The organism is Pelagibacterium limicola (assembly GCF_015694405.1).
Classification (GTDB): Bacteria; Pseudomonadota; Alphaproteobacteria; order Rhizobiales; family Devosiaceae; genus Pelagibacterium; species Pelagibacterium limicola.
On sequence record NZ_JADQDB010000006.1, the window covers coordinates 167448 to 278031 of the forward strand.

Here is a 110584-nt window from a genome sequence, read left to right on the forward strand (position 1 = left end):
CCACGGACCATAATCGAAACTTTCGCCCGTCACGTTGATGTTGTCGGTGTTGAGCACCCCATGCACGAACCCCGCCGCGATCCACTGCGCCCCTACCCGGGCGACATTTTCCGCCACTGCGCCCAGAAGCGCGGGCACCTGCTTTTCGCCGGGCAGATCCACAAGGTGTGGGTAGTAATGAGTGATCACGTGATCGGCTAGCTTTTGCAGATTGGCCCGGTCCTCGAAATAGGCCAACCGCTGGAAGGTGCCGATCCGGATGTGGGAATGTGAAAGCCGCACGAGCACCGAAGACCGCGTCGGGGAGGGCTCGTCGTTGCGGAACAGGCTCTCGCCGGTCTCGATGAGCGAGAAGCTTTTGCAGGTTTCGACCCCGAGCGCTTCGAGCATTTCGGTCGCCAGCACCTCGCGCACCCCGCCCTTGAGTGTCAGCCGGCCGTCCCCGCCGCGCGACCAGGGCGTCGTGCCCGTCCCCTTGGTGCCAAAATCGCGCAGCGCCCCATCTACAAGGTCGTGCCCCTGCGCGAACAGAAATCCGCGCCCGTCGCCCAATTGCGGGTTATAGCTCCGGAACTGATGCCCGTGGTAACGCAGCGCCAACGGGTGCTCCAGACTGCCGGGAAGCTGTGTGAACCGCCCGAAATGAGAAAGCCATTCCTCCGCATTCAACCCGCCCAGCCCCATACGTTCGGCCCAGCGCTGATTGCGATAGCGCAGTATGGTCCGGGGGAACGTGGCCGCCTCGACGGCATCGTAAAAATCGGGACCCAGCCGCTCATGCACCCGCGCAGGTTTCCAGTGTGGAGACGGTGGTGGAGTCATATCTGCCGGGAACCTCGGATTGCTCTTTAGCTGCAACGGAACCTGACAAGCCCGGTTCCCCGCCCAAAGCTCAGCTTTCTTGAAAATGCCGGTAGATGGCGCGGGAAACCGCTTCAAGCGCGGGGCGGTCGAAAAAGGCGGAAATGGCATAGGCAATCGGCCCGTCCACCCAGCGCATGGTGTTGACCCCATCCCCTTGCGAGAACTGGAAGGCCGTGTCGCGAGCGCCCGGATTGCGCGCGATGAGAATCGTCATGCGATCCCCTTGCGCATTTTCATACATCAACATCGCCCCCGGCGCGCCGCCAACCGGCAGCAGCCGCCCCCCCACCAGCGCAAACCCCAAACCATCGAGTTCGGGTGCAGTAAAGGTTTTTTCTATCCGGTTGCCCAGCCATCCAACCAGATGGTCGTGCTCGTCCGCCCCTACCTCCACCGGGTGCCGTACTTCACGCACATAGGTCAGGAACACTTCGCGTGCAGTCTGGGCGAGCCAGGCGTCCGAAGCCCGGTCGGCGGCGGCCGGTGGCGGATCGAGGTTCGCGCGCAGGAAGTAATCTCCGCCCCCCCCTGCGAAAAAAGCAATCGCGATCCCCGCCGCATAGGCGATAGCGGTCGAGCGGAGCCTTGCGTGCCGTCGCTTTTGCGGAAGATCGGCGTTTCCGCCCGTCGCATAGGGCGCAAAAAGCGCGCGTAGCGCGGCGTCGCGGGACCGCCAGCCCGCCAACTTTTGGGCAAGCGCAGGATCTGCAGCAAGCGCGGCCTCCACCGCGGTCGCGCGCGCAGGATCGAGCGCACCGTCGAGATAGGCGGAAAGTTCCTCCTCGCCGATGTCATGCCTTTCGCTCATGGCCGCTTTTCACCCCTGTTGAGATAAACCACCGCTTCGTCCTGCAAGAGCCCTGAAAGCTGGGTGCGGGCCCGCGACAACCGCGACATCACCGTGCCCACCGGCACCCCTGCGATCTGGGCAACCTCCGCATAGGAACACCCCTCGAGCACCACCAGCATCAGCACCGCCCGCATCTCGGGATTGAGCGTTGCAAGCGCCGTGTTGAGCCGCGAGCGCAGCAGCGGGTCGGGATTGGCAAGAGGCGCCGCGACATGGTCTGCCTCGCCGATGGCTTCGAGGCCCGGACCGCGCGCATTGGCGCGCAGGCCGTTGCGGTAGAGATTGGTCATGATCGTATAAAGCCAGGCGCGCAGGTTCTCTCTCCGCCAGCCCGGCGCGGCTTCGAGCGCGCGCAGGACCGTCGCCTGCAAGAGATCCTCGGCATCGGCCCTTGCCCCGGCCAGACCATAGGCATAGCGCCGCAAGGCCGGCAGATGGGCAATCAGCGCCTCGCGCATTTCGGTTCCCAATTGAAACGCTTCGGCAAATCGAAGCACAGCATAGCAAACCCCGGGCGGCCAGGAAATTTCCCATGCCTCCCAGACAAACCCCTCCTCAGGGACGCGCGACGTCCCAATTGCCACCGACCCCGTCGCCGGTGGTCTGGCCCGGCTCGGTATCCCCGACCCAATAATAGAGCGGCATGCCCTCCTTGGCCCACTGCACCGTACCGTCATTGCGGGTGACGAGCGTATAGCCGTCTCCTTCTGTCGCGCCTTCTTCGGCAAAGAACGGCGGCCAGTTCTGGGCGCACTGATCGTAGCAGTTGGAAACGCCCGGCGCGTCGTTCCGGAAGGTGTATAGGACAAAGCCTTCGGCGTCGGCGATCACATCGCCGATATCTGTCGTAGCCGTCGTGACGGGCGCTTGCGCAAATGCCGCCGTGGCAAAAAGGACAATTCCCGCCGTCAGTGCGACGGGCAGGCGTAGTGACTTTAACATGATCGGGGTCTCCTGCCTCTGTTTGCGGGACGGCCTGCACCGCCCGTGACAAAGATGAGACACCGCAGGCCGCGATTTTATTCCCTCAAGGGGCAAAAAAGAAAACCCGGCCACATGGACCGGGTTCTCAAATTCCTGCCGCCAGAGAGCCAGAAGCTATTCGCTCTTGATTTCTTCCGCTGCGGGGGCTTCGGCCTCTGCTGCTGCAGCCGCTTCAGCAGCAGCTGCCGCTTCCTGTGCGGCGAGCTCGGCAGCCAGCGCCTCGGCGGCGGCGACCTTTTCGGCTTCACGCGCGGCCTTCGCGTCGGAGGCAGCCTGACGCTCATCGGCCTCGATACGCCGCGTGCGGGCGTTGGTCGATTCAAAGATACGGGCAGACTTGCCGCGGCGGTCGCGCAAGTAATAGAGCTTGGCGCGGCGCACCTTGCCGCGCTTCAAAACCTCGACGCGATCGATCATCGGGGAAAGGACGGGGAACACGCGTTCCACACCTTCGCCATAGGAGATCTTGCGCACCGTGAAGCTTTCCATGAGGCCCGAACCCGAACGCGCAATCACAACGCCTTCATAAGCCTGGAGACGTTCCTTCTCGCCTTCACGGATGCGCACCCACACCTTGACCGTGTCGCCGGGAGAGAATTCGGGCACTGCGCGCTTGGCGACAAGGGCCTCGGCCTGCTCTTTTTCGAGCTGCTGAATGATGTTCATATCGAAAATCCGTTCTGATCTTTTCACTGGAGCCCCTTGAGGAGCCCGGTCTTGTTTGGACGGAGAGGCGTCTGCCTCGTTCAGTCGAGCGCGGCTATAGAGCAAATACCCCCGGGAGTCTAGGGTTTTTGCTTACGCGCGGCCCAGAGATCGGGGCGGCGGTCCTGCGTCAGGGCCTGCGCCTGTTCGCGCCGCCATTTTTCCACCCGGCCGTGGTCGCCCGAGATCAGCACAGGGGGTATCTCGCGCCCCTCGAAGACCTGCGGGCGGGTAAACTGCGGATATTCGAGAAGCCCGTCTTCAAAACTCTCGTCCGCATGGCTTTCCTCGGCCCCGAGCACGCCCGGCAACAGCCGCACCACCGCTTCGAGCAGCACCATCGCCGCGACCTCGCCCCCGGCAAGCACGTAGTCGCCGATCGAGATTTCCTCAAGGTCACGCGCCTCGATCACCCGCTGGTCCACCCCCTCGAACCGCCCGCAGACAATGACCGCGCCCGGTCCCGCGGCCAGCTCGCGCACGCGCTTCTGGGTCAGCGGCGTTCCGCGCGGGCTCATGAGAATTTTCGGGCGTGGATCGTCTTGGGCGGCCGTATCGTCGATGGCGGCGGCGAGTATGTCGGCCCGCAGCACCATGCCCGCGCCGCCACCCGAAGGTGTATCGTCGACCGTGCGGTGCTTGTCGCTCGCATAATCGCGCAGGAAGCGCGTTTCGAGCGACCACGCCCCGTTTTCAAGCCCGCGCCCGATGACCGAAGCGCCGAGCGGACCGGGAAAGAGATCGGGAAAGAGCGTTATGATCGAAGCATAAAAGCTCATTGATCTTCGCTCTCTTCCTCGGGATCGCGCGGGGTCTCCTCGAGCCACCCTTCGGGGGGAACCGCTATGAGATAGCCCTTCCCGAGCTCGATTTGAGGGACGACCGCTCGGGTAAAGGGCAAATAAACCGACTTTCCGGTTTCCCTGAGCCTGACGTCGAGAAGATCGTCAGCCCCGAAATTGCTGACCGCCGTCACCACCCCGAGCACCGAACCGTCTTCAAGCCGGGCTTCGAGCCCGATCAGGTCGGCGTGATAGAACTCGTCCTCGTCCGGCGCATCGAGCCGTTCGCGCGAGACGAACAGCGATACGCCATTGAGCCTTTCCGCCGCGTTGCGATCGAAAATGCCCTCGAGCGAGGCGATGACGACGTTTTTGGCGAGCCTTGCCCTGGTGATCGAAACCGTGAGCCCTGGCCGGTCGGTCTCGAACGGTCCGTAGCTCGCAATGGCAAGGGGGTCTTCGGTATGAGAGGCGATGCGCACCTCGCCCTTTATCCCATGGGCCGCACCGATGCGGCCCATGAGAATGCGCTTTAAAGAGTCTGTGCTCTTTGCAGCCAAGGAATTTTACTCTGCAACCGCTTCTTCGGCAGCAGGAGCTTCGGCGGCAGGAGCTTCCTCGACCGGGGCGGGGGCTTCTGCTGCCTGCTTGGCGGCCTCTTCGGCGGCCTTCTTTTCCTCGAGGCGCTCAAGCGCCTTGGCGCCCGGCTTGGCCTTTTCGGGGTTGTTGCGCGCGGTGCGCTTCAAAAGGCCGGCGGCATCGAGGAACCGCTCCACGCGATCTGTGGGCTGGGCACCGATATTGAGCCAATGGGTGGCACGCTCGGTATCGAGCACGACGCGCTTTTCGTCGTCCTTGGCAAGCATCGGATTGTAGGCGCCGATGCGCTCGATCACGCGCCCGTCGCGCGGGGCGCGGGCATCGGCGATGACGATGTGGTAGTAGGGGCGCTTTTTCGAGCCACCGCGTGCAAGGCGAATCTTGATTGCCATTTTTTGACTTCTCTTTTCTTTTCGTCAGTTGGTTTTAAAGGGTTATTTCTTCTTTCCCGGCAGGCCGCCAAGGCCTGGCAGTCCAGGGAATTTCTGGTTGCCGCCAAGACCTGGAAGTCCCGGCAGCCCGCCCGTGCCGGCTTTAGCCGCGAGCTTTGAAAAGTCGTCCGGCAGCTTGGAAGGGTCGGGCCCCATCTGCTTTGCCATCGCTTCGATCTGCGCCGGATCCATATCGGGTATTCCGCCGCCCCCGAGCATCTTCTTGCCGATCCCGCCGAACATGCTGGCGAGCCCGCCGGCGCCGCCGCGCGATACCTTTTTCATCATGTCCGCCATCTGGCGGTGCATCTTGACGAGCTTGTTGATCTCGGAAACCTCGACCCCCGCACCTGCAGCGATGCGCTTGCGGCGCGAAGCGTTCAAAAGGTCCGGCTTTTCGCGTTCCTTTTTCGTCATCGACTGGATGATCGCGATCTGGCGGTCGAAGACCTTGTCGTTCATCTTGTCAGTCGGGACGTTCTTGGCCATCTGCCCCATGCCCGGCATCATCTTCATCAATGACGCCATGCCGCCCATCTTTTTCATCTGCTGAAGCTGGCCCATCAGGTCCTCGAGATCGAACTGACCCTTCTTGAGCTTCTTGGCCATCTTCTGGGCGTCTTGTGCCGAGACGGTCTCGGCCGCCTTTTCGACGAGCGAGACGATATCGCCCATGCCCAGAATACGGTCGGCGATGCGCTTGGGATGGAAATCCTCCAAAGCGTCCATCTTTTCGCCGACACCGATCAGCTTGATCGGCTTGCCGGTCGCGGCCCGCATCGAAAGCGCCGCACCGCCGCGCCCGTCGCCATCGACGCGCGTGAGGACGATGCCGGTAACATCGACGCGTTCGTCGAACGCGCGTGCCAGATTGATCGCGTCCTGGCCGGTGAGGCTATCGGCGACCAGGAGAATTTCGTGAGGATTGGCGACACGCTTGATCTCGGCCGTCTCGGCCATCAGATCTTCGTCGATATGGGTGCGGCCCGCTGTATCGAGCATCACAACATCGTAGCCGCCGGTCTTTCCCGAAGAGATCGCGCGCCGGGCGATCTCGACCGCCGACTGGCCGGGAACGATTTCGAGCGTATCCACCCCGATCTGCGCGCCGAGCGTCTGCAATTGCTCCATCGCCGCCGGGCGGCGCGTATCGAGCGAAGCGAGCAGGACCCGCTTGTTTTGTTTTTCCTTGAAACGCTTGGCGATCTTGGCGGTGGTCGTCGTCTTGCCCGAACCCTGAAGACCCACCATCAGGACCGGCACCGGCGCCGGCGCGTTGAGCGATATGGCAACAGCCTCTTCACCCAAAACCGCCACCAGTTCGTCATGGACGATCTTGACCACCTGCTGGCCCGGCGTCACCGAGCGGGTGACCTCCGCGCCGACCGCGCGTTGCCCGACCTGCTCGGTAAAGGCGCGCACGACTTCGAGCGAAACGTCGGCCTCGATCAGCGCCCGGCGCACCTCGCGCAGCGCAGCATCGACATCCGATTGGCTGAGCGCACCCCGCCCCGTAAGGCCGGAAAAGATTTTGCCCAGGCGATCTGAAAGGCTTTCAAACATGAATCCGCTCGCTTTGTTTCTGCCGGTCCTTGAACGAAACCCGAATATGGGCACAGACTGTCCCGAGAAAAAGTCTCGGCGCCGGCCAAAAGCAAATGACACCCGCGGGCGCAACGCGCTGGCGGATGTTGACCGGCAACCTCTCGGGTAGCCCAGTGACTCGGTTTCCATCATGGCTGACAGAAGGTCGAGGCGGCTTATAAGTGCAAAGCCGCCCGGGAGTCAATTAATCGCGTTATTCGACCTTGTAGGCGAGCCGCAGCCCACCCCAATGCTTGCCGTTGACCATGATCGGTGCCGAGCAGTCCTTCATCAATGCGAACTGCCCCCCACCCATGTCGCGCCTGTAGGTCTGGACGAGGAACGGCTTGGTGTTGCGCCCCGCGGCCAGCCCGGTTCGGTCGTCGAATATCCGCCGGTTGCGGCAGTTCGAGACGTTCCAGACCGGATCGGGACCCTGGGGGTGGGAATAGATCTTGTTGTGGGTGGGCAAATATCCGTTGCGATCGACGGCCGCGCAGAATGTGACGCGAGGATCCAGCTTGAGAACGGGCTCCTGGACTGCGGGCAGGACGCGGTCGGTAAATTCGGTGAACCGCGTCATTACCTGCTTGGGGTTAGAGCCCCTGATCTCGCGGTAGTCGGTATCGAAGAGATCGCTCATCGAAATCTCTCCAGCCCCCACCGCCGCCTCGAACAGCGAGCCGATCCGGTCGGCTTGCGCGCGCACCTCGTCGATGAACGGCGTGTCGGCCGTCTCGACCCCGCTGTCGGCGACAAACAGGATGAACTCCTCGGAAATCGTGAGAATGGACTCCGCGCGCCGCTCAGCGGCATCGAGATGGTTCTTGGAGCGGACGATCGAGGCGGAAAGCCCATCGAGCCCGGCCTGCACGGCGGCAAAACCCTCGACGTTGGATTCGACCGGTCCGCGCATCGATTCGATACCCTTGACCAGCGCATCGGCCGATCCCACGACCCGGGCGAGGCTTTCGGTTGCCTCGGCCGCCGCCGCATTATGTCCCGCCGCTTCGTTCGCAGCGTCGGCATTGGCCTGCGCCTGAGCACCGAGCTCGGCGAGCGCGGTTTTCATCGAGGCAAGCTGGCCCGTGATCTCGCCCGAAAATCCGTGAATCTGGTCGGCAAGCGTCTTGACGGCCTGTGCGATGATGGCAAATCCGGCCCCCGCTTCGCCGGCCCGTGCCGCCTCCACGCTGGCATTGAGCGCCAAGAGCTTGGTTTCGCGCGCGATCTGGCCGATCGAGGCGCTGGCGGCATTGACACGCGCCGTCGTCTCTTCGACCGTCACCAGAGTGTCGCGAACCTTGAGCGCGCCTTGCCCGAGAGCGCTCATCGTGCGGGCGCTCGAATGGACGACGTCACCCAGGACGTCGGCGCTTTTCCCGATCACGTCGCGCGTGTCGTGCGCGGCGGCCAGGGTCTCGTTCATCACCTTGTCGAGCGTGGCATTGGCCGCGCTCATCTCGCGCGCCGCCTCGATTGCGCCGCGCGTTGCCTGACTTTGGGCCTTGCCGTCTTCCGTCAGGTCCGAAATCAGCCCGACAATGTCGGCAATGGCAACGCCAAGCCGCCCGACACGTTCACCGATTGGCGCCAGAACATGTTCCGGCGCACGCTCCCCACCGCGCACCTCCATAATCTGCGTCATCCGTTATTTTCCTCCAAACGGCGGATGTAATCTGCCCAACATATGGGCAATCCCGTAACAAGTGCTTAACCACGTTCGTACCCTGGGCCGGCGCGGATTTGAGTCCGGACGCTAGAAATCGGCGCACTTTTCCTCCATATAGACCCTGAACCGGTGTGAAGGCCGGACACCCGGCAATTGAAGCGAACACTGATCATGGCTGCAACAGCGCTGCCTTTCGTCAAGATGAATGGACTGGGGAACGACTTTGTCGTGCTCGACGCGCGGCAAGGCCCGATTGCGCTCTCGGCCAGCGAGGTGCGCGCCATTGCCGACCGCCGGACCGGCATCGGCTGCGACCAGTTGATTATCATCGAACCCGATACCATCGCGGGTGTCGATGTCTTCATGCGGATCTATAATGCCGGGGGCGGCGAGGTCGATGCCTGCGGCAACGCAACCCGGTGCGTTATCGCCACGATTGCCGCCGAAAAGGGTTCCGACAGTGCCACCATCCGCACCAATGCCGGTATTCTTAATGGGACGGTCTCCGGCGAAGTGGTGACTGTCGACATGGGCACGCCGCGCTTTGCGTGGGACCAGATCCCCCTTGCCGAGCCCTTCGCGGACACCACGGGGATCGAACTGCAGATCGGCCCGATCGACGCGCCCGTGCTGCATACGCCCTCGGTCGTCAATGTCGGCAACCCGCACGCCATCTTCTGGGTCGAGGACGTCGACGCCCACGATCTCGGGCGCTTCGGCCCGCTGCTCGAAAATCACCCGATCTTTCCCGAGCGCGCCAACATCACCATCGCGCAAGTACTTTCGCCCGACCGCATAAGGGTGAGGGTCTGGGAGCGCGGCGCAGGCCTAACCCTCGCCTGCGGCACCGCCGCCTGCGCAACAGGTGTCGCTGCCGCCCGCAAGGGCCTGACCGACCGCAAGGTGACGATAGAACTTCCCGGCGGCCCTCTTATGATCGAATGGCGCGAAAGCGATGATCGCATCCTGATGACCGGCGCGTGGTCTCGCGACGGTGAGGGCGTGATCCCGCCTGAAATGCGCGCAGGTGATGCCGCGTGAGCATAGAAACGATCACCTTCGGGTGCCGCCTAAACGCTTATGAATCCGAAGTCGTCAAGACCGAGGCGGCAAAATCCGGGCTTTCGGACGCCATCATCGTCAACACCTGCGCAGTGACCGCCGAAGCCGTGCGACAGGCCAAGCAGGCCATCCGCAAGGCACGGCGCGAAAACCCGGACACGAAAATCATCGTCACCGGCTGCGCCGCACAGACGCAAGGACGTGATTTCGGCGACATGCCCGAAGTCGATCTGGTTCTTGGCAATGACGACAAGCTCAAGGCACAAAGCTATACCCCGCTCGTCTTCGGCGAAAAGCTCAACGACAAGGTGCAGGTCAACGACATCATGAGCGTGACCGAGACCGCCGGGCACCTGATCGACGGACTCGACGGCCGTGCCCGCGCCTTCGTCCAGGTGCAGAACGGATGCGATCATCGCTGCACCTTCTGCATCATCCCCTTTGGCCGCGGTCCCTCGCGCTCGGTCCCGATGGGAGTGGTGGTCGACCAGATCAGACGACTGGTCGATAACGGTTACAGAGAAATCGTCCTGACCGGGGTCGATATCACCTCCTATGGCGGTGATCTGCCGGGCACCCCCACGCTTGGCAGACTGGTCCTGTCCATCCTCAAGCATGTCCCGGACCTTCCGCGCTTGCGGATTTCCTCGATCGATTCCGTAGAGGCCGATCCGGCACTTTACGACGCGGTGACCGACCTCCGCCTGATGCCTCACCTCCACCTTTCGCTTCAGTCGGGCGACGACATGATCTTAAAGCGCATGAAGCGCCGCCATTCGCGGGACGAGGCGCTCGGGATCACCGAAAAACTGCGCGGCCTGCGGCCCGAGATGGTTTTCGGGGCCGACATCATCGCCGGTTTTCCGACCGAAACCGATGCCATGTTCCAGAACACTCTCGATTTCGTTACTGAGGCCCGCCTGACATACCTGCACGTTTTTCCCTTCTCGCCCCGCGAGGGGACGCCCGCGGCCCGGATGCCACAGGTTGCCAGACGCATCGCCCGGGATCGCGCCGCTCTCCTGCGCGCAGCCGGCGAGGCCCGCTATCGGGAACTGTGCGAAAGCCGGGTGGGGATGACCGAAAATGTGCTCATCGAGCGCGAAGGGCTGGGCCGAACAGAGCAGTTCGTTCCCGTGGCGCTCGATGCCGGAAGCCCCGGCGAGATCGTGGCCGTCGAGATTGCCGCTGCGACCCGCGACGGACTTGCCGCCCATCCGCACAGGTGCGCGGCATGAGCGAGGACAAGACAAAAAAACCGAGCTTCTGGGAGCGCCTGTTCGTCGGCGAGGCCAAGCCGCAACCTTCCGAGGAACTGAAGGACGCCGAGGCCGAGGCGCACAATGTTGCTCCCGATGCCGCACCGCCCGAAATGCAGGCCGAATGGGTGCGCGCCGGCCACCCGAATCCGCCCGAACACGAACCGCCCGTCCCCGAGGACGTGCAAAATCCTCTCGAAAAACCCGACGCGCTGGAAAAAAAGCTCGCTTCCGACGAAGTCGCGCAAGCCGAGGCCGGAGAAGAAAGGCGGCAAGGTTGGTTCGAGCGCCTGGGCGCGGGCCTCAAGCGCTCCTCGGACAACCTCACCGCCTCGATCGGCGCGATCTTTACAAAGAAAAAGCTCGACGAAGCAACGCTTTCCGATCTCGAGGATATCCTGATCGCCGCCGATCTGGGCATCGAGACCGCTATTGCGATCACAGAAAAGCTCAGGGCCGAAAAGTTCGACAAGGATATCGCGCCCGAAGAGGTACGCGCTGCGCTCGCCGATGAGGTGGCTTCGGTCCTTACCCCCGTCGCGATCCCCCTCACCGTCGATCCGGGCAAAAAGCCTTTTGTCATCCTCATGGTCGGGGTCAACGGCTCGGGCAAGACGACGACCATCGGCAAGTTGACCGCCAAGTTCAAGGCGGCCGGAAAGTCCGTGCTTCTTGCCGCCGGTGATACCTTTCGCGCCGCCGCGGTCGAGCAATTGCAGGTCTGGGGCCAGCGCAACGCGGTCGAGGTCCTGACCCGCCCCACAGGCGCCGATGCGTCGGGGCTTGCCTTCGATGCCGTCGCAAAAGCGCAGGAACTGGGCACCGACATCGTCATTATCGATACGGCAGGGCGGCTTCAGAACCGTACCGAATTGATGGACGAATTGGAAAAGATCATCCGGGTGATCAAGAAGCGCGACGCGAGCGCTCCCCACGCCACGCTTTTGACGCTCGACGCGACAACCGGGCAGAATGCCCTTAATCAGGTTGAAATCTTCGGCCAGAAGGCCGGCGTCACCGGTCTGGTGATGACAAAGCTCGATGGTACGGCCCGCGGAGGCATCCTCGTGGCCATCGCAAGAAAATTCCGGCTGCCCATTCATTTTATCGGCGTGGGCGAGGCGATCAGCGATCTTGAAGCGTTCGACCCGAACGATTTCGCGCAGGCGATAGCCGGCAGAGACAGGGACTAGACGATGACCCAGGCGCAACCGCAGAAAGACGAAGTCAATTGGGATGAGCTCAGGCCCCAATTGATAAAGCTGGCCCTCGAGCTCGGGCCGCTCGTCGTCTTTTTCATCGTCAATGCGCAAGGCGAACGCATTCTTTCAGCCTTCCCAGCGCTCCAGAACTGGTTCAGCCAGCCGATCATCTTTGCGACCGCCGTTTTCATGGTGGCGATGGTCATCTCGCTGGTTCTCTCGAAGCTGATCATGAAGCGCATCCCCGTGATGCCGCTGGTGACGGGCGTTGTCGTCCTCGTCTTTGGCGGCATGACGCTTTACTTTCAGGATTCGCTCTTCATCAAATTAAAGCCCACCATCACCAATGTGCTCTTCGGGACAACGCTTCTGGGTGGGCTCGTTTTCGGTCAGTCCTTGCTGCGCTACGTCTTTGGCGAGGTCTATCGGCTCAAGGATCGCGGCTGGTATCTGCTGACCCTGCGCTGGGGGCTGTTCTTTTTCGTTCTCGCGGTCCTCAACGAGATCGTCTGGCGCAATTTTTCCGACGATTTCTGGGTGGCCTTCAAGGTCTGGGGCATCATGCCGCTGACCATGATCTTTGCCATGAGCCAGGTGCCGCTGCTGACGAAATTCGCGCCCGACGCCAAAGGGGCCGGCGACCCGGTCAAGGCCGCCGCGACAGGTGCGGAAGCCGAGACCTAGGTCTGGGCAGCCGCGGCAATCGCCGGCAGCAGGCGGGTTTCATAGCTTTCCGCGCTCAAGGGCCCGACATGCTTGAAAGTGATGATCCCTTCGTTATTGACAACGAAGGTCTCCGGCACGCCGTAAACGCCCCATTCGATCCCCACCCGCCGGTCGCGGTCCGCACCGATCGCATCATACGGATTGCCCAACTCGATGAGGAACGCCCGTGCATTGGGCCCCGGGTCGTCGTAATTGATCCCGTAAATGCTCACCCCGTCGCGCGTCGCCAGATCCATGAGATAGGGGTGCTCGTCGCGGCACGGCACGCACCAGCTGGCAAAGACGTTGACGACGCTGACCCCCTGCCCGGCAAGGTCGGCCGTCGACAGTCCGGGTTGGTCGTGCCCCTCCACGGGGGGAAGCGAGAATTCCGGCACTGGCTTGTCGATCAACGCCGAGGGCACGAAATTGGTGTCCCGCCCCATCTGGGCGGCGAAAACAACCACCAGCGCAACCAGTGCAACCAGTGGCATAACGGCGAGGAAAATCCGCAGGCGGTTTGAAGCCATCAGCTTCTCGCCGCGCGTTGCTGCTCGCGCTGGGCTTCGAGCGTTGCGGCCCGCGCCCGCGCCCGCCATCCGTCCAGGACCGTCCAGCCGATGAGCGCGCCGACCACCGCAAAGCACCCAAGATAGGCTGCCATGATGAATTCCCAGTGCTGGCCGAGCGCGATCATTGGGCCCCTCCCGCAGCGCGCGCTGCCGCAAGCTCGAGTGTCCTGATCCGTCGCTTGACGATCTCGGTACGCATCCGCACGAGATGGAGCGTCAAAAAGAGCACGGAGAATGCCCCCGACATCACGAGGAGGGGCAAAAGGATTTCCGGGGCGATTGTGGGCCCGTCGAGCCGGAAGACCGAGGCTGGCTGATGCAGGGTCTGCCACCAGTCGACCGAAAATTTGATGATCGGAATGTTGATCGCCCCGACCAGCGTCACGACCGAAACGAAACGTGCGGCCTTCAACTGGTCGTCAAAGGCGCGCCAGAGCGCGATGATTCCCAGATAGATGAACAAGAGAACCAGCGTCGAGGTCATGCGCCCGTCCCATTCCCAAAAGGTGCCCCAGGTGGGCCGCCCCCAGAGTGCGCCCGTATAAAGCGCGATGGCCGTGAACACCGCTCCGAGCGGGGCGGCGGCCTTCTGGCTCACATCGGCCATCGGATGGCGCCAGACGAGCGTGCCGATGGCCGAGACGAACATCACCGCATAGCAGAACTGGCTCAGCCAGGCAGTGGGCACATGCACATACATGATCCGCACTGTATCGCCCATCTGGTAGTCGGGGGGCGAGGCGAGAAAGGCGAGATAGAGCCCCCACGCCATCAAACCGGCCGTGAGAAGGATCAGCGGGATGACGAGATGGCCCGACCAGCCCAGGAAAAGCCCGGGATGGGCGATCCGGGTCCAGAACCCCGGCTTGGGTGCTTGTGTATCGACCGATGCCAATCTCTTCATTCCCCGGCAATGCGCAAGGCGGCGGCGGCGGCGAACGGGATCAGCGCCACGGCGGCAAGCGCCAGCGCCGCCAACAAAAGAAACGCCTGCCCCGACGCTCCCGGAACCATGGGAGCCATCGCGCCGGTGCCGAAAATAAGCACAGGCAGGCTCAGCGGCAAGACAAGAACCGGCGCGACGAGCCCGCCGCGCTTGAGGCCAACTGTCACAGCCGCCCCCACTGCGCCGAACGCGACAAGCGCGGGCGTACCGAGCAGGAGCGAAAAAGCCGCCAGCCCCAGGGCCGTTCCGTCCATGCCCAGCATCAGCGCAAGGATCGGCGTTGCAGCGATGATCGGCAGGCCGGTCAAAATCCAGTGACCCAGCATTTTCGCGGCCACGACAGCCTCGAGCGGCAAGGCCCCGTGGCGCAGGACATCGAGCGTTCCGTCGGCAAAATCGCTTTTAAACAGCCGCTCATTGGACAGAAGCTGGGCCAGAAGCGCCGCCACCCACACGATGGCCGGTGCCAGCCGGGCCAGGAGCGATCGGTCGGGCCCGATGGCGAACGGCAGCACGGTTGCCACGATCACGAAAAAAAGCACCAGCGTCAGCATATCGCCGCCCTGGCGCAGACCGAGCCTGAGGTCCCGGCCCACAATTGCCAAGAACGCCCTCATGCGCGGCGATCCAGAACAAGGCGCCTGGCGCCACATCCATCCCCATAATCGATATCGAGATGGGTCGCGACCACCGCTATTCCGCCCGCCGATAGGTGTTTCGCTATCAACCTGCCCACCCAGCGTGCGCCCTCGATATCGAGCGCGCTCGTAGGCTCGTCGAGCAACCACACCGGGCGCGGCACGGCCACGAGTCGGGCCAGCGCCAGCCGCCGCGTCTGCCCCGCGGACAGAATGCCCGCATCGAGTCCACCGATTGCCGCCAGCCCCGCAGCAGCAAGCCCCTCTGCAACGTTCTCGCGCGTGGCGCCCAGCACATCGGCCCAAAAGGAGAGATTTTCCGCAACTGTGAGGCCCGCCCGCACCGCTGGCTTGTGCCCCAGATAATGCAAAAGCGTACGGTTCTCGGTCTCCTCCCCACCCCCCGTCCAGTCAATCCGGCCCGATTGGAGCCCGATGAGTCCAGCAAGAGCAAGGAGCAGCGAGGACTTGCCCGACCCGTTCGGACCGCGCACCTCGAGTGCCTCCCCAGGCGGAAGTTCAAAGCCCACCCCGGCCAGAATCGGCTGGCCGCCGCGCACCAGCACGAGATCTTCAACCTTGAGACCGGTTTCCGGCATACGAAAAATAACCCTCGATCAGGGTATTTAGCTCTATTGAACGAAAGTCCGGACTGGCAAGTGCAAATCGGATTCATTATAGAGGGGACACTTTGGCGGATCGGGCACGTTTGGAGCCCGGCTGCGCCATAAGCCTCCGCTTGTGCCGGTGGCCAGCATCGTTTCATGGCTCGTGGGGTGAGCCTGCCGCGATTGGCCGTTTGGCCCGGTTTCATTCGGGGGTGCCCCGGAACCGAGCAAGACAAGGCGGATCGCGTGACCGATAAATCCAATAGCTTTAACGCAAAAAAGTCCCTCACCGTTGGAAACAAGGCCTATACGATCTTTTCGCTTGCCGAGGCGGAAAAGAACGGACTCGACGGCATTTCGCGTCTTCCGCATTCGCTGAAGGTGGTCCTTGAAAACCTCCTGCGCTTTGAGGACGACCGCACCGTCAAGGCCGACGACATCAAGGCCGTCAAGGCCTGGCTCGCGGACAAGGGCAAGGCCGGCCATGAAATTTCCTATCGCCCGGCGCGCGTCCTGATGCAGGATTTTACCGGCGTTCCCGCCGTCGTTGACCTCGCCGCCATGCGCGACGCCACCGCAAAGCTCGGCGCCGATCCCCAGAAGATCAACCCATTGGTCCCCGTTGACCTTGTCATCGACCACTCGGTGATGGTCGACTATTTCGGCACGCCCGGCGCCTTCGAGCAGAACGTTGCCCGCGAATATGAGCGCAATGGCGAGCGTTATGAGTTCCTGCGCTGGGGCCAGTCGGCGTTCGAGAATTTCCGCGTCGTCCCCCCGGGAACGGGCATCTGCCATCAGGTGAACCTCGAATATCTCGCCCAGACCGTCTGGACCCGCGAGGAGAACGGCGAGGTTACCGCCTATCCCGATACGCTCGTGGGCACCGACAGCCACACCACCATGGTCAACGGCATGGCCGTGCTCGGCTGGGGCGTCGGCGGCATCGAAGCGGAAGCTGCCATGCTCGGCCAGCCCATTTCGATGCTCATCCCCGAAGTCATCGGTTTCAAGTTCACCGGCAAGCTACCCGAAGGCATCACCGCCACCGACCTCGTGCTGCACGTCACCGAAATGCTGCGCAAGAAGGGCGTCGTCGGCAAGTTCGTCGAGTTCTACGGCGCAGGGCTCTCGAACCTCTCGCTCGAGGACAAGGCGACCATCGCCAACATGGCACCCGAATATGGCGCGACCTGCGGCTTTTTCCCAATCGACGCCGAAACCATCAAATATCTCAACGATTCGGGCCGCGAGCCCGACCGTGTCGCTCTGGTCGAAGCCTATGCCAAGGCGCAGGGCATGTTCCGTACCGATACCGACGCGGATCCGGTCTTCACCGATACGCTCGAGCTCGACCTTTCGACCGTGGTGCCTTCGCTCGCCGGCCCCAAGCGCCCGCAGGATCGCGTGGCGCTCTCCGAAGCCTCGACTGCCTTCGTCAAGGCTCTCGAAGACATCACCGGCGGCCGCCGCGAGCCCACCAAACCGCCCGCCGACAAGCAGGAATCGCGCTTTGTGGATGAAGGCGCCACCGGCGTCCACGATACGCCCGAGGACAACGATGCGATCAACAAGGGCTATCCCGTCGCAGGCGCCGACTATTGCATCGACGATGGCGACGTGGTGATCGCCGCGATCACCTCATGCACCAACACCTCCAACCCCTCGGTGCTGATCGCGGCCGGACTCGTCGCCCGCAAGGCCCGCGCGCTGGGACTTAGCCCCAAGCCCTGGGTCAAGACCTCGCTCGCCCCGGGCAGCCAGGTCGTCACCGAATATCTTACCAAGTCCGGACTCCAGGAGGATCTCGACGCGCTCGGCTTCAATACCGTCGGCTATGGCTGCACGACCTGTATTGGCAATTCCGGCCCGCTCGATGAGAACATCTCCAAATGCATCAACGACAACGACCTCGTTGCCGTCTCGGTGCTCTCGGGCAACCGCAATTTCGAGGGGCGCGTCAACCCTGACGTGCGGGCCAACTATCTCGCCTCACCACCGCTCGTCGTCGCCTATTCGCTGCTCGGCACGATGACGAGGAACATCACCACCGACCCGCTCGGCACCGATAGCAACGGCAACCCCGTCTATCTGAAAGACATCTGGCCGTCCTCGGCCGAGGTTGCCGAAGTCCTGCGCTCGGCCATTTCGGTCGACATGTTCAAGCGCCGCTATGGCGACGTGTTCAAGGGCGACAAGCGCTGGCAGGAGATCAAGGTCGACGGCGGCGAAACCTACAAGTGGAACTCCTCCTCGACCTATGTGCAGAACCCGCCATACTTCGAGGATATGAGCCTCACGCCCAAGCCGATCACCGATATCGAGAACGCGCGCGTGCTCTCAATCTTCCTCGATTCGATCACAACCGACCACATCTCCCCGGCCGGTTCGTTCAAGGCAGGTACCCCGGCCGGCAAATATCTGGTCGAGCGGCAGGTCTCGCCCATCGACTTCAACTCCTACGGCGCACGCCGCGGGAACCATGAAGTGATGATGCGCGGCACCTTCGCCAACATCCGCATCAAGAACCAGATGCTCGACGGCGTCGAGGGCGGCTTCACCAAATCGCCTTCCGGCGAAATCGTGCCGATCTATGACGCGGCGATGGAATATAAGGCCAAGGGCACTCCGCTCGTCATTTTCGCGGGCAAGGAATACGGCACCGGCTCGTCCCGCGACTGGGCGGCCAAGGGTACGACGCTTCTGGGCGTGCGCGCCGTTATCGCCCAGAGCTTTGAGCGCATCCACCGCTCCAACCTTGTCGGCATGGGCGTATTGCCGCTGGTTTTCAAGGATGGCGCGAGCTGGCAGAGCCTGGGGATCACGGGCGACGAGACCGTCTCGATCCGCGGCCTCGCCTCGATCGAGCCGCGCCAGACACTCGAACTCGACATCACCTATGGCGACGGCAAAAAGGAAATCGTGCCGGTGCTGCTACGCATCGATACGCTGGACGAACTCGAATACTATCGCCACGGTGGCATCCTGCACTATGTGCTCAGGAACCTCGTTGCGGCATAAACCGCTGCAAATCCGGATTTCAAAAGGCGGCCTGCGGGCCGCCTTTTTTGTTGTCCTCAGATGCCCAGCACCAGCTTGAGCCCTATGATCCCCAAAAAAGCGAGGATCATCTTGTCGAACGCGGCCTGCGAAAGTTTTGAAGAAAGCCACTGGCCAACCGGCATGAAGATCATGATCGGGATCAGCGCCAGAAATCCCTGAAGCACCCATTCGGGCTTCAAGAGCCCCGCGATCCAGAGGCTTGGGAGATGCGCGGCGCCGAGCGCCAGAAACATTGCCGATACGGCAAAGACATGTGCATCGCGCAGGAACTTCTGCGCGTGAATGAAGGTGACCCCGATCGGCGCCGAAATCCCCGTCGCCCCCTGCAGGATCCCGGCCCCAAGCCCGGCCGGAATCGCCCAGCGCATGGCAGCATCAGAGCCGACGACAAAGCTCGGGCGCGCGATGCGGAAGACAAAATAGGCAAGAAGCAACGCGCCCAGCGCGATCGAAAGTCCACGCTCGGGCGCGGTCGTCAAAAACCACACGCCGCCCGCAATTCCGACCACGCAGGCAACAAGCATGGGGACAAGGAATTTCATCCCCGGATCGTGCCGCGCCGCGCCGAACTTTACCACCTGCCAGGCATTGGAAAAAAGAATCGGAATGACCAGCACGACGACGGCGTGCTGAAGACCCATCACCGAAGCAATGAACGGCACGGCGATCAACGGCATCCCCATTCCCGTCGCCCCCTTGACCAGCGCGCCCGCACCGACAGCCGCGAAAATGATGGCGAGGGTTGGAAAGTCCATGACGTGCGCTTCCGGAAAGATGAGGCGGGAAATCTGGTTAGCCCATACGGCAAAGGCACACAATTGTCATCGGGCAGACCGGTCCCGAGGGCCGCTTTCAAGTGTCGCTCGGCGTACAGTAGATGCCATAGAGTGCCGTCAGCACTGTTTCCACCGCGTCCGAGGCCAGAGAATAATATATCTGCTGTCCCGCGCGGCGCGTTTTGACAAACCCCAGCGAGCGCAGCTTGGCAAGGTGCTGGGAAAGTGGCGATTGCCCCAGGTCGACCCGAGCGCTCAATGCGCTCACCGTACACTCGCCCTTGAGCAGGTTGCACAGGATCATCAGCCGTTTGGGATTGCTCATGGCATCGAGAAGGCGCGTCGCCTCTTCGGCCTTTTCTGCGAGCTTTTCAATTTCCATATTGATCATCTTAGAATCTTCTAATATATGAATATACGGCACAGCACGGGATTTGACCAGCCCCGCGGCTCCGAACAAAAGGAGATACACTTGACCGCTAATATCGGCCCATACGATCGCCTTATCCGCGCCATTACGGGTATTGCGCTTATAGCCGCTGCTTTTTTCTCCCGCCTGCCGGTTTTTGACAACCCGGCCCTGCAATGGGGAGCAGCGATCCTCGGCGCGATTCTCATCCTGACGGCCCTGATCCGGTTCTGCCCTCTTTATCTTCCCTTACGACTTTCGACCATCAAGGTACGCAACCAATGACTGAATTTACTCCGGTCCCGGCGCTGCTCGGCGGCGCCCTGATCGGCGTTTCCGCCGTCCTTCTCATGGCCTTTCATGGCCGGATTGCCGGAATGACCGGCATCCTGTCAGGCCTCGTCCCTCCGTTCTCCGGCGATTGGGGCTGGCGCGCCGCTTTTATTGGTGGCGCCGTCTTCGCGCCCGTCCTGCTCGGCGCCGTGGCGGGCGACATGGTCGCCTTTCAAAGCGAGGTTCCGGCACTCTGGCTTGTCCTTGGCGGCCTGATCGTGGGCGCTGGTGTCTACTATGGGTCCGGCTGCACGTCCGGGCATGGGGTCTGCGGCATCGCACGGCTTTCCCCGCGCTCGATCGTTGCCACCTTCGTCTTCATGACTTCGACGGCGGCCACGGTCTATCTGATCCGCCACGTGCTGGGAGGGTTCTAGGATGATCCGCCTTATCCCCGCCCTTGCGACAGGCATGATCTTTGGCACTGGCATCGTGCTTTCTGGGATGTCCAACCCTACCAAAGTGCTCAACTTCTTTGACTTTGCCGGAACCTGGGATGCTTCGCTCGCGCTGGTCATGGCTGCCGCACTCGCTGTGACTGCCATCGGCTATCGCACCGTGCTCAAACGCCCCGCGCCGGTCTTTGACAAGGTTTTCCATCTGCCCTCGGGGCGCCGGATCGATATCCCGCTTGTCGGCGGTGCCGCGGTTTTCGGTATCGGATGGGGCATTACCGGCTTCTGCCCTGGTGGAGCCATTCCAGCGCTCGGGCTTTTAGAAGCCGACGCCGTGATTTTCACCGGATCGATGATCGGCGGCATTGCCTTGGCCCGGTTCATCCGCCACACCCGCGCCGCTTCGCTTGCCGCCCGCTCCGCATAAAATAAAGGAACCCCCGCAATGCCCGTTCCCCTTCCCTTCACGCCCAATCTCTCGGTCATGCCCGAAGTGGTCGCCTTTTTCGACGAACCGACCAACACGATCTCCTATATCGTGCGGGACCCGGCCTCGAACGCCTGCGCGGTGATCGATTCGGTGATGGACATCGATTACGCGGCCGGCCGCATCACCTATGACGGCGCCGATCGTATCATCGCCCATATCGAGGAAAAGGGGTGGACGCTCGAATGGCTGATCGAGACCCACGTCCACGCCGACCATCTTTCGGCCGCGCCCTATATCCAGTCCAAGCTCGGCGGCAGGATCGGGATCGGCGAAAACATCACCATCGTCCAGAACACGTTTGGCAAGATCTTCAACGAAGGCACCGAATTCCAGCGCGACGGCTCCCAGTTCGACCGGTTGTTCAAGGACGGCGACAGCTATCGCATCGGCATGATGACGGCCTATGCCATGCACACCCCCGGTCACACACCTGCCTGCATGACCCATGTCGTGGGCGACGCCGCCTTTGTCGGAGACACCTTGTTCATGCCCGACGGCGGTTCGGCCCGCGCCGACTTCCCCGGAGGGGACGCCCGTACACTCTACCGTTCGATAAAGCGCGTGCTCGCCCTGCCACGCGAAACCCGGCTCTTCATGTGCCATGACTACGGACCGAACGGGCGCGACATTCTCTGGGAAACCACCGTTGGCGACGAAATCGACCACAATATCCATGTGGGCAGGGATACCGACGAGGATACGTTCGTGAGGATGCGTGAAGAGCGCGATGCGACCCTCGCCATGCCGAAACTCATCATCCCTTCGCTACAGGTCAATATGCGTGCCGGCCAGCTTCCCCCCAAGGACGAAGGCGGCGGGACGTTCCTCAAGGTGCCGGTGAACAAGCTCTGATCCGCTCCCCAAACTGACCTCGAACCGCTCCTCCCTCCTTTTCAGCCCCCCTTCCGGGGGGAGGAGCACCCCTTTTCCTTTTTTTGGAGACCCGAATGTTTTCCTTTCTCAAATCAGGGATCGGCTCGCTCAATATGCGCCGGATCGGTGAACACTATGCCGTCATGGGACAGATCGCGCCCGCTCAGATCCCCAGCATCGCCCAGGCGGGCTTTAAATCCATCCTCTGCGCTCGCCCCGACGGAGAAGACCACGGCCAGCCCAAATTCGACGAGATCGCGGCGGCTGCGAAGGCGGCAGGTATCGAAATCGTTCATATTCCGGTTTCCGGAATGCTTGGCGAGGGCCAGATCATCCGCTTTCACGAGGCGTGGGAGAAAATGCCCAAGCCCATGCTCGCCTATTGCCGCTCGGGCGGCCGCGCCAGTGCGCTCTACCAGACGCTTTCTCGCTGACCGCCACGATGAGGCTCAAGACCGTTCTGCCCGTTCTCGATTGGGGTCGGCGCTATAACCGCCAGACTCTCACAAGCGATCTCGTCGCGGCGGTGATCGTTACGATCATGCTCATCCCCCAGTCGCTGGCCTATGCGCTATTGGCAGGCTTGCCCCCTGAGATGGGCCTTTACGCCTCGATCCTGCCGCTCATCGCCTATGCGCTTTTCGGCACCTCGACGACGCTCGCCGTCGGCCCGGTCGCCGTCGTGTCCTTGATGACCGCCGCTGCCGTCGGTCGCGTAGCCGCAGAAGGAACGGCCGATTACGCCAGTGCTGCCATTGTACTCGCCATGCTCTCGGGACTCTTTCTTCTGGCAATGGGCGCGCTCCGCCTCGGCTTCATCGCAAACTTTCTCTCCCACCCGGTCATTGCCGGTTTTATTACAGCCTCGGGGATCATCATTGCGACCAGCCAGCTCGGCGGTCTTTTGGGCATAACGGTCGGCGGACACGCCATGCCCGAGCTCCTCGCTTCGCTCCTGGCGCATATCCGTGAGATCAACTGGCCGACGCTGGCGATCGGGGGCCTGTCGCTTGCCCTGCTCTTGTGGATCCGGCTCGACCTTGGGAACTGGCTCAAACGCTTGTCTGTTCCCGACGGCGCTGCACGCTTGATCGTGCGCGCTGGCCCTGTGCTCGTCATTGCCGTGACCATGGGCCTTTCGGTCTGGCTGGATCTGGGCCGAAACGGCGTCGCCCTTGTGGGAGACGTGCCGCAAGGCCTGCCGATGCTGTCCTTGCCGGGCATCACCCTCGAATTGATTCTCGCTCTTGCCCTACCCGCAGCCATTCTCTCGCTCGTGGGGTTCGTCGAATCGGTCTCGGTCGCCCAGACCCTGGCCGCACGGCGCCGCGAGCGAATCGAACCCGATCAGGAGCTGATCGGGCTTGGCACAGCCAATATCGCAGCCTCGCTTGGGGGCGGCTATCCGGTGACGGGCGGGTTCGCGCGGTCGGTCGTCAATTTCGACGCCGGCGCCGCAACCCCCGCTGCCGGTGCCTTCACCGCCATCGGCATCGCTCTGGCAACCCTCCTTTTGACCCCATTTCTTGCCATTCTGCCCAAGGCGACACTGGCGGCAACCATTGTCGTTGCCGTCCTCAGCCTCATCGACTTCACGATCCTCAAGCGCGCGTGGATATATTCGAAAGCCGATTTCCTCGCCGTCGCCGCAACGCTGGCCGGTACGCTCGTTTTGGGCGTCGAAACCGGCATTGCGCTGGGTGTCGGTCTTTCGATCATCGTCTTCCTTTACCGCTCCTCGCGTCCCCACGCGGCGATTGTCGGCCGGGTGCCTGGAACCGAGCACTTCCGCAATATCAAGCGTCACGCGGTCGAAACCGTCTCCGGCGTGCTCTCGATCCGTGTCGATGAAAGCCTCTATTTCGCAAATGCCCGCTATCTCGAAGACCTGGTAACCGGGGAGGCGTTAAGGACCGAAGGCCTGACCGACGTCATTCTGATGTGCTCGGCCGTCAACGCCATTGACATGTCGGCCCTCGAAAGCCTCGAGGCGATCAACGAGCGGCTACGGGACATGAACGTGCGCCTGCACCTTTCCGAGGTCAAAGGACCGGTCATGGACCGCCTCGCAACCGCGAGCTTCCTCTCCACCCTCACCGGAAGCGTCCACCTCAGCCAGCATCAGGCCATAAGCCAAATAACTGCCAGCCGGCAGGGACCAACCGGTACGCAAAAGAGCTGATCATTGGATAGAAAAGCAAAAGGGCCTTGCGGCCCTTTGATCCCAAGGCTTTCCGCCTTGAGCAATTTTGGAGCGGGCGATGAGATTCGAACTCACGACCCTAACCTTGGCAAGGTTATGCTCTACCCCTGAGCTACGCCCGCACTCCACTCGCATGCCCCCTTGGCGGCACCGCGATGCGCGCCTATATGCCCAACCGCGAGGACAATTGCAACCCATAAATTTGCCCGCTCGCGAACCCGACTTTGCGCCCTTCCGTCCCATGGTGTAAGGGTCTCGGACATGGATTGCTGCAGGCCCGCGCGGGCCGCCCCAACTGCAACAAGGCAAGAAAATGGACCTGCGTTCGACACCAACCTCCACTTCTCACGGCGCTCAGCCGGCCGATGCACCGATAAAGGATTCCGACACTGCCCGTTTTCAGGCCGATGTGCTGGAAGCCTCGCTCAGCCGGCCGGTGCTTGTGGATTTCTGGGCCCCGTGGTGCGGGCCGTGCCGGCAGCTGACCCCGGCCCTCGAAAAGGTTGTCACCGCCAATAAGGGCAAAATCGCCCTGGTCAAGATCAATGTCGACGAGAACCAAGCGCTGGCCGGACAGATGGGCGTGCAGTCCATCCCGGCCGTGTTCGCCTTTCTTGGCGGGCGGCCGGTCGATGCCTTCATGGGCGTCAAGCCCGAATCGGAAGTCGCCCGCTTCGCAGACAAGCTGATCGAAGCCGCCGCGCGCGCCGGGATCGGGGGTCCCGACGAGGCCGAGCGGCAAATCTCTGCGGCACTCGAGGCTGCCGGCGCAGCGCTTGCGGACAAGGACTACCAGCGCGCGTACCAGATCTTTTCCGCCGTTCTCCAGCACGCGCCGGAGACGCCCGAGGCGGTCATCGGCATCGCCACCATCCAGTTCGAGACCGGCGATCTCGATGGGGCGGAGGAGACACTCAACCTTCTTGCCCCCGACAAGACCGCCCCTGAGGCAGACGCGCTCCGGAAATCGATCGCCCTCGCGCGCGAGGCCGCCAAGCTCGGCGATCCGGTGGCCCTCGAGGCCCGGCTCACCAACGATCCCGACGATCATCAGGCGCGGTTCGATCTTGCCATGATCTTTAACGCGCGCGGCCTCCGGATCGAGGCGGCCACCGAATTGGTCGCCATCATGAAGCGCGATCGCGAATGGGCTGACGACGGCGCGCGCAAGAAGCTGCTCGAACTTTTCGAAGCCTGGGGCCCCAAGGATCCAGCGACCGTCAAGGGGCGCCGCCTGCTCTCCTCGGTGCTGTTTCGCTAAAGGCACGCGCCCGCGCCCGAAAAGAAAGGACCGGAAAGATGCGCCGACCCGCTTCCATAAGCGACCTGCCGCAAATGCTGGCGCTCTTCCCGCTTTCGCGCGCGCTTTTGCTGCCCGGAACGCACCGTCCGCTCAATATATTCGAGCCGCGCTTCGTCGAGATGATCGATGATTGTTTGGCCGGCAATCGCCTCATCGGGCTGATCCAGCCGCGTGATACCGAAGAGGAAGCGCCCCGGGGGGCCGTACCGCTCGAGCCCGTGGGGTGCATAGGCCGGCTGGTCCAGTTCGAAGAACAGGCAGAAAACCGCTATCTCGTTGTTTTCGAAGGTGTGTGCCGATTCGAGCCTGTGGAAGAACTTGCCGTAGCCACCCCATATCGGCAGGCGCGCATTTCAACCGCGAGATTTGCTTCCGATTTCACGCCCGACTTCGGCGCCGACAGGGTCGATCGCAATCGGCTGCTTGCCGTGCTGCGCGAATACGCCGATTTTGCCCAGATCGAGGTCGATTGGGACGATGTCGAGGACACCGCAACCGGCGAACTCGTCAATCTCGCCGCCATGCTCAGCCCCTACGGCGCCCGCGAGAAGCAGGCCCTGCTGGAAGCACCGACCGTTTTCGAACGCGCCGAAACCGTCATGGCGCTCGCCGAGATGGAAATGGCGCGTGCCCGAACAGGGGCCATCCTGCAATGAGCGGAGAGGAAAAGCGGCACTCGCTCGATCCGCGGACCCTCGAAATGCTTGTCTGCCCGGTCACCAAGACCCGGCTGGTCCTGTCCCCGGATAGCACCGAACTGGTCTCGCTGGTCGCCCGCTATGCCTTTCCGATCAGGAAAGGCGTGCCGCTTCTTGTCATCGATGCCGCCCGCAAGATCGACGAGGATGAAGCCGAGCGGCTCCGCCACCGTCCCGACCCGCAGCCCGACTGAACCTAGAGCGGCAGCCCCTTGAGGAGCCGCGCGCCCGATATGCCCGCGGCGTGCCCCATGATTGCCGATTTGACCGGCCCGGACCGCTCGACGAGGGATAGTCCGAAATCGCGGACCGCGCGCACCGCCGCCGAATCGTTCGAAAACAGCCGGTTGAGCCCGTCCGTCGCCGCCGCCATCAACCCGGTATCGGTCGCCCGCGCCCTTTCGTAACGCGCCAGCACGTCGGCTTGCCCGTGATCGAGGCCGAGCCGCATGGCGTCGAGAACGATCTCGGCCAGCACCGCGACGTCCCGGAGCCCCAGATTGAGCCCCTGGCCGGCCAGCGGATGGATGACATGCGCTGCATCCCCGACAAGGGCCAGCCGCGGCGCCACGAATCGCCGCGCGATCGAAAGGCGCAGGGGAAATGCCTGCACCTCGTCGACGACCTCGACGCGGCCCAGCGTCGCCCCCATTACCGATTCGATCACCGGAGCAAGCTCACCGGGGGCCATTTTGGCGAGCGCGACGGCGCGATTGGACTTTTCGGTCCAGACAAGCGACGAAAAATTGCCCTTGAGCGGGAGCGAAGCAAAGGGCCCCGATGGACGGAAGTGCTCGTAAGCGGTGTCCTCATGCGCCAGTGTATGAGAAATGGTCGTGACGATCCCCGACTGCCGGTAATCATGGGCGAACACCCCTATTCCCGCCATCTTGCGCAGCTCCGATTGCCCGCCATCGGCCGCCACCGCCAGCGGCGCGGCGTAAACCCGACCATCTTCAAGTCGCACGTGGGCAAGCCCGCCCTCGCCGGAATACCCGGCCACGCTGCCCGGCTCGACCACCTCGATTAGACTTGCCGCGGCGATCAGGGACTGAGCGCTCGCGCGATTGGGCACCATATGCGCGAACGGATCGCCCCCTGCTCTCTCCTCCCCGAAATTGAGGAACACCGGTCGGGTCAGGTCCTGACCGCCCGAATCGGTGATTTTCATCCTGGCGATGGGATTGGCATCCTCTGCCATACCGTCCCAGACCCCCATGGCCCGGAACATGCGGACGACCCCTGCAGCGATCGCCGAGGCCCGCGCGTCCTTGGGCACCGACATTTCCCGCCTGTCGATCAGCGCGATCCGCACCCCAGGCGCAAACCGCCCCAGCGCCAGGCCCAGGGAAAGCCCCACCGGCCCGCCTCCGACGATGACGATATCGTAGCGCTGAGCCATGACGAGTGACCTTATCGAAGAGAACCTATCTTCCCAGCATCGCATCCGCGCCCATCGTGGGCAACCGGGCCCAACGCCGCATGGCAGATTCTAACTGCTGCAAAATTGTTCACCACGTGCCGAAGCTTGCGCTCACTATGCCTAAAATTTGGGCATAGGTGATTGTGTCGGGATTGCGGCTGCACGGCGGCGCATCGATCAAACCGTTAAATATCAGTAACTTGCGATTCGAAAATGCCGGTTGGCATGGCTCTTGAGTCTGGTGAACGCGTGTCAGGTGCGGAATCGGAAAGGAGCACCCATGAAACTGCTTGTTGCAATCATTAAGCCGTCACGGCTCGAGGAGGTTCGCCAGGCTTTGAACTCGCTCGATGTGCACGGCATGACCGTCACCGAAGTCAAGGGATATGGGCGCCAGAAGGGTCACTCCGAAATCTATCGCGGGACCGAATACGCCGTTCACTTCCTGCCCAAACTGAAGGTTGAGATCGCTGTGGACGCCAGCCAGGTCGACGCAGTTGCCAGCGCCATAAAGGAAGCCGCCCAGACGGGCCGCATCGGTGACGGCAAGATTTTCATCCTGGATCTCGAACAGGCCGTCCGCATCCGCACCGGGGAAACCGGTGTCGAAGCGCTCTAGGCCTGGCGCACATTTAGGAGAAAAACCACAATGACTGCGTTCAAAATGTCAAAGATCGTCGGCACCGCGGCGCTTGCCGCCCTGCTCGTCGCACTTCCCGCGCTCGGCCAGGATGCCGAAGTGGCCGAAGAAGCTCTCGAAGTCGTCGAAACCCTCTCCGAGGGTGTTTCCGCCGACGTCGTCTTTATCCTCAATTCGTTCCTGATGATTCTCGGCGGCATCCTCGTCATGTGGATGGCGGCCGGTTTCGCCATGCTCGAGGCCGGACTTGTCCGCACCAAGAACGTCTCGATGCAGCTGGTCAAGAACGTCTCGCTGTTTTCGATCGCAGCGGTCGCCTACTATGCCCTTGGCTACATCCTCATGTATCCGGGCGACGCCTGGATGGCGGACGGCTGGCTCGGTGCCATCGGCATTGCCGTGCTCGAACCGGTCGGCGTAACGGCGGATGCCGCCGATGCCTTCGATTACGCCTCTACCAGTTCGGACTTCTTCTTCCAGGTGATGTTCGTGGCCACCGCCGCGTCCATTGTCTCGGGTACACTGGCCGAGCGCATCAAGCTGCTGCCCTTCCTTATCTTCACCCTGATCCTTACCGCGGTCATCTATCCCATCCAGGGTTCCTGGACCTGGGGTGAAGGCTGGCTGGACGCTGCCGGCTTTTCGGACTTTGCCGGCTCGACCATCGTTCACTCGGTAGGCGGATGGGCCGCACTCGCCGGCGCGATACTCCTGGGCGCTCGCAAGGGCAAGTACAACCCGGATGGTACCGTCAATGCCATGCCCGGCTCGTCCATGCCGCTCGCCGCGCTCGGCACTTTCATCCTCTGGCTCGGCTGGTTCGGCTTTAACGGGGCGTCCCAGCTCGCCATGGGTTCGGTGGGCGACGTGGCCGATGTCGGTCGCATCATGGCCAATACCAACACCGCCGCCGCCGGCGGCGCCCTCGCGGCCCTCATTCTGACCTCGGTCATCTACAAGAAGGTCGACCTGACCTTTGTCCTCAACGGCGCTCTTGCCGGTCTCGTCTCGATCACCGCTGAACCGCTCACCCCGGGCCTCGGGACCGCGACGCTCATCGGCGCCGTCGGTGGCGTGATCGTCGTCGTTGCCGTGCCGCTGCTTGACCGGCTCAAGATCGACGACGTCGTGGGTGCGATTCCCGTCCACCTTCTGGCCGGCATCTGGGGCACGCTGATCGTGCCGCTGACCAATCCCAATGCCAATATCGGCTCGCAGATCACCGGCATCCTTGCCATTGGCGTCTTCGTCTTTGTCGTCAGCCTCGTGGTCTGGGCAATCCTCAAGGCCACGGTCGGCCTGCGTCCCTCGGAGGACGACGAGGCGCTCGGGCTCGACAAGGCTGAAGTGGGCGTCGAGGCCTATCCCGAGTTCTGATCCATTTCATCCCGGTTCCGGGCGGCCAATGCTGCCCGGAACCTACCGCCGGAAACGGCGTGCAGCCCGTATCCCTCTTTAGACCCCACATCCAAAGAGGCCTTCCCACTCGCAAATCAGCATACGGGCTGCACTCTTTTTCCGACGCCTCCTCCCAAGGCGGACAAAGGCCTGCCGGGCAAAGCTGGCAGGCCTTTTTCTTGCGTCGTTTTTATGCCGGACGCTAAGCCCGGGTTAACCATGGGCCGGTAGTCTCGCGCCAAAGTACTGCGTTCAAGGCTCGGCTTATTCATGACCCTGCACCCGTCCTCGCACCTCGACGACCGGCATTCGGCCGCCCCGGTGCTCTCGATCACCATTCCGCTGCGCCTCATCGGCATTCTCATTGCCGCCCTGTCGGTCATGGCGTTGGCGGCTTTGGCCTCGTGGTCGGTGGACGATCCGAGCTTTTCCTATGCCACCGACAAGCGGCCGGAAAACTGGCTCGGCTTTGCCGGCGCGGTGTATGCCGATTTCGCCTTCCAGCTTTTGGGCCTCGCCGCGCTTTTGATGCTGATTCCCCCGCTCGTCTGGGCGCTTGCGCTCATCAGGCGCGTGCCGCCCGCCTATATGGGCCTGCGGATGGGCGGCTGGATCGTCGGCACGGTCCTGGCGACCGGATTTTTCGCCTGCTTCCCAGTCCCCCAGAGCTGGCCATTGCCGCTCGGGTTGGGAGGCTTTTCCGGCACCGGATTCACCAATCTTTACGTCTGGACATTCGGCGGGCCCGCGGAAGGCTTCGGCGCCGCGATCTTCGCTGCGGTCCTTGCCGTCCCAAGCCTCGGACTGATCTGGCTTTCCGCCCGCACGCGCCCTCCCTTCGAGGCCGAACCGCGCCTGCCTACGGCACGGGGTAAGGCGCAGCCAAAGCCGGCCGCTGCCCGCACAGCGCCCGAACCGCAGATCGAGGAGGACGACGATCGCGCTGGGTTCGGGGATGTGATTCTGGGCTATCTCGCCCATTGGGGCTTCGTGCTCAAGGGATTCTTCAAGCGTCTCGCCGCGCGCTCCAAGCCCGAACCCGATCCGCGCTCCGGCTGGCAAAACACCGACTTCGAGCCCCAGCTCGACCGCGCCATTGCCCCGCCCCGCCGCGAGCCCGATCTTGGTCCTGCCGGGCGCACGGCCTATCGGGACGATGACGACGATTATTATGCCGAGTCCGATGACGAGCCCGTGCAGCGCGGTCGTAACGAAAACGATGACGACATCGCACGTCTGATCGTCGAGGAAAACCGTGTGCCCGGACCCCGTGTGGCCGCACCGGCGCCCCGGCCGGCGCCGTCCCACCGTACCATGCGCGAAGCGCAAGGCTCGCTCCTGCCGGCCGAAGGGTTCGAACTGCCCCCTCTCGACCTGCTGGCGATGCCACGCGCCAATCAGCTTTCCCCCGAACACCTCCCCGAGGCGCTTGAGGAGAACGCCAAGCAGCTCGAAGGCGTTCTCGAGGATTTCGGCGTCAAGGGCGACATCATCAACGTCCGCCCCGGCCCGGTGGTGACGCTCTACGAACTTGAACCGGCCCCCGGCATCAAGTCGTCCCGCGTCATTTCCCTCGCCGACGATATCGCACGCTCGATGAGCGCCATCTCGGCCCGCGTCGCGGTCGTCCCCGGCCGCAACGCCATCGGCATCGAATTGCCCAACAAGACCCGGGAAACCGTTTACCTGCGCGAACTGCTCGCTTCGGCAGATTACGACAAGGCCAAGGCCAAGCTCCCGATCTGCCTCGGCAAGACCATCGGTGGCGAGCCGATCATCGTCGATCTGGCGCGCATGCCCCATCTTCTGATCGCCGGCACCACCGGATCGGGCAAGTCGGTCGGCATCAACACGATGATCCTTTCGCTCCTGTACAAGATGTCGCCCGAGCAGTGCCGTCTGATCATGATCGACCCCAAGATGCTGGAATTGTCCGTCTATGACGGCATCCCGCACCTCCTCACCCCGGTGGTCACCGACCCCTCCAAGGCCGTCGTCGCGCTCAAATGGGCCGTCCGCGAGATGGAGGATCGCTACAAGAAGATGAGCAAGGTCGGCGTACGCAATATCGATGGGTTCAACGCCCGCATCGCCGAAGCCGCCGCCAAGGGCGAGGTCATCACCCGCACCGTCCAGACCGGGTTCGACCGCGAGACTGGCGAAGCCATTTTCGAATCGGAAGAGTTCGATCTCCAGCCCCTGCCCTATATCGTCGTCATCGTCGACGAGATGGCCGATCTGATGATGGTGGCCGGCAAGGATATCGAGGGTGCCATCCAGCGCCTCGCCCAGATGGCCCGCGCCGCCGGTATTCACCTGATCATGGCCACCCAGCGTCCCTCGGTCGACGTCATCACGGGTACGGTGAAGGCAAACTTCCCCACCCGCGTCTCCTTTCAGGTGACCTCCAAGATCGACAGCCGTACCATCCTTGGCGAGCAGGGCGCCGAACAACTCCTCGGCAACGGCGACATGCTTTACATGGCGGGCGGCGGGCGCATCAAGCGACTGCACGGTGCCTTTGTCGCCGATGGCGAGGTCGAGGACATCGTCTCGCATCTCAAGAGCCAGGGCACCCCCGAATATCTCGATTCGATCACCACCGAGGACGATGACGGCTCGATGGGCGGGTTTGACGATGACGGCGGGTTCGGTGGATCGGGCGACGAGCTTTACGACAAGGCCGTCAACATCGTTCTCACCGACAAGAAGGCCTCGACCTCCTATATCCAGCGGCGCCTCTCGGTCGGCTACAACAAGGCTGCCTCCCTCATCGAGCGCATGGAACAGGAGGGGATCATTTCCCCGGCCAACCATGCCGGCAAGCGCGAGGTGCTGATCGGTGACAATGCGGATGGATATTGACCGGGGGCAACTCACGACCCCGGTCACGATTTGCTGAGCGCCGCCATCCGATATCTGCCGTAATCGGCTTTTAAACACCTGTGCCAAGGGGCAAAGTGCAAAAGCCTTTCGGAGACGTCCTGATGATTCGCCTCAAAGCCTTGCTGGTTCTTCTTGCTGCAACGCTCCTGCTGTCCGCACCGGCGGCGGCCCAGACCCGATCCCTCTCCGCCGATGAGGAGTTCATCCTCCAGGAGCTTTCGGACCACAACACCGCCATCCGCACCATGGCGGGCCGGTTCGTCCAGGTCGATAGCCAGGGCGGGCAGATCGAGGGTACTTTCTTTCTCAAACGCCCCAATTTCGTGCGTTTCCGCTACGCACCGCCCAGCCGTGAAGAAATCATCTCCCAGGGCCGGGGCTTTTACGTCATCGACCGCGAGCAGCGCACCCAATACGCCTATGCGCAGGATCACGTGCCCCTGCGCCAGTTCCTGGGCGAGCAGGTTTCCCTGATCACCACCAATCTCTCCGATGTCGTCATGAGCGAAACCCATGTCGCGGTCATGATCACCGACGACAGCCCGATCGGGACGGTGCAGGTCTCGCTGATCTTTGACCGGGCGACGCTCGATCTCGTGCAATGGAGCCTCATCGAGCCTTCCGGCGTCGAGACGACGTTCTCGATCCAGGAAACCGAGAAAAACGTCGATATTCCGGACCATTATTTCTATATCGATCCCACTTACCGCTCGGTCGCCTCGCCACAATAGGCAGCCGGGGTTTACCTCGGGCCAATGCTCGGAGATAAGGGGAATCGTCATTTTCCCTCTCCGAGCATCCCATGCCTTCGCTTGCCACCTGGAACATCAATTCCGTCCGGCTCCGTCTGCCCATCGTCCTCGAATTCCTGGCCACCTACGCGCCCGATGTCCTGTGCCTGCAGGAGATCAAATGCACCAACGACCAGTTTCCCGCCCGGGCGCTGGACGATGCTGGCTATATCCATCAGGCGGTGCACGGCCAGAAGGGCTATCACGGGGTTGCCATTCTCTCGAAAGTGCCGCTGGACGAGATCGCGACGAGAGGTTTCTGCGGCATACCGGACAGCCGCCACATCTCGGCCCGACTCGATCTGGGGCACGGTCCGATGACCGTGCACAATTTCTATATCCCGGCCGGGGGTGACGAACCGGACCCGGAGATCAATCCCAAATTCCGCCACAAGCTCGATTTTCTCGCCGAAATGCAGGAGTGGTTTGATGATCTCGTTTTCGACCGCGGCCAGTTGATCTGCGGGGACTTCAACGTGGCGCCGCACGAAAACGACGTCTGGAGCCACAAACAACTCCTCAAGATTGTCTCGCACACGCCCGTCGAAACCGAAGCGCTGGACCGCCTGCTCGCCCGACGCAATTGGGTCGATCTCGTGCGCCAGCACATCCCTATAGAGGAAAAGGTCTATTCCTGGTGGAGCTACCGGGCCAAGGACTGGGACCTCTCGGACCGCGGCCGCCGGCTCGACCATATCTGGGGAACGCGCGACGTCGCTGCCCATGCCCGCGCCGCCCATATCCTGCGTCCGGCCCGCGGGTGGTCGGACAAGCCCTCCGACCACGTGCCGGTCATCGTCGAATTTGCCTGATCGGAAGTTTAAGTGAACGAATTGAACGGATTTCGTATAATTCGTTCACGAATACGACGAGGCGTCGAGACTTTTCACCGTGTGAAGCGGGACGCCAATCCCGTAACGCGATCGAGATAATTGACGAGATCGTGGCGCAGGATGGCAGCGACGCTTTCCGCGAGCGGGGGATCGGAACGCAGGATTTTCAGGAACGGCTCGCGGGGCACGAATAAAAGTTCGGACGAACGCCGCGCCACTACGGTTTCGGCGCGCGGTCGCGTAAGCATCAGGCCCATCTCTCCGACGAGAGCAGGGGGATCGATGATGAAGCGCCCGCTGTCGGTTTGGGTCTCGCGGGCTTCGAGCTGGCCCGAAACCAGGACATAGGCCCCGTTTGCCGCCACGCCGGCCTCAAAGATCACGTCGCCGGGCGCAACCGAAAGGGCTTCGGACGCAAACGCCAAAAGCTTGAGTTGCTCGTCATCGAAATCGGCAAAGAAGTCGAGCGCCCTGAATGCGCCGGACTCGTCAAATGCCATCGTGCTGCCCCCGCAAGCGATACTGCAGCCACATTCTTGGCATATTTCGCCAAAAGGTCAAAGACTTGGCGATTTTGGACCCATGCGGGCGCGCCTTGCCCGCGAACGATCCCACCGGTCTAGGGGACGAGCCGGTAGCCGCCTTCCTCAGTAACAAGGAGCCGAGCGTTGGAAGGATCGCGCTCGATCTTCTGGCGTAAGCGATAGATATGGGTTTCGAGCGTATGGGTGGTGACGCGGTTGTTATACCCCCAAACCTCCGAGAGGAGGATATCGCGCGATATGGTCCGGGGGCCCTGGCGATAAAGGTATTTCAGAATCGAGGTTTCCTTGTCGGTGAGGCGGATCTTGGCCCCTTCGCCGTTCTCGAGCAGCTTGGCCGCCGGCTGGAACCTGTAGGGCCCGATGGAGAAAACCACGTCCTCGCTCTGGTCATGCTGGCGCAGCGCGGTGCGCACTCGGGCCAGCAGCACGGGGAAGCGGAAGGGCTTGGTCACATAGTCGTTGGCCCCGCTCTCGAGCCCCAGCACCTCATCGGCCTCGGTGTCCTGCCCGGTAAGCATGATGACCGGCGCGCGGAATCCTTCCTTGCGCATGATCTTGAGCGCCTCCCGCCCGTCCATGTCGGGGAGGCCGACATCGAGCAGCATCAAATCGAGTGTCTCTCCTCGGGCGGTTTCACGCGCGGCGGCGGCGGTGCCGGCTTCAAGGAGTGTAAATTCTCCCAATGGCTCGAACTGCTCGCGCAGAAGCGATCGCAACTCGGCGTCATCATCAACGATCAGCAGGCGGCGCTTATTCATTCCGAGCCCTCTAGACCTTTTTGCGTGGCGGCCGTTCGGCAGCAAACGGCTGGTTTTCCATATGTTTATCTACGTATAAATATGGCGGGTCAGCGGGCGGACCGATCAAATCGCCGTTACCGTTCGCCGAACAGCGCCGATCCCACCCGCACCTGGGTCGCCCCCATGAGAACGGCGGTTTCGAAATCCGCGCTCATACCCATGGAAAGCTTTTGTACGCCAGCCTGTTCCGCCAGGGCCGCCAGTTGTGCGAAAAATGGGCCCGCAGGGAGTTCCGCTGGCGGAATACACATAAGCCCCACCACCTCGAGCCCATGGACCGTTCGGCATCGGGCGACAAAATCCTTAGTCTCCGCAACAGCGATTCCGGCCTTTTGCGGTTCGGCTCCGATATTGACCTGAACAAAACACGGCAGGCGCCGGCCTTGCCTTTGCATTTCCTCGGACAGCACCCTGGCCAGCTTTTCGCGATCCACGCTCTCGATGCAGTCGAAAAGAGCAACCGCGTCCCTGGCCTTGTTGGTCTGGAGTGGCCCGATGAAGTGCAGCATGATGTCGGGATATTGCGCCTTGAGCGCGGGCCATTTGACTTGCGCCTCCTGCACCCGGTTTTCGCCGAAAACCCGGTGGCCGACCTCGAGCAAGGGCACAATGGCCTCCGGGTCGAAGGTTTTCGAGACGGCCACGAGGTCGGGCGCTTTTCCCGCGCCGATTCGCCTGGCGGCGCGGGCGATGCGATCATTTATGGCAGCTAGGCGCTCTGCGGCGGATTCCGGGGTACTCTGGGGCATCAGCGGAGTTGACCTCGCTTGGCTTTTCTGGTGATGGTCCCCTACCCAAATCCACGGTCAATCGAGAAGTCAAGGACCGGCATGCCCATCATGGTCGAGCCCCAGGAAAAGAGCGCCGGCGACGCCCGGGCCGAGCGTTACAACCCGCGCGAGAGCGAGCCGTTCTGGCAGGGCGTGTGGTCGGAGCGCGAAAGCTTTGCCTCGCGCGAGAACGACACACGTGAACCTTATTACGTCCTTGAGATGTTCCCCTACCCCTCGGGCCGCATCCATATGGGCCATGTGCGCAACTATACGATGGGCGATGTGGTCGCGCGCTTCCAGCGGGCCAAGGGGAAAAACGTACTCCACCCTATGGGTTGGGATGCCTTCGGCATGCCCGCGGAAAACGCGGCCATGGCCAATAGGGTCCATCCGCGCGAATGGACCTATGCAAACATCGCGGCAATGCGCAAGCAATTGCAATCAATGGGTTTTTCGCTCGATTGGGGCCGGGAGTTCGCGACCTGCGACGAGGATTATTACCACCGCCAGCAGATGCTGTTCCTCGATTTTCTTGAGAATGGCCTCGTTACCCGCAAGACCTCAAAGGTCAACTGGGACCCGGTGGACCAGACTGTCCTGGCCAATGAACAGGTGATCGACGGGCGCGGCTGGCGCTCGGGCGCGCTTGTCGAGCAGCGCGAGCTGACTCAGTGGTTCTTCAAGATTTCCGACTTTGCCGAAGACCTACTCGCTGGGCTCGATACGCTCGAGAATTGGCCGGAAAAGGTGCGGCTGATGCAGCGCAACTGGATCGGGCGCTCCGAGGGACTGCGCATTCTTTTCGAAATCGTCGACGGCGGTACCGTCGAAGTGTTTACGACGCGCCCCGATACCTTGTTCGGTGCCTCCTTCATTGCGCTTTCGGCCGACCACCCCCTTGCGGCGGAACTCTCCAAGTCCGATCACGCGCTCAAGGCATTCGTTGCCGAATGCCGCCGTATGGGGACGGCCGCCGAAGCAATCGAGACGGCGGAAAAAAAGGGTTACAGAACCCCCCTGACGGTCAGGCACCCTGTGATCGAGGGGGCTACGCTCCCGGTATACGTCGCCAACTTCGTCCTCATGGAGTATGGAACCGGCGCCATTTTCGGCTGCCCGGCGCACGACCAACGGGATCTCGATTTCGCCAACGCTTACGGCTTGCCGGTCTTTCCGGTCGTGCTGCCCGAAGGGGAAAGCGCGGAAACATTCGCTGTAACCACAGAGGCTTATACCGGTCCGGGCATTGCCTTCAATTCGGGTTTCCTTGATGGGCTGGCGATCGACGACGCCAAGGAGAAGATCGCCTCCGTCCTCGAAGCCCGCACCATAGAGGGCGCGCCGCAAGCCACCCGGCAGGTCAATTACCGCCTGCGCGATTGGGGCATTTCGCGTCAGCGCTATTGGGGATGCCCGATCCCGGTGATCCACTGCGAGGTGTGCGGGGTCGTCCCCGTGCCCAAAAAGGATCTGCCGGTGCGCCTGCCCGAGGACGTCGAATTCGACACACCCGGCAACCCGCTCGACCGGCACCCAACCTTCCGCAACGTCGATTGTCCGCAATGCGGCGCGCCAGCTCGGCGCGAAACCGACACGATGGACACCTTCGTTGATTCGTCCTGGTACTTCGCGCGCTTTACCGCGCCACATGCCGATGCGCCGACGATTCCGTCCCTCGCGGACAAGTGGCTGCCGGTCGACCAGTATATAGGCGGGATCGAGCACGCGATCCTCCACCTGCTCTATTCGCGCTTTTTCACCCGCGCGATGCAAAAATGCGGTCACCTGGACGTCGCCGAACCCTTCAAGGGGCTCTTCACCCAGGGCATGGTCACGCATGAAACCTACCGCGACGCCAAGGGCGAATGGGTGGCGCCCGCCGATGTCCGCATCGAGACGTCCGAGGGTGTTCGCATCGCCCGGCATCTTGCGACCGGCACCGAGATCGCCATCGGTTCGGTCGAGAAGATGTCGAAGTCCAAGAAAAACGTGGTCGATCCCGATGAGATGATCGCAACCTATGGTGCCGATACGGCGCGCTGGTTCGTCCTCTCCGATTCGCCTCCCGAACGTGACGTCCAATGGACCGAGGCGGGCATCGAGGGCGCCTGGCGTTTTGTTCAGCGTGTCTGGAAGCTCGTCAATGACGCCCGGGCGGTGATCGAGCTTCCTGCCCAGCCCGGCGGCGGCGATGCGGTCGCAAGCGAAATGCTCAAGGTTGCCCATCGGGCCACCGCCCATGTGGGCAGCGACATCGCCGGCTTGCGGTTTAACCGCGCCGTCGCCCAGATCCACGAGTTCGCCAACGCCATCTCCCGTTTCATCAATGAAATGGACCCATCACCGGCCGAGGTCCGTATCGAGGCGCTCCGCGTCGCCGTGACCCGCCTCGTGCAGCTGATTGCGCCGATGATGCCGCACCTGGCCGAAAGTTGCTGGCGGATCTTGGGATACGAATCGCTCGTCTGCGATACGCCATGGCCCGAGGCTGATCCAAGCTACCTCGTTGACGATACGGTGGTCCTGGCCGTGCAGGTCAACGGCAAGCGCCGCGGCGAGATCGAAGTGGCAAAAGATGCGCCGAATGCCGACGTCGAGGCAAAAGCCTTGTCACTGGAAGCAGTTGCGCGCATTCTCGGGACGAACCCGCCGCGAAAGGTAATCGTCGTGCCCAACAGGATCGTCAATGTGGTGGCCTAGCATCCGTAACGGCGCGCTCGGCATGATCGCACTGGCCGCCCTCGTCCTTTCCGGTTGCACGGTGACCCCTCTGCACGCGGACCGTACGACGGTGGGATCCGGCGCGCGCCCGATGGCCTATGCCGTGCCGTCCTCCCGGCTCGAGCAGGTTGTCTATCAGACCCTGGCCGCCCGGCTCGGCACCGCACGCGGCGAAAACGCGTTGCAGTTGACGGCGAGTGTTTCGGTCTCCCAGTCCCGTATCGGGCTCTCGAACCCTCCGTCTCCTGTGGTCGACCGTCAGATCGTCGCGACCATCCGTTATCGCGTTGAAAGAGAAGGCGAAATTGTAGCCTCGGGCACACGAACGGGCACCTCGGGCTATCGCTCCACCGGACAGATCGTCGCAGACGATGCCGCGCGGCAGAATGCGGACGAAGAGGCGGTGCGCGCCGCTACACAGGCGGTTATCGCCGCACTCCTGTCTGATCCTGCTTTGCAATGACGGCGCTCAAAGGCAAGGACATCGCCGCTTTCCTTGCCCGGCCTGACCTCTCACAAGGGCTGGTTCTCGTCTATGGGCCCGATGCCGGCCTTGTCAGCGAAAATGCTGGCCTTGTCGTCAAACGGCAGATGGGAGAAAATCCCGATCCGGAGTCGCTCATCACCCTGCAGATGAGCGAGATCGAGGCCGATCCGCAACGCCTGGGGATCGAGACGCGCACGCCCTCGCTTTTCGGAGGCGACAGGCTGATCCGCATCCGCAACGCAAACAACAAGCTCGCCCCGACGCTGGCCGAATTGCTCGATGAGGGCCTTCCTGTGCTTGTTGTTGTCGAAGGCGGCGATTTCAAGCCTTCGGAGGCCCTACGGAAGCTCGCCGAAGCCCGAAAGGATGCCCGTGCGCTGCCCTGTTATGCCGATACCGGCCAGGCCGTCGATCTACTGATCCGCCAGACCCTGGCGGAAAACAAGATCCGCTCGGAACCCGATCTCGCGCCACTGTTGCGCGACATGCTCGGCAATGACCGCCAAGTGACGCGTCGTGAACTCGAAAAGCTCGTGCTTTATGCGGGCGAAGGCGGCACCCTCACCCGCGACGATGTACTGGCCCTCTGCGGTGACAACGGAGCACTAGCACTCGATGCGATGGTCGATGCCATCGGGACAGGCCATGCAGGCAGGCTCGACGATGCGATGATCCGCGCGGGTGCCGCAGGCACCGACGCGCAGCGTCTCCTCGCCGTTGCGCTAGGCCATTTTTCGCGCTTGCGCGCGATGCGTGCGGAAATCGACGCGGGGGCGACGGCTGACCAGGTTCTTGCCCGCGCCACTCCGCGCGTCCATTTTTCCCGCAAGTCGGCATTGGAACAGCAATTGCGGCTATGGACCGATTCCAGCCTGGCGGCGGCCTGCGCGCGTCTCGCCGGCGCTATCGCGCAAAGCCGCAAGACCGCCCCGCTGGCGCCGGCCATAGCGCGCCAAGCCCTGCTCGCGATCTGCATGGCCGCGGCCCGCCGGTAATTTATTACGTAATTTCAAAGACTTGAAAGAAAACCCGCGCAATGTTTCACATGAAACGCGGCGCTTCGCTTAGCCAATCAACCGCGAGCAGACGAGGTCGAGTTGGTCGAGCGTCTTGTAGCGGATTTCAAGTTTGCCGCCCTTGTCCTTGTGATCGAGGGTGACAGAAAGCCCCAGCGTGTCGGAAAGCTGCTTTTCCAGCGCCAAGGTATCGGCGTCCTTGACCGCAGGCGAGCGCGGCGCCGAGGGAACCCCCTTGCGGGCTTCGGTGTCTTTCTGGTGCAGTGCTTCGGCCTCGCGGACCGAAAGACCAGCCGAAACGATGCGATGCGCCAGGCCGAGCGGGTCTTCCGAAGTAATGAGGGTGCGGGCGTGACCCGCCGTCAATTCACCGCGCTCGAGCATGGACTGCACTTCGGCTGGCAGTTTCAAAAGCCGCAGTGTGTTCGCGACATGGGAGCGCGACTTGCCGATGACCTGCGCAAGATCCTGCTGCGTGTATTCGAACTGTTCGATCAGCTGCCCGTAACCCTGCGCCTCTTCGAGCGGGTTAAGGTCGGCGCGCTGGACGTTTTCGATAATGGCTAGCTCGAGCGCTTCCTTATCATCCACCTCGCGGACGATGACCGGAACTTCATGCAAGCCGGCGCGCTGTGCGGCTCGCCACCGCCGCTCGCCCGCAATAATCTCGAACACATCGGGCCCTTGATCGCTCGGTCGCACCAGAAGCGGCTGCATCACGCCTTTTTCGCGAATCGAATTGGTGAGATCCTCGAGAAGCTCGGGATCGAAACCCTTGCGCGGATTGGCCCGGCTCGCGATGATGAATTCGACCGGCAGGCGGCGCACGCCCGAACCGGTATCGGCCTGCCGCGGCGCGTCGACTGGGGTCATGTCGCCGATAAGCGCGGCGAGACCGCGACCGAGACGCGAGGGTTTATCGTTCATGGTACTCTCCATCATGCGGCCCGCAGCTGCCGCTCACGCTTGATGACCTCGGTGGCCAGCCGCAGATAAGCTTGGCTACCAGCGCATTTGAGATCATAAAGCAGAGCTGGCTTGCCATAGCTCGGCGCCTCGCTCAAGCGCACATTGCGCGGGATGACCGTGTCGTAGACAAGCCCGCCCATATGCTCGCGCACATCGCTCAGAACTTGCTCCGAAAGATTGTTGCGCTTGTCGTACATGGTCATCACCACGCCCTGGATCGAAAGCGCGGGATTGAGCGTGGAGCGAATTTGCTCAATTGTTTGAAGCAGTTGGCTTAAACCCTCAAGAGCAAAGAACTCGCACTGCAACGGCACCAGCACAGCATGAGCAGCCGTGAGGGCATTGATCGTCAGAAGGTTGAGCGAAGGTGGGCAATCGACCAGCACATAGGTCACGGGCTTACCGTCGATCAAAACCTCTCCGACGTTCCGCAGAGCCTCACGTAACCGGAAAGCGCGGTCGCGTTCGGTGGCAATGGTCAATTCCACGCCAAGAAGGTCCATCGTCGAGGGGACGACCGCCACATTGGGTACGCTGGTTGCCACAGTGGCATCGGCCACGCTCGCCTCACCCAATAGCAAATCATACGAGGAACGCTCGCGCTGTTGCCGCGACAGACCTAGTCCCGTCGAAGCATTGCCTTGCGGGTCGAGATCTACGATCAGCACACGCTCTCCGATCGCCGCAAGCGCAGTAGCGAGATTGATCGCGGTCGTCGTCTTGCCGACGCCGCCCTTTTGATTGGCAAGGGTTAATATACGCGGATGCATGTGGCCTCCGGCCCCGATGGGGCCCATTCCAGATCACGCGATCCGCTCAAGGCTCGAAATCTCGAGAATTACACCCTGGGGATCGACTATACTTTGATGCTTTACCACAGCCGTGCGCCAGACTGAATCCGCCTCACGCATTTCTTCACCATATTCCCGCCCCTTATGCAGAAAAGCCGTTGTGCCTGGCTGCCAGAAATGAGCGAGATAGCCGAAAAGCATAGGCAAACCGGCCAATGCACGCGCTGTAAGCACGTGAACGGCGCCCATTTCAGCAATGTCGACCTCTTCGATCCGTTGGGCGTGAACGGTCGCGGGAAGCCCAAGCTCGCGGACGATGGCCTTCAAAAACGCACATTTGCGGGTGCGGGACTCGATCAAATGGAGGTGAACAGGGCGGTTCTTGAGAGCAATTGCCAAAGGCAAGGCGGGAAATCCGCCACCAGAGCCGATATCCACGATCCTGGCCGGCGTTTGCGCCGCGATATGGGCCTCGATTAGCGGCAAGAGCTGGAGCGAATCGAGAATGTGCCGTTCCCACAGCGCGCCCACTGTTTCACGTGAAACGAGATTCTGCATGTGCTGCCATTTTTCGAGGCTGGCGCAAAACCGTTCCAGATCGGCTTGAACCTCCGCCTGCCTACGCCCGAAACTTGTGGCGAAGGGGGCGAGTGACCCTGTTTTGTCGGCTAGGATGGTCACCCGGCCTTCCTCTCCATCGTGCCCCGCCGGATGACCGCGAGGATGAGTGTCAGCGCCGCAGGTGTCACCCCCTCGATTCGCTGCGCCTGGGCAATGGTCTGAGGCCGGGCAGCAAGGAGCTTTTGCTTCATCTCGTTCGAAAGCCCCGGCAGCGCGGCGTAGTCGAGCCAGGCCGGGATCTCGCGCGCCTCATCGCGCCGCACTGCCTCGACGTCTTCCTTCTGGCGTTCGAGATAGACCGAATATTGCGCGTCAATAGCTAGTTGATCGTAAGTCTCTGGCTTTATTGATGAAATTTCCGGCCAGATGGTTTCGACTGCTACCCGTGCAACGTCCGGATAGCTCATCAACTCGAATGCAGAGCGGCGAACGCCGTCGGCATTGACATTGACCCCGGCCTTGCGCGCCTCGGTGGGCGAGACGGTCAGCGACCTCAGGAGCAGACGCCCACGCTCCAGGGACTGCCGGCGCTCAAGGAAATGCTCCCGGCGGCGTTCTCCCACCAGGCCCACATCGATCCCCAATTGGGTCAGCCGCTGGTCCGCGTTGTCCACCCGGAGATGGAGCCGGAATTCCGCGCGCGACGTGAACATGCGATAAGGCTCGGTTACGCCCCGCGAGATCAGATCATCGATCATGACGCCGAGATAGGAATTGGTGCGCGAAAGGACTAAGGGCTCCCGCCCAAGGGCGGCAAGCGCTGCATTGGCTCCAGCGAGCAGCCCTTGGGCAGCGGCTTCCTCATAACCGGTCGTTCCATTGATCTGTCCGGCAAGATAGAGCCCCGGCAGAGCGCGCAACATCAAGGCCGGTGTCAGTTCACGCGGGTCGACATGATCGTATTCTATCGCGTAACCAGCACGCTTGATGGCGACGTTCTCCAGCCCCGGCATGGTCTTGAGAAAGGCAAGTTGCACATCTTCAGGCAGCGACGTGGAGAGTCCGTTGGGGTAGATCGTCGGATCGTCCAACCCCTCTGGCTCGAGGAAAACCAGATGGCTGTCCCGATCTGAAAAGCGCACAATCTTGTCTTCGATCGAAGGGCAATAGCGTGGCCCCCTTGATTGAATGCGACCAGAATACATTGCGGATTTCGCAAGATTTTCCGAAATGATGCGGTGCGCCGCGACATTGGTTCGAGTTTCGTAACACGCGATTTGCGTGATTTCGATCGTCTCTGTTAGAGCCGAGAACGGTTCGGGTGGGTTGTCGCCCATCTGGGGCTCAAGGACGGAAAAATCGATTGAATGAGCGTCAAGCCGCGGCGGGGTCCCGGTCTTGAGCCGGCCAAGCTGAAGCCCGAGCGCCTCAAGGCGTTCGGACAAACCGAGGACCGGTTTTTCGCCTGCCCTCCCCGCCGGGATGGTTTCCTCGCCACGGTGTATCAGGCCCCGCAGGAAGGTGCCGGTCGTGAGAACGACGGCCTTGGCCATAATCCGGCGTCCGTCAAGCAGGACGACGCCGCGCACTTTACCATCGGCGACGATGAGATCGTCGACTTCCCCTTCGACGATCTCGAGATGTGGAGTGGCCAGGAGTTCTGCCTGCATAGCCTCGCGATAAAGCTTGCGGTCCTCCTGTGCACGCGGACCGCGCACGGCGGGTCCCTTGCGGCGATTGAGGACGCGGAACTGGATGCCACCCTTGTCGGCGATACGGCCCATCAGACCATCAAGCGCGTCGATCTCGCGCACCAGATGCCCCTTGCCGAGCCCTCCAATAGCTGGGTTGCAACTCATCTCGCCAACGGTCGCGAAGCGGTGGGTAACGAGTGCCGTCGCAACCCCAAGCCTGGCCGATGCCGCAGCGGCCTCCGCCCCGGCATGTCCGCCACCGACAATGATAACGCCGTAATCGTTCATGGCTCTTGAGTCTTGTTCTGCCGCGCGCGTGGGGCCGAGGCCCTAAGTTCCCTTGCCGCAAAGCGCGCTTTGATGTTTCACGTGAATCGCGCCACGCATAATTCAATCGTGTTTCACGTGAATCGCCGATACTCCTGCAGAGCTAAAGCGCGTTCCACGTGAATCATTTGCCGATACAGAATCCGGCAAATAACCGGTCCAGTACTGCCTCGCTGTCGATCAGGCCGATCAGGCCAGCGAGCCTGTCGGACGCTCGGCGCAAATCTTCGGCGCAGATCTCGGCATGTGCGAAATGCGCCAATGCCCCTTTTACGTCGTCGACTGCCGCTTCGATCGCCATGCGATCGCGCATATGGCTGATGAGAACGGGTTCACCTGCACCGAAGCGGTCTTCCATATGGCTTTGCAGCCGGTTTAGCAAGTCGCCAATACCCTCGCCGGTATTGGTCGAGATTGCAAAATCGACGGAAGTTCTGGTCGGGCCGAGATCTGATTTTGTAGCGATAGTCCAAACCGGGGTATCGCCTTTCACCTCTGAGGGGATGCCGGCATCCGCATCGGGGGCAATCAGCCACAAAACGAGATCGGCGGAAGTCATCGCCGTTCGCGCCCTGCGAATGCCTTCGGCTTCGGCAAGGCTACCAGTTTCGCGCAGGCCGGCGGTGTCCGTGAGGATCACTAGGGAGCCACCGAGATCGATGGCAACATCCTTGGTATCGCGTGTCGTACCGGCTTCGGCCGTGACGATGGCCAGGTCGGACCCTGCCAAAGCATTGAGAAGGCTTGATTTTCCGGCATTGGGCGCACCAGCGAGCACGACGCTAAAACCTTCACGGACAATGCGGCCACGCTCGAAACCTGAAAACGCTTCCTCCATGCTTGCGGCGAGCGCGGCTAGTCCGTCCGAGAAATGCGCTGGTAGGGCAAAGGGGACGTCATCCTCGTCGGAAAAGTCGAGATGGGCTTCGATTTCGGCGCGTGCGGCAAGGAGCTCGTTGCGCCACGTGACCACGAGGGTTGACAGCTCGCCTTCAAGGCGCGCAAGCGCCTGCCGGCGCTGGTGTTCCGTTTCCGCGGCAAGCAGGTCACCCAGGCCTTCGATGGCCGTCAGATCGAGCTTGCCGTTTTCGAAGGCGCGTCGGGCAAAATCTCCCGGACCGGCAAGCGAAATTCCCGGCATTCCGCATAGCGTCGCAAGGATGGCCTTGATCCCGGCGGGCGAGCCGTGCACCTGCAACTCCGCGCAGTCCTCGCCTGTAAAGGAATTGGGCGCCGGAAAGACCGCGACCATTCCTCTGTCGAGAAAAACGCCGGTTTGCGGATCGATGAGCGAAACTAGAGAGAGGCGCCGGGGCGGCGGCAGACCACCGCACAGTTCGCGCACCGCATCCAGGGCTGCGGAACCTGAAAGACGTATCACCGCGACGCCGGAAGGCAAGCTGCCGGACGACAGCGCAACAATGGTCTTCGATTGTCCGGTCACGTCCGGCCCGTCATCCGTTTCTATAGGCTCAGCGGCTCAAATAGTCGCGGAGCCGCACACCTGCAAGGCCACAGTGCGGCCGGTCAGGTGTTCATCGAATCGAAGAATTCGGAGTTCGACTTGGTCTGCCGGAGCTTATCGAGCAGGAATTCCATCGCATCGATGGTGCCCATGGGGTTGAGGATACGCCGAAGCACATACATCTTGCGCAGGATATCGGGCTCAACCAGCAGCTCTTCCTTACGGGTGCCGGACTTGGTGACGTCAATGGCCGGGAAGACGCGCTTGTCCGAAACCTTGCGGTCGAGGACAATTTCAGAATTGCCCGTGCCCTTGAATTCTTCGAAGATCACTTCGTCCATGCGGCTGCCGGTGTCGATCAGCGCCGTGGAGATGATTGTAAGCGAGCCGCCATCCTCGATATTGCGCGCAGCGCCAAAGAAGCGCTTGGGACGTTGGAGTGCATTGGCATCGACACCGCCCGTCAGCACCTTGCCCGAAGAGGGCACGACGGTGTTGTAGGCACGGCCGAGGCGCGTGATCGAATCGAGGAGGATCACCACGTCCCGCTTGTGTTCGACAAGACGCTTGGCCTTCTCAATGACCATTTCTGCGACCTGGACGTGGCGCGAAGCGGGCTCATCGAAGGTCGAAGAAATAACCTCTCCCTTGACCGAGCGCTGCATGTCGGTGACTTCCTCGGGGCGCTCGTCGATCAGAAGCACGATGAGGTAACATTCGGGGTGATTGGTTGCGATCGATTGTGCGATATTTTGCAACAATACGGTTTTACCGGTACGTGGAGGCGCAACAATCAGTGCGCGCTGGCCCTTGCCGAGTGGGGCAACCAGGTCGATAACCCGGGCCGAGCGATCCTTGACCGTGGGATCGCCGATCTCCATGCGCAGCCGCTCATCGGGATAAAGCGGCGTCAGATTGTCGAAGTTGATCTTGTGACGGACCTTTTCGGGGTCCTCGAAATTGATCGTATTGACCTTTAAAAGCGCAAAATAGCGCTCGCCTTCCTTGGGGGACCGGATCTGTCCCTCGACCGTATCGCCTGTTCTTAAACCAAACCGTCGGATCTGGGATGGGCTGACGTAAATATCGTCGGGCCCGGGGAGATAATTGACGTCGGGAGATCGCAGAAACCCGAACCCGTCGGGAAGTACTTCGACCACGCCTTCGCCGATGATTTCGACGTCCCGGGTCGCCATTTGTTTGAGGATCGCAAACATCAATTCCTGCTTGCGCAGGGTATTGGCGTTTTCGATTTCGAGCTCTTCGGCAAAGGACTGCAATTCGGCCGGAGATTTGGCCTTGAGGTCCCTGAGCTTCATGAATTCCATGATCAGCCTTTGGAGGGATTAAGAGGACAAGAGATTAAGGGGAAAAGGCGCGGGTGTTCGCCGCTTGAGGTCACAACGAATGCGTGAGTTGGCGACTCCATAAACCATTCACGGGGGCGATTGCAAGCATAACCATCTTAAATGCCAACGGCCCACGATCCATATCGCGTCCGGTCAAAACGGCTTGACGATCACGGCCACCACAATGACGATCATCAGCACCGTCGGAATCTCGTTGATGGCCCGGAAATAGCGCGCCGAATTCGTATTCCTGTCCGCGGCAAAAGCCTTCTGGTGGCGGGTAAGGACGCCGTGGAACCCCGAAAGCGCGATGACGAAAACCGCCTTGAGCCACATCCAGCCCTGCGAAAAGTCGACCACCCCGAAGTAAAAGGCCAGCGTGAGCCCGAAGATCCAGCTTGCGATCATTGCCGGAGTGGTTATGCCTTTAAGAAGCCGCCGCTCCATGACCTTGAAGGTCTCGGACATTTCGGACCCCGGCGCGGCATCGGCGTGATAGACGAAAAGCCGCGGCAAATAGAGCGACCCGGCCATCCAGGCAATGACCGAGATGACATGCGCCGAAAGCGTGATGGCGTACCAGTTCATTGTTTTACGATCTCAATGAGGCGGGCGACGTTTTCGATAGGCGTCTGCGGCACGATGCCGTGTCCGAGATTGAAAATATGCGGGCGATTGGAAAAGGCCTCGACGATCTCTTGGGCGCGCGCCTCCATCTGCGGACCCCCGGCAACAAGCCGCAGCGGATCGAGATTGCCTTGAACCGCAAACTGCGCCGGCAATACGCTGTCGGCAAAAGCAAGCGGGGTGGCGTAATCGAGACCGATAACGTTAACCCCCGTCTCCCTTGCGTAACGGCCGATCAGGCCGGCCGCACCGCGCGGAAATCCGGTGATCACCGCATCGGGTACCGCGGCCCGCACCTTCTCGACCAGAGCCTTGTTGGGGGCGAGCACATAGGTTTCAAAAGCCAGTTCATCGAGATTGAGGGCCCAGCTTTCAAATATCTGCACCATATCGGCGCCCGCCGAGAGCTGAGCGATGAGATAATCGGCAGAGACATCGACGAGGAGCGTCATCAACCGAGCGAAAGCATCGGGATATTGTAGCGCGAAAAGCCGTGCTGCCGCTTGATCGGACGAGCCCCTGCCCCCGATCATATAAGTCGCCACTGTCCAAGGGGCCCCGCAGAAACCGATAAGCGTTTTTTCGGGCGCGAGCGCGGACTTGATTCGTCCAAGCGTTTCAAAGACCGGGGCGAGATTTGCCATTGCCATATCCGGGTCGAGCCGCCCGAGCGTATCCGTGGTTATCGGTTCGAGCACCGGCCCTTCTCCCGTTTCAAAGCGAACCGATTGGCCCAGCGCATCGGGAATGACGAGGATATCGGAAAAAAGGATTGCTGCGTCCAGATCGAAGCGCCGCAGGGGTTGCAGTGTTACCTCCGTTGCGAGTTCTGGCGCATAGCAAAGATCGAGAAAGCTTCCGGCCTTTTCTCGGACCTGCCTGTACTCGGGGAGATATCGCCCGGCCTGGCGCATGATCCAGACGGGCGGCCTGGCCTGGCGGATGCCGCGGGCGGTATCGAGCAATGGTTTTCCGGTTGGGTCTGGGCTGGTCATTTGCTCCCTTGCGGGCAATGCACCGGGCTGGCGGTGATCGTCCTTAGAAAGACTCTCTAAAAGAGTCTGTTTCTTCTTCTTGTCTGTGTTTTGCACCAATTGCGCCAAGCCCACAACCGGAGGGCTTGAGACGGCTGCTGCGGCATGGTGCCCCGCTCACCTCTGGGGATATGGCCGGCCGACCTACGACGAAAAACGCGCCAAACAACCGTTCTTTAAGGTTTTGTTAACCTTTGGGCCTGTGAATTCCTTTAACATTTCGTTAACCTCAATGCCGGCATCACCCGATGCGTTTTCCCCGCTATTGTCACCAGCCCTGATTCCGGCCCACAGCTTAACCATCTGTTAACCAAATCTGGCTTGATGGGGATATTTCCGCCCTAGGGATGCGATTGCCGTCCTATCGCTTTCCTTGTGGGCACCGATGTGGAAAAACCGTCGCGAGAATCCCGCGACAAGGCCTTTCCATGCTGATCCTGGCGTCCAATAGCCCAACGCGCAAAACCCTGCTCGAAGCTGTGGGTATGCCATTTTCGGTCATCACGGCGCCCATCGACGAGCGTGCAATCGAGCACGGGTTAACGAGAGAAGGCGCAACCAAGGCGCAGATCGCGCTAGCGCTTGCCAAAGCCAAGGCCCTCGCCGTCAGCTCCGCCCGGCTCGATGCGATTGTTATCGGCGCCGACCAGACGCTCTCCTGCGGCGCGCTGGACATCCACAAGCCCGATTCACGTGAAACGGCAAAACGGCAACTGCTCTCCCTGGCCGGAAAGACCCATCAACTGCACGCGGCTGCAGCGCTGGCAAAAAACGGAGAAATCCTGTGGTCGACGGTCGACAGCGTCGAGTTGTCCATGCGTGAAATATCGGATGCCGAACTCGATGCCATACTCGACCTCGAGGGAGAGGCAATATTGTCCTCGGTCGGTGGATATCGGCTCGAAGGCCCGTCGGTGCGGCTTTTCCAAAGCGTGAGGGGTGATTATTTCACGGTCCTGGGCCTGCCTCTCTTGCCCCTGCTCTCCGGCCTGCGCCAGATTGCACCCGAACTCTTCTTGCCTGCGATGCCCCAATGACCAGAAAAGCCTTCGTCATCGGCCACCCAATCGGCCACTCCAAATCGCCGCTGATCCACGGCAGCTGGCTTCGCGATTACGGGATCGACGGCACCTACGAAGCCATCGACATCGCCCCCGAAGCCTTGCCCGAATTCATCGACCGCCTGCGCGAGGGAGAATTTGCGGGAGGCAATGCCACCATCCCGCACAAGGAAGCCTTATTGGGACATTGTGACGCGGTCGATCCGCTCGCTAAAGACATCGGCGCCGTCAACACCCTCGAAATGAGGGGCGGGAAAATCCTCGGATCGAATACCGACTATCTCGGTTTCCTCGCCAATCTCGATGCCAATGCGCCGGGGTGGGACGCCGGGCTAAAAACCGCGATCGTTCTTGGGGCAGGGGGCGCGGCTCGCGCGATTCTCGCGGCCCTGCGGGCGCGAAACATCCCCCGGGTTCTCGTCCTCAATCGCGGTCTTGCGCGTGCGCGCAACCTTGCCGACCATTTCGGGTCGAGCATCGTGCCGGCGCGGCTCGCCGATTTTTCCGCGCTGGCGCCTGACGCCGGGCTGGTTGTCAACACCAGTTCGGTTGGCATGGGCGGCTCACGCTTTGAAGGTCTCGACCTTGCGGTGTTGCCCGCCGGGGCGGTGGTCAACGACATCGTTTATACCCCCCTTGTCACCCCGCTCCTTGCCGATGCAGCAACGCTTGGCTTGCGGGTTGTCGACGGGCTGGGCATGCTGCTCCATCAGGCAGTGCCCGGTTTTGCGGCCTGGTTCGGGGTGACCCCCGCCGTCACGCCTGCATTGCGGGAGCGCGTTCTTCAGGCGATGGGACAATGAGGATGCTGCGCGTAGGGTTGACCGGATCCATGGCGACCGGAAAAACTACCGTTCTCAACGCTGTTGCCGATCTGGGCATTCCCACCCATTCGGCAGACGAAGCCGTGCATGCTCTTTACGCGGGCGAGGCGGCTCCTCTGATCGAAACGGCGTTTCCCGGCACGACGGCTGGAGGTGTCGTCGACCGCGCCGCGCTGGCCGCGGTCCTGGCCGATCAACCCGAACGCCTTGGCGAACTTGAATCTCTGATCCACCCGCTGGTGCGGGAAATGGCGATGGCGTTTTTCGATGCTGCCGAGGCAGCGGGCGCCGATATGGCGGTGGTCGAGGTTCCGCTTCTTTTTGAAACCGGGGCGCTTTACGGGCTCGACAAGGTGATCGTCACCGCTTGCGATCCGGAGATTCAACGCGTTCGCGCCCTTGCCCGGCCGGGAATGACGGGGGAAAAGTTCGCCTTTCTGCTTTCCCGACAGCTCGATCAGGACGAGAAAAGAAAACGCGCCGATGTCGTCATCGACACCTCGGGGACGATGGAAGAAACGGTTGCAAGGACAAAAGCGGCCATTGCGTCGCTGCGCGCCGGAAATGGCGAATAAGGCTAGGGTACCACAATGCTGCGCGAGATCGTCCTCGATACCGAGACCACCGGCCTTTCTCCGCAGGGCGGCGACAGGCTGGTCGAAATCGGCTGCGTCGAACTCGTCAATCACGTGCCCACTGGGCAGAACCACCATGTCTACATCAATCCCGAGCGCGATATGCCCGAGGAGGCCTTTCGCGTGCACGGGCTTTCCGACGAATTCCTGCGCGACAAGCCCCGCTTTGCCGAAATCGCACCGGGATTTCTCGATTTCATTGCCGATTCGCCCCTCATCATTCACAACGCGCCCTTCGACATGGGGTTTTTGAACGCCGAACTCGAATGGTGTGGGCGGCCGCGGCTGGTCAATCCGGTGATCGATACGGTGATGCTGGCGCGCAAGATCCATCCTGGCGCGCGGGTTAGCCTTGACGCCCTCTGCAAGCATTACGGGATCGATAATTCCCGCCGCACGCTGCACGGAGCGCTGCTCGATTCCGAAATTCTCGCCGAGGTTTATCTCGAGTTGATCGGCGGCCGGCAGGTGGCGTTGGCGCTTTCTGCCGAAGTCTTGTCCGCACGGCATGAGGCTGGCGGCCGCATGCCTGCCCGCCAGCGTCCCGCGCCTTTGCCGCCACGCGGCTCGGCGGCGGAAGTCGAGGCGCACCGCGCCTTTATAGCCGAAATGGGCGAAAAAGCCCTCTGGGCGCAATACGAAAGCTGAAAGAAAAACTCCGGCCGGGGCCGGGGTTCTAGTCTTTTCCCTCAAAGGGACGAAAGGTCAGTTGACCGTGGTCGGTGCGCCGTCCTGGGCCGCCTGCTTCTGCTTTTCGGCGGCTGCCGCAAGGTTCCGGCGGAACAGCGCAAGGAAATCAACCGGCTCGAGCATGAGGGGCGGGAAGCCGCCCTGCTGGATCGTCGAGGCGAGCACCTGGCGCGCGAACGGGAAGATCAGCCGCGGGCCTTCGACCATCAAAAGCGCGCTGAGCTGGTTTTCCGGGATGTTCTTGACCCGGAAAAGCCCGCCATAGACGAGCTCGAGCGCGTAGATGACGCTGCCCTGGCGCTCGGTCTTGACATTGAGGCCCAATTCCACCGCATAGGTGTCGTCGGCCTGCTTTTTGACCTGGACGTTGATATTGACGTTCGAGGTGGGCTGCTGGGCGCCCGGCAGGAGCGAGGCGGGGGCGTTGGGGCTCTCAAAGCTCAAGTCGCGTATATACTGGCCGATGATTCCAAAGGAGGGAGCCTGTGCGGGATCGACGGCGCCGGAATCGATTGCCGGTGTTTCCGGGTTGGGGGTGTCCTCAGCCATATCTGTCCTTCTCGGGGTTCCGGTGTAATGCCCCACCATGCCCTTTGAGCCCGGCGCGGCCATGTTGGCCGTCTGGCTAGCACTTTTGGCCAGGCTTCACAAGGCGAGGCGGATTGGCCCTTCGCGCCGGACGTTCAGCGGAAGGAATCGGAATCGAGGTCAATCGATTTGATGCCCGGTCCGGGGTTGGACGGCCGATAGGTAGTAACGACCACCATGTTACGGCTCAGAGCCGAATAAATGGCGTCGCGGACGGCCGGGATGAGCAGCACGAAACCCACGGCATCCGTAATAAAGCCGGGCACCAGAAGCAGCACGCCGGCAATGGCCAGCATCATGCCGCCCGCGAAATTCCGGGCCGGGATTTCCCCGCGCGCCATCATCGCGCGGGAATCGATGATGAGCCCCATGCCCTGCCAGCGCACGATGAGAAGACCCGCTGCCGCGGTGGCAATGATGGCGCCAAGGGTTGCCAATATGCCGATCTGTCCGCCGACCCAGATGAAGCCGGCGATTTCGAGAAACGGCACAAGCAGGATCGAAACGAGGATGATGCGGCGCATTTGGCTCCCTTTTCGAAGGTTGATCGCGTATGCTTGTACGGCTATCGGCGTGCGAAGGTGGTTTGCACGGCCCGATTGCTTATATATAGGTCAACCAGACCTTCGTTGCGACCCATCCATGGTCTTTGCTCGACCCGGCAGGAACCGGATCGCCGGGCGGCGTTTTAAAAGTCATGGGCCGGGATCGGACCCGTATGGGAGTTAAAGAAAGAGACCATGGGCGATTTTCTCGATTTCCCCACCGTCATCGTCATCGTCGTCGCCGTCGTGGTGCTTTTGCGCCTGCGCTCGGTTCTGGGCACGCGTACGGGCAATGAGCGCCCGCCCTCACAGCGCTACGAAAGCATTTCGCGCTCCCGGCCCGATAATGACGACACCGTTGTGCCGCTCCCGACGCGAAAGACGCAGACGATCGACGCCGATGCCGAGCGTGCCCAGCGCAAGCTTGAGGCTGAAATCGAGAAATATTCGGTCGGCAAGCCCGAACTCGCCCGCGGGCTCGCCGCGGTTGCCGACGCCGACGCCAATTTCACCCCCAAGAGTTTCATCGAGGGCGCCAAGGCGGCTTACGAGATGATCGTTACCGCGTACGCTTCGGGCGATCGCAAGACGCTCAAAATGCTGCTCGACAAGGAGGTCTACGACAGTTTCGAGGCCGCCATTTCCGAACGCGAATCGGCGGGGCATACTGTCGAATTCACCTTTGTCGGGCTTTCCAATATCGAATTCACCGAGGTTGAACTCGACAAGCGCAATGCGATCGTGACCCTGAGGATCGATGCCGAAGTCGTGTCGATCACCCGCGACGCCGCTGGCGACGTCATCGAAGGCGCCCCCGGCCAGGTTGTTGCCATCGCCGACGAGTGGACGTTCATGCGCAACACCCGCTCGCGCGATCCCAATTGGAAGCTCGTCGCGACCAACGACCTCGAATAGGTCCGGCCGGGGTTTTTCGCTCCATGGCCCGCAGACCACCCGGACCCGGAAAAAGCAAGAGGTCCCGGGCCGTGCGCGATTGGCATCTGTGGACCGCGGTGGGCCGCACCGTCGATCCATTGTCGAACCGCAAGAGCGCCGATCCCAAGTCCACCCTGCTCGAGGCGCTCGAACACCCTGCAGAACGGGAGAGCAAAAGCGAGGCGCCGCAGGCCCCTCGATTTGCCGCCGTCCCTATGCCTTCCAAGGCCCCGCTGATCGCGGCCTCGAAAGTTGCTCCCGCGCAGAAATCGATAGAACCCAATCTCAAGCGCCGTGTCGTCCGTGGGCGCGAGCCCATCGATGCAACGCTCGATCTGCATGGGATGACCCAGGACAAGGCGCAGGTTGCGCTCGAAGCCTTCGTGCTTTCGCGTGCTGCGCGCGGCGACCGCACGTTGCTGGTCATCACCGGCAAGGGCATCAAGAAGACGGGCTATCTCCAGCTCGAACAGAAGGGCGTGCTGCGCGAAATGGTGCCCTTGTGGCTGGGCACGCCCAAGCTTGGTCCCCTTGTCGCGGGGATCGAGACGGCCCACCAGTCCCACGGCGGCGGCGGCGCTCTTTATGTGCGTTTGAAACGCGGGAGGGAGCGATGACGCCATTGGGCGCCAAGCTGCGACGGCTGCGCGACGAGCGCGGCATCGCGCTCAAGGACATGGCCAAGGCGCTCAATGTCTCGAGCGCCTACCTTTCCGCCCTCGAGCATGGACGCCGGGGCAAGCCGACCTGGTTCCTCGTCCAGCGCATTATCGCTTACTTTAACGTCATCTGGGACGAGGCCGAGGAAATCCAGCGCCTCGCCGAGATTTCCGATCCCAAGCCGGCCATAGACACATCCGGCATGGCCCCGGAGGCGACCGAGCTCGCCAACGTGCTGGCCCGCGAAATCGGCAGGCTTACGCCGGCCGATCTCAAGGCGCTGCGCGACGATATCGTTCGCCGCGCGGTCAGAAGAACCTAAAGCACGTAGCGCGAAAGATCGGCGTCACCGGCCATCTTGCCCACTGTCTCGCGCACGACGTCGCCGGTGATGGTCAGTGTCGTGCCCGCCTTGTCGGTGGCGGTGAACGAGATGTCTTCGACAAGCTTTTCCATGACGGTCTGGAGCCGCCGCGCACCGATATTTTCCACCGACCCGTTGACTGAGACCGCGACGTCGGCAATCGCCTCGATGGCGTCGGGGGTAAATTCGAGCGTTACCTCCTCTGTGCCCATCAGCGCGACGTATTGCCGGATCAGCGAATATTCCGTGTCCGAAAGAATGCGCACGAAATCCTCGCGCGTCAGCGCCCGCAGTTCCACCCGGATTGGCAGGCGGCCCTGCAGTTCGGGCAGAAGGTCCGAGGGTTTGGAGACATGGAAGGCCCCCGAGGCGATGAAAAGGACATGATCGGTCTTGACCGGGCCGTATTTGGTCGCGACCGTCGTCCCCTCGATAAGCGGCAGGAGATCGCGCTGCACGCCTTCGCGTGACGGCCCCCCCGTCACCCCGCCTTCGCGCGCGGCCACCTTGTCGATCTCGTCGAGAAAGACGATGCCGTGGTTTTCCACCAGCTCGATGGCTTCGGCGACCAGCTTGTCCTGGTCGAGCAGCTTGTCTGCCTCCTGGTCGATGAGAATGGCGTAGCTGTCGCGGACCTTGACCGTGCGCTTGGTGCCCTTGGCCCCAAACGCCTTGCCCAGCATGTCGGAAATATTGATCATCCCTCCGCCGCCGCCCGGCATGCCGGGAATGTCGAACATCGGAAAACCCTGCTGGGGCGAGGTGACCTCGATCTCGATGTCCTTGTCGTCGAGTTCGTTGGCACGCAGCTTCTTGCGGAAGGCCTCCCGGGTCGACGGCGTCGCCGACTGGCCGACCAACGCGTCGATGACCCGCTCCTCGGCATTGAGATGGGCCTTGGCCTTTACCTCGGCGCGCTTTTTCTCCTTGATCAGCACCAGCCCGTCCTCGACGAGATCGCGGATCATCTGCTCGACATCGCGCCCCACATAGCCCACCTCGGTGAACTTCGTCGCCTCAACCTTGACGAACGGCGCCTGGGCGAGCCGGGCCAGCCTTCGCGAAATCTCGGTCTTGCCCACGCCCGTCGGCCCGATCATCAGGATGTTCTTGGGGCTGACCTCGCGGCGCATGTCCTCGGGGAGCTGCTGGCGGCGCCAGCGGTTGCGCAACGCAATGGCGACGGCGCGCTTGGCATCGGACTGCCCGACGATATAGCGGTCGAGCTCGGAAACGATCTCGCGGGGGGAGAAACTGTTTTCACTCATCTAACGGCCTTCTTTGTCCAGAAAGCACATCATATGGTGCTCATCGATAAATTTGCCATCCACCAGCAAGGCCCGCGGCTGCGTGCCATAGGTGGTGAATCCGAACCGCCCGTAAAGCTGCTGGGCGGGAATATTCTCGACCCCCACACCCAAGTGCACCTGCAGAACCCCGGCGCTCCTGGCATGGGCGAGGGCCGCGCCGATGAGAAGATCGGAAGCACCACGCCCGCGCGCCTCGGGGCGGACATAACCCCCCAAAAGCCAGCCGCGATGCTGGACTTTGATCCAGTCTCGGGGGAAAAATTGGCGCTGCCGACCAGTCTATCGCCGTCAAAAACGCCGAAAAAGGCCCGCGATCCGGCGAGGAGACTGACCCATTCGGACGCCGGTCGCGCCTGCGCTTCCTCCGTCGCCTCGCCGAAAGCATGCGGCGCGTCGGCAAGCGCAAAGAGCCGCAAGGCACGATAGGCTTCGGCATCGTCTGCAGTGAGCCGGCGTACGGCGAACGCCATCTACGAGGTCTCAAGCGTTTCGATGGTTACGTCGGCATTGGTATAAACGCAGATATCGGCGGCTATCTTCATCGCCTTCCGCGCAGTCTCCTCGGCGCTCTTGTCCGTTTCGGCCAGCGCGCGCGCTGCCGCCAGGGCGTAGTTGCCGCCCGACCCGATCGCTGCGATACCGTCTTCGGGCGAAAGCACGTCGCCCGTGCCGGTGAGGATCAGCGTATCGGACTTGTCGACGACGATCATCATGGCTTCGAGCCGGCGCAGATAGCGGTCGGTCCGCCAGTCCTTGGCCAGTTCGACACAGGCCCGCATCAGCTGTCCGGGATATTGCTCGAGCTTGGCTTCGAGCCGCTCGGAAAGCGTGAAAGCGTCGGCAGTCGCCCCGGCAAATCCGGCAATCACCGAACCCCCAGCCAGCCGCCGCACCTTTTTGGCCGAATGCTTCATGACCGTCTGGCCCAGCGAAACCTGTCCGTCACCGGCCACCACGACCGAATTGCCCTTGCGAACCGATACGATTGTCGTCATCGGGGATTAGCCTTCCATTTTCCGGAGCGTTTTCGGGAAAAATGGGTACCACCTTTCCGGTTCGAAAACGCGACAAATCAAATATGCAGCGCCTTGAGATCAGCGCGCCGTTGGCCCTTTATTTAGGATCGCACGGCATAAATGCAAATCGCCGGGTGCGCGCCGGGGCTTTTCGCCCGGGCCATGACCTGTTACAGCGTCCGCGAGCCATTTCTGGAGGGCCGGGCCCATGCGCAAGGCAAGCCTTGAGCGCAAGACCAACGAAACCGCCATTTCCATCACCGTCGATCTCGACGGCACGGGCAAGCGCACGATCGAGACCGGGGTCGGGTTTTTCGACCACATGCTCGACCAGCTCGCGCGCCACTCCCTGGTGGATATGACCATAACTGCCAAGGGAGATCTTCATATCGACGATCACCACACGGTGGAAGACGTGGGCATTGCGCTGGGCATGGCGTTCCGCGAGGCGTTGGCCGAGAAAAAGGGCATCGTGCGTTACGGGTCGTGCGACCTCGTGATGGACGGCACCAAATCCTCGGTTGCGCTCGATCTTTCCGGCCGCGCCTTTCTCGTCTGGCGCGTGGCGTTCACCAGTCCCAAGATCGGCGATTTCGATACCGAACTGGTCCGCGAGTTTTTCCAGGCTTTTGCGGCCAATGCCGGTATCACGCTTCATGCCGAGCTGGTCTATGGCGATAACAACCACCATATTGCCGAGAGCCTGTTCAAGGCACTGGCAAGGGCGCTGAGGCAGGCCGTCGAGATCGATCCGCGCATGAGCGGGGAAATCCCTTCGACTAAGGGCGCGCTGTAATATCATCCCCCTACGGGATTTCCGGTTATGAGCATTTTCGCAATCCATTCGCGGCCCGAAGAAGGGCCGGAGGCCATCGAGGCGGTGCCCGAGCGCTTCGTCTGGTCGGCCTTCCTGTTCACCCCCTTCTGGGCGCTGGCAAAGCATGCCTGGGCGTTCCTTGCGCTCTGGCTTCTCGTTGTTGCCATCCTTGCCATTGCGCATGCCCAGATCGGGGTTGAGGCAGCTGCCACGCTTTACGGCCTCTTTGCGCTCTGGAGCGGTTTTGCAGCCCCCGGAATCATCAACCGCACCTTGATGCGGGCCGGTTGGCTTGCGCATGGCGATCTGGCCGCGTCGGACCGTGAAACGGCCGAGCGGGCATGGCTCGAAAGGGTTTATGGAGCGGCCAGGTGAGCGAAACCGTCGCCATTATCGATTACGGCGCGGGCAATCTGCGTTCGGCGGAAAAAGCCTTTGCCCGCGCTGCAGAAGCGACCGGGGCTGAAATCGTCGTCACCGCCGATGCCGGTCTGGTCGCCCGCGCAGACCGCATCGTTCTCCCCGGCGTCGGTGCCTTCGCCGATTGCATGGCGGGGCTCGAGGCCGTGCCGGGCATGATCGAGGTGCTCGAAGAGGCGGTGATAAAATCCGCGCGGCCCTTTTTCGGCATTTGCGTGGGGATGCAGCTTCTGGCGAGCGTCGGCCGTGAGAAGATCGAAACCGAGGGGCTCGGCTGGATTCCCGGCGCCGTCGAAAAAATCACGCCAGCGGACCCGACACTCAAGATCCCGCATATGGGCTGGAATACGCTCGTGCTTGATCGGCCCCATATCCTGTTCGACGGGGTCGAAACGGGGCCCGATGGCCTTCATGCCTATTTCGTCCATTCCTATCATTTCGCGCTCGACGATAACGCCGACCGTGTCGCGACCGCCGATTATGGTGGGCCGATCACCGCGGCGGTCGGACGCGGCAATGTCTTCGGCACCCAGTTCCACCCCGAAAAGAGCCAGGCACTCGGTCTTGCGCTCATCGGCAATTTTTTGAGGTGGAAACCATGATTCTCTTTCCCGCCATCGATCTCAAAGACGGCCAGTGCGTGCGCCTCAGGCTTGGCGACATGGACCAGGCGACGGTGTTTAACGATGATCCGGCAGCGCAGGCCAAAAGCTTCGAGGAGCAGGGGTTTAAATATCTCCACGTCGTCGATCTCAACGGCGCGTTTGCGGGTGAGAGCGTCAACGGAAAGGCGGTCGAGGCAATTCTCAACGCCGTCGAATTCCCCGTCCAGCTCGGCGGCGGAATCCGTACCCTTGCCCATATCGAAAGCTGGCTTGAAAAGGGATTAGCCCGCGTCATCCTCGGCACCGTCGCCGTGCGCGATCCCGAACTGGTCAAGGCCGCCTGCAAGGCGTTCCCCGGCCGGGTCGCGGTGGGGATCGATGCGCGCGCCGGCAAGGTCGCCGTCGAGGGATGGGCCGAGACATCCGAACTGACCGCTATCGAATTGGCAAAGCGCTTCGAGGGCGCTGGCGTTGCCGCGATCATCTATACCGATATCGACCGCGATGGCGTGCTCGCCGGAATCAACTGGGCCTCGACGCTCGACCTGGCCAATGCCACTTCCATCCCCGTCATCGCCTCGGGCGGTCTTGCCTCGATGGACGACATCAGGCGGATGACCGAGCCCGATGCGCAAATTCTCGAAGGCGCCATATCGGGGCGCGCGCTTTACGACGGGCGCATTGATTCACGTGAAGCACTCGCCGTCCTGAAAGCCTCCGGAAAATGACCGCTTCGCGGCCGGTTCGGTTTCCCTGGAAACTGCATCTCGTGATCGTTGCCGTCATCGTCCTTGTCCCCCTGCTGCCCGTGATTTCCGTCATCATTGCTTCCATCATCGCCGAGACCAATGGCTGCCGGCTCGATGAGGCAGGGTCCTACCCCTGTGTCGTCATGGGTCGCGATCTGGGAAGCCTTCTGGCGGTCATGTTCGTGCTCGGCTGGTTCGCGCTGGCGACTTTGCCGCTCGGGGCGACCGGGCTGGCCATATGGCTGGTTGGCCTTCTGGCACATCTGGTGTACCACCACCGCAGGCGCTTCCGATCCGGACTCAGACCATGACATTGAAAGCCCGCATCATCCCCTGCCTCGACGTCAAGGACGGCCGCGTCGTCAAGGGCGTAAACTTCGTCGATTTGCGCGATGCCGGCGATCCGGTCGAGGCGGCCATCGCCTACGATGCCGCCGGCGCCGACGAATTGTGTTTCCTCGATATCGCCGCCTCCCATGAGGGGCGCGAGACGATTTTCGATGTCGTTGCACGGACCGCCGAGCACTGCTTCATGCCCGTGACAGTGGGCGGTGGCGTGCGGTCGGTCGAGGACATCCGCAAGCTCCTGCTCTCTGGAGCCGACAAGGTCTCGATCAATTCCGCTGCCGTTGCCGACCCCGATTTCGTGGCGCGCGCCGCCGACAAGTTCGGGAATCAGTGCATCGTCGTTTCGGTCGACGCCAAGCGCGGCGGGTCGGGAAGCTGGGAAATCTTCACCCATGGCGGGCGCAATCCCACGGGGATCAATGCGGTCGAATTCGCCGTCCGTGCCGCCGAACGCGGCGCGGGCGAGCTGCTCGTCACCTCGATGGACCGAGACGGCACGAAATCGGGTTTCGACATCGGCTTGACACGCACCATCGCCGACGCGGTGGACGTACCCGTCATCGCCTCGGGCGGGGTCGGGACGCTCGATCATCTGGTCGAGGGCATCCGCGATGGGCATGCGACGGCGGTTCTCGCCGCCTCGATCTTTCACTTCGGCACCTATACGATAGAGGCGGCCAAAGCCCATATGGCAGAGGCGGGCATTCCGATGCGCCTCGACCGGGCCGCCTGAGGGGGGACTATGCGTTTTACCATTGAGGCGCTCGACGCCCGGCTGGCCGAGCGGGCCAAGGCCTCGCCCGAGGACTCCTATACGGCAAAGCTCATTGCCGGGGGCGTCGAAAAATGCGCCCAGAAGCTCGGAGAGGAGGCGGTTGAAACCGTGATCGCCGCGCTTTCCGAGGACCCTACCGAACTCGTCAAGGAAAGCGCCGACCTCCTTTACCACCTCCTCGTGCTCCTGCGCGCCAAGGGTATCAGCCTCTCGCATGTCAGTGCCGAGCTCGACCGGCGCACGGCGATGAGCGGGCTGGCCGAAAAGGCCGCGCGGGATGGAGCCTGAGCCGGACCCCGATGCCCCATAAGCTCAAATACGCACCCTATATCACCTTCACGCTGGCCGAATGGGCGCGGCTGAGGGCCGACGAGCCGATGACGCTCGACGCCAGCGATATCGATCATCTGCGCGCGCTCAACGATCCGATCTCGCTCGCTGAAGCTGAAATCGTCTATCTGCCTCTGACGCGGCTGCTGACCTTTTACGTCGAGGCCGTGCAGGGCCTCCACGCGGTCTCAACGCGATTCCTGGGGCATAATGGCGCCAAGGTGCCTTTCATTATCGGTGTCGCCGGATCGGTGGCGGTGGGCAAGTCGACGACGGCGCGTATCCTGCGCGCGCTTTTGCGCCGCTGGCCGTCCTCCCCGCGCGTCGATCTCGTCACGACCGACGGGTTTCTTTACCCCAACAAGGTACTGACCGAACGCGGGCTGATGGAGCGCAAGGGATTTCCCGAAAGCTACGACCGCGCAGCCTTCGTCAACTTTCTTGCGGCCATCAAGTCGGGTCAGCCCAAGGTCTCTGCCCCCGTCTATTCGCACCTCGTCTATGACGTCGTGCCCGGCGAAAAAGTGGTGGTCGACAATCCCGACATCCTGATCGTCGAGGGGCTCAACATTCTCCAGCCCGGCGACCTGCCGAAATCCGGCACCCCCATCGTCTTTGCTTCCGATTTCATCGATTTCTCGATTTATATCGATGCCGACGAGGATGTGCTTGAAACCTGGTATGTCGAGCGGTTCATGAAGCTGCGCGAAACTGCCTTCCGCGACCCCAAGAGCTTCTTTACCCGTTTTGCCGAACTCTCCGAACCAGCGGCGGTGGCGACCGCGCAGACGATCTGGCAGAACATCAACCTGCCCAATCTGAGAGAAAATATCCTGCCCACACGCAGCCGCGCCCACCTCGTTCTGAAAAAAGGCGCCGACCATGCAATCCACGAAGTGGTGCTGAGGAAGATCTAGAGCGTTTTCGGCGACAGTGGATACCACTTATGCGGTTTGAAAACGCGGCAAATACCAACCCGGAGCTCCCATTCCGATTTCGATCGGAATGGAAAACGCCCTAGACCGCGATCCCCTCGCCCCGCGCGAGGACCTTCAAGTCCGCCACCGGCCGCGCGCCGATATGGGAGATGACTTCCGAGGCCGCAAGGCAACCCAGCCGCAGCGCTTCTTCCATCGATTGCCCGCGTGCATTGGCAAGAAGGAACCCGGCGGCGAAGAGATCGCCCGCGCCGGTGACGTCCACCACCTCGGGCACGGGAAACGCGGGCACCGAAACGATCTCGCCCTCAGCAATCGCCATCGCCCCGCGCGAACCCATCGTCACGGCCGCGACCTCGGCGTCCTTGGCGAGTTCGCGTACGGCCGTGTTGATGTTGTCGGTCTGGTAAAGCGCCTTGGCTTCCTCGATATTGGCAAAGACGTAATCCATCGTCTTTGAGCGGATGAGATCGAGAAACTCGACACGGTAGCGATTGACGCAGAACGGGTCCGATAGCGTGATCGCCGCGGCGCGTTCGTTCTTGTGCGCGAAATGGGCCGCCTTGATGAAGGCTTTTTTGGCTTCGGGGGGATCCCAGAGATACCCCTCCATATAGGTGACCGCCGCACCACCGATGGTCTCCTCGACGATGTCGGCTTCCATGAGCTGCTGGCTGGCGCCGAGATAGGTGTTCATGGTGCGCTCGCCATCGGGCGTGACGAGGATCATCGAGCGTGCCGTTGCGGCACCGTCCCGCAAATCCGGCGTAGCAAAATGGATGCCGTTGTCGTCGAAATCGGCGCGGAAAACCGCGCCCAGTTCGTCATCGGCCACCTTGCCCACAAACGCAGCCCGCCCGCCAAGCGCGGCAACGCCCGCCGCGGTATTGGCTGCCGACCCCCCCGGAATCATCTTTTTTGCTGCAGGCATGCGCGCATAAAGATCGGCCGAGCGTTCGGCTTCGATCAGATGCATGATCGACTTGGTCATGCCTTCTTCCGCGATGAAGGCGTCGGTAACGGGAGCGATCACGTCGACAATCGCGTTGCCGATGGTCAGAACGTCGAACCTCGTGGACATCGGCACTCCGGATTTGCCAGTTTGCTCTTCGCTTAAGCCAAGCTCGGCATCAACGCAACCAACTCATGCGGTGGTCTTGGCGGGATAGCGGCACCAGTTCGCGATGATGCAGTTGGGGCAATCGGGCTTGCGTGCCTTGCATACATAGCGCCCGTGAAGGATCAGCCAGTGATGAGCGTGCAGCAGGTATTGCTTGGGCACACGGGCTTCGAGCTTGGTTTCGACCTCGAGGGGGGTCTTGCCGGGAGCGATTCCCGTCCGGTTGCCGACGCGGAAAAGATGGGTGTCGACCGCAATCGTGGGCTGGCCAAAACCGATATTGAGCACCACATTGGCTGTCTTGCGCCCCACCCCGGGGAGCTTTTCGAGGGCTTCTCGCGTTGCGGGAACCTCGCTTTCGTGTTCGGCAATCAGAGCCTTGGACAGGAGGAACACGTTTTTGGCCTTGTTGCGGTAAAGGCCGATGGTCTTGATGTGTTCGCGAATTTTTTCTTCGCCCAGCGCCACCATCTTTTCGGGGCTGTCGGCAACGGCAAACAGCGCCTTTGTCGCCTTGTTGACCCCGACATCGGTCGCTTGCGCTGAAAGGACGACGGCGACGAGCAAGGTGAAGATATTGACGTAGTCGAGCTCCCCCTTGGGCTCGGGATTGGCGCGCGAGAAGGCTTCAAAGATCTCGGCGATCTCGACATTGGAGGGCGTGTGGTGTCGGGGGCTCACGGGAAGGGGGGCTTTGCCATTGTGTTTTTGTCTTTATGGTCTTTTAGTTGAGGGGTGAGAGAGAGCAACCCCCGTTTCGTCAATGACCGACGCCGCGATTGAAAAGCAAAGCCCGCTCTTTTCGGCCCTTTTGACCCCGCACAGGGCGATGAGCAGAAAGGCTATCCGCTGGGTGGTGGCTATTGCCGCCATCCTCGCTTCGATCCCTGGGGTCACCTTTTATGCCATGGGCGCATGGCCGGTCGTGGGGCTCCTGGGCGTCGATATCCTCGCGCTCTGGTGGGCGCTCTCCGCATCGCTCAAATCGGGCGAGGCCTATGAGGAAATAACCCTCTGGCCGGACGCGCTCGATATCCGGCGTGTCAACCCGCGAGGCAGGGAGACGCATTTTTCATTCAACCCGTTTTACGTGCGCTTTTCGGTGGTGCGCGACAATGAAAACCGGGTGACGGCGCTGAAATTGATGACGCGCGGCAAGCAAACCGAAATCGGCCGCTTCCTGACGCCCTATGACAAGGACCAGTTCGCCAGAACCTTTGCGGATGCGCTCCGCCGCGCGAAGGGCTAAAAAGACGGCGTAAAAATCGGGTCGCCGCGCCGCCGCTCTGCGCCTATTGTCGGATCATGAACATGAACCTTGCCATTCCGACCCCAGAACTGACCGCGCCGCAGACCTATGAGAGGATCGCGCGGGCCATCGAATATCTATCGGTTCCCCGCCCGGAGACCCCCGATATCGCGGGGCTTGCCAACGCGCTTTCGATGAGCGAACGCGCGCTGGTCGATATGTTCCGCAAGTGGTGCGGGCTGACGCCCAAGAGCTTTGCTCAGGCCGTTGCCCTCGATCACGCCCGAAAACTCCTGCGCGAGAACATGAGCGTCCTCGATACGACCTTCGAGGTCGGGCTTTCCGGGCCTTCGCGCCTTCACGACCTTTTCGTCACCTATGACGCGGTACCGCCCGGCATTTATCGCGCCAAGGGCGCCGGGCTCGACATGACCTGGGGATACGCCCCCTCGCCCTTCGGGCTCGCCGTGCTCGTCACCACTCAATATGGGGTAGCGGGCATCGCCTTTGCCGATGAAGGCCGTGAACAGGCTGCCTTCGAGGACCTTGCCAACCGCTGGCCGAAGGCGAACTACCGGCGCGACGATGCCGCGATCGTTCCCATCGCCAGACGGATTTTCGATCCTCTTCACTGGGATCCCGAACAGCCGGTGCGGCTCGTGATGATCGGCAGCCAGTTCGAAATCAAGGTCTGGGAGACGCTTCTGAAGGTGCCGACCGGCCGGGCCTCGACCTATGGCGAAATCGCCCGCTCGCTCGGCCGCCCGTCCGCAGCGCGGGCCGTGGGCCGCGCGGTGGGCCGCAACCCGATTTCCTTTGTCGTTCCCTGCCACCGCATTCTCGGCTCGACCGGCGCACTGACCGGCTACCACTGGGGCATCTTGCGCAAACGTGCGATTCTTGGCTGGGAGGCCGGGCTGGTCCTGGGCGCGTAAGGTCATTTTTCCTCACGGGCCATCGCGAAACCGATGACGGGCTGAAGCAGCCTATGGATTTTCCACGCCCTTGGGCGTGGGCGGCCGAATCGTCGCCGAGGTCCCTGCCGTGCGCGTCCGGTACTGCCGGCCGGACTACAATTCCTCGGTTGAAACCCTTTTGCCGTCCGCATCGATGCCATAGACAATCGGCGCACCGGTGGCGATTTCGCGTTTGAGGATCGCCTCCTCGTCGAGCCCTTCGAGCTTCATCACCAATGCGCGCAGCGAATTGCCGTGGGCGGTGACGAGAACGGTCTTGCCGGCCTTGACCAGCGGCTCGATCTCCGCGGTGTAATAGGGCAGGACGCGCGCGGCAGTGTCCTTGAGGCTCTCCCCGCCCGGCGGAGGCACGTCATAGGAGCGGCGCCAGATATGGACCTGTTCCTCGCCCCATTTTTCCCGCGCATCGTCCTTGTTGAGCCCGGCGAGATCGCCATAGTCGCGCTCGTTGAGCTTCTGGCTGCGGTGGATCGTGAAGTCGGTTATGCCCATTTCATCGAGCATCAGATCGAGAGTGCGCTGGGCGCGGGAAAGCGCCGAGGTGAAATAGGCATCGGGCACGACGCCCTTGGCCTTGAGCGCCTGCCCGGCCTTTTTCGCTTCCTCGACGCCCAGCTCGGTCAGCCCCGGGTTCTTCCAGCCGGTGAAGAGGTTTTTGAGATTCCACTCGCTCTGGCCGTGGCGCACGAGAATGAGGGTGCCGGTCATGATCCGCCTTTCAAACGATTTTTCAGCTAGAGGCCGAGCACGTCGGCCATCGAATACAGTCCCTTGGGCTTGTCCGCCGCCCACAGCGCGGCCTTGACCGCGCCATTGGCAAAGAGCGCCCGGTCCTCGGCGACATGGGAGAGAACGAGCCGTTCGGCAGGACCGGCAAGGATCACTGAATGATCCCCGATCACCGAGCCGCCACGGAGCGTGGCAAAGCCGATTGTGCCCTCGTCCCGGGCACCAGTGTGCCCTTCGCGTGCCATAACGGCATTGTCCCTGAGCGCAATATTGCGGCCCGCCGCCGCCGCCTCGCCCAGGAGCAGCGCCGTACCCGACGGCGCGTCGACCTTGTTGCGGTGGTGCATTTCGAGGATTTCGATATCGAAATCGGGCCCAAGGCTTTGTGCGGCGCGCTGGACGAGTGCGGCAAGCAGGTTGATGCCAAGGCTCATATTGCCCGACTTGACGATCCGCGCGCCCGCCTCAGCGGCTGCGGCAATTGCCGTATCATCCGCTTCCGAACATCCCGTCGTGCCGATGATATGGACGAGCCCACGCTTCGCGGTCTCGCTGGCCAGGGCAACGCTAGCGGCGGGAACCGTAAAGTCGATCAGCGCATCGGCAGCATCGAGCGCGGCTGAAACATCGTCGCCAATCGCAACGCCCAGCGGCTCGAGCCCGGCATGAACCCCGGCATCCTTGCCGGCGAGCGCTGATCCGGCTCGATCGAACGCAGCAACGAGCTCGGTTTCGGCATTGGCAACGACGGCCCGGATATTGGCGGCGCCCATGCGCCCGCCCGCCCCGGCAATTGCGATTTTCAATACCATCGCCCCCTCCTCACGCCGCCGCCATTTCCGCAAGGATTGCCTGAGCCGTCTGGCGCGGGCCGGGGGCCCTTACAATCGGGCGGGCGACGACCAGATGGCTTGCACCCGCACGCAAGGCATCGAGCGGCGTCATCACGCGCTTCTGGTCGCCGATTTCGTCGCCCGCCGGCCTGATGCCCGGCGTGACGATGGCCATATCCGGCCCGACGATTTCCCTTATGCGCTGTGCCTCGAAGGCGGACGCAACGACGCCGCCCATGCCGGCATCGCGCGCCTGGGCCGCGCGCCGTGCCACAAGGTCTTCGATGCTCACGCTATAACCGGCATCCTCGAGATCGGCCTGATCCATCGAGGTGAGGACGGTGACCCCCAGAAGACAAAGCGAAGAGCCTTGGGCGGCCCGCACAGCCGCCGTCATCGCCTTGGGATAGGCATGCAGGGTGAGCATCGTGGCGCCCGTTTCGGCGATCGCCGCGACCCCCTTTTCGACCGTATTGTCGATATCGAGGAGCTTGAGGTCGAAAAAAACGCGTTTTCCAGCTTTGAGCAGCGCCTTGCCGACAGCGAGCCCCTCCCCGCCATAAATGAGCTGGTAGCCGATCTTGAAAAAATCGGCGACCCCGTCGAGCTTTTCGATAACCGCCTCGGCTTCCCCGCGCGTGGAAACATCCAGCCCGACGATCAACTCTCCGGCCATTGGCAGCGCTCCCATTTCTCAATGGGTGTCCACTCGCACAACAATCGGCGGCTGGCAAGGGTGAAGGCATAGGCGTTGCCGGCGCCCTTCTGATCGTGGATGCGATCTATCGCTTGATGCGCAAGGGCGCAGCGGAGCAGCGTGCCGACCGCCCCATGGCCCACGAAAAGAACCGGCTTGGCGGGATCGTTCCCGAGAAGTGCGCGCTCGACCGCAGCGACAATCCTTGTCTGTGCGACCTGAGCCGTTTCCCAACCCATGACGGAGCGGTCAGGAGCTGCGAAAAAGGCATCGGCAAGTGCCTCGAACCGGTCGGGCGGTACAAAGCCTGTCGCCGAGCGATCGTTCTCGCCCATCTCGGGGTCATGCGCGACGGCGAGCTCGAGAAGGTCCCCGATGATCCCCGCCGTTTCGAGCGCCTTGGTTTCAGTGCTCGAAACGATCCTTGAGATGCCTTGGGTTTGCAGCTTCCTGCCGAAAATATCGGCCCGCTCTCGTCCCTTCTTCGAGAGGCGCCATTGCGGGACCGGAATGTCAGGAGCGATTTCGACCTCCGGATGGGAGAGATAGATGGCAAAGCCCATCAGACGCCGCCGCGCGAAAAATGGGTCAATTCCCCGATCATCCGGTCGATCTTCCTGTTGATCGCCTTTTCCGCGATGTCGCCCTCTTCGGTGAAGGCAGAGCTCGCAGGGCCGATGCCCAGAAGAGTCGGTACGACAAGCGTTCCGATCTTGGTGAGCGAATCCCGCAAGTGCGATTGCGCCCAGATCGTCCCGTATTTGCCCGAGGACACCCCGCCTATCCCGAAAACCGAACTTTCGAACGGCCACGGCTCAACTCGTGAAAGCCAGGTCAGTGCATTGACCAGCAGGGGCGGAAGCCCGCCATTATATTCGGGCGTCGCGATGAAGACGATGTTGTGGCTGACGAAAAGCCTGGCCAGTCTGATCGCGGTTTGGGGCACGTTGTCGGGCTCGAGATCCTCGTTGAAGATCGGCATCTCGAAGTCCTTGAGCGAGACCGGGGTGACCTCGACCCCGGCTGCCCTGAGGCGCGCACCCATGATATCGGCCAGTTTCTGGTTGAACGACCCGGTGCGGATCGATCCCGATAGCGTGAGCGCCGTTGGCATGGCGGTAATCCCTCTTTTCATGTGCAGCCATTGCCCTATCATTTAGGCCAGCCATCGCGCCGGCCGCAAGGGAGGGCCTTCGCCGGGCGCCGATTGGCTTTTTGGGGGATTGGGATGCTGCTCTTTCACGCCGCCTGGGTGCTGACGGTTACCTTTACGATCTCGATTGCTTACGAGGCCTGGCGCACCCTGAGACGCGGGCACGTGTCCGAACACGATTCGGTCGCTGCCTTCATCAAGGGTCTGCCCATTTACGGCATTGCCGTCCTGGCGATCGCCCTGATGTTCTTGAACGTGCCCGCCGCGAACTGGATCGGGCTTGCGCTGGCGCTGGCGGGGATAGGTGTCTCGATCTTTTACTACAACCCCACGATCATGATGGTCCGCGCGCCGGAGGTGATCGACTGGATCGAGGACATGGTCTTCACCGGCCTGCTGTTCATCGCGGCCGCGATCCTCATCTATGACATTACGGGGTTTACGCTCAGCTAGTCTTAGGCCTCGAACATTTTCTTGAGCTTGTCGAAAAATCCGTCCGAAGTGGGCGAGGTCTGGGCGTTTGAAATCGCCTGGAATTCTTCCAGAAGCTCGCGCTGGCGCGAGGTGAGCTTTTGCGGCGTCTCGACATCGAGCTGGACGTAGAGATCACCCACCTGCGTCGAACGGAGCACTGGCATGCCCTTGCCCTTGAGCCGTATCCGGTTGCCAGGCTGGGTACCGGGCTCGACCTTGACGCGCGCTCGCGTACCCTCAAGCGTGGGGACCTCGAAATCGCCCCCGAGCGCTGCCGTGACCATCGAGATCGGCACCCGCGCGTAAAGATCGGCGCCGTCGCGCTGGAAAAGCTGGTGCGGACGGACGGATACGAAAATGTAGAGATCGCCGGCCGGGCCTCCGCGCAGACCCGCCTCGCCCTCGCCGCCAAGACGGATGCGCGTCCCGTCCTCTATGCCCTTGGGGATATCGACCGAAAGCGTGCGGCTTTTCTGCTTGCGCCCCTGCCCGTGACAGTCCGTGCAGGGCTGGTCCATCGTCTGTCCCCGCCCATGGCATTGCGGGCATGTCTGCTGGATGGTGAAAAAGCCCTGGCTTGCGCGGACCTTGCCGTGCCCGTTGCACATCCGGCAGGTGGAAAACCCCGTTCCCGGCTTGGCCCCCGACCCCTCGCAGGTCTCGCAATGAATGAGCGTGGGGACGTCGATATCGACGGTCGCGCCGGTGAAGGCGTCTTCTAGCGTGATTTCGAGATTGTAGCGCAGGTCCGAGCCGCGCTGGCGACCGTCGCGCTGGCGCTGGCGGCCGCCACCCATGAAATCGCCGAAGATGTCCTCGAAGATATCCGACATCGAGGAGGAGAAATCGGCCCCGAAACCGTGACCGTTGGCACCGCCGTTGAAGGCGGCATGTCCGAACCGGTCATAGGCAGCGCGCTTTTGCGGGTCCTTGAGCGTATCGTAGGCTTCCGAGACTTCCTTGAATTTGGCTTCCGCTTCCCTGTCGCCTGGATTGCGGTCGGGGTGAAACTGCATGGCGAGCTTGCGATAGGCCGATTTGAGCGCGGCTTCATCGCACGCCTTGTCGACCCCGAGCACGGAATAGAAATCTGCCTTGGACATCAGGATCGCGTCCCGCCAAATGAAGTGGAGGGACAGGTAAGGGACGGTTTCAAGATCATCTCTTGCGCCAAACCAACCGTTCGTTTGTTCATATCTGGGAAGGCCTGCGCATTGTCGCAAGTCTTCCAGTTGTGCCCGACAGGTAAGGGCCGGTGTCGCCTGTTACCATAGTGAGGCCCTAAAATGCCAGCATCGCCGGCTGGACAAAGGCCCCGGATCCGATCCGGGGCCCTGGCGGTGATTCACGTGGAACGCTACGCCGACTTCTTGTCGTCGTCGTCCTTGACCTCTTCGAAGTCAGCATCCACCACGTCGTCTTCGGCGGCTGCGTCGCGCGCTGCATCGGCTTCTGCGGCCTCTGCCTGCGAAGCCTGGTACATGGCTTCTCCGAGCTTCATCGAGGCCTGCGCCAGAAGGCTGGCCTTCTCCTTGATCGCTTCGGCATCGTCGCCCTCGATCGCCGACTTGGTGGCAGCCACCGCCGCTTCGATCTCGGACCTCACATCGGCGGAAACCTTGTCGCCGTGCTCTGCGAGCGATTTTTCGGTCGAATGAACGAGGCTTTCGGCCTGGTTCCTGGATTCGACGGTCTCGCGCCGCTTCTTGTCAGCTTCGGCATTGGCTTCGGCGTCCTTCACCATCTTTTCGATGTCGGCGTCCGAAAGCCCGCCCGAAGCCTGGATGCGGATCTGCTGCTCCTTGCCGGTACCCTTGTCCTTGGCCGAGACGTTGACGATGCCGTTGGCATCAATATCGAACGTCACCTCGACCTGCGGCATGCCGCGCGGTGCGGGCGGGAGGCCAACGAGATCGAACTGGCCGAGCATCTTGTTGTCAGCCGCCATTTCGCGTTCGCCCTGGAAGACACGGATGGTCACCGCCGACTGGTTGTCTTCGGCGGTTGAGAAGACCTGGCTTTTCTTGGTGGGGATGGTCGTGTTGCGGTCGATGAGGCGCGTGAAGACACCACCGAGCGTTTCGATACCCAGCGAGAGCGGGGTCACGTCGAGCAGGAGCACGTCCTTGACATCGCCCTGCAGCACGCCGGCCTGGATAGCCGCGCCCATCGCCACCACCTCGTCGGGGTTCACCCCCTTGTGCGGCTCCTTGCCGAAGAAGTTCTTCACTTCTTCCTGCACCTTGGGCATGCGGGTCATGCCGCCAACCAGCACAACTTCGTCGATTTCGCCGGCCGAGATTCCCGCATCCTTGAGGGCCGCACGGCAGGGATCGATGGTGCGCTTGATGAGATCCTCGACGATCGATTCGAACTTAGCGCGCGTGAGTTTGAGCTGAAGGTGCTTGGGGCCCGAGGCGTCCGCCGTGATGAACGGCAGGTTCACTTCGGTCTGCGACGACGAGGAGAGCTCGATCTTGGCCTTTTCGGCGGCTTCCTTGAGCCGCTGCAGCGCCAGCTTGTCGCCCCTGAGGTCGATCCCCTGCTCCTTCTTGAACTCATCGGCAAGGTAGTCGACGAGCCGCATGTCGAAGTCCTCGCCACCGAGGAAGGTGTCGCCATTGGTCGATTTGACCTCAAATACGCCATCGCCGATCTCGAGGATCGAAATGTCGAACGTGCCGCCGCCAAGGTCGTAGACGGCGATGACACCCGATTCGCGCTTTTCGAGCCCATAGGCGAGAGCGGCGGCGGTCGGCTCGTTGATGATGCGCAGGACTTCAAGACCGGCGATCTTGCCCGCATCCTTGGTCGCCTGGCGCTGGCTGTCGTTGAAATAGGCCGGAACGGTGATGACGGCCTGTGTGACGGACTCGCCCAGATAGCTCTCGGCGGTTTCCTTCATCTTCGTCAGGATCATCGCCGAAACCTCGGACGGCGAGTACGCCTTGCCCTCGACCTCGACCCAGGCATCGCCGTTGCCGCCCTTGACGATCTTGAAGGGCACGAGCCCCTTGTCTTTCTCGACCATGGGATCGTCATACCGGCGCCCGATCAGGCGCTTGACCGCAAACAGCGTGCCTTCGGGATTGGTCACCGCCTGGCGCTTGGCCGGCTGGCCGACGAGGCGTTCGCCGTCATTGGTGAAGGCGACCATCGAAGGCGTGGTGCGCGCGCCTTCTGCGTTTTCGATCACCTTGGGATTTTTGCCGTCCATGACGGCGACGCACGAATTGGTCGTGCCCAGATCGATACCGATTACCTTAGCCATAATAAGCCTCTCTTTTATGAGCGGACCCTTGGATTTGATCCGGTCTTCTCCCGCGCCCGTTTCGAGCGGCGTCGCGTCGGACCGGCCGGACCGGGTCCCTCAGGGGATACTCTGGTCAGCTGCCCGTTACCGGGCTTGGCTGGCTATATAAGGAGATGCCCCCTACCCTTCAAGCGCGCGGAGTGTTGGGGGGAAGTCTTTTTTACGGCGCTTCCGCACCGGCGTTCTCAGGCGGTCTTGTCGATGCCCTCTTGCGCCGGGGGCTCGTCCGGCCCGCCGGCGGCGCTGCCCCGCTTGGGGCCGCCCTTGGCCACGCCGACCATTGCCGGCCGCAGGACGCGTTCGCCGATGGCGAAACCGGCCTGCACGACCTGCACCACCGTACCTTCGGCGACCGAGGGATCGGGCACCTCGAACATTGCCTGGTGGCGATGGGGATCGAATTTCTCGCCCTGGGCCTCGATTTGCGTAACACCATGCTTTTGCAGGAGGCGCTGCATTTCGCGCTCGGTCATCTCGATTCCCTCGATGAGGGATTTGAGTGTGCCTTCGGCACTTTCGCGGGCTTCTCCGGGCACCACCATAAGGGCGCGTGAAAGATTGTCAGTCGCCACCAGCATGTCGCGGGCAAACCCGGCGATAGCATAAGTGCGCGTATCGGCGATCTCGCGCTCGGTGCGCTTCCTGAGGTTTTCCATCTCGGCGGCCATGCGCAGAACCTTGTCGCGCAACTCGGCATTTTCCGCTTCTGCTGCCGCCAGAAGCGCCTCCGCGTTCGGCTCGGCCGCCGCTGCACCGTTATCGGCCCCGGATTCCGGGGTTTCGTCCGCATTCGGTTTGGGCTCTTGATCGTCAGTCATCATAGAGGCTTCTTGAAAACTACCTATGGGGGAAAAAGACTGTCCGCCATATCGGCCAGCCGGACGAGGATTTCAACCCCTGATGCGCGACGCGCACATTATGACTTGCGTCCGATCAGCCGCGAGACCACATGCGCGGTATAATCCACCACCGGCACGATGCGTGCATAATTTAGCCGTGTCGGGCCGATAACCCCGAGCACGCCCACCACCTTGTCGTTGACGTCCTTGTAGGGCGAGAGCACCACCGAGGATCCCGAAAGCGAAAAGAGCTTGTTTTCCGAGCCGATGAAAATCCGAACCCCTTGCGCGATTTCGGCGTCGTTCAACAGCTCGATCAGTCCTTTTTTCGATTCGATCTCGTCGAAAAGCTGGCGCACGCGCGCGAGGTCCTCGGAGGCCATGGTATCATCGATGAGGTTTGCGCGGCCGCGCACGATCAGCGTCGGGGCCCCCGATTCGGCCTCGATCATCGAGGCGAGCCCGGCATCGACGAGCCGGCGCGTGATCTCGTCGAGCTCGCGCGCCTCGATTTCGCTCTGGGCCCGAATGGCATCGCGCGCCTGGCGGAGTGTCTTGCCCATCACATGATGGGCCAGGAAGTTTGACGCCTGTTGCAAGGCGCTCGGGGTAAGCCCCGGCGGCAGGGCGATGATGCGGTTTTCGACCTGACCGTCCTGTCCCACCAGCACCGCCATGGCGCGTTCGGGGTCGAGCCTTACAAATTCGATGTGTTTGAGGACCATGTCGGCTTTGGCGGCGATCACCAGCCCGGCGCCATGCGAAAGGCCCGAGAGCAGCGCGCTCGCCTCGTTCAGCAGCTCCTCGACATTGCCGGCGCGCGCGCCGCCTTCGATATTGCGGGCAATGGCATCGCGCTCGGCCTCATCGACCGCGCCCACCTCAAGCATGGCATCGACGAAAAACCGCAACCCCTCCTGGGTTGGCGCCCGCCCCGCCGAGGTGTGGGGTGCCGCGATCAGCCCCAGTTCCTCGAGGTCCGCCATGACGTTGCGCACCGAGGCGGGCGAGAGCTGCATGTCGAGCATCTTGGAGATCGCGCGCGAGCCCACCGGTTCCCCGGTCTCGATATAGCGCTCGACGAGCCGCCGGAAAATGTCCTGGCTGCGCGTCGAAAGCGCTTCGAGGAACTCGGACGATCTTTGATCGGGCCTGTGCATATTCACCATTTAGGAGAAAACAGAATGCGCGCCAAGAGGAGCGTGCTTGTTCGGGGCGGCGCGAGGCGTTAAGAGGCGTTTAATCATAATTGACGAGCGGACATATCCCATATGCGGCCCAGCGGACGCGCTTTCGACCAGTTGCGCGAGATAACCCTTACCCCCGGCGCGGCTCCACAGGCCGAAGGCTCGTGCCTCGTTGCCTTCGGCAATACGCGCGTATTATGCACGGCGACGGTCGAAACCTCGGTTCCCTCCTGGCGCCGCGGCATGGGACAAGGCTGGGTCACCGCTGAATACGGCATGCTCCCCCGCGCCACCGGGACGCGCACCCGACGCGAGGCGGCCGCAGGCAAGCAATCGGGCCGCACGCAGGAAATCCAGCGTCTGATTGGGCGATCCCTGCGTGCAGTGGTCGATATGGGCAAGCTGGGCGAAAACCAGATCATTCTCGATTGCGACGTATTGGAGGCCGATGGCGGCACCCGCACCGCCTCGATCACCGGTGCCTTTGTCGCGCTGAGGCAGGCGCTAAACTGGATGGGCGCGCGCGACCTCATCAAGGCCGATCCCGTCCGCGATCATGTCGCCGCGGTTTCATGCGGCATCTATCGCGGCACGCCCGTCCTCGATCTCGATTACCTCGAGGACAGCGAAGCTGAAACCGATGCCAATTTCGTCCTGACAGGCACCGGCAAATTCGTCGAGATCCAGGGGACCGCCGAGGGGGAACCGTTCTCCGCCGAGGAGTTTGCTGCCCTCACAGCGCTGGCGGGTAAAGGCATTCTCGAGCTGGTCGCCCTGCAAAAACAGGCGCTCGAGGCCGCCAAATGAGCGGGCTCAAGCTGAACCGCGGCGAGAGGCTGGTGCTGGCCACCCACAACCACGGCAAGCTGGTCGAATTTCAGGACATGCTGGAAGGTTTCGGCCTCGATATTGTTTCGGCCGGAGAGCTTGGCCTCGATGAACCCGAAGAGACCGGCACGACCTTTGTCGAAAATGCACGTTTGAAGGCCCATGCGGCAGCAAAGGCGTCCGGGCAAATCGCGCTTTCCGATGATTCGGGGATTTCGGTCGATGCGCTCGACGGCGCGCCCGGCGTCTATACCGCCGACTGGGCCGGGGTTCCGCGCAATTTTCAGAACGCCATGCAGAAGGTCGAGGATCTTCTGATCGAAAAGGGCGTCACCGCTCCGCATCAGCGCCGGGCGCAGTTCAACGCCGTGCTGTGCCTCGCCCATCCCGATGGGCGCGACACGATATTCGAAGGCATCTGCCCCGGAACGCTGATCTGGCCGCCGCGCGGCGAAATGGGACATGGCTACGACCCGATGTTCATGCCCGACGGGCACCAAAAGACCTTCGGCGAGATGACGGCGCAGGAAAAGCACGCTTGGGCGCCGGGTCGCACCGGGCTTTCCCACCGCGCCCGCGCCTTTGCAAAATTCGTCGAGGCCTCGCTTTGAGCGCCAACACCGCCTTCGGGGTTTATGTCCATTGGCCGTTCTGCGCGGCCAAATGCCCTTATTGCGACTTCAATTCCCACGTCCATCACGGCGCCTTCGATGAGGAGAGCTTTGTAAAAGCTTACGTCAAGGAGATTGAGGCCACCGCGCGCCGCGCGCCGGGACGGCTGGTCGAATCGATTTTCTTCGGCGGCGGGACCCCCTCGCTGATGAACCCGAAATCCGCCGCAGCCATCCTCGATGCCATTGCCCGGAACTGGCAGGTGGCCGACAATGCCGAGGTGACGCTGGAGGCCAATCCCACATCCGTCGAGGCCGAGCGCTTTCGCGGCTACCGCGAGGCAGGCGTCAACCGCGTGTCGCTGGGCGTGCAGTCTCTAAGGCCCGAGCCGCTGGCAAAACTGGGACGACTCCATTCCGTCGATGACGCTGTGGCCGCCGTGCGGCTGGCGCAGTCGATCTTTGACCGCTCGAGCTTCGATATTATCTATGCCCGGCCAGACCAGACGCTCGAGGCATGGGACGATGAGTTGACAGACGCGCTGGCGCTTTCGGACGGGCACCTTTCGCTTTACCAGCTCACCATCGAATCGGGCACGCGCTATTTCGACCTCTTCCACGCCGGCAAACTCAAGATGCCCTCCGAGGACCTTTCGGCGGACATGTTCGAATTGACCCAGGAGCGAACCGCGGCCTATGGCCTCCCGGCCTACGAGATTTCCAATCATGCGAGGCCAGGACAGGAGAGCCGCCATAACCTCGTTTACTGGCGCTATGGCGAATATGCCGGCATCGGCCCCGGCGCCCATGGGCGGCTGCTGATCGGCGGGGTGCGCCACGCGACGGCCGCCGAAAAAATGCCGTTCAAATGGTGGGAAAAGGTGATGGAGACCGGTGACGGTCTGGTCGCCGACGATAATCTCACCTGGGACGAAGAGGGCGACGAATATCTGGTCATGGGCCTGAGACTGAGGGAAGGCATCGACCCCGGCCGTTATCAGGCCCTCGCCCGCCGCCCGCTGACCCAGGTCCAGATCAGCCATTTGATGGACATCGGCTTTATCGAGACCTTGCCCAACGGCCGCCTGCGGGTGACCGAAAAGGGCTGGCCCGTGCTCGATGCCGTGGTCGCCGATCTGGCGGCCTAATAGGATCCTTGCACCAGGCTCGCCCCGACCGGCGGGATGGTATTTCCGCCAGACGAGGTGGCGCCTGTCGCCTGAGTTGTAATCCCGCCCAGCCGCGCCGGATCGGCGATTTGCGCCCCGCCCGCCGTGACCCGGTGGATCACCAGCCCGTATTCGCCGCGCCCGTCATAATGGAAACGGAATGGCCCATCGCGCCCGGAAAAGCCGGTGGGCGAGAGCAGAACCTGCGGGTTGTAGCGCGGCGCGGCTTGCGCGAGGGCCGGAGTGTTGGCGAGGAGGATCGCGGTGAAACCGATAGTTGCAAGCTGCTGTGGTGCGCCCCCGAACCGGGCGCGGTAGTCGGGCGCAATCGCAGCGAGCCCTGCCGGATCGATCACGGGATAAAAGGCCCCTTCGAGGTAGGCTTGGGCGGCAATGGCGCTGTCCCCGCTCCAGTCGCCCGACCCCAGAATGGTAATCCGCCCGCGGGGCACCTGCGCGGCTTGGAGCAGAATGCCAAAGCTCGGCGCCGTCGCCCGGTCGGGAAGAAAGAGCGTATCGATCTGACCCGCCAGCAATTTCGGCACGAGCTGCTCGATCTGTTGTCGCGCCTGCGCCTCGTTGCCAAAGGAAAAGACCCCGCGCACCGGCATGCCCAACTCGCGCGCCGCGCTCTGGAACGCCGCGGAAAACGCCTCGCCATAGGCGTTCGCAGGGACCAGAGCCGCGGCCGTCTGCCGCCCCTGGCTCCGGGCAAAGGAGAGCGCCCGCATTGCCTCGGCTTCCGGCAGCACCGACAGCAGATAAACCCCCGGCCGGGCGATAATGGACGTGTTGGAAAATCCGATCATCGGGATATTTGCGGCCAGGGCGACCTCGCCCGCCGCCTGAACCGCGCCCGCGCGCAGCGGCCCCAGGATCAGGCTCGCCCCCTCGCTTACGGCCTCGCTTGCCGCCGCCCGTGCCCGCGATTCTGCGTTTCCCGTGTCCTTGAGGACGATGTGGATATGGGATGCGCCCGACCGCGCCGCAAAATCCATGGCCAACCGCGCGCCATTGGCAACCGCCCGGCCGGCACTCGCTGTGCCGTCCTGCCTCGAAAGCGGCAGGATCAACGCCACCCGCACCGGGCCGCTGCCGATAATTTCGCCCCGCGCGGGGGCGAGCGGCTGCGCCCCGGCGGAACCGGCCTGGGGCACGGGCATCGGGAAATCCCGTCCTGCCGGCAACCCGTAATCTGTCGACGGAGAGCAGGCTGCGGCCAGCAGCAGAGCTGCCCCGGCAACTAGGCGGGAAATTCTGCGAAACAGGCGTCCCTTTGCATTCATGGCCGGGAATCTGACCTGATTCGTCGCCTCGACAAAGCATCCTGCCCCGCCTATGAGTTTTTTAAGGCCTAGCGAGGACCGGGACTTGAGCCAGCAAAGCTATATGATCGGCAGCCATGTGATTGCGCCCGAGCGTCCGGGGCCGGGGCTCTATCTTGTGGCCACCCCCATCGGAAACCTGCGCGATATCACCCTGCGCGCCCTCGACATCCTGGCCGCCGCCGATCTCATTCTCTGCGAAGACACCCGCCATTCGGCGCGGCTCCTGGAGGCCTATGCCATCAAGACCCCGCGCTCACCGCTCCACGAGCATAACGAGCGCGCCCGCATCGGGGAAATCCTTGCCCGGCTCGAAAAAGGCGAAGTGATCGCGCTGGTTTCCGATGCCGGAACCCCGCTCCTTTCCGATCCGGGATTTCCGCTCGTCCGCGCCGCCCGCGAAAGGGATTTCGCGGTTTTCCCCGTTCCCGGCCCCTCAGCGCTGCTCGCGGCGTTGACCGGCGCCGGCTTGCCGACGGATTCCTTTGGTTTTTTCGGATTTCTACCGGCCAAGACCGGTCAGCGCATGAATGCGCTTGCGCCGCTGGCATCCCGGCCCGAAACCCTCGTCTTTTATGAATCGCCCCGGCGTCTGGGCCCTGCGCTCGCCGACATGGCCAAGGTTTTCGGCGCCGAAAGGCAGGCGGTTGTCGCGCTTGAATTGACAAAAAAATTCGAACGCTTCGTGCCGGGGCCGCTTGCGGACCTGGCCGAAAGTTTTGCCGAAGGGACCAAGGGCGAGGCCGTCATTCTCGTTGGCGGTGCTGGCAAGGGGGAAATCGCCGGAACGCAAGATTGGCAGGGTGAACTCGAAACGGCATTGGTCCAGATGCCATTGCGGGCCGCGGTCGATGAAATTACCACCCGCCACGCGCTCAAACGCAAGGATGTCTACGATGCCGCGCTTGCGCTCAAATCCGGGCGCTGAAAAGCGCCGGGCCGAAAGGGCCGGCCGTCGCGCCGAAACGCTCGCTGCGCTTTATCTGCGCATGAAGCTCTTTCGCATCCTGGCCAAGCGGTTCAAGACCCCGGTTGGCGAAATCGATATCGTTGCCCGGCGCGGCAGACTGCTGGTCTTTGCGGAGGTCAAGCACCGCAAAACGCCGGGCGCCGCTGCGCTCGAAGCGGTCCACCAAAGCCGAATAGCCCGCGCCGCCCAATGGTTCATGATGTCGAACCCGCAATTTTCGGGATTCGATTGCCGGATCGATGTCATCGTACTGGCGCCAGGCCACTGGCCGTACCATCTAGAGAACGCCTTTTCCGTTTCCTGATCCCCTTCCGGAGTTTTCTTATGCCGCTTTCCATCGCCGTTCAGATGGACCCCATCGAAACCATCAATCCCCTTGGCGATTCGAGCTTTGCCCTGATGCTCGAGGCACAGAATCGCGGCCATACCCTGTTCTATTATACCCCTCAATCCCTAGCCCAGCGCGGCGACACCGTCACCGCCCGTGTCCACGCGATCGCGGTCGACGATAAGGACAAGGGCCTGCATTTCACCCTTCGAGACTGGCAGAAAACCGATCTCTCTACGCTCGATGTCATCCTGCTCCGCCAGGATCCGCCCTTCGACATGAACTACATCACGACGACCCACATGCTCGAGCGGATCCATCCCAAGACCCTTGTCGTCAACCACCCCGGGGAAGTGCGCAACGCGCCCGAAAAAATCCTTGTGACAAGCTTTCCCGAACTGATGCCCGATACACTCATTACGCGCGACGAGCGGGAAATCCGCGAGTTCCGCGCCGAATTCGGCGATATCATCATCAAGCCCCTGTTCGGCAATGGCGGGGCGGGCGTGTTCCGCGTCAAGCCCGACGATGAAAATCTCGGCTCGCTTCTCGAGATGTTCAACGCCAATTTCCGCGAGCCCTTTATGGTCCAGCGCTATCTGCCCGAGGTGCGCAAGGGGGACAAGCGCATCATCCTCGTGGATGGCAAGCCCGCCGCCGGGCTCAATCGCGTGCCCCAGCCGGGCGAAGTGCGTTCCAATATGCACGCCGGCGGACGGCCCGAGCTTTCCGAACTGACTAGACGCGAACACGAGATCTGCGAGATCATCGGCCCCGAACTCAAAAAGCGTGACCTCATATTTGTCGGCATCGACGTCATCGGCGACTACCTCACCGAGATCAACGTCACGTCTCCCACCGGTATCCGCGAAGTCCGCCGCTTTGGCGGACCCGACATCGCCGCCATGGTCTGGGACGCCATCGAGGGACGGCGCTAAGGGCATGCTGGGTACACTGATTCACGTGGAACAGGGGGAGATCGCTTGAACGCCAGCTTTCTGGTCGCCTTTGCGACGTTTTTCGCAACTGTCGGCGTTGCCGACATCGCCTTCATCTTTGCGGGGCTGACCCAGAACAACACGGCGCGCGACCGATTTATTTTTGCAACGCGCGGCGTCCTGATCGCGACGGGCATCCTCTTGTTCTTCGGGGTGGTGGGAAACCTCATACTCGATCTCTTCGGCATCACCCTGCCGGCTCTGCGCGTCGCCGGCGGTATTCTCCTGCTGCTGATCGCCATCGACATGGTGTTTGCGCGGCATTCGGGTGGCACCGGTACGACGAGCGAAGAAGAGGAAGAGGGCATGACCCGCAATGATATCTCGGTCTTCCCGCTCGCCATGCCGCTACTCGCCGGACCTGGCGCGATCAGCGCGGTGATCCTGCTCACCACCGGGGCTAACACCGACTTCGAATTCTGGCTGGTGCTTCTGGCGCTCGTGGCAACGCTCTTTATCGCCTGGCTGACGCTGCTCGTTGCCATCCCCATCCAGAAACTCATGGGCCGCACGGGCCTCGCCGTGCTGACCCGCGTGGTCGGAATCCTGCTCGCAGCGCTCGCCGTCCAGTTCGTATTCGACGGCGTGCGCGATTCGGGGCTTCTGGGGTGAGAAACTCCCCGCCTATTTGAGCGCGGTGCACCGCCCCTGGGCGGCAAGACGCAGATAGTTGCGCGGCTCGCAACCGGTGAGGAAGAACTGGATCCACTCCTGTTCGTTGCCGTAATAGACATTACGATCCACCTCGCCCCTGACCCCAGGGACCGTGCCCGTCTGGGTATACTGCCAGAACGCCCACGGCCGGTTGCGATAACGCTCATGAGGCTGGGCCGCGACCGAGCGCAGCCACATCGGATTATCGAGCGGCACGCCCTCGAGAATGTCGCGGTGGAAATTGATGTCAGTGTAGATGATCGGCACCTTGCCGGTATGGGCTTCCATGCCGGCAAGCATGATGCGGATTTTCTCGAGCACCTCTTCGCGGCTCAGATTGGGGCGGCACGCGGAATGGTTGTTCCATTCGAGGTCGAGCACAGGCGGCAGCGCATCGTGCTCCACGGGGACATTCTGGGCGAACCAGGCCACCTGCTCGTGCGCCGGGCGGCACCAATAGACGAAATGATAGGCACCGCGCGGGATGCCCGCTGCGCGGGCGGCTCGCCAGTTTTCGTGAAAGCGGCGGTCGAGGTGATCCCCGCCATCCGTCGCCTTGATGAAGGCAAAGCGCGTTCCCGCCCGCGCCACCGCGTGCCAATCGATCTGTCCCTGATGGTGCGACACGTCGATGCCGTGGATCGGAAGCGAATGCGCCCGTGCCACGCCGGGATGCGGTTTGTTGTCTCCCTTGGCGGGATAGTAATTGTGCCCGCAGGCCGCGAGGGCTCCGGCGAGGACCAGACCCGCGAGCAGGCCCACTGCATGGCGAACGAACGGGGCTTTCTTGTTCTCCGGGGAACGCAGGCCAAGGGGCATCGGGCGGTAAACCTTTCAATTTGCATAAAATGCCAAGTGAAAGGTCTAATGAGGCCTTTTGCGTTAAAGGGGCCCTCACGGAAAGGGTTAATCAGGCGTAAAGGTCGTTTCGCCTGCGCTTATGCGTGAGCGCGCGTGCCCGCGCGATTACCGCGCGCGGATCATAGGGTTTGGCAAAAAACCGGGTGCGGTCCACCCCTTTTGCCGGGTCTCTGCCGGAGGTGACAAGCACGGGCACGTCGGGCCGGGTCTTTTCGACAAGATCGGCCAGATCGAGCCCGTTTCTGAGCCCCGGCATTTCGACATCGGTAAAAACGAGCCCGATATGCTCGCGCTCGGCGAGAATATCGATGGCTTCATCGGCACTGCCCGCTTCGATGACGGCAAAGCCGGCATCCGAGAGCGCGAGCGCCATATCGAGGCGCACGAGCGGATCGTCCTCGACCACGAGCACGGCGCCATTGGTATTGACCGTTTTCATCTTGGTTTACTCCTGACCAGCCCTTTGCGGCGGCAGGCTCCCCGTCGGCAGGCCGGACGGTTCATCTGTTCGTTCGCACAATGGCTTGGGCCAGCGAAAGTTCCTCGCGAAGGGTTCGCGCCCCATGCATGGCCGCCCTGCGCTCAGCACAAATGTTCTATTAATGTTCTTGTCGAGGCTTCCCGATGCTGCTAGCGTCCGGCATGTTTGGGGGCAACAGGAGGGTCGGGCATGGCCACTTCGATTGCGACGGTGGCGTTCGAGGGCATAAGGGCTGTCCCCGTGGACGTGCAGGTGCAGATTTCACCCGGTTTTCCAAGGTTCAATATCGTGGGGCTACCCGACAAGGCGGTCGGCGAAAGCCGCGAACGCGTCCGCGCCGCCTTGATTGCTTCGGGGCTGGCGCTACCGGCCAAGCACATATCGGTCAATCTCGCGCCCGCCGACCTGCCCAAGGAAGGCAGTCATTACGACCTGCCCATTGCGTTGGCCTTGATGGCAGCCATGGGCGCGATACCGGCTGACATGCTCGATAAATATTTCGTGCTTGGCGAACTTGCGCTCGATGGCCGCATTTCGCGCGTGCCCGGCATATTGCCCGCCGCAATCGCTGCCAATGGCGAGGAACGTGGCATCATTTGCCCGGCAGCCTGCGGTCCGGAGGCCGCATGGGCCGGCGGCGAGATCGACATTATCGCCGTCGAAAGCCTTTTTGCGCTCGTCAATCACCTTGCCGGGCGCCAGATCGCGGCGCGACCGGTCCCCCAGAAGGCCTTGGCGGTCGAAGGCGAGGAAGATCTGGCCGACATCAAGGGCCAGGAGCTTGCCCGCCGCGCGCTCGAGATCGCCGCAGCCGGCGGGCACAATTTTCTGATGGTTGGACCGCCGGGCGCCGGCAAATCCATGCTGGCCCAGCGCCTGCCCTCGATCCTGCCTCCGCTCGATCCAAGGGAGATGCTCGATGTATCGATGATCGCATCGATCGCCGGCACGCTGCGCAACGGCGCGCTCTCGGACCGCCGCCCCTTTCGCGCACCTCACCATTCGGCCTCGATGGCAGCCCTTGTGGGGGGTGGACACAATGCGCGTCCGGGGGAAGTGTCGCTGGCCCATAACGGGGTCCTGTTTCTCGACGAGTTGCCCGAATTCCAGCCCCAGGTGCTCGACAGTCTGCGCCAGCCGCTCGAGAGTGGCCAAACGGTGATCGCCCGAGCCAATGCCAAGGTCACCTACCCTGCCCGCGTACAGCTCGTGGCCGCCATGAACCCGTGCAAATGCGGCATGGCCGGTACGCCCGGCCACACCTGCCGCCGGGGCGACAAATGCGCTGCCGACTATCAGGGGCGGATTTCCGGACCTTTCCTCGACCGTATTGATATCCGCATCGACGTACCTGCCGTCTCGGCCGCTGACATGATCGGCAGGGGCGGAGGTGAAGGCGAAGCGAGTGCCAGCGTTGCGGCGCGCGTTGCCCGCGCGCGAAAAATCCAGCGTGATCGTTATCTGGCGCTCGGCGCCGAGGGCGTCTTCACCAATGCGGCCGCCTCTTCGCGGATCATCGAGGCGGTGGTTGACCCCGACGCCGAAAGCCGCGCCTTGCTGTTGCGCGCGGCCGAAGCCTTTTCGCTCTCGGCCCGCGCCTATCACCGGGTCCTGAAGGTTGCGCGCACGCTGGCCGATCTTTCGGGCAGCGAGGCGGTCAAAAAAACCCATATCGCCGAAGCCTTGAGCTACCGGCTCAACATGACGGCGGCATGATGGACAGCGCGTTGAGGGTTTTCACAAAGCTCGCCGTCAACAATGCGCTCGCTAACTTGAGGCTGGCCCAGGCGGTTGCATCGCTCTCCCAAGCCGACTTCGAGGCCCCGCGGACGGGCTTTTTCCCCTCGCTCAAGGCAACGCTCAACCACATTCTCATTATCGATTGGTTCTATATTGACGCGATCAGGGGCGGAACGCTCGGGCCCCAAGCGTGGGCCGATGAGACCCCGTTCGGGGATGCGGCAAGCCTTTATGTCGCGCAACGCAAGAGCGATCTTCAGCTTTTCGCCTTCTGCCAAGGGCTCGCACCGCACGACCTTGCCGCGCCTGTTCACCTCCACCGCCAGTCCCGCATCCAGACGGAACGGCTCGACGACGTTCTGAGCCATCTTTTCCAGCATCAGACCCACCACCGCGGGCAGGCTCACGCAATGCTCTCGGGCACCCCGACCGCCCCGCCCCAGCTCGATGAATTCATCACCGCGGACGACGCAAAGTTCCGGTCCGAGGAATTGAGCGCCTTCGGCTGGGACGAAACCGCGCTGGGTTTCTGAGGATCTCCCTGCTGGACTTTCGGCCCGGTTTTTCTTAATGTAATCGATATCATTGTGGCTGCGGGATAGTATTGCCCGCCGTCGCGCCCATCAGAACATCGTCAGATTTTTCAATGCTTCCGGCAGCGTGCTTCAGCGCATCTGCCAGGATCGTCCCGTCGTCTCGACACCGAACTTTGGAGATAAAGCCATGTCATCCGATGCCACTTTGACCCTCAACACCGGACACACCATCCCCTCGCTCGGCCTCGGTGTCTGGCGCATGACCGACGAGGAAGCCGCCTATATCGTCAGCGCAGCGATCACCGCTGGATACCGTCATATCGATACCGCCCAGGGCTACCACAACGAACAAGGCGTCGGCGAAGGCCTGCGCCGCGCGGGAATCGGGCGCGGGGCGGTCTTTGTGACCTCAAAGCTCCGTACGCGCGATTTCGGCTATGACAATGCCCTGCGCTCATTCGACGAGACGGCCAAAAGGCTCGCGCTCGAAACCCTCGATCTCTTCCTCATCCACTGGCCGATGCCGGCCTTCGATCTTTACGTCGAGACCTGGAAGGCGCTGGTCGCGCTCCACCGCGAGGGCCGCATCGCATCGGTCGGGGTGTCCAACTTTCTCCCTGAACACATTGAGCGCATCGCCGACGAAACCGGCGTCCTGCCCGCCGTCAACCAGCTCGAACTTCATCCCTATTACCAGCAGCGCGATGTCCGCAATTTGCACGCCGAGCACGGCATCGTCATCGAAAGCTATAGCCCGCTGGGCGGCAACGGCGCGCCGATCCTCGCCGATCCGGCGGTCAAGGCCATCGCGGACAAGCACGGCAGGACCCCGGCACAGATCGTCATACGCTGGCACATTGAGGAAGGGCTCGTCGTCCTGCCCAAAACCGCCAACCGGGCGCGCCTTGCCGAAAATGCCGACGTTTTCGCGTTTTCGCTCGATGGCGACGACATGACGATGCTTCGCGGCCTCGATCGCCCGGACGGAAAGACCCTTCCGCACCCCAAAGACATGAACGACATGTTCTGACGTTCGGCCGAAGGGCGAGGCCCTACGCCGCCTCGCCGCGGTCCCGCGTCGCCATGAAGGTCAGTTGCGGGAAGTCCTTGGCGCAGCGGTCGATTTCCCACTGGCTGGGGGCGAGGAACACCGGGTCGCCATAACGATCCTCGGCGATGTTGAGCCGATGCAGCGCCGCAAATTTTTCGAACTGCGCCTTGTCGGCGACCTTGACCCAGCGCGCCGTGACATATTGCGCCGGTTCGATACGGATCGGAACCGAATATTCGGCCTGTGCCCGGCTCGTCAGCACCTCGAGCTGCAGCGGACCGACCGCGCCCACGTAATAGCCAGCGCCGAGAGAGGGCTTGAACACCTGCACGACCCCCTCCTCGGCCAGGTCGGACAAAGCCTTGGCGAGCTGCTTGGTCTTGCTGGCATCCGAAAGATGCACGCGGCGCAGGATTTCGGGCGCGAAATTGGGAATGCCCGTCACCGTCACGTCCGGGCCTTCGGTCAGCGTGTCGCCCACCGAAAGCGTCCCGTGATTGGGAATGCCGACCACGTCCCCGGCCAGCGCTTCCTCGGCCAGTTCGCGCTCGCGGGCAAAAAAGAACATCGGGTTGGTGACCTTGAGATCCTTGCCCGAGCGCACGTTCTTCAACCGCATCCCACGCTTGAGCGCCCCCGAGGCCACGCGCACGAAAGCCACGCGATCGCGGTGGTTGGGGTCCATATTGGCCTGCACCTTGAAAACGAACCCCGTGCATTTATCGCCCGCCGGGTCGACCGGTTCGGGGAGTGCCGGCTGGGGCCGCGGCGGCGGCGCAAACCGGCACACAGCTTCGAGAAGGTGCTTGACGCCCACCGATTTCAGCGCCGAGCCAAAATAGACCGGTGTCAGATGGCCAGCGAGATAGGAGTCGAGATCAAAGCGCGGCAGCGAGTCCCGGGCCAGTTCAAGGCCTTCCATCGCCCCGCTGATAGTCAAATTCTGGCTGTCGGCAAAGCGCGCCGCCAGCACCTCCACCCCCGGGGCATCGACGGAAATCGTCCCGTCAGGCGCCACGAACCGTCCCGTTTCGAGATCGATCATGCCGTTGAAGTCGACCCCCGCCCCCACCGGCCACATCATCGGCGCAGTGTCCAGCGCAAGCGTTTCCATGATTTCGTCAAGGATTTCGAGCGTATCGCGCGCTTCGCGATCGATCTTGTTGACGAAGGTGATGATGGGAATGTCGCGCAGCCGGCAGACCTCGAAGAGCTTTCGCGTCTGCGCTTCGATGCCTTTGGCCGCATCGATCACCATGATCGCCGAATCGACCGCTGTCAGCGTCCTGTAGGTATCTTCCGAAAAATCCGCGTGGCCGGGCGTATCGAGAAGATTGAGCGTTAATCCCATATGCTCGAAGGTCATCACGCTCGAGGTGATCGAAATGCCGCGTTTCTGCTCGATTTCCATCCAGTCCGAGCGGGTGCGCCGCCGCTCCCCGCGCTCCTGCACCTCGCCGGCTAGATGGATCGCGCCCGAGGCCAGAAGCAGTTTTTCGGTGAGCGTCGTCTTGCCCGCGTCCGGATGAGAGATGATGGCAAAGGTGCGGCGGGAAAGGTGGTTCAAGGTGGGTTGTCTCCGGAGTCCGGCGAAAGGCTCGACCCTAACGCGCCGGGCTCCTCTAGCGCAAAACCGGCCCTTTGCGAAGGCCGGAGCGATAAAAGCACTTGCCAAGGGGTTTGACTTGATCATAAAACAAGGTGTAGCTTGTTTTATTGGTGACCGTCATGGGCGTTTCATCGGATTGGGCCGAAATCGTCTCTCCGCGATATCTTGGGGCAACCACGACGCTTTGCCTCGGCGTTGCGCTGCTGTCCTTCAACGTCTTTCTGGCGGCCGTCGCGATTCCCTCGGCGGTCCAGGATTTGGGCGGCGTGCCGCTTATCGCCTGGGCGACGACGCTGTTTCTCGTCTTTGCCATCATGGGCGGAACCGCTGCGGCCAACCTCAAGGCGCGCTTCGGGGCGCGAGCGACCCTCATCGGGGCTGCGCTCGTGTTTATCGCCGGCTCCGCGCTTGCGACCATAGCCGGCTCCATGCCCGAACTTCTGGCCGGCCGGGCGCTTCAGGGGCTGGGCGAAGGCATCGTCGCTGCCGTCTGCTATGCGCTGATCCCTGAGCTCTTCCCGTCCCGCCTCGTGCCCAAGGTTTTCGGCGCCGAATCGGTCATCTGGGCACTTGCGGCCTTCGGAGGGCCGGTCCTTGCAGGGCTTCTGACCGAAACGGTCTCCTGGCGTGCCGCCTTTGCAGCCAATCTGCCGATGGGCGCCATTTTCATCGCGCTGACGCTTGTCGTCGTCCCGCCGCGGCTTGAAACCGCCGCCATGCCGCAAAAACTGCCCCTTGTTCGCCTCGGCCTGATCGGCATGGCGATCGTCGTCATCTCCATCGCTTCTCTGCTCACCAGTCCCGTGCTCATGGGCCTTTGCCTCGTGATTGCCGGTGCGATGCTGTTCGCCATCGTCCAGCGCGACGCCAATGCCGAGGTCCGGCTCTTTCCGACGGCCGCGTTCCGGCTGCGGGATCCGGTTGGCGCGGGGCTGGCCGTCGTCCTTCTCATGCCTGTGGCGCAGGCCGGCGCAGCGGTCTATCTCGTCTACATGCTCCAGCAACTATGGGATTTCGGTCCCTTGTTGGCGGGGTTCTCGGGCGCGCTGATGTCGATGTGCTGGAGCATCGTGGCGGTGGCCATCGCCGGGGTAAAGACCCACGAGACCAAGATGCGCCTTATCCGGACCGGCCCTGCCTTACTGGTTTTGGGGCTTGTCAACCTGGCGGTTGCCGTGGTGATCGGTCAGCTCTGGCTGGTCATCCTGGCGCAAATCCTCATCGGCTCCGGCTTCGGTGCCTCCTGGGCCTATCTCAGCCAGACTATCATGGAAACCGCCCGTCCTGGCGAGCGCGATACCGCCTCCGCGCTTCTGCCCACCATCCAGTCTGCCGGCTACGGCATTGGTGCGGCCATTGCCGGCCTCGCTGCCAACAGTGCCGGTTTGGCCGTTGCCCAGACGGCCGACGCGATACGCGGCGCCATGATTGCGGTATTCGTCCTCTGTGCGGTTTTGAGCCTGCTGGGGCTGTACGCGGCCTTTGCCATGACGCGGGCGGTGGCAAAGTCCGAAATCGATACGCGCGTAATTTCGGGTTAAGTCGATTTATGGTTGATTTGGCCCATGGAATACCGTGGCGTCATCGCAAGCTGGAACGACGAGAAGGGATTTGGCTTCATCCGGCCTGAGGCCGGCGGAGGGGACATATTCTTCCATATCAGCGATTTTCTGGGGACAACGCGTCCGATCGCAGGCCATGCGGTCGAGTTCGAGATTGGCGTCGGACGGCAGGGAAAGCACGCGGCCCTCAGGGTGCGCCCGCGCCTTGCCTACGTCCCGGGCCGTGGTGGGACGCCGGAATACTTTGAGCGCGACAGCATCAGGGTCTGGCTGGCAACCGGTTTGATAGCTCTGGCTTTTGCCGTTGCGATCCTTGATCGTGCCCCCATCCTTCTGACCGGTATCTACCTTGCGATGGGCGCCGGTGCCTTTGGGCTCTATTGGCTGGACAAGAAAATGGCCGGCTCGGGCGGCTGGCGCGTTTCTGAGGCGAGTCTGCATTTGGTGGATATGGCATTCGGGAGCGCGGGCGGACTGCTTGCGCAGCAGGTCCTGCGCCACAAGACCTCAAAGCCGGCATTCGCAGGCATCAGTTATTTGATCGCGGGGCTGCATGTGACCCTGCTCGGTGGCCTTCTCGCCGGGCTCGATGTCGTTCTGGCCTCCGCGTTCTGAACAGGAAAAAGGATTCACGTGAAGCAGTATCGGGCTGCTTCACGTGAATCACTGGCGCGAAAGGAGCGCGTAGAGCGGAGAGCTTAAGGCCGGAGCGCCCCGGGTTTATCGCGCCAATCAGTGGAACTGAGCGGCCTCGGTTGATCCGGTCATGGCGGTGGTTGCCGCCCGGCCCTGGCTGACAGCGGTCGCCACCGCATCGAAATAGCTCGTGCCCACCTCGCGCTGGTGCCGCGTTGCCGAGAACCCGTTGGCTTCGGCGGCAAATTCCGCCTGCTGCAGCTCGGAATAGGCCGCCATGCCCCGCGCCTTGTAGCCGCGCGCGAGGTTGAAGGTCGTGAGCGACAGATTGTGGAATCCGGCGAGAGTGATGAACTGGTATTTATACCCCATCGCCCCCAGTTCGCGCTGGAAAGCTTCCATTTCCGCTTCGCCCATATATTTGGCCCAGTTGAACGAGGGCGAGCAGTTATAGGCTAGCATTTGGTCGGGGTGTTCCTTTCGGATCGCCTCGGCAAAACGTTTCGCGTCCTCAAGGTTAGGCGTCGAGGTTTCGCACCAGATGAGATCGGCATAGGGCGCATAGGCAAGCCCGCGCGCAATGGCCGCTTCAAATCCGCCCTTAAGGCGGTAAAAGCCCTCCTCGGTCCGCTCACCGGTTATAAACGGTGCATCGTACTCATCGATATCGGAGGTAATGAGCTGGGCCGCCTCGGCGTCGGTGCGCGCCATGATGAGAGTCGGCACTCCCATGACGTCGGCGGCGAGCCGCGCGGCATTGAGCGTCTTGACGAAGGTGCGGGTGGGGACGAGCACCTTGCCGCCCAGATGCCCGCACTTTTTCTCGGATGCCAACTGGTCCTCGAAGTGCACCGCCGCGGCCCCTGCTTCGATCATCGCCTTCATCAGCTCAAAGACATTGAGCGCGCCGCCGAACCCGGCCTCGGCGTCGGCAATGATCGGCACGAAATAATTGGTATCGGCGTCGGACTTGCCTTCGAACCGCTCCATCGTCTGGATCTGGTCGGCTCGCTGGAGCGCCTTGTTGATGCGCTTGACGACCGCCGGAACAGAATCGACAGGATAAAGTGATTGATCGGGATACATGTTGCCCGACGAGTTGGCGTCCGCCGCCACCTGCCAGCCCGAGAGATAGATCGCCTTCAGACCCGCTTTGATCTGCTGGACGGCCTGGTTGCCGGTAAAGGTTCCGAGCGTCGGGACGTAGTCCTCCGTATGAAGCAGCTCCCATAGGCGCCGCGCCCCGTTTTCGGCCAGCGTATGGCGGATTTGCAGCGAGCCTTTGAGCTTTTCGACGTCGAGCACGGAATAATCGCGCCTGATCGTGCGCCACCGGTCCGGTGCCCAATCGGGGGCGGGAAAGGTTTCCGGCGCGGTCTGGGGCTTGTCGAGCATTTTGAATTTCTCCTCCTTGTGGAAAGCAATAGGTGTTGGCGAGCGAAGCGGGCTTACGCCCCGGCTCGCCGGGCAAAGGTCGCGGCAATCATCTTGGCGCCGTTGAAAAGGGTTTCGCCCCCGGCGAGGGTAAAGCTGTGCTTTCCGCCCCGATGGACAATGGCGTATTCCCGCTCCGCCAGCCCTTGGGCCGCAAAGCTCTCCATCACCTCAGCCATCGAGGGCGCGATGATGGTGATGAAGTCTTCGTCCGGGATATCTGTGGTCATGGCGTTCATCGCCGTTCTCCTCAAGCGTAGGGTGCAAGCAGTCCTGCCTGCCTTAAGTAAAGAATTGACAAAATGACGGTTTGTTGCAAGATAAATAGTGAAATCAGCTAGTTAAACTGTAAAGCCTTGCAAAGAATGGGCAGCGGACTTGTAAAGATTGTAAAGAGGAGGCGCTCGAAATGACCGCGACCGAGCCGCAGATCGGAGGCAGGATCAAGCGCTTGCGGCGCTTGAAGGGCGTTTCGCAGGCCCAGCTCGCCGAAGCGCTCGACATCTCGGCAAGCTACCTCAACTTGATCGAACATAATCGTCGCAGGATCACCGTACCGCTCCTCTTCCGGACAGCGGGCTATTTCGGCGTCGAGCCGGGCGAGCTGGCCGAAAGCGACGACGGGCGGCTGGTGGGCGACCTGATGGAGCTTTTTGGAGACGATATCTTTGCCGATGCCGACCTCACCAACCAGGATATTCGCGATCTCGCCGCCAACCATCCTGCCGTCGGGCGCGCCGTCCTCAAGCTTTTCGACCACGTCAGGCACCTGCGTAGCCCCGAGGCGCGCACTGAGACGGCGCCCGAAACCGGGCATAACGTCGTCACCGAAGCGGTTTCCGACTTCCTGCAGGAAAACGCCAACCATTTCCCTGCACTCGAAACGGCGGCCGAACGCGTGCGGCACGATATCGACAATGCCGCGGAACGGTTTGAAGAAGGCCTGCGCGTCTGGCTTTTCAACGTCTTCGGCATCGAAACAAGGCTTGCCTCGCTCCCCAATGGCGTAATGCGGCGGCTCGAGGGGGGCGGGCGCGTGCTGGCCATCGCCGATACGCTCGAGCCGGAATCCGCGCTTTTCGTGATGGCCCAGCAGGCGGCGCTTCTGGCCGCCAAAGCCGAGATCGACCGGCTGATCGAAACCAGCACCCTGCCCCAGCCCGACGCCGTCCCCCTCGCCCGCAATGTGCTGGCGTCCTATACGGCAGCGGCGCTGATCATGCCCTACGAGGCGTTTTACACCGCCTGCCGCAACACCCGCTACGACATCGAGCGGCTGGGCCGCCGTTTCCGCGCCAGCTTCGAGCAGGTCTGCCACCGGATGACGACGCTCCAGCGGCCGGGCATGGCCGGCATCCCGCTTCACTTGGTGAGGACCGACATCGCGGGCAACATTTCCAAGCGATTTTCGCTCTCGGGCATTCACATCCCGCGCCATTCGGGCGCCTGCCCGCGCTGGAATGTTTATTCCGCCTTCCTCAACCCCGGCCAGATCAACGTGCAGCTTTCCCAGATGCCCGACGGGCAACGCTTTTTTTGCATCGCCAAAGCGATAACCAAGGGCGGCTATGCCCATAACGCCCCACGCCGCCACATCGCCATCGGGCTTGGCTGCGCGATTTCCCATGCCGCCAATATGATTTATGCGGAGGGGATCGACCTCGATGCGCCATCTGGTGCGGTACCGATCGGGGTGGGCTGCCGCATCTGTCCGCGCATGGAATGCGGCCAGCGCGCCCATCCTCCCGCTGACCACCGCTTTTCTGCCGATACCGGAGAGCGCATGGAAAATCTTTATATGCAGCGTGGCTGAACCTAGGCCACAAATCGTGGGTTCGGGTTTTCCGTCCGCAAATGCGTGCCATCAGAGGTTCGCATCATTTATGCGCGCAGCTGCGGAAATGGGCTGAACCGGCTGGCCAGCCGGGGCGTTGTTCGGGCATGATAAGGCGCTTTTGCCGCAAAGGCGCGAACCGCCCTTGCGATTCGGATGCTGAACGGGAGTAAAAAATGGAAATTCTATACACAGCCCATGCCACCGCCACCGGCGGCGGCCGCAATGAGGGACACTCTGCCACCGACGACGGCAAGGTCGACGTCAAGCTCTCGACGCCCAAGGAAATGGGTGGTTCGGGCGAGGGCGCCAATCCCGAACAGCTCTTTGCCACCGGATATTCGGCCTGTTTCCTGGGAGCATTGCGCTTTGTGGCCGGTAAGGATCACAAGAAGCTGCCCGACGATACGACGCTTACGGCCGATGTTGGCTTTGGCAAGCGTGACGACGGCGAAGGGTTCGGGCTCAAGGTGACACTCACCGCCCACGTTCCGGGCTTCGACGTCGCAACGGTCAAGGACCTGATGGACCGCGCCCACATCGTCTGCCCCTATTCCCATGCCACCAAGGGCAATATCGAGGTCAACCTCGTCGTCGGCTGAGCCTAGACCTCTTTCGCAGCCCGGCCGTAGCGGAGGATCGTCGTTTCCCCGCTGCGCGCCGAATAGACGAGGAGCTTGCCGACGAGCGGTTGGCCATAGCCCGCGATGAGCTTGAGCGCCTCATTGGCCATCATCGTTCCGACGATCCCCGGCAACACGTTGAGCACACCCGCCAATTCGCAGGGCGGGCTGTCCTCGGGCCCGGGCGTCTCAGGATAAAGATCGGCAAAAGAGGGGTTCGCGCCCGCATAGGGCATCAGCACGGTCAGCGACCCGTCGAATTGGCCCAGCGCACCCATGACCAGCGGCACCCTGGCCCTCGCACACGCATCCGCCACGGCACGTTTGGTCTCGAAGCTGTCGGTTCCCTCGATGACGAGATTGTAGCCCGCCACGATTTCTGCCGCGATCTCCGGATCCACCCCCACGGGATAGGCGACAAACCGCACATGAGGATTGATCCGGCCCACAAACGCCTCGGCGCCTGCGGTCTTGGGCTGGCCGCCATTCGCCTCGCCGTAAAGGATCTGGCGCTGGAGGTTGGAAACCGAAACCGTATCGGGATCGGCCACCCCCAGCGTGCCGACACCGGCCGCCGCAAGATAGGCAATGACCGGGCTTCCAAGGCCTCCCGCGCCCACGACCAGAACGCGGCTGCGCGAAATCTTTTGCTGGCCTGCTCCTCCGACACCCTTCAAGACCAGATGTCGCGCATAGCGGGCGCTTTCGGCAGGGCTTAGGGTCATTGAGTCCCGCGTTCGCCCACAGGCAGTGCAATAAAGCGCCGGTCCGGGCCCTCGAAGCCATGCGACCACACAGAGAGCACGGCTACCGCGGAGGTGTTCTCGTAAGCCCCGAAGGGCAGGAAGACGCCATAGAACTTATAGGTGATGACGCAGCCGCGTGAGGTCGGCACTCGCGTGTCGCGATGAATCTCGTCGATCTGGCCTTCTGTCTCGCGCACGAGTGCATAGCCCATCGGCGCGCCCTCGAAAAATTCGCAATTGGTTGCCGAAGGTGCCTTGAAAATCTCGAGGCCGAGATGGAATTCCCCCTGCGTTTCCGCCAGACCCCAGCTCGGAATGCCGTAGGAAAGCGTCAGCCCGTCATCGTTCAGTTCGCCATCGCCCCGAAGAGCGATCGGCAGGGCCGGGCGATAGATGCCGTGGGCGTTGAGCGCCTCGCCCGCTTCCGCAAACGCTTTCTGCCGGGCCGCCGATAGCGCCGTGTCCTCGTCGTCTATACGGGCGCGCACCGGCGTGCCCCCGGCAAACCGGTCGGTATCGAGGTCGATGAGAAAGATATCGGAATAGGGGAAACCCGAGCCGTCCTGGATGCCGAATTGCTCGAAAGCGAAATAGCGCCCGTCCTCGGAAAACCCAAGAGCATTGAACTGCGCGCTTTCGGCAGCCGACGCCGCGGCCGGGGCCAGCAACAGGCCAAGACTAAGCGCCAACCCCCGTAGAACCAAACCCGCCTTGCCCACGTGCCGTCTCCTCCAGTTCATCGACCACAACGATCTCGCTCTGTGCCAGGGCCGCGATCACCATCTGCGCGATGCGATCGCCCCGCCGGATCGAGAACGGCGCGCTCCCGTGATTGACGAGGATCACCTTCACCTCGCCGCGATAATCGGCGTCGATGGTTCCGGGCGCATTGAGCACTGTAACCCCAAAGCGCGCTGCAAGACCAGAACGGGGCCGTACCTGCGCTTCAAAGCCAGGGGGGATCGCAAGGGCAAAGCCGCACGGCACAAGATCATGGCCGCCCGGGGGGAGCAGAAGAGGCTCGTCCTCGGGCACTGCCGCGCACAGATCATACCCCGCCGCCTCGCCGGTCTGCCGCGATGGCGGAGGCAGTCCCCTGCCATGCGCGAGCCATTTGAGCGCGACCACGGCCCTACTTCTGGACGATGGCATAGGCCTCTTCGGGCAATTCGACGTCACCGGTCAGGAGCGCTGCGAAGGGAATGACAAAGCTTGCCGACAAGCCGTCCGCGGCAACATCCATATTGGTATCGACGATCCGCCCGCCCGAAACTGCCATGGTGATGGAATTGCCCTCGAACATCGCGGCCATCATGGCGAGCATTTCGGGGTCTTCTCCCGCACCCATGCCCTGGCCGATCTCTTCGGAAAGATCGCCGAGCGGGAAGCTCACGCGCACCTGTCCGCCGCCGATCGCCTCGATCATGGGACCTTCGCCGTCTTCACCGAGCTCAAGCTCGCCGAACGGGCCGGATTGGGTCACGACGCACGAAACCGATTCAGGCGTCTCGATCAATTCGCCCTCGTCGCAAAAGCCTTCCTCGCCCTCGACCTGCTGTGCCGCGACCATCTCATAGACGTCGGCGGCCATTGTGGTGGTCATCGTGCCCTTGGCTTCGGTTTCGCTCAGGATCTCGACTTCCATCGAGATGTCCATGCACGCGGCAAGAGACAGCGTGAGCACGGCGGCGCCGGTTAGCTTGGCGACTGGTAAATGGAACATCGAACTTTGCCTTTCGTCCTCAACAGCTTTTGCCGCCCCCACGGCAGCGTCACGCTTGTGGGGGCACTCTCGCCGCAAACCGGGCATATGGCAAGCGCCCGGAATCAGTCGCCAAGTGCAATGGTGATTTTTTCGGCAAGACGCGCAGCCACCGCGCGCTTGGAAAGCGCCCCCCAGTCCTCTTCGCCGTTCTCCGAGAGAAAGAGAATTGCCGTATCGTCCCCGCCGAAAATGCCGCTGCCCGGGCTCACATCGTTGGCCAGCAGCCAGTCGCACCCCTTGGCCGTTCTTTTGGTCCGTGCGCGATTGAGGAGGTCACCCGTCTCCGCCGCAAAGCCGACGACGAGGCGCGGACGCTGCCCGCCGGGAAGCGAGGCCACGGATTTCAAAATATCGGGGTTGGCCTCCAGGCGGAGCTCAGGCGGCGATTGACCCTCACCCTTCTTGATCTTGTCCGATGCCGGCTCGACCACGCGCCAGTCGCCGACCGCCGCGCAGAACACCGCGCCATCGGCGGGCAAACTGTCCTCGACCGCCCGCTGCATTTCGAGCGCGGTATCTACCGCGACGATCCGGCACCCCTTGGGCGCGGCCGATTCTGCTGGCCCGGTGACGAAAATCACCTCCGCACCCCTTGCCGCCAAAGCCTCGGCAATCGCTGTGCCCTGCTTACCGGAGGAGGCGTTGGAAATGTAGCGGACCGGATCGATGGGTTCGCGCGTCGGCCCGGAGGTAACGATGATTTTCCTGCCTGCCAAAGGTTGCGGCGCTGCCTGGTTGGCAAAGTAATCCTCGATTGCCGCTAGGATTGTCGCAGGTTCGGCGAGCCGGCCCGGCCCGTATTCCCCGCATGCCATCTCGCCCTCGTCGGGCCCCACGAACCGCACGCCGTCGGCCTTGAGCGTTTCGATGTTGCGCCGGGTGGACGCAGCTTGCCACATCCGCACGTTCATGGCCGGGGCGGCGAGTATGTCGGTGTCGGTTGCCAGAAGGCAGGTCGAGGCGAGATCGTCGGCCTGTCCCGCGGCCATCTTGGCCAGAAGATTGGCGGTTGCCGGCGCGATAACGATAAGGTCCGCGGAGCGCGACAATTCGATATGGCCGATCTCGGTCTCGCGCGTTAAGTCGAACAGCGCGGTCAGCGCGGGACGCCCCGAGATCGCCGAAACTGTAAGGGGCGAGACAAAGTGCGTCGCGCTTTCAGTGAGGATCGCCTGCGCGGTTCCCCCTGCCTTCTGGATCAGGCGTATGAGTTCGATCGCCTTATAGGCGGCAATACCACCAGAAACGATCAGGAGAATATGCTTTCCGGCGAGCATGTCTTTACCCCAGAAGCCAAGCGAGGATGGCGAAACCGGCCAGGCCCAGAACAATGAGCCCACCCCACCCCAGCGCCACGAGCAGGGGATCGCGTACCTTGGCGATATGGTGATCGGCTTCGATATCTCCAAGGACCCCCTCGGCACGGGCGGCGATTTCGGGCAGCCGCCGCACGGCGCCGAGGAGCGCCCTGACCTCGTCGCGCACGATTTCGGCCTGACCGAGCGGCCCTACGGCCCGGCGGACCCATTCTGAAACGATCGGCTCGGCCGCTTCCCACATGTTGAATTGAGGATCGAGCAGGCGCGCAGTGCCTTCCACGAGCACCATGTTCTTTTGCAAAAGCACCAGCTCGGGCCGGGCCTCCATGTCGAATAGCTCGGTGACGTCGAGCAATTGCCCCAAGACCCGCGCCATTGAGATCTCGTCCGCCCCCCGTCCTACCAGAGGCTCGCCGATGGCGCGCAGCGCCTGGGCGAAATCGGCGATTGAATGGGTTTCGGGCACATAGCCGATTTCAATGTGGAGTTCGGCGATGCGGCGATAATTGCGCGTGATGAAGCCATAGAGGATTTCGGCAAGAAACCGCTGCTCGCGTCTGCCGATCCGGCCCGTTATGCCCAGGTCGACCGCAACGATATTGCCGGTTGTCGGGTCAGCGAAAAGATTGCCCGGATGCATGTCGGCGTGGAAAAATCCGTCGCGGATGGCGTGTCTGAGGAAGTTCCTGACCAACGCGCGCGCAAGCTCGGGCCGTGACAGCCCGGCCGCATCGATGCGCGCCACATCCCGGACGGGGATCGCATCGATCCAGCTTGTTGTCAGCACCGCGCGTGCGGTCTGCCCCCAATGGACGACGGGGACCGCAAAGCCGGGGTCGTCCTTTGTGTTGTCGGCCATTTCCGAAATGGCCGAGGCTTCCATCCGCAAGTCCATCTCGAGCGCTGCCGAACGCGCCAGCGTGTCGACGATATACCGGCCGCGAAACCGTTTTGCGCCGGGCACGATGCGCTCGGCGGCGCGTGCAAGTGCATAAAGCCCTGCGAGGTCGCTCTTGAACCGCGCCTCGATTCCCGGGCGCAGGAGCTTTACAGCTACCGTCTCCTCCTGCCCGTCGGGGTGAACGAGGGTAGCCCGGTGCACCTGGGCGATCGAGGCTGCCGCAATCGGCGGCGAGACATCCTTGAGCGCTCTCGCCTTTTCCCCCAGTGCCTCCTCAAGCAGCCCCGGCACCAAACTCGGGTCGAAAGGCGGCATGGCGTCCTGAAGCCTTGCGAGATCGTCCGCAACGCTCCCCCCGACGATGTCGCGGCGGGTGGCGAGCATCTGCCCGAGCTTGACATAGGTGGGGCCGAGGCGATTGAGCGCGTTGGCGAGCCGGGTAACGCGCCCGGTCTTTCTCACGTCGCGCTTTTCAATCAGACGCGCGACCGAGACCAGCGCCTTGGCCGAGGGTGGGATCGGCTGGCCCTCGGCAAGCGAGAACGCGCCTTCGCGCGCCAGAACGAAGCCGGCGCGTGCGAGCCGGAAATAGGTGCCCAGACCCATCTAGAACTTCCAGGCCCCATGCAAGGCGGCGATATTGCCCGATAATGGCGTGTGCGTGACGCGCTTGAATCCCGCCTCGGCGATCATCGCTGAAAAAGCCGCCGGTTCGGGAAAATTCCGGATCGATTCGACGAGATACTGATAGGGGTCGGCATCTCCGGTCACCATCCGGCCGAGCGGCGGGATGACATGGTCGGAAAAAAGCTCGTAGACCTTGGCCAGCCCCGGTACGTCGACGCGCGAAAATTCGAGAACCAGCAGCCGTCCGCCACGCACAAGCACGCGGTGTGCTTCGCGGAGCGCCCTGTCGATCCGGGGAACGTTGCGAATGCCGAAGGCGATCGTATAGGCCTCGAAACTCGAATCCGCGAAAGGCAGCTCTTCTGCGTTGGCCTCGACGAACCTCACGCGGGAAGGATACCGCCAGTGCTTGGCACGCTCGGCGCCCACCGCCAGCATCTCGCCATTGATGTCGGAAACCGTCACCTCGGCATATCCATGGCTGGCATCGAGGATGCGCATGGCGACATCGCCGGTTCCGCCAGCCATGTCGAGCACGCGGAAGGGGCGGGCCCCGTGCCGCGGCGGCGCGAGGCGGGCCACCATCTGGCCCTTCCAGAGCCGGTGCACCCCCCCGCTCATCAGATCGTTCATCAGATCATAGCGCGAGGCGACCTTGAAGAAGACGTCGTTGACCAGCCCCTGCTTGTCCTTGAGCGGCACGGTGCGGGCACCAAAATGGGTGGTGTTTTCGGCCTCTTGCATGTCGCTCTCTTGTTCGGATGGCGTATTCGGGGTTATGACCTTCATGGCCACCATAAAGCAAGCTTTTGGGCGGCGGAATGGTTAGCCGCGTCGCAGGTCCCTTAAAGTCGAACCCTCATGCCCGAATTGCCTGAAGTCGAAACCGTCAGACGCGGGCTCGAGCCGTTCCTTGCCGGCGCGCGCATCGAGGCCGTCTCGCTCTATCGGGAAAATCTGCGTTTCCCCTTTCCGCAGGGCTTTGCCGCCGCGCTCGAGAACAGGCGCATCGAAACCCTCACCCGCCGCGCCAAATACCTGCTCTTTACGCTCTCGGACGGCGCGGTCTGGATGACCCATCTGGGGATGACCGGGGCCTATATCATAAAAGACCACCCGCTCGATGAACCCTCAAGGCGCAATGCGGGCGACACAAGCGGCAGGCATGTCCATTTTTCCGCTTCCCTCTCCCATCCCCTTCACGGCGCGCTCACCCTTTCTTATGCCGACCCGCGCCGCTTCGGTTTCATGGGGCTTTACCCGCCCGGCACGGCCAATCCCTTTCTCGATCCCCTGGGCCCCGAGCCTTTGGGGAACGCGCTCAACCCCGCCATGCTCGCTTCAGCCTTCAAGAACCGCAAGGGTCCTGTCAAAACCCTGCTGCTCGACCAGACTCTCGTTGCCGGGCTTGGCAATATCTATGTGTGCGAGGCGCTGCACCGCGCCGGAATTCTTCCGGCCCGCAGCGGCGCGAGCCTTGTCGATCCGGACGGCGCGCCGCGCCCCGAGCTTCTGGCCCTCGTGCCCGCCATTCGGAACGTCCTCGAGGAAGCGCTCGCGGCGGGTGGCTCGACCCTGCGCGACTTCCGCAACAGCGACGGTACGCCCGGCTACTTCCAGCACAGTTTTGCCGTCTATGGGCGCGAGGGATCCCCTTGCCCCAAACCTGGATGCGGCGGCACCGTCGTCCGACTCGCTCAGGCCGGCCGCTCGAGCTTTTACTGCACGTCCTGCCAGCATTGACTCTTGACCTATGCCCCACTATAGACCGGCCTTCATCGGCCGGGGCTCGCCCCGGTCATTCCGGTTGTGCCGGCCCTCTATTAGGGGCTTCGAGCACGCAAGGCATCCCGACGGCGTCCACGCCGTAGCCATGAGGAAAGATCAAATGGCAAATACCCCTTCGGCCAAAAAGGCCACCCGCAAGATCGAGGCCCGTACCGCGATCAACACCGCGCGCCGCTCACGCGTCCGCACCTTCCTTCGCAAGGTTGAGGAAGCCATCGCCGCCGGCAAGAAGGACGAGGCGGTCGCCGCGCTCAAGGTCGCGGAGTCCGAGCTCCAGCGTGCCGCCGGCAAGGGGGTCTTTCACAAGAACCTCGCGGATCGCAAGGTCTCCCGCCTCGCAAAACGCGTCAAGGCCATCGCCTGACCGCATCGAAGCGGGGATGTATGCACGCCCCGGTGGAACAAGTTTTCAAAGCCCTCCTCGCGAGGGCTTTTTCCTTGCCTGAATCGTAACGACGAATCCGTCATCCCATTGTCATTTTTCAAGGTTGGAAGCGGCAGCGAGCACAGCAGCGGGAAAATTAATCTCCTTCAAGAATCTCCGCTAAGAAATCGATTCAGCAAGGAGTCACATACCCTTACTTTTATCATGCCCGGCCCGCAAAAATCCCCGTCTGGCGCAACTTGCGAGTCAAGCCCAATTTTGATGAAATCTGCGGTTGTGTGCGAAAATTTGGCTGTCTAAAATGCCTTCGTTGGATGAAAACGAGAGCGGCGGGTTTCAAGAAGAAACGAACCGCCGCCTAGAAACCAGGGGGTTGAAATGCAAGGATCGCATGGTGAGATAAGGCTATTCTTAACTCCACCGGACGACCCGGCAGACTCTCCCACGTAAACTCCTGACTTCTTGATCCAGTACAACGCGTAACAGTTGCGTGCCCTGGCACTTTTGTGCCGTTTTCAATTTGGATGTGACGTCGAACTCCGCAGAATGACTTGCGGGTCGGTGGAGTTTTGTTGCCCTTTTTAGGGTGGAAAACGGGGAAACTGGCCGTTGGGGACGAACGGCCCAAAAACAGGAAGAGGCTAAGTAGAAATGGAATCGATCGCGGCGACCGATCGTGCGGCTTGGACAAGCCAACCGGGGCAAAAGGTGCATAAGGCGGGCGCGGACCCGCAAGCCGTGGGGGGAGTCACAAACGGGGGCAGGGAAATGACGCTAAACTCCGATGGAGTGTGGCTGCGTGTGCGGGCGCGGCTCAGGGCGGCAGTCGGCGAAGATGTATTCACATCATGGTTCGCCCGGCTCGAGCTTGAGGAAATCGTGGGCGACCTCGCACACCTTTCGGTGCCCACGCGGTTTCTTTGTTCCTGGATTCAGTCCAATTACATCGAAAAGATCATGGAGGCCTTTACCGCCGAGGATTCGGCGATCGGCCGCATCCATATCACGGTGCGCGTCAACGGGCAGGCCCGCCCCCGGCTGGTGAGCCCGGCCGAACCCGACGCATCCGAGGACACGGTGCAAACCGATTCCCGCCCCCCGCTGCCACTGACCCAAACCGGACAGTCCGCCGCCCCTCGCGCCGATGCGCTCGTGGGCAGCGCGCTTGACCGCAAGCTGACCTTCGAGAGCTTTGTCGTCGGTTCGGCCAATGAAATGGCGCTTGGCGTTGCGCGACAGGTCGCTTCGGCCGCCGCCAACAACACCGTCACATTCAACCCGGTCTATGTCCACTCGACCGTTGGCCTGGGCAAGACCCATCTGCTCAACGCCATCGCCTGGGCCGCCGGCGCCGCTGACGGCACGCGCAACATCGTCTATCTCACCGCCGACCATTTCATGTACCACTTCATGACCGCGGTGAAGCACCAGTCGGCGCTTGCCTTCAAGGAGTGGCTCCGGCGTATCGATCTGCTCCTGATCGACGATATGCAGTTCCTGCAGGGCAAGTCGGCCACCGAGTTCGGCCACACGCTTTCGAGCCTGATTTCGGGCACCAAGCAGGTCGTCGTCGCCGGGGATGCGCCCCCACGCGATCTTGAAATGCTGGACGATCGCGTACGCTCGCGGCTTTCGGGCGGGCTTGTGATCCCCATCGCGCCGTTCGACGCCGAATTGCGTCGCGCCATCGTCCAGAAGCGCGCCGATCAGGCCATCGCCCGGTTCCCCGGACTGAGCATCCCCCCGGCAGTAATCGATTACGTGGCGCGCTCGATCGTCTCGCACGGACGGGATCTCGACGGCGCTGTGAACAGGCTGGTCGCTGCGAACCAGCTCACCAAGGAACCGATCACGGTGGCCCTGGCCGAAAGGACGCTCCAGGATCTGATCCGCAACCGGGAAACCCCTCGCGTGCGCATAGAGGATATCTTGAAGATCGTGGCCCGCCACTACAAGGTTCCGCGCAACGATCTCCTGTCCTCGCGCCGTTCGCGCGATGTGGTGCGCCCGCGCCAGATTGCCATGTATCTCGCCAAGTCGCTGACTGCGCGCTCGCTGCCAGAAATCGGCCGCCGGTTTGGCGGACGCGACCATACCACCGTGCTCCATTCGGTGCGAAAGGTCGAGCAATTGATGAGCCAGGACGGGGAACTGACCCAGGAAATCGAACTCCTCAAAAGGATGCTCGAAGAGTAGGTGCCTTTGCGGGCGGCGCCTTGGCTCGTCCGCCAAAAACCTCTGCAAACCATTATGCGCAAGGGCCCCTGCGACAGGTGGGGGCCTTGCGTTTTGCCGAATGGCAGGGCAGGGTCTCGGCCCGGCGTTTTCTTTCCAAAACGCCAGACCGGGTGTGAACAGGATACGGGACAAGGTAAGCGATGAAGGTAACGCTCGAGCGCAACCATCTTTTGAAATCGCTGGGGCATGTGCACCGCGTGGTGGAGCGACGCAACACATACCCCATCCTTGCCAACGTCCTGATGAGCGCCACGGCCGAGGGGCTGGACCTGCGCGCAACCGACCTCGATATCGAGGTGACCGAGTCCGTTCCCGCGATGACCGGCACGCCGGGTACGACGACCGTGCCCGCGCACACCCTATATGAGATCGTTCGCAAGCTTTCTGACGGCGCCGACGTGGTACTTGAGACCGATGGCAACGACCAGATGCAGATTTCCTCTGGCCGCTCGCGCTTCCACCTCCAGTGCCTCAACCCCGACGGGTTCCCCGATCTCAAGTCCGGGGCATTCACTCATACCTTCTCGATAGCGGCTGGCGTGCTCAAGGACCTGATCGAGCGCACCCAGTTCGCGATTTCCAACGAGGAAACCCGCTACTATCTCAACGGCATTTTCATGCACACGGTGGATTCCGGTGCCGGCATCGTGCTGCGCGCGGTAGCGACGGATGGACACAGGCTGGCCCGCGTGGAGGCCGAGGCTCCCAGGGGGTCGGCTGGAATGCCCGGCATCATCGTTCCGCGCAAGACGGTGTCCGAGGTCCTCAAGCTGCTCGATGGCGTCGAGGGCGACGTCGGGGTCGAATTGTCCGATACCAAGATCCGCTTCACCCTTGGCGGGGTCGTCCTGCTCTCCAAGCTCATCGAGGGGTCGTTCCCCGATTACGACCGCGTGACCCCCAAGAACAACGACAAGGAGCTGGTGATCGACCGCGACAGCCTTGCGCGCGCCGTCGACCGCGTCTCGACCATCGCCTCGGAGCGCGGCGGCAAGGCGGTCAAGCTCTCGCTCAGCCCCGGCCAGCTCGAATTGACCGTCACCAACCCCGATCATGGCACGGCCAACGAAGAACTGCCCGCCGGGTTCGAGCTCGAAGGATTCGAGATCGGGTTCAACGCGCGCTATCTTCTCGAGATCATCTCCCAGATTCGCACCGAAAATGCCGTCTTTCTTTTCAACGATGCCGGCTCGCCCACGCTCGTAAAGGACCAGGGCGAAACCCTGGCGCTGTTCGTCCTGATGCCGATGCGGGTGTAAGGCGCGGTTTTGCGCCTGCATGAAAGCACCAACGGATCTTTGCGGGCGAAGGCTGCCCTGACCCAGGCGAAGGTCAAGGTGGCCGGCGGCCCTTCAATCCCATGACCACACCCGACCGCTACATCTCCCGGCTGCGCCTCACGAGCTTCCGTAACTATACGAGCGCGGCGCTCGACCTCGATCACCGCCACGTGGTTCTGGTTGGGGAAAACGGGGCTGGAAAGACCAATCTGATCGAAGCGGTCTCGCTGCTCTCGCCGGGACGGGGGCTGCGGCGTGCGCCGTTCGAGAGTCTCGCTCTCTCGGGAAGCGACGGGATGTGGGCGGTCGCCGCGACGGTCGAAACTCCCTTCGGCCCGGCCGACATGGGAACCGGCGCGACCACCGACACTGCCGCCGCCCGGCGCGTGAGGATCAACGGCGCCAATGCCCGGTCGGTCGAGGAGATGAGCGATTATCTGCGCGTTCTCTGGCTCATCCCGGCCATGGATGGGATCTTTTCCGGTCCCGCCGCCGATCGCCGGCGGTTTCTCGATCGTCTCGTCACGACTCTCATTCCCGGCCACTCCGCCGCGGTGGGCGATTTCGAGAAGGCCATGCGCCAGCGCAACAGGCTCCTTGAGGAAAACGGCGATCCCGCCTGGCTCTCGGCCATCGAGACGCAAATGGCCGAAACCGCAAGCGCCATTCACTTCGCCCGTGCCGATTCTCTGGCTCACCTCCAGGGCGTCATGGCTGCCAACGTCGCCGATACCGGGTTCCCCGAGGCGCTCCTCGAGCTTTCTCCGCTCTTTGAGGATTCGGTCCCAGGCACCGCAAGCGCGCTCGAAGCCGAGCTTGTTGGCCGCTGGAAAACCGCGCGCGCCCTTGATAAGGCGGCGGGCCGCACCACATTTGGACCTCACCGCGTCGACCTCGCCGTGACCCACAAGGACAAGGCGATGCCCGCAGGACTTTGCTCGACAGGCGAGCAGAAGGCGCTACTGATCGGGCTGGTCCTGGTCCATGCGCGGCTCGTCGCGCAGATGACGGGGATCACACCCCTCCTTCTCCTCGACGAGATCGCCGCCCATCTTGATCCCAGGCGCCGCGCGGCGCTGTTCGATGCGCTGGACAAGCTCCGGACCCAGTGCTGGATGACCGGAACCGACCCGGTGCTTTTCGCCGATCTGGGGGCCCGCGCCCAGCGTTTCGCGGTGGACGCCGGCCAGCTCGCCCGGATGCCGGGATAAACGGGCCAAATCCGACCGCACCATCCCTAAGGCTTGGGGTTTGGCGGCGGATCGGATAGAAGTGATTGACCTCCAACAAGGCTGATTCTTTCCCTCATGAGCGATACTCCCGAGCTTTCCGGCAATGGTGAATACGGCGCGGATTCAATCAAGGTTCTCAAGGGCCTTGATGCGGTACGCAAGCGCCCCGGCATGTATATCGGGGACACCGACGACGGCACGGGCCTGCACCACATGGTCTACGAGGTGGTCGACAACGCCATCGACGAGGCGCTGGCCGGCCATGCCGACCTTGTGACCGTCACGCTCAATCCCGACGGATCGGTGACCGTCACCGACAATGGCCGCGGCATTCCCACCGATATTCACAAGGAAGAAGGGGTTTCTGCCGCCGAGGTCATCATGACCCAGCTCCATGCGGGCGGCAAGTTCGACCAGAACTCCTATAAGGTTTCGGGGGGGCTGCATGGCGTCGGGGTCTCGGTCGTCAACGCGCTTTCGGTATGGCTCAAGCTCAAAATCCGTCGCGACGGCAGGATCCATGAGATGAGCTTCACCCACGGTGTTGCCGACGCGCCCCTTGCGGTGACCGGCAGCTATGAGGGTCGTTCGGGGACCGAGCTGACCTTCATGCCCTCGTCCGACACCTTCACCATGATTGAGTTCGACTACAAGACGCTCGAGCACCGCCTGCGCGAACTCGCGTTTCTCAACTCCGGCGTCCACATCATCCTCAAGGACCTCCGTCATCCCGAGCCGGTCGAGGCCGACCTTTATTACGAGGGCGGGCTGGAAGCCTTCGTGCGCTACCTCGACAAGAACAAGACCGCTCTGATCGATGCACCGATCACCATCATCGCCGAAAAGGACGGGATCACGGTTGAGGTCTCGCTGTGGTGGAACGACTCCTACCACGAGCACGTCCTGTGTTTTACCAACAACATCCCCCAGCGCGACGGCGGCACGCATCTTGCCGGGCTTCGAGGCGCACTGACCCGGCAGGTCACCGGCTATGCCGAGCAGAGCGGCGTGCTCAAGAAGGAAAAGGTCTCCCTGACGGGGGACGACACGCGCGAAGGGCTCACTTGCGTGCTTTCGGTCAAGGTGCCCGACCCCAAATTCTCGTCCCAGACAAAGGACAAGCTGGTTTCTTCCGAAGTCCGGCCCGTTGTCGAGAACGTCATCAACGACAAGCTCAACCAGTGGTTCGAGGAGCATCCCGCCGAAGCCAGGACCATCGTTTCAAAGGTCGCCGAGGCCGCCGCCGCCCGCGAGGCTGCGCGCAAAGCCCGCGAGCTGACCCGCCGCAAATCGGCGCTTGAAATATCATCGCTGCCCGGCAAGCTCGCCGACTGCCAGGAACGCGACCCGGCCAAGGCCGAAATTTTCATCGTCGAAGGCGATTCGGCCGGCGGATCGGCCAAGCAGGGCCGTGACCGCGCTACCCAGGCCGTTCTGCCTTTGCGCGGCAAGATCTTGAACGTCGAGCGCGCGCGGTTCGACCGTATGATCTCGTCCGATCAGGTGGGAACGCTCATCACGGCGCTTGGGACCGGCATCGGGCGCGAAGAATTCAATCCCGACAAGCTCCGCTACCACAAGATCATCATCATGACGGACGCTGACGTGGACGGCGCCCATATCCGCACGCTTCTTCTGACCTTCTTTTACCGCCAGATGCCTGAATTGATCGAGCGCGGCCACCTCTACATCGCCCAGCCTCCGCTCTATAAGGTCACCCGCGGGCGCTCCGAGCAATATCTCAAGGACGAGCGGGCGCGCGAGGATTATCTTTTGTCCTCGGGCGTCGAGGACGCCGTGTTGACCACCCGCGCGGGCTCCACCCATGCGGGCAGCGATTTGCTCGGCATCGTCGAACAGGCACGTGACCTCTACCACCTGATCGATGCCCAGAACACCAGGTACAACCGGCAGATGATCGAACAGGCCGCCGTCGTGGGCGCGCTCGACCCCAAGGCCATGGAGGATGAAAGCACTGCGCTCGGGCTGGCCGAACGCGTCGCCAACCGGCTCAACCGCATGTCCGATGAAACCGAGCGCAGTTGGGAAGGCCAGCTCGATGGCGAAGGTGGCTATGTCTTCACCCGCGTCGTGCGCGGCGTCGCCGAGAGATACGCGCTCGATGCCGCGCTTTTGGGTTCGGCCGATGCACGTAAATTGCGCGCGCTCGCCGGCAAGCTCGACGAGATCTATGGTGGGGTTCCTGTCCTTACCCGCAAGGACGTTCCGACCGAAATTTATGGGCCGCGCTCGCTGTTTTCCGCGATGATGGCCGCCGGCCAGAAGGGCCTCTCGCTCCAGCGCTACAAGGGGTTGGGCGAGATGAACGCCGAGCAGCTTTGGGAAACCACCATGGACCCCAATGGGCGCACCCTTCTGCAGGTGCAGGTCGGCCAGACCGACGATGCCGACAGCATCTTTACCCAGCTAATGGGCGACCTCGTCGAACCGCGTCGTGAGTTCATTCAGGACAACGCACTTTCGGTGTCCAATCTCGATATATGAGGCCCAATAGCGTTGCGCCGGCGCAACACCTTGTGGCCGGTATGGAAATTCTCACATAAACCGGCCACAATTGCCGGTGATGAACGTTTATGTGCATGAGCCCGGCGCCGCCTTTGCGCCGCCGTGCCCGCTTTGCCCCCACGCCCGAGTGAACCGCTGATGGACCTTCGCCTTTCTCCCGATGACCGCATCGATGCCGGCGGCAAGTCAAAGCCTGCCGGAACGGCAAGGCCCGCGCCCAAGTCGGCGGCAAAGCCGCACCAGGCAAGGCAGCCCAAGGGGCCGAAAAAACCCCGCAAGCGCCGGTCCGGCATTGGCGGATTCTTTGTCTCGATAATCTATTTTGCCTTCTCGGTGGCCATTCTCGGCTGTGTAGCCGTGGCGGGGATCGTCTTTTATTACGGTGCCGAGTTGGGATCGTCCGACACCTGGACCGTTCCCCAGCGGCCGCCCAATATCCGCGTTTTGGCCTCCAACGGTCAGCTGCTCTCGAACCGTGGGCAGACCGGGGGCGAAGCGATCGCCTATCACGAACTCCCCTATTACGTGCCTCTGGCGGTGATCGCTTCGGAAGACCGGCGGTTTTTCAGCCATTTCGGCGTCGATCCCATCGGCCTTGCGGTTGTGGCTCTCGAAAGCGTGCAGGCGCGGCAGCTGACGCGCGGCGCCTCGACCATCACCCAGCAGGTGGCCAAGAACCTCTTCCTCACCCCAGACCAGACCATGGGCCGCAAGGTGCAGGAAGCCCTGCTCGCCGTCTGGCTGGAGAACAACTACACCAAGGAAGATATCCTCGAGCTCTATCTCAACCGCGTGCATTTCGGCGCAGGGGCAACCGGCATCGAGGCGGCGGCGCAGACCTATTTCGGGATTTCCGCGCGCAATCTCTCGCTCGGCCAGGCGGCCATGCTGGCCGGTATCCTGCCGGCGCCTGCCACCTACAACCCCAAGAGCCATCCCCAGCGGGCCATCGAGCGCCAGCGGATCGCGCTCGCCAATATGGTGCGCGAGGGTTATATAACCCAAGCCGAGGCCAACGCCGCCCAGATCGATCCGGACCGCTCGACCATTCCGACCCGGGTCGCAGGGTCGGAATATTACGTCGCCGACTGGGTGGAAACGCTGATGAATGCCTATCTCGGCGAGGTCCACGAGGACGTGATCGTCTCGACGACCATCGACTGGGAACTTCAAAAGCACGCCGAATTCGTCGTTCGCGAAGCCGTGCG

Annotated in this window: 119 protein-coding genes and 1 tRNA gene (2 of these 120 only partly in view); 61 read left to right on the forward strand and 59 right to left on the reverse strand. The window is 62.3% G+C overall.

All coding sequences use genetic code 11. The features are described 5' to 3' along the window. From I2G20_RS13590 to I2G20_RS13635, 10 genes are all read right to left on the reverse strand, one after another. Positions 1-822: the 5' portion of a protein adenylyltransferase SelO gene (locus tag I2G20_RS13590; RefSeq protein WP_196260269.1), read on the reverse strand. The gene continues 600 nt to the left of window position 1, outside the view; the window shows 822 of its 1422 coding nt (coding positions 1-822); it begins with the start codon at positions 820-822; the stop codon falls past the left edge of the window. A 70-nt stretch (positions 823-892) separates the two neighbouring features. Beyond that, on the reverse strand, positions 893-1672 hold the full coding sequence (locus I2G20_RS13595; protein ID WP_196260270.1) for an anti-sigma factor family protein: 780 nt from the start codon (positions 1670-1672) through the stop codon (positions 893-895). Continuing rightward, positions 1669-2172 carry an RNA polymerase sigma factor gene (locus I2G20_RS13600; RefSeq protein ID WP_196260271.1) on the reverse strand — a complete coding sequence of 168 codons (504 nt, stop codon included), beginning with the start codon at positions 2170-2172 and terminating at the stop codon, positions 1669-1671. Before I2G20_RS13600 ends, I2G20_RS13595 begins: the two co-directional genes overlap by 4 nt. 97 nt (positions 2173-2269) lie before the next feature. Next, positions 2270-2656 carry a COG4315 family predicted lipoprotein gene (locus I2G20_RS13605; protein ID WP_196260272.1) on the reverse strand — a complete coding sequence of 129 codons (387 nt, stop codon included), beginning with the start codon at positions 2654-2656 and terminating at the stop codon, positions 2270-2272. Positions 2657-2812: 156 nt separating this feature from the next. Continuing rightward, positions 2813-3364, reverse strand: a complete 552-nt coding sequence (gene rplS, locus I2G20_RS13610; protein ID WP_196260273.1) for a 50S ribosomal protein L19 — start codon at positions 3362-3364, stop codon at positions 2813-2815. Positions 3365-3483: 119 nt separating this feature from the next. After that, entirely contained in the window at positions 3484-4182 is a 699-nt protein-coding gene (gene trmD / locus I2G20_RS13615) for a tRNA (guanosine(37)-N1)-methyltransferase TrmD (RefSeq protein ID WP_196260274.1), read from the reverse strand. Then, positions 4179-4745 (reverse strand): ribosome maturation factor RimM, encoded by a 567-nt coding sequence (gene rimM / locus I2G20_RS13620; protein WP_246473083.1) that lies wholly within the window; start codon positions 4743-4745, stop codon positions 4179-4181. Before rimM ends, trmD begins: the two co-directional genes overlap by 4 nt. A gap of 6 nt (positions 4746-4751) precedes the next feature. Next, positions 4752-5177, reverse strand: a complete 426-nt coding sequence (gene rpsP, locus I2G20_RS13625; RefSeq protein WP_196260275.1) for a 30S ribosomal protein S16 — start codon at positions 5175-5177, stop codon at positions 4752-4754. A 42-nt stretch (positions 5178-5219) separates the two neighbouring features. After that, entirely contained in the window at positions 5220-6779 is a 1560-nt protein-coding gene (gene ffh, locus I2G20_RS13630; RefSeq protein ID WP_196260276.1) for a signal recognition particle protein, read from the reverse strand. Between the two features lie 235 nt (positions 6780-7014). Beyond that, the gene (locus I2G20_RS13635) at positions 7015-8448 is read right to left on the reverse strand and encodes a methyl-accepting chemotaxis protein (RefSeq protein ID WP_196260277.1); all 1434 of its coding nucleotides are present in this window, start codon (positions 8446-8448) and stop codon (positions 7015-7017) included. Positions 8449-8643: 195 nt separating this feature from the next. Here I2G20_RS13635 and dapF point away from each other — a divergent pair, with 195 nt between their 5' ends. From dapF to I2G20_RS13655, 4 genes are read left to right on the forward strand one after another with little or no spacing between them, the layout of a single operon-like run. Further along, positions 8644-9513, forward strand: a complete 870-nt coding sequence (gene dapF, locus I2G20_RS13640; protein ID WP_196260278.1) for a diaminopimelate epimerase — start codon at positions 8644-8646, stop codon at positions 9511-9513. Further along, on the forward strand, positions 9510-10772 hold the full coding sequence (mtaB, locus tag I2G20_RS13645) for a tRNA (N(6)-L-threonylcarbamoyladenosine(37)-C(2))-methylthiotransferase MtaB (protein WP_196260279.1): 1263 nt from the start codon (positions 9510-9512) through the stop codon (positions 10770-10772). Before dapF ends, mtaB begins: the two co-directional genes overlap by 4 nt. Continuing rightward, on the forward strand, positions 10769-11986 hold the full coding sequence (gene ftsY / locus I2G20_RS13650) for a signal recognition particle-docking protein FtsY (RefSeq protein ID WP_196260280.1): 1218 nt from the start codon (positions 10769-10771) through the stop codon (positions 11984-11986). Before mtaB ends, ftsY begins: the two co-directional genes overlap by 4 nt. 3 nt (positions 11987-11989) lie before the next feature. Continuing rightward, the gene (locus tag I2G20_RS13655; protein ID WP_196260281.1) at positions 11990-12679 is read left to right on the forward strand and encodes a septation protein A; all 690 of its coding nucleotides are present in this window, start codon (positions 11990-11992) and stop codon (positions 12677-12679) included. Here the strand turns inward: I2G20_RS13655 and I2G20_RS13660 are convergent. The 5 genes from I2G20_RS13660 to ccmA are packed head-to-tail and all read right to left on the reverse strand — an operon-like array spanning position 12676 to position 15455. Further along, a complete protein-coding gene (locus I2G20_RS13660) occupies positions 12676-13230 on the reverse strand; it encodes a DsbE family thiol:disulfide interchange protein (protein ID WP_196260282.1) in 555 nt (184 codons plus the stop codon). The two genes, I2G20_RS13655 and I2G20_RS13660, sit on opposite strands and share 4 nt — an antisense overlap. Further along, positions 13230-13397: a heme exporter protein CcmD gene (locus I2G20_RS13665; RefSeq protein WP_196260283.1), complete on the reverse strand. Its 168-nt coding sequence runs from the start codon at positions 13395-13397 to the stop codon at positions 13230-13232. Before I2G20_RS13665 ends, I2G20_RS13660 begins: the two co-directional genes overlap by 1 nt. Beyond that, positions 13394-14176 carry a heme ABC transporter permease gene (locus tag I2G20_RS13670; protein WP_196260284.1) on the reverse strand — a complete coding sequence of 261 codons (783 nt, stop codon included), beginning with the start codon at positions 14174-14176 and terminating at the stop codon, positions 13394-13396. Before I2G20_RS13670 ends, I2G20_RS13665 begins: the two co-directional genes overlap by 4 nt. Further along, a complete protein-coding gene (gene ccmB / locus I2G20_RS13675) occupies positions 14173-14835 on the reverse strand; it encodes a heme exporter protein CcmB (RefSeq protein WP_196260285.1) in 663 nt (220 codons plus the stop codon). The genes I2G20_RS13670 and ccmB overlap by 4 nt, the downstream gene beginning before the upstream one ends. Next, positions 14832-15455 carry a heme ABC exporter ATP-binding protein CcmA gene (gene ccmA, locus I2G20_RS13680; protein WP_196260286.1) on the reverse strand — a complete coding sequence of 208 codons (624 nt, stop codon included), beginning with the start codon at positions 15453-15455 and terminating at the stop codon, positions 14832-14834. Before ccmA ends, ccmB begins: the two co-directional genes overlap by 4 nt. Before the next feature lie 255 nt (positions 15456-15710). Here ccmA and acnA point away from each other — a divergent pair, with 255 nt between their 5' ends. Beyond that, on the forward strand, positions 15711-18485 hold the full coding sequence (gene acnA, locus I2G20_RS13685; RefSeq protein WP_196260287.1) for an aconitate hydratase AcnA: 2775 nt from the start codon (positions 15711-15713) through the stop codon (positions 18483-18485). A 56-nt stretch (positions 18486-18541) separates the two neighbouring features. Here the strand turns inward: acnA and I2G20_RS13690 are convergent, their stop codons facing one another. Continuing rightward, complete coding sequence (locus tag I2G20_RS13690) at positions 18542-19282, reverse strand: sulfite exporter TauE/SafE family protein (RefSeq protein ID WP_196260288.1); 741 nt, start codon at positions 19280-19282, stop codon at positions 18542-18544. A gap of 97 nt (positions 19283-19379) precedes the next feature. Then, positions 19380-19694, reverse strand: a complete 315-nt coding sequence (locus I2G20_RS13695; protein WP_196260289.1) for an ArsR/SmtB family transcription factor — start codon at positions 19692-19694, stop codon at positions 19380-19382. An 81-nt stretch (positions 19695-19775) separates the two neighbouring features. Here I2G20_RS13695 and I2G20_RS13700 point away from each other — a divergent pair, with 81 nt between their 5' ends. From I2G20_RS13700 to I2G20_RS13725, 6 genes are all read left to right on the forward strand, one after another. Further along, entirely contained in the window at positions 19776-19997 is a 222-nt protein-coding gene (locus tag I2G20_RS13700; RefSeq protein ID WP_196260290.1) for a YgaP family membrane protein, read from the forward strand. After that, complete coding sequence (locus I2G20_RS13705; RefSeq protein WP_196260291.1) at positions 19994-20422, forward strand: YeeE/YedE family protein; 429 nt, start codon at positions 19994-19996, stop codon at positions 20420-20422. Before I2G20_RS13700 ends, I2G20_RS13705 begins: the two co-directional genes overlap by 4 nt. 1 nt (position 20423) lies before the next feature. Beyond that, positions 20424-20867, forward strand: a complete 444-nt coding sequence (locus I2G20_RS13710) for a DUF6691 family protein (protein WP_196260292.1) — start codon at positions 20424-20426, stop codon at positions 20865-20867. 18 nt (positions 20868-20885) lie between these two features. Then, positions 20886-21782: an MBL fold metallo-hydrolase gene (locus tag I2G20_RS13715; RefSeq protein WP_196260293.1), complete on the forward strand. Its 897-nt coding sequence runs from the start codon at positions 20886-20888 to the stop codon at positions 21780-21782. 95 nt (positions 21783-21877) lie between these two features. After that, positions 21878-22237: a protein tyrosine phosphatase family protein gene (locus I2G20_RS13720; protein WP_196260294.1), complete on the forward strand. Its 360-nt coding sequence runs from the start codon at positions 21878-21880 to the stop codon at positions 22235-22237. Positions 22238-22245: 8 nt separating this feature from the next. Then, positions 22246-23985 carry a SulP family inorganic anion transporter gene (locus I2G20_RS13725; protein WP_196260295.1) on the forward strand — a complete coding sequence of 580 codons (1740 nt, stop codon included), beginning with the start codon at positions 22246-22248 and terminating at the stop codon, positions 23983-23985. 68 nt (positions 23986-24053) lie between these two features. Here the strand turns inward: I2G20_RS13725 and I2G20_RS13730 are convergent. Continuing rightward, positions 24054-24128: transfer RNA gene (locus I2G20_RS13730), tRNA-Gly, on the reverse strand. A 191-nt stretch (positions 24129-24319) separates the two neighbouring features. Here I2G20_RS13730 and I2G20_RS13735 point away from each other — a divergent pair. Genes I2G20_RS13735 through I2G20_RS13745 form a run of 3 tightly spaced genes read left to right on the forward strand, consistent with a single transcriptional unit; the run spans position 24320 to position 26201 of the window. Further along, a complete protein-coding gene (locus tag I2G20_RS13735; protein WP_196260296.1) occupies positions 24320-25267 on the forward strand; it encodes a thioredoxin family protein in 948 nt (315 codons plus the stop codon). 38 nt (positions 25268-25305) lie between these two features. Then, positions 25306-25965 carry an LON peptidase substrate-binding domain-containing protein gene (locus tag I2G20_RS13740; protein WP_196260297.1) on the forward strand — a complete coding sequence of 220 codons (660 nt, stop codon included), beginning with the start codon at positions 25306-25308 and terminating at the stop codon, positions 25963-25965. Beyond that, on the forward strand, positions 25962-26201 hold the full coding sequence (locus tag I2G20_RS13745) for a Trm112 family protein (protein WP_196260298.1): 240 nt from the start codon (positions 25962-25964) through the stop codon (positions 26199-26201). Before I2G20_RS13740 ends, I2G20_RS13745 begins: the two co-directional genes overlap by 4 nt. A gap of 2 nt (positions 26202-26203) precedes the next feature. Here I2G20_RS13745 and I2G20_RS13750 read toward each other — a convergent pair whose 3' ends face one another. Next, positions 26204-27409, reverse strand: coding sequence for an FAD-dependent monooxygenase (locus I2G20_RS13750; RefSeq protein ID WP_196260299.1), 1206 nt, complete (start codon positions 27407-27409; stop codon positions 26204-26206). A gap of 301 nt (positions 27410-27710) precedes the next feature. On the opposite strand from I2G20_RS13750, the gene I2G20_RS13755 reads away from it, so the two are divergent. From I2G20_RS13755 to I2G20_RS13775, 5 genes are all read left to right on the forward strand, one after another. After that, positions 27711-28049: a P-II family nitrogen regulator gene (locus I2G20_RS13755; RefSeq protein WP_196260300.1), complete on the forward strand. Its 339-nt coding sequence runs from the start codon at positions 27711-27713 to the stop codon at positions 28047-28049. Between the two features lie 30 nt (positions 28050-28079). Further along, positions 28080-29447: an ammonium transporter family protein gene (locus I2G20_RS13760; RefSeq protein ID WP_207747638.1), complete on the forward strand. Its 1368-nt coding sequence runs from the start codon at positions 28080-28082 to the stop codon at positions 29445-29447. A gap of 291 nt (positions 29448-29738) precedes the next feature. Beyond that, positions 29739-32333 (forward strand): FtsK/SpoIIIE family DNA translocase, encoded by a 2595-nt coding sequence (locus I2G20_RS13765; protein ID WP_196260301.1) that lies wholly within the window; start codon positions 29739-29741, stop codon positions 32331-32333. Between the two features lie 122 nt (positions 32334-32455). After that, positions 32456-33085, forward strand: coding sequence for a LolA family protein (locus tag I2G20_RS13770; protein WP_196260302.1), 630 nt, complete (start codon positions 32456-32458; stop codon positions 33083-33085). A 71-nt stretch (positions 33086-33156) separates the two neighbouring features. Beyond that, positions 33157-33957, forward strand: a complete 801-nt coding sequence (locus I2G20_RS13775) for an exodeoxyribonuclease III (RefSeq protein ID WP_196260303.1) — start codon at positions 33157-33159, stop codon at positions 33955-33957. A gap of 74 nt (positions 33958-34031) precedes the next feature. On the opposite strand, the gene I2G20_RS13780 is transcribed toward I2G20_RS13775, so the two are convergent. The 3 genes from I2G20_RS13780 to I2G20_RS13790 form a co-directional block, all read right to left on the reverse strand. Continuing rightward, complete coding sequence (locus I2G20_RS13780) at positions 34032-34478, reverse strand: Crp/Fnr family transcriptional regulator (RefSeq protein ID WP_196260304.1); 447 nt, start codon at positions 34476-34478, stop codon at positions 34032-34034. Between the two features lie 119 nt (positions 34479-34597). After that, entirely contained in the window at positions 34598-35281 is a 684-nt protein-coding gene (locus I2G20_RS13785) for a response regulator transcription factor (RefSeq protein WP_196260305.1), read from the reverse strand. A 116-nt stretch (positions 35282-35397) separates the two neighbouring features. Continuing rightward, positions 35398-36072, reverse strand: a complete 675-nt coding sequence (locus I2G20_RS13790; RefSeq protein ID WP_196260306.1) for a YggS family pyridoxal phosphate-dependent enzyme — start codon at positions 36070-36072, stop codon at positions 35398-35400. Between the two features lie 90 nt (positions 36073-36162). Here I2G20_RS13790 and leuS point away from each other — a divergent pair, with 90 nt between their 5' ends. From leuS to holA, 3 genes are read left to right on the forward strand one after another with little or no spacing between them, the layout of a single operon-like run. Then, positions 36163-38796, forward strand: a complete 2634-nt coding sequence (gene leuS / locus I2G20_RS13795; RefSeq protein WP_196260435.1) for a leucine--tRNA ligase — start codon at positions 36163-36165, stop codon at positions 38794-38796. Next, positions 38783-39280, forward strand: coding sequence for a hypothetical protein (locus tag I2G20_RS13800; protein ID WP_196260307.1), 498 nt, complete (start codon positions 38783-38785; stop codon positions 39278-39280). Before leuS ends, I2G20_RS13800 begins: the two co-directional genes overlap by 14 nt. Beyond that, positions 39277-40299 carry a DNA polymerase III subunit delta gene (gene holA, locus I2G20_RS13805; protein WP_196260308.1) on the forward strand — a complete coding sequence of 341 codons (1023 nt, stop codon included), beginning with the start codon at positions 39277-39279 and terminating at the stop codon, positions 40297-40299. The genes I2G20_RS13800 and holA overlap by 4 nt, the downstream gene beginning before the upstream one ends. A 69-nt stretch (positions 40300-40368) precedes the next feature. On the opposite strand, the gene I2G20_RS13810 is transcribed toward holA, so the two are convergent. From I2G20_RS13810 to hemE, 8 genes are all read right to left on the reverse strand, one after another. After that, on the reverse strand, positions 40369-41247 hold the full coding sequence (locus tag I2G20_RS13810) for a ParB/RepB/Spo0J family partition protein (protein ID WP_246473084.1): 879 nt from the start codon (positions 41245-41247) through the stop codon (positions 40369-40371). Between the two features lie 11 nt (positions 41248-41258). After that, a complete protein-coding gene (locus I2G20_RS13815) occupies positions 41259-42059 on the reverse strand; it encodes a ParA family protein (RefSeq protein WP_196260309.1) in 801 nt (266 codons plus the stop codon). A gap of 33 nt (positions 42060-42092) precedes the next feature. Beyond that, entirely contained in the window at positions 42093-42761 is a 669-nt protein-coding gene (rsmG, locus tag I2G20_RS13820) for a 16S rRNA (guanine(527)-N(7))-methyltransferase RsmG (protein WP_196260310.1), read from the reverse strand. Beyond that, positions 42758-44623: a tRNA uridine-5-carboxymethylaminomethyl(34) synthesis enzyme MnmG gene (gene mnmG / locus I2G20_RS13825; protein ID WP_196260311.1), complete on the reverse strand. Its 1866-nt coding sequence runs from the start codon at positions 44621-44623 to the stop codon at positions 42758-42760. Before mnmG ends, rsmG begins: the two co-directional genes overlap by 4 nt. Before the next feature lie 163 nt (positions 44624-44786). Further along, positions 44787-46106 (reverse strand): tRNA uridine-5-carboxymethylaminomethyl(34) synthesis GTPase MnmE, encoded by a 1320-nt coding sequence (gene mnmE / locus I2G20_RS13830; RefSeq protein WP_196260312.1) that lies wholly within the window; start codon positions 46104-46106, stop codon positions 44787-44789. A gap of 83 nt (positions 46107-46189) precedes the next feature. Continuing rightward, positions 46190-47455, reverse strand: coding sequence for a transcription termination factor Rho (rho, locus tag I2G20_RS13835; RefSeq protein ID WP_196260313.1), 1266 nt, complete (start codon positions 47453-47455; stop codon positions 46190-46192). 174 nt (positions 47456-47629) lie between these two features. Continuing rightward, positions 47630-48064 carry a protoporphyrinogen oxidase HemJ gene (hemJ, locus tag I2G20_RS13840; protein ID WP_196260314.1) on the reverse strand — a complete coding sequence of 145 codons (435 nt, stop codon included), beginning with the start codon at positions 48062-48064 and terminating at the stop codon, positions 47630-47632. Next, positions 48061-49098, reverse strand: coding sequence for a uroporphyrinogen decarboxylase (hemE, locus tag I2G20_RS13845; RefSeq protein WP_196260315.1), 1038 nt, complete (start codon positions 49096-49098; stop codon positions 48061-48063). The genes hemJ and hemE overlap by 4 nt, the downstream gene beginning before the upstream one ends. A 467-nt stretch (positions 49099-49565) precedes the next feature. Between hemE and I2G20_RS13850 the strand changes: the two genes are divergently transcribed. The 4 genes from I2G20_RS13850 to dnaQ are packed head-to-tail and all read left to right on the forward strand — an operon-like array spanning position 49566 to position 52305. Then, positions 49566-50174, forward strand: a complete 609-nt coding sequence (locus I2G20_RS13850; protein WP_196260316.1) for a Maf family protein — start codon at positions 49566-49568, stop codon at positions 50172-50174. Further along, on the forward strand, positions 50171-51001 hold the full coding sequence (locus I2G20_RS13855; RefSeq protein WP_196260317.1) for a shikimate dehydrogenase: 831 nt from the start codon (positions 50171-50173) through the stop codon (positions 50999-51001). The genes I2G20_RS13850 and I2G20_RS13855 overlap by 4 nt, the downstream gene beginning before the upstream one ends. Further along, complete coding sequence (coaE, locus tag I2G20_RS13860; protein WP_343070346.1) at positions 50998-51597, forward strand: dephospho-CoA kinase; 600 nt, start codon at positions 50998-51000, stop codon at positions 51595-51597. Before I2G20_RS13855 ends, coaE begins: the two co-directional genes overlap by 4 nt. A gap of 18 nt (positions 51598-51615) precedes the next feature. Then, positions 51616-52305: a DNA polymerase III subunit epsilon gene (gene dnaQ, locus I2G20_RS13865; RefSeq protein WP_196260438.1), complete on the forward strand. Its 690-nt coding sequence runs from the start codon at positions 51616-51618 to the stop codon at positions 52303-52305. 57 nt (positions 52306-52362) lie between these two features. Here the strand turns inward: dnaQ and secB are convergent, their stop codons facing one another. Both secB and I2G20_RS13875 read right to left on the reverse strand, forming a co-directional pair. Further along, positions 52363-52896: a protein-export chaperone SecB gene (secB, locus tag I2G20_RS13870; RefSeq protein WP_196260318.1), complete on the reverse strand. Its 534-nt coding sequence runs from the start codon at positions 52894-52896 to the stop codon at positions 52363-52365. A gap of 134 nt (positions 52897-53030) precedes the next feature. Further along, positions 53031-53459 (reverse strand): FxsA family protein, encoded by a 429-nt coding sequence (locus I2G20_RS13875; RefSeq protein ID WP_196260319.1) that lies wholly within the window; start codon positions 53457-53459, stop codon positions 53031-53033. Between the two features lie 216 nt (positions 53460-53675). On the opposite strand from I2G20_RS13875, the gene I2G20_RS13880 reads away from it, so the two are divergent. From I2G20_RS13880 to I2G20_RS13890, 3 genes are all read left to right on the forward strand, one after another. Then, positions 53676-54395: a Tim44/TimA family putative adaptor protein gene (locus I2G20_RS13880; protein WP_196260320.1), complete on the forward strand. Its 720-nt coding sequence runs from the start codon at positions 53676-53678 to the stop codon at positions 54393-54395. 71 nt (positions 54396-54466) lie between these two features. After that, complete coding sequence (locus I2G20_RS17300) at positions 54467-55033, forward strand: Smr/MutS family protein (RefSeq protein WP_196260321.1); 567 nt, start codon at positions 54467-54469, stop codon at positions 55031-55033. Further along, complete coding sequence (locus tag I2G20_RS13890; RefSeq protein ID WP_196260322.1) at positions 55030-55398, forward strand: helix-turn-helix domain-containing protein; 369 nt, start codon at positions 55030-55032, stop codon at positions 55396-55398. Before I2G20_RS17300 ends, I2G20_RS13890 begins: the two co-directional genes overlap by 4 nt. Here I2G20_RS13890 and hslU read toward each other — a convergent pair. The 3 genes from hslU to hslV all read right to left on the reverse strand — a co-directional run bounded on the left by hslU (position 55395) and on the right by hslV (position 57745). Beyond that, positions 55395-56708: an ATP-dependent protease ATPase subunit HslU gene (gene hslU / locus I2G20_RS13895; protein WP_196260323.1), complete on the reverse strand. Its 1314-nt coding sequence runs from the start codon at positions 56706-56708 to the stop codon at positions 55395-55397. The genes I2G20_RS13890 and hslU overlap by 4 nt on opposite strands. Then, positions 56709-56993, reverse strand: coding sequence for a GNAT family N-acetyltransferase (locus tag I2G20_RS13900; RefSeq protein WP_343070348.1), 285 nt, complete (start codon positions 56991-56993; stop codon positions 56709-56711). A 227-nt stretch (positions 56994-57220) separates the two neighbouring features. Then, positions 57221-57745 carry an ATP-dependent protease subunit HslV gene (gene hslV, locus I2G20_RS13905; RefSeq protein ID WP_196260325.1) on the reverse strand — a complete coding sequence of 175 codons (525 nt, stop codon included), beginning with the start codon at positions 57743-57745 and terminating at the stop codon, positions 57221-57223. 229 nt (positions 57746-57974) lie between these two features. Here hslV and hisB point away from each other — a divergent pair, with 229 nt between their 5' ends. From hisB to coaA, 8 genes are read left to right on the forward strand one after another with little or no spacing between them, the layout of a single operon-like run. Beyond that, positions 57975-58562 (forward strand): imidazoleglycerol-phosphate dehydratase HisB, encoded by a 588-nt coding sequence (gene hisB, locus I2G20_RS13910; RefSeq protein WP_196260326.1) that lies wholly within the window; start codon positions 57975-57977, stop codon positions 58560-58562. A 27-nt stretch (positions 58563-58589) separates the two neighbouring features. Continuing rightward, a complete protein-coding gene (locus I2G20_RS13915) occupies positions 58590-58958 on the forward strand; it encodes a DUF2628 domain-containing protein (RefSeq protein WP_196260327.1) in 369 nt (122 codons plus the stop codon). Then, positions 58925-59605 (forward strand): imidazole glycerol phosphate synthase subunit HisH, encoded by a 681-nt coding sequence (gene hisH, locus I2G20_RS13920; protein ID WP_196260328.1) that lies wholly within the window; start codon positions 58925-58927, stop codon positions 59603-59605. The genes I2G20_RS13915 and hisH overlap by 34 nt, the downstream gene beginning before the upstream one ends. Continuing rightward, the gene (gene hisA / locus I2G20_RS13925; protein ID WP_196260329.1) at positions 59602-60336 is read left to right on the forward strand and encodes a 1-(5-phosphoribosyl)-5-[(5-phosphoribosylamino)methylideneamino]imidazole-4-carboxamide isomerase; all 735 of its coding nucleotides are present in this window, start codon (positions 59602-59604) and stop codon (positions 60334-60336) included. The genes hisH and hisA overlap by 4 nt, the downstream gene beginning before the upstream one ends. Beyond that, positions 60333-60668 carry a hypothetical protein gene (locus I2G20_RS13930; RefSeq protein WP_196260330.1) on the forward strand — a complete coding sequence of 112 codons (336 nt, stop codon included), beginning with the start codon at positions 60333-60335 and terminating at the stop codon, positions 60666-60668. The genes hisA and I2G20_RS13930 overlap by 4 nt, the downstream gene beginning before the upstream one ends. After that, entirely contained in the window at positions 60665-61438 is a 774-nt protein-coding gene (gene hisF / locus I2G20_RS13935; protein WP_196260331.1) for an imidazole glycerol phosphate synthase subunit HisF, read from the forward strand. Before I2G20_RS13930 ends, hisF begins: the two co-directional genes overlap by 4 nt. 9 nt (positions 61439-61447) lie before the next feature. Next, positions 61448-61768, forward strand: a complete 321-nt coding sequence (locus I2G20_RS13940) for a phosphoribosyl-ATP diphosphatase (protein WP_196260332.1) — start codon at positions 61448-61450, stop codon at positions 61766-61768. An 11-nt stretch (positions 61769-61779) separates the two neighbouring features. Continuing rightward, on the forward strand, positions 61780-62727 hold the full coding sequence (coaA, locus tag I2G20_RS13945; protein WP_196260333.1) for a type I pantothenate kinase: 948 nt from the start codon (positions 61780-61782) through the stop codon (positions 62725-62727). A gap of 100 nt (positions 62728-62827) precedes the next feature. Here coaA and I2G20_RS13950 read toward each other — a convergent pair whose 3' ends face one another. Both I2G20_RS13950 and nth read right to left on the reverse strand, forming a co-directional pair. After that, complete coding sequence (locus I2G20_RS13950; protein ID WP_196260334.1) at positions 62828-63829, reverse strand: adenosine kinase; 1002 nt, start codon at positions 63827-63829, stop codon at positions 62828-62830. Between the two features lie 63 nt (positions 63830-63892). After that, complete coding sequence (gene nth / locus I2G20_RS13955) at positions 63893-64549, reverse strand: endonuclease III (RefSeq protein ID WP_196260335.1); 657 nt, start codon at positions 64547-64549, stop codon at positions 63893-63895. A gap of 82 nt (positions 64550-64631) precedes the next feature. On the opposite strand from nth, the gene I2G20_RS13960 reads away from it, so the two are divergent. Both I2G20_RS13960 and I2G20_RS13965 read left to right on the forward strand, forming a co-directional pair. Then, a complete protein-coding gene (locus I2G20_RS13960; RefSeq protein WP_196260336.1) occupies positions 64632-65117 on the forward strand; it encodes a DUF2244 domain-containing protein in 486 nt (161 codons plus the stop codon). Positions 65118-65173: 56 nt separating this feature from the next. After that, on the forward strand, positions 65174-66052 hold the full coding sequence (locus I2G20_RS13965; RefSeq protein WP_196260337.1) for a methylated-DNA--[protein]-cysteine S-methyltransferase: 879 nt from the start codon (positions 65174-65176) through the stop codon (positions 66050-66052). Between the two features lie 135 nt (positions 66053-66187). Here I2G20_RS13965 and I2G20_RS13970 read toward each other — a convergent pair whose 3' ends face one another. The 5 genes from I2G20_RS13970 to I2G20_RS13990 are packed head-to-tail and all read right to left on the reverse strand — an operon-like array spanning position 66188 to position 69467. Then, positions 66188-66802, reverse strand: a complete 615-nt coding sequence (locus I2G20_RS13970) for a 2,3-bisphosphoglycerate-dependent phosphoglycerate mutase (RefSeq protein WP_196260338.1) — start codon at positions 66800-66802, stop codon at positions 66188-66190. Between the two features lie 26 nt (positions 66803-66828). Continuing rightward, entirely contained in the window at positions 66829-67635 is an 807-nt protein-coding gene (gene dapB / locus I2G20_RS13975; RefSeq protein WP_196260339.1) for a 4-hydroxy-tetrahydrodipicolinate reductase, read from the reverse strand. A 10-nt stretch (positions 67636-67645) separates the two neighbouring features. After that, positions 67646-68347, reverse strand: a complete 702-nt coding sequence (gene pyrF, locus I2G20_RS13980; protein WP_425502643.1) for an orotidine-5'-phosphate decarboxylase — start codon at positions 68345-68347, stop codon at positions 67646-67648. Further along, positions 68317-68916: a histidine phosphatase family protein gene (locus I2G20_RS13985; protein WP_196260341.1), complete on the reverse strand. Its 600-nt coding sequence runs from the start codon at positions 68914-68916 to the stop codon at positions 68317-68319. The genes pyrF and I2G20_RS13985 overlap by 31 nt, the downstream gene beginning before the upstream one ends. Continuing rightward, positions 68916-69467 carry an NADPH-dependent FMN reductase gene (locus I2G20_RS13990; RefSeq protein ID WP_196260342.1) on the reverse strand — a complete coding sequence of 184 codons (552 nt, stop codon included), beginning with the start codon at positions 69465-69467 and terminating at the stop codon, positions 68916-68918. Before I2G20_RS13990 ends, I2G20_RS13985 begins: the two co-directional genes overlap by 1 nt. Positions 69468-69581: 114 nt before the next feature. Between I2G20_RS13990 and I2G20_RS13995 the strand changes: the two genes are divergently transcribed. Continuing rightward, positions 69582-69959 carry a hypothetical protein gene (locus I2G20_RS13995; RefSeq protein WP_196260343.1) on the forward strand — a complete coding sequence of 126 codons (378 nt, stop codon included), beginning with the start codon at positions 69582-69584 and terminating at the stop codon, positions 69957-69959. Positions 69960-69961: 2 nt separating this feature from the next. On the opposite strand, the gene dnaJ is transcribed toward I2G20_RS13995, so the two are convergent. The 4 genes from dnaJ to hrcA all read right to left on the reverse strand — a co-directional run bounded on the left by dnaJ (position 69962) and on the right by hrcA (position 75301). Further along, the gene (gene dnaJ / locus I2G20_RS14000; protein WP_196260344.1) at positions 69962-71083 is read right to left on the reverse strand and encodes a molecular chaperone DnaJ; all 1122 of its coding nucleotides are present in this window, start codon (positions 71081-71083) and stop codon (positions 69962-69964) included. Positions 71084-71337: 254 nt separating this feature from the next. Continuing rightward, positions 71338-73251: a molecular chaperone DnaK gene (gene dnaK, locus I2G20_RS14005; RefSeq protein WP_196260345.1), complete on the reverse strand. Its 1914-nt coding sequence runs from the start codon at positions 73249-73251 to the stop codon at positions 71338-71340. Between the two features lie 227 nt (positions 73252-73478). Then, entirely contained in the window at positions 73479-74114 is a 636-nt protein-coding gene (grpE, locus tag I2G20_RS14010) for a nucleotide exchange factor GrpE (RefSeq protein WP_196260346.1), read from the reverse strand. A gap of 95 nt (positions 74115-74209) precedes the next feature. Then, the gene (gene hrcA, locus I2G20_RS14015; RefSeq protein WP_207747639.1) at positions 74210-75301 is read right to left on the reverse strand and encodes a heat-inducible transcriptional repressor HrcA; all 1092 of its coding nucleotides are present in this window, start codon (positions 75299-75301) and stop codon (positions 74210-74212) included. Between the two features lie 102 nt (positions 75302-75403). Between hrcA and rph the strand changes: the two genes are divergently transcribed. From rph to hemW, 3 genes are read left to right on the forward strand one after another with little or no spacing between them, the layout of a single operon-like run. Continuing rightward, positions 75404-76126, forward strand: a complete 723-nt coding sequence (rph, locus tag I2G20_RS14020) for a ribonuclease PH (protein ID WP_196260348.1) — start codon at positions 75404-75406, stop codon at positions 76124-76126. Then, the gene (gene rdgB / locus I2G20_RS14025) at positions 76123-76758 is read left to right on the forward strand and encodes an RdgB/HAM1 family non-canonical purine NTP pyrophosphatase (protein ID WP_196260349.1); all 636 of its coding nucleotides are present in this window, start codon (positions 76123-76125) and stop codon (positions 76756-76758) included. Before rph ends, rdgB begins: the two co-directional genes overlap by 4 nt. Then, on the forward strand, positions 76755-77906 hold the full coding sequence (hemW, locus tag I2G20_RS14030; RefSeq protein ID WP_196260350.1) for a radical SAM family heme chaperone HemW: 1152 nt from the start codon (positions 76755-76757) through the stop codon (positions 77904-77906). The genes rdgB and hemW overlap by 4 nt, the downstream gene beginning before the upstream one ends. On the opposite strand, the gene I2G20_RS14035 is transcribed toward hemW, so the two are convergent. Next, a complete protein-coding gene (locus I2G20_RS14035) occupies positions 77903-79090 on the reverse strand; it encodes a penicillin-binding protein activator (RefSeq protein ID WP_196260351.1) in 1188 nt (395 codons plus the stop codon). The two genes, hemW and I2G20_RS14035, sit on opposite strands and share 4 nt — an antisense overlap. 208 nt (positions 79091-79298) lie before the next feature. On the opposite strand from I2G20_RS14035, the gene rsmI reads away from it, so the two are divergent. Genes rsmI through I2G20_RS14055 form a run of 4 tightly spaced genes read left to right on the forward strand, consistent with a single transcriptional unit; the run spans position 79299 to position 82160 of the window. Continuing rightward, positions 79299-80180 carry a 16S rRNA (cytidine(1402)-2'-O)-methyltransferase gene (gene rsmI, locus I2G20_RS14040; RefSeq protein WP_196260352.1) on the forward strand — a complete coding sequence of 294 codons (882 nt, stop codon included), beginning with the start codon at positions 79299-79301 and terminating at the stop codon, positions 80178-80180. Beyond that, on the forward strand, positions 80149-80526 hold the full coding sequence (locus I2G20_RS14045; protein WP_196260353.1) for a YraN family protein: 378 nt from the start codon (positions 80149-80151) through the stop codon (positions 80524-80526). The genes rsmI and I2G20_RS14045 overlap by 32 nt, the downstream gene beginning before the upstream one ends. Before the next feature lie 20 nt (positions 80527-80546). Continuing rightward, the gene (gene gshB / locus I2G20_RS14050) at positions 80547-81488 is read left to right on the forward strand and encodes a glutathione synthase (RefSeq protein WP_196260354.1); all 942 of its coding nucleotides are present in this window, start codon (positions 80547-80549) and stop codon (positions 81486-81488) included. A 45-nt stretch (positions 81489-81533) separates the two neighbouring features. After that, positions 81534-82160 (forward strand): MarC family protein, encoded by a 627-nt coding sequence (locus I2G20_RS14055; protein ID WP_196260355.1) that lies wholly within the window; start codon positions 81534-81536, stop codon positions 82158-82160. Positions 82161-82172: 12 nt separating this feature from the next. Here I2G20_RS14055 and I2G20_RS14060 read toward each other — a convergent pair whose 3' ends face one another. Both I2G20_RS14060 and I2G20_RS14065 read right to left on the reverse strand, forming a co-directional pair. Next, the gene (locus tag I2G20_RS14060) at positions 82173-83021 is read right to left on the reverse strand and encodes a glycoside hydrolase family 25 protein (RefSeq protein WP_196260356.1); all 849 of its coding nucleotides are present in this window, start codon (positions 83019-83021) and stop codon (positions 82173-82175) included. Between the two features lie 91 nt (positions 83022-83112). After that, complete coding sequence (locus I2G20_RS14065) at positions 83113-83502, reverse strand: response regulator (RefSeq protein ID WP_196260357.1); 390 nt, start codon at positions 83500-83502, stop codon at positions 83113-83115. Between the two features lie 231 nt (positions 83503-83733). Here I2G20_RS14065 and I2G20_RS14070 point away from each other — a divergent pair, with 231 nt between their 5' ends. The 3 genes from I2G20_RS14070 to I2G20_RS14080 all read left to right on the forward strand — a co-directional run bounded on the left by I2G20_RS14070 (position 83734) and on the right by I2G20_RS14080 (position 86850). After that, positions 83734-85260, forward strand: a complete 1527-nt coding sequence (locus I2G20_RS14070) for a YifB family Mg chelatase-like AAA ATPase (RefSeq protein ID WP_196260358.1) — start codon at positions 83734-83736, stop codon at positions 85258-85260. After that, a complete protein-coding gene (locus tag I2G20_RS14075; RefSeq protein ID WP_425502644.1) occupies positions 85257-85817 on the forward strand; it encodes a DinB family protein in 561 nt (186 codons plus the stop codon). Before I2G20_RS14070 ends, I2G20_RS14075 begins: the two co-directional genes overlap by 4 nt. A 190-nt stretch (positions 85818-86007) precedes the next feature. Further along, positions 86008-86850 (forward strand): aldo/keto reductase, encoded by an 843-nt coding sequence (locus I2G20_RS14080; protein ID WP_196260359.1) that lies wholly within the window; start codon positions 86008-86010, stop codon positions 86848-86850. 22 nt (positions 86851-86872) lie between these two features. Here I2G20_RS14080 and I2G20_RS14085 read toward each other — a convergent pair whose 3' ends face one another. Further along, positions 86873-88438 (reverse strand): peptide chain release factor 3, encoded by a 1566-nt coding sequence (locus I2G20_RS14085; RefSeq protein WP_246473086.1) that lies wholly within the window; start codon positions 88436-88438, stop codon positions 86873-86875. A gap of 161 nt (positions 88439-88599) precedes the next feature. Here I2G20_RS14085 and I2G20_RS14090 point away from each other — a divergent pair, with 161 nt between their 5' ends. Beyond that, positions 88600-90021: an MFS transporter gene (locus I2G20_RS14090; protein ID WP_196260361.1), complete on the forward strand. Its 1422-nt coding sequence runs from the start codon at positions 88600-88602 to the stop codon at positions 90019-90021. Between the two features lie 24 nt (positions 90022-90045). Beyond that, positions 90046-90657: a DUF1294 domain-containing protein gene (locus I2G20_RS14095; protein ID WP_196260362.1), complete on the forward strand. Its 612-nt coding sequence runs from the start codon at positions 90046-90048 to the stop codon at positions 90655-90657. Between the two features lie 117 nt (positions 90658-90774). Here the strand turns inward: I2G20_RS14095 and aceA are convergent, their stop codons facing one another. Together aceA and I2G20_RS14105 are read right to left on the reverse strand one after the other, a co-directional pair. Beyond that, entirely contained in the window at positions 90775-92073 is a 1299-nt protein-coding gene (gene aceA, locus I2G20_RS14100; RefSeq protein ID WP_196260363.1) for an isocitrate lyase, read from the reverse strand. 53 nt (positions 92074-92126) lie between these two features. After that, positions 92127-92351 (reverse strand): hypothetical protein, encoded by a 225-nt coding sequence (locus I2G20_RS14105; protein ID WP_196260364.1) that lies wholly within the window; start codon positions 92349-92351, stop codon positions 92127-92129. A 170-nt stretch (positions 92352-92521) separates the two neighbouring features. Here I2G20_RS14105 and I2G20_RS14110 point away from each other — a divergent pair, with 170 nt between their 5' ends. Continuing rightward, positions 92522-93925 (forward strand): helix-turn-helix domain-containing protein, encoded by a 1404-nt coding sequence (locus I2G20_RS14110; RefSeq protein ID WP_196260365.1) that lies wholly within the window; start codon positions 92522-92524, stop codon positions 93923-93925. Between the two features lie 197 nt (positions 93926-94122). Next, positions 94123-94548, forward strand: a complete 426-nt coding sequence (locus I2G20_RS14115; RefSeq protein WP_196260366.1) for an organic hydroperoxide resistance protein — start codon at positions 94123-94125, stop codon at positions 94546-94548. Positions 94549-94550: 2 nt separating this feature from the next. Here I2G20_RS14115 and I2G20_RS14120 read toward each other — a convergent pair whose 3' ends face one another. The 7 genes from I2G20_RS14120 to ubiE all read right to left on the reverse strand — a co-directional run bounded on the left by I2G20_RS14120 (position 94551) and on the right by ubiE (position 100671). Continuing rightward, complete coding sequence (locus tag I2G20_RS14120) at positions 94551-95294, reverse strand: HesA/MoeB/ThiF family protein (protein WP_196260367.1); 744 nt, start codon at positions 95292-95294, stop codon at positions 94551-94553. Beyond that, positions 95291-96034 (reverse strand): DUF2259 domain-containing protein, encoded by a 744-nt coding sequence (locus I2G20_RS14125; RefSeq protein WP_196260368.1) that lies wholly within the window; start codon positions 96032-96034, stop codon positions 95291-95293. The genes I2G20_RS14120 and I2G20_RS14125 overlap by 4 nt, the downstream gene beginning before the upstream one ends. Next, positions 95994-96467: a dUTP diphosphatase gene (gene dut, locus I2G20_RS14130; RefSeq protein ID WP_196260369.1), complete on the reverse strand. Its 474-nt coding sequence runs from the start codon at positions 96465-96467 to the stop codon at positions 95994-95996. The genes I2G20_RS14125 and dut overlap by 41 nt, the downstream gene beginning before the upstream one ends. Next, positions 96448-97038: a hypothetical protein gene (locus tag I2G20_RS14135; RefSeq protein ID WP_196260370.1), complete on the reverse strand. Its 591-nt coding sequence runs from the start codon at positions 97036-97038 to the stop codon at positions 96448-96450. Before I2G20_RS14135 ends, dut begins: the two co-directional genes overlap by 20 nt. Positions 97039-97142: 104 nt before the next feature. Further along, positions 97143-98357 carry a bifunctional phosphopantothenoylcysteine decarboxylase/phosphopantothenate--cysteine ligase CoaBC gene (coaBC, locus tag I2G20_RS14140; protein WP_196260371.1) on the reverse strand — a complete coding sequence of 405 codons (1215 nt, stop codon included), beginning with the start codon at positions 98355-98357 and terminating at the stop codon, positions 97143-97145. A 4-nt stretch (positions 98358-98361) separates the two neighbouring features. After that, positions 98362-99906: a 2-polyprenylphenol 6-hydroxylase gene (gene ubiB, locus I2G20_RS14145; RefSeq protein WP_196260372.1), complete on the reverse strand. Its 1545-nt coding sequence runs from the start codon at positions 99904-99906 to the stop codon at positions 98362-98364. Then, a complete protein-coding gene (gene ubiE / locus I2G20_RS14150; protein ID WP_196260373.1) occupies positions 99907-100671 on the reverse strand; it encodes a bifunctional demethylmenaquinone methyltransferase/2-methoxy-6-polyprenyl-1,4-benzoquinol methylase UbiE in 765 nt (254 codons plus the stop codon). It abuts the gene before it with no gap. A gap of 117 nt (positions 100672-100788) precedes the next feature. Here ubiE and mutM point away from each other — a divergent pair, with 117 nt between their 5' ends. The 7 genes from mutM to I2G20_RS14185 form a co-directional block, all read left to right on the forward strand. Further along, positions 100789-101670, forward strand: coding sequence for a bifunctional DNA-formamidopyrimidine glycosylase/DNA-(apurinic or apyrimidinic site) lyase (mutM, locus tag I2G20_RS14155; protein WP_196260374.1), 882 nt, complete (start codon positions 100789-100791; stop codon positions 101668-101670). Between the two features lie 145 nt (positions 101671-101815). Then, positions 101816-102079: a 30S ribosomal protein S20 gene (rpsT, locus tag I2G20_RS14160; RefSeq protein WP_196260375.1), complete on the forward strand. Its 264-nt coding sequence runs from the start codon at positions 101816-101818 to the stop codon at positions 102077-102079. Between the two features lie 789 nt (positions 102080-102868). Continuing rightward, a complete protein-coding gene (gene dnaA, locus I2G20_RS14165) occupies positions 102869-104296 on the forward strand; it encodes a chromosomal replication initiator protein DnaA (protein ID WP_207747640.1) in 1428 nt (475 codons plus the stop codon). A gap of 182 nt (positions 104297-104478) precedes the next feature. Then, the gene (gene dnaN, locus I2G20_RS14170) at positions 104479-105597 is read left to right on the forward strand and encodes a DNA polymerase III subunit beta (protein ID WP_196260377.1); all 1119 of its coding nucleotides are present in this window, start codon (positions 104479-104481) and stop codon (positions 105595-105597) included. Between the two features lie 101 nt (positions 105598-105698). Beyond that, entirely contained in the window at positions 105699-106829 is a 1131-nt protein-coding gene (gene recF / locus I2G20_RS14175) for a DNA replication/repair protein RecF (protein ID WP_196260378.1), read from the forward strand. Positions 106830-106925: 96 nt separating this feature from the next. Further along, positions 106926-109355: a DNA topoisomerase (ATP-hydrolyzing) subunit B gene (gene gyrB, locus I2G20_RS14180; protein ID WP_196260379.1), complete on the forward strand. Its 2430-nt coding sequence runs from the start codon at positions 106926-106928 to the stop codon at positions 109353-109355. A 159-nt stretch (positions 109356-109514) separates the two neighbouring features. Next, a protein-coding gene (locus I2G20_RS14185; RefSeq protein ID WP_196260380.1) for a transglycosylase domain-containing protein crosses the window boundary here: on the forward strand, positions 109515-110584 show its 5' portion. 988 nt of this gene lie beyond the right edge of the window; only the first 1070 of its 2058 coding nucleotides appear in the window; it begins with the start codon at positions 109515-109517; its stop codon lies beyond the right edge, outside the window.

Bases quoted from the DNA above. Each gene is read 5' to 3' on its own strand.
- I2G20_RS13595 (WP_196260270.1), bottom strand. From the start codon at position 1,672: ATGAGCGAAAGGCATGACATCGGCGAGGAGGAACTTTCCGCCTATCTC.
- I2G20_RS13600 (WP_196260271.1), bottom strand. From the start codon at position 2,172: ATGCGCGAGGCGCTGATTGCCCATCTGCCGGCCTTGCGGCGCTATGCC.
- I2G20_RS13605 (WP_196260272.1), bottom strand. From the start codon at position 2,656: ATGTTAAAGTCACTACGCCTGCCCGTCGCACTGACGGCGGGAATTGTC.
- rplS (WP_196260273.1), bottom strand. From the start codon at position 3,364: ATGAACATCATTCAGCAGCTCGAAAAAGAGCAGGCCGAGGCCCTTGTC.
- trmD (WP_196260274.1), bottom strand. From the start codon at position 4,182: ATGAGCTTTTATGCTTCGATCATAACGCTCTTTCCCGATCTCTTTCCC.
- rpsP (WP_196260275.1), bottom strand. From the start codon at position 5,177: ATGGCAATCAAGATTCGCCTTGCACGCGGTGGCTCGAAAAAGCGCCCC.
- ffh (WP_196260276.1), bottom strand. From the start codon at position 6,779: ATGTTTGAAAGCCTTTCAGATCGCCTGGGCAAAATCTTTTCCGGCCTT.
- I2G20_RS13635 (WP_196260277.1), bottom strand. From the start codon at position 8,448: ATGACGCAGATTATGGAGGTGCGCGGTGGGGAGCGTGCGCCGGAACAT.
- dapF (WP_196260278.1), top strand. From the start codon at position 8,644: ATGGCTGCAACAGCGCTGCCTTTCGTCAAGATGAATGGACTGGGGAAC.
- ftsY (WP_196260280.1), top strand. From the start codon at position 10,769: ATGAGCGAGGACAAGACAAAAAAACCGAGCTTCTGGGAGCGCCTGTTC.
- I2G20_RS13655 (WP_196260281.1), top strand. From the start codon at position 11,990: ATGACCCAGGCGCAACCGCAGAAAGACGAAGTCAATTGGGATGAGCTC.
- I2G20_RS13660 (WP_196260282.1), bottom strand. From the start codon at position 13,230: ATGGCTTCAAACCGCCTGCGGATTTTCCTCGCCGTTATGCCACTGGTT.
- I2G20_RS13665 (WP_196260283.1), bottom strand. From the start codon at position 13,397: ATGATCGCGCTCGGCCAGCACTGGGAATTCATCATGGCAGCCTATCTT.
- I2G20_RS13670 (WP_196260284.1), bottom strand. From the start codon at position 14,176: ATGAAGAGATTGGCATCGGTCGATACACAAGCACCCAAGCCGGGGTTC.
- ccmB (WP_196260285.1), bottom strand. From the start codon at position 14,835: ATGAGGGCGTTCTTGGCAATTGTGGGCCGGGACCTCAGGCTCGGTCTG.
- ccmA (WP_196260286.1), bottom strand. From the start codon at position 15,455: ATGCCGGAAACCGGTCTCAAGGTTGAAGATCTCGTGCTGGTGCGCGGC.
- I2G20_RS13690 (WP_196260288.1), bottom strand. From the start codon at position 19,282: ATGGACTTTCCAACCCTCGCCATCATTTTCGCGGCTGTCGGTGCGGGC.
- I2G20_RS13695 (WP_196260289.1), bottom strand. From the start codon at position 19,694: ATGATCAATATGGAAATTGAAAAGCTCGCAGAAAAGGCCGAAGAGGCG.
- I2G20_RS13705 (WP_196260291.1), top strand. From the start codon at position 19,994: ATGACTGAATTTACTCCGGTCCCGGCGCTGCTCGGCGGCGCCCTGATC.
- I2G20_RS13710 (WP_196260292.1), top strand. From the start codon at position 20,424: ATGATCCGCCTTATCCCCGCCCTTGCGACAGGCATGATCTTTGGCACT.
- I2G20_RS13715 (WP_196260293.1), top strand. From the start codon at position 20,886: ATGCCCGTTCCCCTTCCCTTCACGCCCAATCTCTCGGTCATGCCCGAA.
- I2G20_RS13720 (WP_196260294.1), top strand. From the start codon at position 21,878: ATGTTTTCCTTTCTCAAATCAGGGATCGGCTCGCTCAATATGCGCCGG.
- I2G20_RS13725 (WP_196260295.1), top strand. From the start codon at position 22,246: ATGAGGCTCAAGACCGTTCTGCCCGTTCTCGATTGGGGTCGGCGCTAT.
- I2G20_RS13735 (WP_196260296.1), top strand. From the start codon at position 24,320: ATGGACCTGCGTTCGACACCAACCTCCACTTCTCACGGCGCTCAGCCG.
- I2G20_RS13740 (WP_196260297.1), top strand. From the start codon at position 25,306: ATGCGCCGACCCGCTTCCATAAGCGACCTGCCGCAAATGCTGGCGCTC.
- I2G20_RS13745 (WP_196260298.1), top strand. From the start codon at position 25,962: ATGAGCGGAGAGGAAAAGCGGCACTCGCTCGATCCGCGGACCCTCGAA.
- I2G20_RS13750 (WP_196260299.1), bottom strand. From the start codon at position 27,409: ATGGCTCAGCGCTACGATATCGTCATCGTCGGAGGCGGGCCGGTGGGG.
- I2G20_RS13755 (WP_196260300.1), top strand. From the start codon at position 27,711: ATGAAACTGCTTGTTGCAATCATTAAGCCGTCACGGCTCGAGGAGGTT.
- I2G20_RS13760 (WP_207747638.1), top strand. From the start codon at position 28,080: ATGACTGCGTTCAAAATGTCAAAGATCGTCGGCACCGCGGCGCTTGCC.
- I2G20_RS13765 (WP_196260301.1), top strand. From the start codon at position 29,739: ATGACCCTGCACCCGTCCTCGCACCTCGACGACCGGCATTCGGCCGCC.
- I2G20_RS13770 (WP_196260302.1), top strand. From the start codon at position 32,456: ATGATTCGCCTCAAAGCCTTGCTGGTTCTTCTTGCTGCAACGCTCCTG.
- I2G20_RS13775 (WP_196260303.1), top strand. From the start codon at position 33,157: ATGCCTTCGCTTGCCACCTGGAACATCAATTCCGTCCGGCTCCGTCTG.
- I2G20_RS13780 (WP_196260304.1), bottom strand. From the start codon at position 34,478: ATGGCATTTGACGAGTCCGGCGCATTCAGGGCGCTCGACTTCTTTGCC.
- I2G20_RS13785 (WP_196260305.1), bottom strand. From the start codon at position 35,281: ATGAATAAGCGCCGCCTGCTGATCGTTGATGATGACGCCGAGTTGCGA.
- I2G20_RS13790 (WP_196260306.1), bottom strand. From the start codon at position 36,072: ATGCCCCAGAGTACCCCGGAATCCGCCGCAGAGCGCCTAGCTGCCATA.
- leuS (WP_196260435.1), top strand. From the start codon at position 36,163: ATGGTCGAGCCCCAGGAAAAGAGCGCCGGCGACGCCCGGGCCGAGCGT.
- I2G20_RS13800 (WP_196260307.1), top strand. From the start codon at position 38,783: ATGTGGTGGCCTAGCATCCGTAACGGCGCGCTCGGCATGATCGCACTG.
- holA (WP_196260308.1), top strand. From the start codon at position 39,277: ATGACGGCGCTCAAAGGCAAGGACATCGCCGCTTTCCTTGCCCGGCCT.
- I2G20_RS13810 (WP_246473084.1), bottom strand. From the start codon at position 41,247: ATGAACGATAAACCCTCGCGTCTCGGTCGCGGTCTCGCCGCGCTTATC.
- I2G20_RS13815 (WP_196260309.1), bottom strand. From the start codon at position 42,059: ATGCATCCGCGTATATTAACCCTTGCCAATCAAAAGGGCGGCGTCGGC.
- mnmG (WP_196260311.1), bottom strand. From the start codon at position 44,623: ATGAACGATTACGGCGTTATCATTGTCGGTGGCGGACATGCCGGGGCG.
- rho (WP_196260313.1), bottom strand. From the start codon at position 47,455: ATGGAATTCATGAAGCTCAGGGACCTCAAGGCCAAATCTCCGGCCGAA.
- hemJ (WP_196260314.1), bottom strand. From the start codon at position 48,064: ATGAACTGGTACGCCATCACGCTTTCGGCGCATGTCATCTCGGTCATT.
- hemE (WP_196260315.1), bottom strand. From the start codon at position 49,098: ATGACCAGCCCAGACCCAACCGGAAAACCATTGCTCGATACCGCCCGC.
- I2G20_RS13850 (WP_196260316.1), top strand. From the start codon at position 49,566: ATGCTGATCCTGGCGTCCAATAGCCCAACGCGCAAAACCCTGCTCGAA.
- I2G20_RS13855 (WP_196260317.1), top strand. From the start codon at position 50,171: ATGACCAGAAAAGCCTTCGTCATCGGCCACCCAATCGGCCACTCCAAA.
- coaE (WP_343070346.1), top strand. From the start codon at position 50,998: ATGAGGATGCTGCGCGTAGGGTTGACCGGATCCATGGCGACCGGAAAA.
- secB (WP_196260318.1), bottom strand. From the start codon at position 52,896: ATGGCTGAGGACACCCCCAACCCGGAAACACCGGCAATCGATTCCGGC.
- I2G20_RS13875 (WP_196260319.1), bottom strand. From the start codon at position 53,459: ATGCGCCGCATCATCCTCGTTTCGATCCTGCTTGTGCCGTTTCTCGAA.
- I2G20_RS13880 (WP_196260320.1), top strand. From the start codon at position 53,676: ATGGGCGATTTTCTCGATTTCCCCACCGTCATCGTCATCGTCGTCGCC.
- I2G20_RS13890 (WP_196260322.1), top strand. From the start codon at position 55,030: ATGACGCCATTGGGCGCCAAGCTGCGACGGCTGCGCGACGAGCGCGGC.
- hslU (WP_196260323.1), bottom strand. From the start codon at position 56,708: ATGAGTGAAAACAGTTTCTCCCCCCGCGAGATCGTTTCCGAGCTCGAC.
- hslV (WP_196260325.1), bottom strand. From the start codon at position 57,745: ATGACGACAATCGTATCGGTTCGCAAGGGCAATTCGGTCGTGGTGGCC.
- hisB (WP_196260326.1), top strand. From the start codon at position 57,975: ATGCGCAAGGCAAGCCTTGAGCGCAAGACCAACGAAACCGCCATTTCC.
- I2G20_RS13915 (WP_196260327.1), top strand. From the start codon at position 58,590: ATGAGCATTTTCGCAATCCATTCGCGGCCCGAAGAAGGGCCGGAGGCC.
- hisH (WP_196260328.1), top strand. From the start codon at position 58,925: ATGGCTCGAAAGGGTTTATGGAGCGGCCAGGTGAGCGAAACCGTCGCC.
- hisA (WP_196260329.1), top strand. From the start codon at position 59,602: ATGATTCTCTTTCCCGCCATCGATCTCAAAGACGGCCAGTGCGTGCGC.
- I2G20_RS13930 (WP_196260330.1), top strand. From the start codon at position 60,333: ATGACCGCTTCGCGGCCGGTTCGGTTTCCCTGGAAACTGCATCTCGTG.
- hisF (WP_196260331.1), top strand. From the start codon at position 60,665: ATGACATTGAAAGCCCGCATCATCCCCTGCCTCGACGTCAAGGACGGC.
- I2G20_RS13940 (WP_196260332.1), top strand. From the start codon at position 61,448: ATGCGTTTTACCATTGAGGCGCTCGACGCCCGGCTGGCCGAGCGGGCC.
- coaA (WP_196260333.1), top strand. From the start codon at position 61,780: ATGCCCCATAAGCTCAAATACGCACCCTATATCACCTTCACGCTGGCC.
- I2G20_RS13950 (WP_196260334.1), bottom strand. From the start codon at position 63,829: ATGTCCACGAGGTTCGACGTTCTGACCATCGGCAACGCGATTGTCGAC.
- I2G20_RS13960 (WP_196260336.1), top strand. From the start codon at position 64,632: ATGACCGACGCCGCGATTGAAAAGCAAAGCCCGCTCTTTTCGGCCCTT.
- I2G20_RS13965 (WP_196260337.1), top strand. From the start codon at position 65,174: ATGAACATGAACCTTGCCATTCCGACCCCAGAACTGACCGCGCCGCAG.
- I2G20_RS13970 (WP_196260338.1), bottom strand. From the start codon at position 66,802: ATGACCGGCACCCTCATTCTCGTGCGCCACGGCCAGAGCGAGTGGAAT.
- dapB (WP_196260339.1), bottom strand. From the start codon at position 67,635: ATGGTATTGAAAATCGCAATTGCCGGGGCGGGCGGGCGCATGGGCGCC.
- pyrF (WP_425502643.1), bottom strand. From the start codon at position 68,347: ATGGGAGCGCTGCCAATGGCCGGAGAGTTGATCGTCGGGCTGGATGTT.
- I2G20_RS13985 (WP_196260341.1), bottom strand. From the start codon at position 68,916: ATGGGCTTTGCCATCTATCTCTCCCATCCGGAGGTCGAAATCGCTCCT.
- I2G20_RS13990 (WP_196260342.1), bottom strand. From the start codon at position 69,467: ATGCCAACGGCGCTCACGCTATCGGGATCGATCCGCACCGGGTCGTTC.
- I2G20_RS13995 (WP_196260343.1), top strand. From the start codon at position 69,582: ATGCTGCTCTTTCACGCCGCCTGGGTGCTGACGGTTACCTTTACGATC.
- dnaJ (WP_196260344.1), bottom strand. From the start codon at position 71,083: ATGTCCAAGGCAGATTTCTATTCCGTGCTCGGGGTCGACAAGGCGTGC.
- dnaK (WP_196260345.1), bottom strand. From the start codon at position 73,251: ATGGCTAAGGTAATCGGTATCGATCTGGGCACGACCAATTCGTGCGTC.
- grpE (WP_196260346.1), bottom strand. From the start codon at position 74,114: ATGATGACTGACGATCAAGAGCCCAAACCGAATGCGGACGAAACCCCG.
- hrcA (WP_207747639.1), bottom strand. From the start codon at position 75,301: ATGGTGAATATGCACAGGCCCGATCAAAGATCGTCCGAGTTCCTCGAA.
- rph (WP_196260348.1), top strand. From the start codon at position 75,404: ATGCGGCCCAGCGGACGCGCTTTCGACCAGTTGCGCGAGATAACCCTT.
- rdgB (WP_196260349.1), top strand. From the start codon at position 76,123: ATGAGCGGGCTCAAGCTGAACCGCGGCGAGAGGCTGGTGCTGGCCACC.
- I2G20_RS14035 (WP_196260351.1), bottom strand. From the start codon at position 79,090: ATGCCCGTGCCCCAGGCCGGTTCCGCCGGGGCGCAGCCGCTCGCCCCC.
- I2G20_RS14045 (WP_196260353.1), top strand. From the start codon at position 80,149: ATGCCGCGCTTGCGCTCAAATCCGGGCGCTGAAAAGCGCCGGGCCGAA.
- gshB (WP_196260354.1), top strand. From the start codon at position 80,547: ATGCCGCTTTCCATCGCCGTTCAGATGGACCCCATCGAAACCATCAAT.
- I2G20_RS14060 (WP_196260356.1), bottom strand. From the start codon at position 83,021: ATGCCCCTTGGCCTGCGTTCCCCGGAGAACAAGAAAGCCCCGTTCGTT.
- I2G20_RS14065 (WP_196260357.1), bottom strand. From the start codon at position 83,502: ATGAAAACGGTCAATACCAATGGCGCCGTGCTCGTGGTCGAGGACGAT.
- I2G20_RS14070 (WP_196260358.1), top strand. From the start codon at position 83,734: ATGGCCACTTCGATTGCGACGGTGGCGTTCGAGGGCATAAGGGCTGTC.
- I2G20_RS14075 (WP_425502644.1), top strand. From the start codon at position 85,257: ATGATGGACAGCGCGTTGAGGGTTTTCACAAAGCTCGCCGTCAACAAT.
- I2G20_RS14080 (WP_196260359.1), top strand. From the start codon at position 86,008: ATGTCATCCGATGCCACTTTGACCCTCAACACCGGACACACCATCCCC.
- I2G20_RS14090 (WP_196260361.1), top strand. From the start codon at position 88,600: ATGGGCGTTTCATCGGATTGGGCCGAAATCGTCTCTCCGCGATATCTT.
- I2G20_RS14095 (WP_196260362.1), top strand. From the start codon at position 90,046: ATGGAATACCGTGGCGTCATCGCAAGCTGGAACGACGAGAAGGGATTT.
- aceA (WP_196260363.1), bottom strand. From the start codon at position 92,073: ATGCTCGACAAGCCCCAGACCGCGCCGGAAACCTTTCCCGCCCCCGAT.
- I2G20_RS14105 (WP_196260364.1), bottom strand. From the start codon at position 92,351: ATGAACGCCATGACCACAGATATCCCGGACGAAGACTTCATCACCATC.
- I2G20_RS14110 (WP_196260365.1), top strand. From the start codon at position 92,522: ATGACCGCGACCGAGCCGCAGATCGGAGGCAGGATCAAGCGCTTGCGG.
- I2G20_RS14115 (WP_196260366.1), top strand. From the start codon at position 94,123: ATGGAAATTCTATACACAGCCCATGCCACCGCCACCGGCGGCGGCCGC.
- I2G20_RS14120 (WP_196260367.1), bottom strand. From the start codon at position 95,294: ATGACCCTAAGCCCTGCCGAAAGCGCCCGCTATGCGCGACATCTGGTC.
- dut (WP_196260369.1), bottom strand. From the start codon at position 96,467: ATGCCATCGTCCAGAAGTAGGGCCGTGGTCGCGCTCAAATGGCTCGCG.
- I2G20_RS14135 (WP_196260370.1), bottom strand. From the start codon at position 97,038: ATGTTCCATTTACCAGTCGCCAAGCTAACCGGCGCCGCCGTGCTCACG.
- coaBC (WP_196260371.1), bottom strand. From the start codon at position 98,357: ATGCTCGCCGGAAAGCATATTCTCCTGATCGTTTCTGGTGGTATTGCC.
- ubiB (WP_196260372.1), bottom strand. From the start codon at position 99,906: ATGGGTCTGGGCACCTATTTCCGGCTCGCACGCGCCGGCTTCGTTCTG.
- ubiE (WP_196260373.1), bottom strand. From the start codon at position 100,671: ATGCAAGAGGCCGAAAACACCACCCATTTTGGTGCCCGCACCGTGCCG.
- mutM (WP_196260374.1), top strand. From the start codon at position 100,789: ATGCCCGAATTGCCTGAAGTCGAAACCGTCAGACGCGGGCTCGAGCCG.
- rpsT (WP_196260375.1), top strand. From the start codon at position 101,816: ATGGCAAATACCCCTTCGGCCAAAAAGGCCACCCGCAAGATCGAGGCC.
- dnaA (WP_207747640.1), top strand. From the start codon at position 102,869: ATGACGCTAAACTCCGATGGAGTGTGGCTGCGTGTGCGGGCGCGGCTC.
- dnaN (WP_196260377.1), top strand. From the start codon at position 104,479: ATGAAGGTAACGCTCGAGCGCAACCATCTTTTGAAATCGCTGGGGCAT.
- recF (WP_196260378.1), top strand. From the start codon at position 105,699: ATGACCACACCCGACCGCTACATCTCCCGGCTGCGCCTCACGAGCTTC.
- gyrB (WP_196260379.1), top strand. From the start codon at position 106,926: ATGAGCGATACTCCCGAGCTTTCCGGCAATGGTGAATACGGCGCGGAT.